Source organism: Bradyrhizobium sp. CSA207 (assembly GCF_029051685.1).
In the GTDB taxonomy this organism is placed as follows: domain Bacteria; phylum Pseudomonadota; class Alphaproteobacteria; order Rhizobiales; family Xanthobacteraceae; genus Bradyrhizobium.
In genome coordinates this window covers 1-110,987 of the sequence record NZ_JAACFT010000023.1, presented here as the reverse complement: position 1 = coordinate 110,987, position 110,987 = coordinate 1, and the positions used below count along the sequence as shown (strand labels likewise).

Below are 110,987 nucleotides of genomic sequence, written 5' to 3'. Positions count from 1 at the left end.
GGCGGGCGAGCCGATCGCCGAGCACGACAGCGACTGGCCGACCATCGCCTTCTCCGCCGGCGACCACAGCGCGTCCATGTCGCCAGTCGGCGGCGGCAGCGGGCCCGGCATGCCGCGGCGCAGATTGATGAACTGCTGCTGCAGCGAGGTGAACATGCGATGCGCATGATTGTCGCTGTCCGCAGCGAACACATTGACGCCGACCATGGCGTAGGGCTTGTCGAGCTGTGCTGACGGCTCGAAGCGCGCGCGGTACTCGCGCAGCGCCGGCATCATCATTTGCGGCGCAAAATGCGAGGCGAAGGCGAATGGCAGGCCCAGCATCGCCGCAAGCTGCGCGCCAAAGGTGCTCGATCCGAGAATCCACAGCGGCACCTTGGTTCCCATGCCGGGCACGGCACGAATGGTCTGGTTCGGCTGCACATCGCCGAGCAGCGCCTGCAATTCCAGCACGTCATGCGGAAAATTCTCGGACGTGGTGGCAAGGTCACGCCGCAGCGCCCGCGCGGTAAGCTGGTCGGTGCCCGGCGCCCGCCCGAGCCCGAGATCGATCCGCCCCGGATAGAGCGAGGCCAGCGTGCCGAACTGCTCGGCGATCACAAGCGGCGAATGGTTCGGCAGCATGACCCCGCCGGAGCCGACGCGGATGGTCTTGGTCCCGCCCGCGACATGCCCGATCACGACAGATGTCGCCGCGCTGGCGATGCCCGTCATGTTGTGATGCTCGGCCAGCCAGAACCGCTTGTAGCCCCAGCGCTCCACATGCTGCGCGAGATCGAGTGAATGGGCAAACGCCTGCGCCGCATCGCCGCCCTGGCGGATGGGAGCGAGGTCGAGGATGGAGAAGGCGATCATAGTGGGGTCCGATAAGGGGCGTGATGTGCGCTGGGGGTCTCACATATAGGGACCGGCCATCGGAATGTTAGCGCGGCTGCGTCCAAACCGACGGCCATCAACCGCTAGCATCGGAGGACCGGCATTTCCGAGATTGCCCTGTAACCGGACATGTTCCGGACACGCTAAATTGGACGTGAATGACCCTAAGCGGTCAAAGCGCTGATCATACGCCTGCTCTGAGCGACTTCGACATTGGGTAGCCTGAACTTGTGCCGAAGTGTCCACCGGGCACGCCTGTTTCTACGTAGCCTTGGGCGAGGTAGAAACGCCGAGCAGTTTCCGTACTATTTAGAGTGCAGAACAAACAACCGCGACTTGCTGCCCGACACTCAAGGGCAGCCAGCAAAGTCTTGCTAACGCCACGAAATCTTGCGTCTGGACTCACGTAGTTCAACGTGATCTGGCCTTGATCTGTAACCGATCCGACCCCGACAACGCGCTCACAGTCAATTGCCACAAGGAGGTTGTTGTCTGATTGCCTTATCCAAGCCCGAAACACGTCAGGTGTTTTGTTCCCAAGCCATCTCTCCAAGATTGCCGGATCACCCTTGTGGTCGGAAGTGCAAAGCTCAGCAATGGACCGGCACATCACCTCGCAACTTTGAACAGAATCCTCATCCTGCGCGTCGCGTACCTGCACTTTCATGCCTTTGTTCTCAGCTCCATTCAAGTCGTATGGCCCTTCCCACGGACAGTTCTTCCCACTGCTCTCGAAACGATACCAACTGTGCCCACGTCGGATGAATCAGAGCGCCTTCAAATTTTCTTCCGCGCGTTCGCAAAAGCCGCCAGAGAGCTTCTTCATCGGGTGCAACGTCATGCAGTGTTGTCTGGAATGCACCGACAATCGCCTCTGCTTCCGACAAAAAATGCTCATTTGCCTTGATGATTTGTATCGATCTCTCGTTCGCCCTGGGCTTTTGTCGTCCGTCGATTACCTCCATGCTGGAAAATTTCGCGCCGGCCGCAATCGACCCCCAGAAGCCTCGTTGAAGGTGCATCCCTTTTTCTACGATGAAATGAATTAGATCGTGGGGAGGTGAGAACTTTCGATCAGGTCCGATCACGCGCAGACTGACGCCGTCATCGCGGACGGCGATGATGGTCGGACGCTCCGATGTTTTTTCTACGTTTACGTGCATTGCGGAATAGGTACTACGAAACGGGGCGTTTCCACAATTGGCTTCTTCCAGACATGGGCCATGCCCGGCTTGAGTCCGTTATGCGCACGAAAGCGGACGTTGTCCTCTTCCAGGCTTGATGCGTGTTGTTGTGCTCTGCGGATCTTGCAAATCGCCATCCCCCGATTTAACCCGTCGGGGCAAAACACCCGCCTCCCGCGAAACCCCGTCAATCCCCCGCCGCAAAAATATTCCACTTTACCGAAATTCGGAAACGCAGTATCCATCCCCCATCCCGGTCCTCGAAGAGGGGCGATCGTACGTCGTAACGAACGTGGATCGGGGTGCGGTGGACGCGGCAGTGTCGGGCACGCGAAGGCGGGACCAGGGCGAGATGAACCTCGTGAGGTCCTGCTGCGTGCGGACGGACGGCGCCAACGTCCTGCGAAGCCCTTTGGGCGAAGCAGGACGTGTCCGGCGAGCCTTTGGCGAAGCCGGATGGCTGCGTACGGCAAAACCGTGTGGTCCTGGCCGTCGTTGCTACGGTCAAGCCTTGCGGAGATGGTTCGGGGCTCAACCGGGTCTCGAGGCATCGCCAATTCGCAAGGTGACGGTGACAAAAAGGAACTCGTCGCCGGGGAGAGCGCGGCATAAGCCGTCAACCCACTGCGCAGGGAAGGCCGAGTGTTCGGCGACACCTGTATGCTGCTGTGCGGTTTTCTCTGCGCGTGCTTTTCGCGCAGCGGACCGCGGGTGCCAGCCGGCACCCGGTCTTCCCTGCGCCCTCTTCACAGAAGCGGGCCAAAGGATCGAGCAAAGCTCGGGCATTTCCCGCCGCGAGAATGCCGCTGCATGTCTTGCTGTTGGACGTCTTGCCGAAAATGAATGGTGCTGCCAGACAGGATTGAACTGTCGACCTCTCCATTACCAATGGAGTGCTCTACCACTGAGCTACGGCAGCAGGTGCTGGGATTAAGAATCGGCCGCCACGAGGGCCTACCAAGCGGGGCGATATCTGCCACAAGGCCCCCCTCGGTGCAAGCGCACCGGCCCGGCCAAATCGATAAAATCGGTCCTGTTGCGCGCCGAAAACGGCCTTTTTCCCTCGAAATGACCGGTTTGGCTCGGATTTGGTGCCGCAACGTCCCCAGCCAAATGGGCAGTTGGCCGCCTCCGCGAATTCGACCAAATCTGCCGGCTTCGTTGTCGCGGCTGGCCAACGCGCCTTGAGCTGTCGTTATTCGATGGCATCCTGATTCGATCGCGTCTTCAATGGCGTCCTGGGCCGGCCAATGCGATGGATTGCAAATGACCGACGACAACGACAAGAGGCGAGCGGTTGGCCAGCGGCAGGACCGGCTGAAATCGGCGCTGCGGGAAAACTTGAAGCGGCGGAAGCTGCAGGCGCGCGAGCGCGCCGCAACTTCCGCCCCCTCGCAGAATGAAGATGGTTCCCTAAATGAGGGGACCGCCGGCAAGAACGACGGTTAGAATTCCGGCGGTTGGATTTTTGGAGCGAATGACAGTGGCAGTGGGGCAGGACGGACCGCAACGAACTGACAGGGACGCGCAGATGTTGCGGTTCTCCCGTCCCGAACAGACCTTCCCGACGCTGACGGCCGCCGAGATCGAGCGCATGCGGCATTTCGGCGAGCTCCGCAGCTACGCCGATGGCGAGCTGATGTTCGAGACCGGCAAGCCGGGGCCGGGCATGTTCGTGGTGCTGAAGGGGCATGTCACCATCACCCAGCGCGACGGGCTCGGTCACGTCACCCCGGTGATCGACCAGGGGCCGGGGCAATTCCTGGCCGAGCTCAGCCAGCTCTCGGGTCGGCCGGCGCTGGTCGATGGCCGCGCCGAGGGCGAGGTCGAGACGCTGCTGCTGCCGCCGGAACGGCTGCGCGCACTTTTGGTCGCCGAGGCCGAGCTCGGCGAGCGCATCATGCGTGCGCTGATCCTGCGCCGGGTCAGCCTGATCCAGGCCGGCGTCGGCGGCATCGTGCTGATCGGGCCGTCCCATTCGGTCGGCGTGGTCCGCTTGCAGGGCTTTCTCACCCGCAACGGCCAGCCGCATCATCTGCTCGATCCCGACCGCGAGCGCGACGCCGCCGAATTGATCGCGCGCTACTCGCCCAAGCCCGAGGACTGGCCGCTGGTCGTCACCGCCGATGGCACGGTGCTGCGCAACCCCGGCGAAACCGAGCTTGCCCGCAGCATCGGCATGATCGGCGGGCCGAAGAACGACCGCATCTACGACGTCGCGATCGTCGGCAGCGGGCCGGCGGGCCTTGCGACCGCGGTCTATGCCGCCTCCGAAGGTCTCTCGGTCGCCGTGCTCGACACCCGCGCCTTCGGCGGCCAGGCCGGCGCCAGCGCGCGCATCGAGAACTACCTCGGATTTCCGACCGGCATCTCGGGAATGGCGCTGACGGCGCGCGCCTTTAACCAGGCGCAAAAATTCGGCGCCGACATCATGATTCCGGTGACGGCCAAGTCGCTCGACTGCACGCGGGGCGACGGCGCATTTTCGGTCGAGCTCGACGGCGGCGACGTGCTGCGCTCGCGCGCGGTCGTCGTTGCCAGCGGCGCGCGCTATCGCCGGCCGGAGATCGCGAACCTCGACAAATTCGAAGGTCGCGGCGTCTGGTACTGGGCTTCGCCGGTCGAGGCACGGCTCTGCGCAGGAGAAGAGGTGGCGCTGGTCGGCGCCGGCAATTCGGCAGGGCAGGCGGCGGCGTTCCTGTCGGGCCATGCCAAGAAAGTGCTGATGATCATCCGCGGCGGCGGCCTCGGGGCCAGCATGTCGCGCTATCTCATCGAGCGCATCGAAGCGACGCCGAACATCGAGCTGCTGTTCAACACCGAGATCACCGCGCTCGAGGGCGACGAGGCCTCGCTGCTGCGGCGCATCCGCTTGAAGAGCCGGCTGTCGAGCGACGAGGATTTTGCCGACATCCGCAATCTCTTCCTGTTCGTCGGCGCCGATCCCGCCACCGGCTGGCTCGACGGCTGCGGCGTGACGCTCGATCGCGGCGGCTTCGTCGTCACCGGCGGGCAGTCCGAGCAGAACCAGGGCCGGCTCGTCGCCCCGCTGGAAACCTCGGTGCCCGGCGTCTACGCCGTCGGCGACGTCCGCTCCGGCTCGGTCAAGCGCGTCGGCGGCGCCATCGGCGAGGGCGCGCAGGTCGTGGCCTCCCTGCACGGTTTCCTCGGCGACGCCGCAAAACCGGCGCTTTAGCCAAGCAGAAGACAAGCGGACGGCAAGAGGAATCTGACTTGCCGTCTCGCCAATAACTACAGACTATCCCCTCATCCTGAGGAGCGCGCTCTTGCGCGCGTCTCGAAGGATGAAGGCCCGGATGCAGCCGCGCCCGCATGGTTCGAGACGCGTGCTTCGCACGCCCTCACCATGAGGGAGCAATAACTGGCCGAACGACAAAGACTCATAAGGGAGGACTAAATGGCTGAACTCGTCGTGCTCTACAAGACGCCCAAGGACACTGCTGCCTTCGACAAGCATTATGCCGAGACCCACATTCCGATCGCCAAGAAGCTTCCCGGCCTGACAAAATACGCCGTCAGCACCGGGCCGGTCGGCTCCCCCGCTGGGCCTTCCGGAATTCACCTCGTCGCCATTCTCACCTTCAACAGCGTGGCCGACATCCAGGCGGCCTTCGGCAGCGCAGAGGGCAAGGCGGCAGCGGGCGATGTGCCGAAATTCGCCAGCGGCGGCGCCGACCTCCTGATCTTCGACACCAAGGAAGTCTGAGACGCGCACGAGGCGCCTCGCGCATCGCGGGGCGTCTTCGCCGTATCAGATTCAACTTTCGCCAAAAGCCCTGAACTTCGTAGCCCGGATGGAGCGAAGCGCAATCCGGGACAGCACCATCCGCACGCGTGATGCCCGGATTTCGCTGCGCTCCATCCGGGCTACAAACTGCCGTCGTTTGTGACAGTGCTGCAAAAAATTCAGCCATGCGTTTGTCGATTCGCACGATCACGCATGGCTGCGCGCGCATGTGTGATGGCAGCGCATATGGCAATCCGATGAGGAGCGTAATATTAATCTGGCGAACTCAATGCAGAGAGTAGGAGAGATGTCATGGTTCTTGGGTTGAGCCTGCCCGCCTTCACGATGGTCCATGTCATCATCAGCCTGATCGGCATCGTCGCCGGCCTCGTCGTGATGTTCGGCCTGCTCGGCTCGAAGCCGATGCCGGGCCTCACCGCGATCTTCCTGTTGTTCACGATCCTCACCAGCGCCACCGGCTTCCTGTTTCCGTTCAAGGAGCTGCTGCCGTCGCATATCATCGGCATCATCTCGCTGGTGCTGCTCGCGATCGCCTGCATCGCGCTCTACGGCATGAAGCTCTCGGGCGTCTGGCGTCCGGTCTACATCGTGACCGCCATGATCTCGCTCTACTTCAACGTCTTCGTGCTGGTGATCCAGTCGTTCCTCAAGGTGCCGGCGCTGGCCGCGCTCGCACCGGCCGTGCCGCCGGCGCCGCCGTCTGGGCCTGTGTTCGCCGTGGTGCAGGGCATCGTGCTGGTGTTCTTCGTGGTGCTGACCATCGGCGCCTGGCGCCGCTACCGGCCGATGACGTTCGCCTGATCGATTCCCGCGTTCAACAACTTCCAGACTTCGCGGTCACGCATCCGATCGGGGCGTGCCACGCAATGACGTCTCATGAAAGGAGCCACGCAAATGCCCACCATCACCACCAAGGACGGCGTCGAGATCTTCTACAAGGATTGGGGGAGTGGCCAGCCGATCGTGTTCAGCCATGGCTGGCCGCTGTCGTCGGACGACTGGGACGCGCAGATGATGTTCTTCGTCACCCGTGGCTACCGCGTCATCGCCCATGACCGCCGCGGCCATGGCCGCTCGGCGCAGGTTTCCGATGGCCACGACATGGACCACTATGCCGACGACCTCGCGGCCGTGACGGCGCATCTCGACCTCAAGAACGCCATCCATGTCGGCCATTCCACCGGCGGCGGCGAAGTCGTGCACTACATCGCCCGCCACGGCGAGAGCCGGGTGGCGAAGGCCGCGATCCTGTCCGCAGTGCCGCCGCTGATGGTGAAGACGGAGGCCAATCCCGGCGGCCTGCCGAAGAGCGTGTTCGACGACTTCCAGGTCCAGCTCGCTGCCGGCCGCTCGGCTTTCTACCGCGACATCGCCGCCGGCCCGTTCTACGGCTACAACCGTCCCGGCGCAAAGCCGTTGGAAGCGGTGATCCAGAACTGGTGGCGCCAGGGCATGATGGGCGGCGCGAAAGCGCATTACGACGGCATCGTCGCGTTCTCGCAGACCGACTTCACCGAGGACCTGAAGAAGATCAACGTGCCGGTGCTGGTGATGCACGGCGACGACGACCAGATCGTGCCCTACGCCGATTCCGCGCCGCTGTCGGCCAAGTTGCTCAAGCACGGCACGCTGAAGACCTACAAGGGCTTCCCGCACGGCATGCCGACCACGCACGCCGAGACCATCAACGCCGACCTGTTGGCGTTCTTCAAGGGGTGAGTCTTCTTCCTTCTCCCCTTGTGGGAGAAGGTGGCGCGAAGCGCCGGATGAGGGGTTGTATCCTCGCATTCATTTGCGAGAGGTGCGCTCGCGGAGACAACCCCTCACCCGTCTCACCGCTGCGCGGCGAGCCACCCTCTCCCACAAGGGGAGAGGGGAAGCGACCTCACTTCAACAGCCCCCTGATCGCCTCGAACGTTCGCTTCACGAAAGCCTCGGGCTTGTCGCGCGTGCCTTCGCCGAGCCAGATCTCGCCGCCGCCATGCTGTGGGAGCGACGCTGACCGGTGTATCCTTCATGGCCGGGCATTGATGCCGGTGAGCGCATGGTTTTCGCGGAAATTTCGGCGCCCGCGTGCGTTGGAGTGTATCCCCCTCAAGGAGAAGTGCCGGCGATGTCTCCACCGCTCAAACTGATCGCGCTCGATGCCGAAGATCTCGCCGTGATCTCCACCCATGTCCAGGACGCCCGCGTGCTGACCTCGGATATCATTTGGCGGCAAAGCGAGAAGCGGCTCGTCATCGGCATGAGCCGGCGGGACTGGGAACAGATGCTGGAGGGTGAGGCCGAGCCGCGCCGGCTGGTCGCGGCCCTGCGCTTCGACCGCGTGCTTGCCTGCAAATCGCGCAATATCGACCTTGCCGCACCGGACAAGGTCCTGGACCTCGTCGGCATCGAGTTTCACCCCGCGGACGGCCGCGACGAGGAGCCCGGCGGCAGCGCGCTGCTCCTGTTCGCCCAAGGCGGCACCGTCCGCCTCGACGTCGAATGCCTGGAATGCGAGCTGACCGACCTCGGGGCGGATGGGCTGGGGATGGGGCTCGGGATCGAGGACGAGGCGTAAGGGGCGCATACCTTATGCCACAATCCGGCCCTGGCCGGGACGATACCGCCCAAGGGTTGACGGCGGGAGGCCGCCGCGCCATTGAGCAGGGGGGTCTTGTGACGCCGATCCGCCCTCAAAAGACCAGCCAGAGCCAAGCCCAAATGCCCATTCGTCTCGACCGCAGCAGCGCCGATTTTGACCAGCGATTCGCGGCTTTCCTCGCCGCCAAGCGCGAGACTTCGGCTGACGTCGAGGCCGCCGCGCGTGCCATCGTCGACGATGTCGCCAAGCGCGGCGATGCCGCCCTGCTCGAGGCGACGCAGAAATTCGACCGGTTGACGCTGGATGCAGGCTCGCTGCGGATCACGGCCGACGAGATCGAGGCCGCGGTGAAGGCTTGTGATGCTGCGACGCTGGATGCCCTCAAGCTGGCGCGCGACCGCATCGAGACCTACCACGTCCGGCAATTGCCGAAGGACGAGCGTTTCACCGATCCGCTCGGCGTCGAGCTCGGCTGGCGCTACACCGCGATCGAATCCGCCGGCCTTTACGTGCCCGGTGGCACCGCAGCCTATCCGTCCTCGGTGCTGATGAATGCGGTGCCGGCAAAAGTCGCCGGCGTCGCGCGCCTTGTCATGGTGGTGCCGTCGCCCGATGGCAAGCTCAATCCGCTGGTGCTGGCGGCGGCAAAGCTCGGCGGCGTCACCGAGATCTATCGCGTCGGCGGCGCGCAGGCAGTGGCCGCGCTCGCCCACGGCACCGCGACGATCGCGCCGGTGGCAAAGATCGTCGGACCCGGTAACGCCTATGTCGCTGCCGCAAAGCGGCTGGTGTTCGGCAAAGTCGGCATCGACATGATCGCCGGGCCTTCCGAAGTGCTGGTGATTGCCGACGATACCGGCAATGCCGACTGGATCGCCGCCGACCTGTTGGCGCAAGCCGAACACGACGCCAGCGCACAATCGATCCTGATCACCGATTCCGCGCGCCTTGCCGCCGATGTCGAAAAGGCCGTCGAAGCGCAGCTGAAGACGCTGCCGCGCGCCGTGATCGCGGGCCGCTCATGGGCGGATTTCGGCGCCATCATCATGGTGAAGAACCTCAACGACGCCATTCCACTTGCCGATGCCATCGCCGCCGAGCATCTCGAAATCATGACGGCGAATCCCGATGCGCTCGCCGCAAGAATTCGCAACGCCGGCGCGGTCTTCCTCGGCGCGCATACGCCGGAGGCGATCGGCGACTATGTCGGCGGCTCCAACCACGTGCTGCCGACGGCGCGCTCGGCGCGGTTCTCCTCGGGGCTCGGCGTAGCCGACTTCATCAAGCGCACCTCGATCCTGAAATGCGGCCCGGATCAGCTTCGTGCGCTGGGCCCGGCCGCGATGACGCTCGGCAAGGCGGAGGGACTGGATGCCCATTCGCGCTCGATTGGATTGCGCCTCAACCTGTCATGACAAAGCCGCCCGACCAGGACGACTCGACCAATCGCATCGTCGCGGTCACGCTCGACGAGGACTCGATCGGCCGTTCCGGTCCCGACATCGAGCATGAGCGGGCGATCGCGATCTATGATCTGATCGAGCAGAACCTGTTCGCGCCGGAGGGCGCCGACGGCAAGGGCCCGTTCACGCTGCACATCGGCATCACCGGCAGCCGCCTGATGTTCGACATCCGCCGCGAGGACGGCACGCCTGTGGTTGCGCATCTGTTGTCGCTGACGCCGTTCCGGCGGATCGTGAAGGACTATTTCATGATCTGCGACAGCTATTACCAGGCGATCCGCACGGCGACGCCGGACAAGATCGAGGCCATCGATATGGGCCGCCGCGGCATCCATGACGAGGGATCGCGCACGCTGCAGGAGCGGCTGAAAGGCAAGGTGCGAGTCGATTTCGAGACCTCGCGCCGGCTGTTCACGCTCATTACCGTTCTGCATTGGAAAGGTTAAACGCGGATGGCTGCGCCCCCACGCGCACGCGATCCGCAATCGGTACTGTTCGCCTGCGCGATGAACAGCGTGCGCTCGCCGATGGCCGAGAGCCTGCTGCGGCACATGTTTCCGCAGGGACTCTACGTGAAGTCGGCCGGTGCCAGGACGGGCGAGCTCGATCCCTTCGCCGTCACCGTGATGGCCGAGCTCGGCCAGGACATCTCCACCCACAAGCCGCAGACCTTCGAGGAGCTGGAGGATTGGGAGGGGCTGAATTTCGACCTGATCATCACGCTGTCGCCGGAGGCGCACCACAAGGCGCTGGAGTTGACCCGCACGCTTGCCGCCGAGGTCGAATACTGGCCGACGCAGGATCCCACCACCATCGAAGGCAGCCGCGACCAGAAGCTGTCCGCCTACCGCGACGTCTGCGACCAGCTCCTGCTGCGCATCCGCAAGCGCTTTGCGAAGGTGGGGGCGGCGAGCGAGTAGCCGTGCGCCGCCGTAACACCGGCGTCACAGACAGCAGGCACACGCGTGCTGGGCCCGTCGAATCAGTAAAGTCCGGGTTCCCGGGTTGTGAAATCAGCCCCCTTCCGATAGGTTCCGCGCGCAATTCACCCCCTGCTTCATCCCCCAAATCACCTGATGCTCGGCCGCCCCAAATTCGTTCTTGCCTCCGGTTCGCCGCGGCGCCTGTCGCTGCTCAACCAGGCCGGCATCGAGCCGGATGCGCTCCGGCCCGCCGACGTCGATGAGACGCCGAAGCGGGGCGAGCTGCCGCGCGCCTGCGCCAATCGCCTCGCCCGTGCCAAGGCCGACGCGGCGCTCAAATCTGTCCAGCTCGACGACGAGCTGCGCGGCGCCTTCATCCTCTCCGCCGACACGGTGGTGGCGGTCGGCCGCCGCATCCTGCCCAAGGCCAATCTCGTCGACGAGGCCGCGCAGTGCCTGCGGCTGCTGTCGGGCCGCAACCACCGCGTCTACACAGCGATCTGCCTGGTCACGCCGCGCGAGGCCTTCCGCCAGCGCCTGGTCGAGACCCGCGTCCGCTTCAAGCGCCTGTCGGAGGACGACATCCAGGCCTATATCGGCTCCGGTGAATGGCGCGGCAAAGCCGGCGGCTATGCCGTGCAGGGCATCGCCGGCTCCTTCGTGGTCAAGATGGTTGGCTCCTACACCAATGTCGTTGGCCTGCCGCTCTACGAGACCACCACGCTGCTCGGCGGCGAGGGCTTCCCGATCCGCTTCGGCTGGCTCAACGCCGTCGGCATATGATGGCCGCTGGCCGCACGCCGATATAAAAGTCGAAAACAACCCCATGCAGAGTAGAATCGACCCCGCGCGCTGGCGGGCGATGCATGCGCCGCCGCCTCAGGAACCCCTTTGCCGACAGACTCTTGACCTTCTTCACCTCGTATAAGCCGCCGCCATCATGAACGACCAAGCCAAAAAGCCTGCGAGCGCCCTCAAGATCTGCCCGATCTGCGGCAAGCCGCAGTCCGAGGCCACCCGCCCGTTCTGCTCGTCCCGCTGCCGCGACGTCGACCTGAACCGCTGGCTGAAAGGCTCCTACGTCATCCCCGGCAAGGATGACGATGTCGACGACGTCGAATAGCTACGTATTATCATATAGTTAAAAAGACGGCGTGGGCCCTGCGCGGTCGCTGGCCCGGCCCAGCCCCACCTTGTGCACAGCCGGGCCGTGACCGGCGAAGCCTCTTGGCCAAGCCGGGTGGACAGGCAGCCCTCAGCCCACTATAAACCGCCCGCTCGATGGGCCTTGACCTTCTCTTTGGCCCCTCTTTTCGAGCACGCCCAGGTAGCTCAGTTGGTAGAGCATGCGACTGAAAATCGCAGTGTCGGTGGTTCGATTCCGCCCCTGGGCACCATTTCCGTGTGACTAGCGGCCGGAGCTCCCCGCTGCGCCTCAACTCCCGTACAGATAGTTCGGCAGCCACAGCGTCATGCCGGGCCAGAGGTACATGATGACCATGCACAGGATGACGATCAGCATGTAGGGCATCATGCCGGCGAAGATCTGGTTGAGCGTGACATGCTTCGGTGAGACGCCTTTGAGGTAGAACGCTGACATCGCGACCGGCGGTGACAGGAACGCCGCCTGCAAGTTTACGAACACCAGCGTCCCCCACAGGATCGGATCGATATTGAAGTGCTTCAGCATCGGCAGGAAAATCGGCACGAAGATGATGATGATCTCGGTCCATTCGAGCGGCCAGCCGAGCACGAAGATGATCGCCTGCGACAGGAGCATGAACTGCACCGGTGTCATGTTGAGCGAGAGTACCCATCGCTCAAGCAGCGCCTGCCCGCCGAGAATTGCGAACACTGCCGAGAACAGCGCCGAGCCGACGAACAGCCAGCACACCATCGCGGTGGTCTTCGCGGTTAGGAACACCGCTTCCTTGGTACGCTTCCAGTCGAGCGTGCGGGCTTGCAGCGCCAGCAAGAATGCGCCAAAGGCGCCAACGGCGGCGGACTCGGTCGCGGTGCAGATTCCGAACAGGATTACGGCGAGCACGACGACCGTGAGAATGCCGAGCGGCATGGTCGACGAGGTCAGCAGTTTCACAACCGAGAGCCGCTCGGCGTTGAACCTCCAGTAGTAACGGACCTGCAACAGCGCGCAAACAGTCGCGATGCCCCAGAACCAGAGGTAGAATTGGAGCCCTGGCCCCAGTTCAGCGGGCGTGGCCTCGTGCGTAACCAGCTCTGGCGTGCCCAATTGCTGCACGCCGGTTACCGCGAGTTCGATGGCAGCCTGCTGGTGAATAACCACATACCACCAGATGGTGGCCATCGTGCCGGCGACGATCGTAAACGGCGCCAGCGCGTAACCGAAGCTTGAGAGCAGCATCCAGTAGCTGACGGGACGGCCTTCCGCGTCGATTCGCCTTGCCTGCGACGGAGAGATCAGCCCCTTAATCAGCGAGATCAGGATCGTTTGCGATCGATAGGTGTCCTCGAACTTCGACAGCCACGCCGGCACCGGAACCTTCGTTTGGTCCTCCGGCAATGGCGGAGCGATCTTCGGACTGATCATCGCCCAGGCGACTATGTAAATGAGATACAGGAACGACAGAAAGAAGCCGGGGAACATCGCCGCCGCGTACAGCTTGACGATCGACTGACCGGCGACCGCAGCATAGACGATGATCATCACCGACGGCGGAATCAGAATGCCGAGCGTGCCGCCCGCCGTGATGACGCCGGAGGCGAGCTTCACGTCGTATCCCGCCTTGAGCATGGGATTAAATGCGATGACGCCCATCAGCACCACCACCGCGCCGACAAGGCCGCTCGCGATCCCCCAAAACGTGCAGACGATCAGGGTCGCGACCGCTAGCGAAGCCGGCACGCGGCGGAACGCGAGCTGGATCGAGTAGAACATCCTGTCGACCAGCGCGCCGCGCTCCATCACGTAGCCCATGAGCACGAACAGCGGGATGGAAATCAGGACGTCGTTGGTCATCGCGCCGTAGGTGCGCTCAACCATCAAATCGAACACGCGGTTGTCGGCCCAGGAATGCGTCGGGTCATAGAACGCGATGTAGCCAAAAAATATGCCCAGGCCCATCAGCGTGAACGCGGTCGGGAAGCCCATCATGATCACAACCACGATGAGCGTGAGCATCAAGAGCCCGAGTGCCGGATCGCTCATGTGTTCACGTCCCCGCCCATACCGCGCTGGCGCGCACTCTCGTCGATCTCATGCGCCCGCTCGATGGCGATCTTGCGCGTCTCCTCGTCGACATATTCGCTGTGAGCGAGCTGCTGCTCGATGACGTCGATCTCCGCGACGTCCTTGAGCCGGCTGGGCCATTCGCCGGTCTTCAGGCAGACGACGCAACGCACGATCTCGGCGACGCCTTGCAACATCACCAGCGCGCCGGCGATGGGGATCACGGACTTGAAGTGATAAACCGGCGGCCCATCCGCCGTCACGTTCGAATGCTCCGCGATCCGCCACGAGTCGGCCGCGTAGTCAAAGCCCGCGTAAATGAGGGCGGCGATACCAGGGATAAAAAAAGCGGCATACAGCACGATGTCCAGCCACGCCTGCATGCGCGGTCGCATCGAGCTGTAAAGGAAGTCGCCGCGGACATGGGCGTTCTGCGCCAGCGTGTAGGCGCCGCACAGCATAAACGCGGTTCCGTACAGCATGTTATCAAGATCGAAGATCCACGCCGTCGGCATGTTCATGATGTAGCGCTTGAACACTTCGACGCAGACGACGGCCATCAGCAAAATGATCAGCCAGGCCGCGGCCTTGCCGCACCACGTGCTGATTTCGTCAATGATAAGCAGAAATCTTTGGACCGTCATCGGTCGCCGCCGATTAATCCGAGGAAAGAATGAAATGATGAAGCACCATCCGGTCGTCGTCCCGAACGGTGCTTTGCCGGTTCAATATGCCGTCAGGTCTTCTTCGCAGTCCCTTTTGGCCCGAAGTAGTAATCGAACGCCATCTTGCGGTTGACGACGGTGTCCTGCTCCCATTGCGTCGCCCGCCTGGCAAACGCGATCTGCGATTCGACGATTTCCTTGAACAGCGGATTTTCCGTCGATTTTTTCTTGACGATCTCGTCATAAATCTCGAGCTGCGCCTTGAGAATGGAGTCCGGCGTCTTGTAGAACTTCACCTTGTCCTTGGTCTGCAGCTCGACGTAGTCCTGCGAATAACGGTCGATCGCCTTCCATTGCATCTCTTGCGAAGCGGCGCTGACTGCATTGGCAATGATCGCCTTCATCTTGTCCGGCAGCGCGTCGTACTTGGTCTTATTGAAGGTGATTTCGAGCTGCTCGGCGTTCTGGTGGTAGCTCTGCAGCATGCAGACCTTGGAGACGTCTGCGAAGCCAAGCAGGCGGTCCGACGAGGCGTTGTTGAACTCGGCCGCGTCGAGGAGGCCGCGATCCATCGCCGACACGATCTCGCCGCCCGGCAGCGCGTTCACCGCGGCGCCCATTGCTGTGAACATGTCGATTGAAATACCTACCGTTCGATATTTGAGGCCCTTGAGATCGTCGACGCTGGTGACCGGCTTCTTGAACCACCCGAGGGGCTGCGTCGCCATCGGTCCGTACGGGAACGACACGACGTTCAGGCCGACCGATGCATAAAGTTTGGCGAGAAGCTCCTTGCCGCCGCCCCATCTGTGCCAGGCGAGCAGCATGTTGGCGTCCATGGCGTAGCCCGGACCCGAACCCCACAGCGCCAGCGCGTTCTGCTTGCCGTAGTGGTAGACCAGCACGCCATGGCCGCCGTCGAGCGTGCCTTTCGACACGGCATCGATCAGCCCGAACGCGGGCACCACGGCGCCGGCGGGAAGCACGTCGATCTTGAGCTCGCCGCCGGTCATGTCGTTGACCGTCTTGGCGTAGTCGAGTGCGTATTCGTGGAAGATATCCTTCGACGGCCAAGTGCTCTGAAAGCGCATGCTCATTGGGCCCTGCGCGCTAACGATCGTCGGCGCGGCGACCGTTGCGGCGGCCCCCGCAGCAGCGACCTTGAGAAAGCGGCGGCGGCTGGAAGTGCCGCCCCTGTTTGGTTTGGTCATGGTTTCCTCCTCCCCTTGGAACAGCGATCCCTTGCGGATCAGCCCCTTTTTTATTGGGAGAAGTCAAAGACTTGCGTAGGGGATTGGCAAGGAATCTTCGGGATGATGCGACGCTACGACGCGGATTGCGGTAATGACGCGCCGCACCAGGATCAGACCACGAAGCGTAGCTACTTTTCAGAAGAGCAGATCATCGGAATCTTGAATGAGCATGAGGCCGATGTTTCCGTCGCTGATCTGCCGCAAGCATGGCGTCAGCGACGCCAGCATCTACAAATGAAAAGCGAAGCTCGACGGGATGGAGGTGTCGGAGGCCAAGCGGCTGAAGACGCTGGAGGACGAGAACACGCGGCTGAAGCGGTTGCTGGCCGACGCCATGGACAATGCGGCCTTGAAGGACCCTCTGGAAGGTGGACTGCTGTTACAGCCAGGCCAAGATGAGATCCGCGGGCGCCTTAAATTATATAGTTATTTCAATAACATGCGAGTTCGTAGTTTTATTCTGAATGGCGCACCATTCCCATCAAATCTCAAATGCGTTGAGAAGACGGGCGCTGGATCGCGCTCAATCCGTCAGCGCCGGGTGCGATCGAGACCGATTTCGGCGGCGGGCGCGGCTCACTCTGCCGTGCCGGCAAGGCGCAGATTCGGCACGCCGACGCCACGGACGCGGATGGGCGCGGCCAACTCTCCTTCGCTGACATCGACAACGAAGCCGAGATCATCGCGGCGCAGGCGGAATTCGATTGTCCTGCCTGCCTCGCGCCAATCCGCCGTCTCGCCATCATCGACATAGACGAGGCCTGAGCCACCGCGTTCAGGCGCCCCGAACGCAATCGCCGTCAACCCCTTCTCGTCCTCGATCGGAACGATCGCGCCGGCGCGTGCAAAGACGGGCAGCCGGCCCAGAGGCGCTGCGACGGTCATGGTCCGCCCGCCCTCGAATGCCGTCCCGTCATGCCAGTCGTACCAACCGCCGGGATGGGCCGGCAGATAGACCTCGCGCGTCGTCGCCCCCTCATCGAGCACCGGAGCGACGAGCAGATCGGGGCCGAGCATGAACGCGTCCTCGACGGTCGCCGCAATCGCGTCCGAATTGAAATCCCACAACAGCGGGCGCACCGCCGGCACGTCTTCGGCCGCCGCACGCCACATCTGGGTGTAGAGATAAGGGATGAGGCTGTGACGCAGGTTCATCGCGGATCGGACCTGGGGAAGTACTCCCGGATGCATCCAGGGCGTGTTGACGATGCCGCTCGTCTTCCAGGAATTCATCACCATGCGCGGCCACAGCGCGCAGAACTCGACAAAACGACAGAGCAGTTCCGGGCCTGGCGATGGGCCGTGGAAGCCACCGACGTCATGGCCGATGTTGTAAAGCCCCGACAGGCTCATGTTGAGGCCCTGGGTCAGGTTGTAGCGCAGCGTCTTCCAGGCGGTTTCGTTGTCGCCGCTCCAGGTCTGGCCGTAGCGGGCGATGCCGGCGCTGCCGGCGCGCGTGATGGTATAGGGGCGTTTGTCCGGTGCCTGTGCCGCCTGGGTCTCAAAGGCGAGCTTGTGCATCAGGAGTGCCTGCGCGGGACGGGCGAGCCCTTGCGGAAACGGTCGCCCGTCGCCGTCGCAGACCGCATCCTCGTCCCAAATCTCATATTCGTTGTTGTCGCTCCACACCGCTGTTACCCCATAGGCGAGCAGCGCGTCGCGGATGCCGTCCGCCCACCACTGCCGGCCCTTCGGGTTGGTGAAGTCGACATGGAAGCCGAGGCCGTCCCAGAATTGCGCGACCGCGGGATCGCCGGTCTCGCCGTCGGCGACCAGGATGCCGCTCGCCCTGGCTTCAGCGAGCCGCGGATGATCGTCGAGGAGGCAGGGCTTGATGTTGGTGACCGGCTGCATGCCGGCCGCCTTGAGCCTCGCCATCGTCGCCGACGGATCCGGGAATTTGTCGCGGTTCCAGTTGAAGACGTAGCGACGGTCGCCGATCGAGGTGTAACCCGAGCCGAAGTGAAAGCTGTCGCAACGAATGCCGTGGCGTCTGCAATCCTCGATGAAGCCGGTGATGCGCGCGTCCGCATCCGGCGCGTCGGCAATCGTCATGGTCGTCATCGCGAAGCCGAGCGTCCAGCGGGGCGCAAAAGCCTGTCCGCCGGTCAGCCAGGAAAACCGGCGCGTTACTTCTGGCAGGGTCGGGCCGGCGAGCACGTAATAGTCGAGGTCGCCGTCCTCGGCGCGATAGCTGCGGAACAGCCCATGGTAATTGTCGATCGTGCAGCCGAGGTCGACCGAGCCGAGGGCGAGATTGTCGTAGAAGATGCCGTGCGCGCCGCGTCGGCCATCGACGATGAAGAACGGCAGCATCTTGTACAGCGGATCGGAAAGCTCGGCATCGAAGCCACAAGGGTCGACGGCGTCGATTGCGAAGCGCCGGCCTGTGCGATCGAGCGGACCGGCCTTATCTCCGAGGCCGTAATGGCGTTCGTCGTCGTGCCGTTCCATCGCGTGCAGCAACGCACCGGTCTTGCGCGACAGCAAATAGGCCTGGGTCGGACGGTCGCGCAGCAATGGCCGGTCCTCGCCGTCGCGGTACCAGGCGATGCCGAACGGATCAAGCCGTACTTGCGCGCTGAGACCCGCGGCGGCGAGCGTGACGATGCCGCCGGCCTCCGACACGGTCGAAGCCGGATTGGCAAAGCCGGAGAAATCGTCGCGCAGCCGTCCCTCGAACGGCGGCTCGGTGCGATCAGGCGCGATCGCCCAGCCGCGGTCGAGGCGATAGCCATCCTGCCGGCGCAGGGTGACGCGGCCGATGTCGCTCTCCAGAATCGCGACGCGCAGCGTCGCGAGCGGAGCCGCCGCCGGTCCGGTCGCGAGGTCGAACAGCGCGGCGTGGCCGTCGAGACCGCGGAAGCGGCCATGGGTCAGGGCTTTCATGAAATCAGGCTCCGGGTCGATCAGGGCCGGGCGAGGACTGCGCCGGTTGCGTCGAAGATGTGCAGGTGGCCGGCGGCGAAGCGGATCGCGACCGCATCGCCGCGGTAGAACTGTGACTGGCCGTCCTGTCGCAGCGTGATCTGCGGCAGGCCGGGGGCCGAGGCATAGATGAAGGTCTCACCGCCAAGCCGTTCGACGAGGTCGACAGTTGCTGTGAGCATGCCCGTGTCGGGCGCGACGTCGATATGCTCGGGGCGGATGCCGAGCGTCACGGCCGCGCCGGACGCGAGGCCGGAAGCCGCGCGGGGTAACGCGACTTCACGTTCGCCGACCGTGAGGCGGAGCATGCCGTCGTCGGAAATCACCACAGCCGGCAGGAAGTTCATCCGGGGCGAACCGATGAAGCCGGCAACGAAGGCGTTCGAAGGGTGATTGTAGAGTTCGAGGGGCGTGCCGATCTGCTCGATCCGGCCGGCTTTTAGCACCACGATCCGGTCGGCAAGCGTCATGGCTTCGACCTGATCGTGGGTGACATAGATCATCGTGCCGCCCAGCTTGGCATGCAGCGCGGCAAGTTCCTTGCGCGTCGCGACGCGCAACTCCGCGTCGAGATTCGACAACGGCTCATCGAACAGAAAGATCTTCGGATCGCGCACGATGGCCCGGCCGATGGCGACGCGCTGGCGCTGTCCGCCGGAGAGCGCCTTGGGTTTGCGGTCGAGATAGTCCGTGAGCCGCAGCATGGCGGCGGCGCGCTCAACCCGTTGCTCGATCGCCGCAGGCTTCAGCCCCATGTTCTCGAGCGCAAAGGCCATGTTCTTGCGCACGCTCATGTGCGGATAAAGCGCATAGGACTGGAACACCATGGCAAGCCCGCGCTCGGAGGCCGGCAGATGGGTGACGCGCTCGCCGTCGATATGGACCTCGCCGCTGGTTACGTTTTCGAGGCCGGCGATGACGCGCAGCAGCGTCGACTTTCCGCAACCGGACGGCCCGACGAAGACGACGAATTCGCCATCCTTCACGGCGAGATCGATGCCGTGCAGCACGTCGATGGTGCCGAAGGATTTGCGTGCGCCCGTGAGTTTCAGTTCAGCCATGGTCGATAGCCCCGATCGGTCATTTCATGCCCGTCGAGCCGATGCCCGTCGTGATGAAGCGCTGGAGGAACACGAAGACGAGCGCGACGGGAATGAGCGTCACGACCGTCATCGCAAGCAGGTAGTGCCACTGGGTCTGGAGTTCGCCCTGGAAGGCATTGAGCGCGATCTGCAGCGTGTAGACCTCGGTCTTGGTCAGCACCGCGAGCGGCCACAGGAATTCGTTCCAGCGCCACATGATCGAGAAAATCGCCAGAACCGCCAGCGCCGGCAGGGTCAGCGGCATGACGATGCGCCAATAGATCTGCCACTCGGACGCCTTGTCCATGCGCGCGGCCTCGATCAGATCCTTTGGCAAGGTCAGCATGTATTGCCGGAGCAGGAACACGCCCGTCGGCGTCGCGGCACCCGGCAGGATCACCGCCCAAAGCGAGTTGGTGAGGCCGAGTTCGGTCACCACCAGATAGACGGGCACGAGGATGATGGTCACCGGGATCATCAGCGTCCCGATCACCGCCAGCGTGGCCGCCTGCTTGCCGGGGAACTGATAGACGGCGAGCCCATAGGCGGCCATGGAATTGATCAGCAGCGTGATCAGCGTGGCGATCACCGTCACGAATACCGAATTGTACAGGAAGCGCAGGAAGGCGAAGCGCTGCAGCGGCTCGCTGTAGTTCTCGGTCGCAAGCGCGACGCGGCGCACCGGTTCGCGCTTGTCGATCGCGACGCGGAACTGTTGCGAGGGATCGGCGGGATCGACCATCTGGGCAATGAGCCCGATGCGCCGGACCTGCGCCAGTTCGCGGACCGTGCCGTCGGGAAGCTTGGCGCGGAACAGCGGCAGCTTCTGTGGCTGACCCGATACCGTCACTTCGATCTGTGCGAACGGCAGCAGCGACGGGGGAAATTCCAGCAGCGCGCTCTGGGTCTTGAACGATGACAGCACCAGCCATAGCACCGGGCCGAACATCAGGACGACGCCGAGCGCGAGATAGACGTAGGCCGCCATGTCGGTCCAGTGCAGCGGACGTCCGGTCCCGTTGCGACGCTGACCGAGCATGCTTGAAAGGCGCATGGTTGGCATCTCAAACCTCTTTGCGCCGCGCGGCGGCGAATTGCAGGAGCGTCAGGGCGAAAAGGACGACACCGAGTACGACGGATGCCGCGGCAGCGAGGCCGAAATTCTGCACCTGGCTCGAGAACGCGGTCTCATAGATGTACTGGACGACCATCAGCGTCGCGGTGCCGGGACCGCCGCCGGTCAGCACGAAGACTTCGTCGAAGGTCTGCGCGCCCTTGATGAGCGCGAGCACGATGACGACGATCATGTTCGGCCACAGCAACGGCAGCGTGATGCGTAACAATATGCGCCAGCGCGGCGTCGCGTCCATCTCCGCCGCCTCGTAGAGATCGGCGGGAATCGCTTGCAGGCCGGCGAGCAGGATCAGGGTGTAGAAGCCCATATGTGCCCACACCGAGACGAACACTGCCCAGAACATCGCCCAGCCCGGATCGACGAAGAACAGGATCTTCTGACCGCCGAGGGTGGTGATGGCGGCGTTGAGGAGCCCGTCGCGCTGCAAGATCCATTTCCAGATCAGCGCGACCACCACGGGCGACAGCAGCACGGGAAAGAAATAGACCGCCCGGAAAAAGCCCCTTCCACGGATCTTCATGTTGAGGACGAGCGCGGTGATGAGCGAAAACAGCACCATCGCCATCACCTGAAAAACGACGAACTTTGCGGTATTGGCGACGCCGCGCCAGAAGTGGTCCTCGCGGCAGCTCGATGGATCGAGATAGGAGCCGCAGTCGAACAGATAGGCGAACTGGTCGCCGCCGACATAGGGTCGCTGCGAGGGAAACAGCGCCGTACCGCCGGTCACCGAGAACACGACGTTGATGCCGATCGGCAGGAACACGAACAAGCCGAAGAAGACGAAGTTGGGAAACAGGAACACGTACGCCATGCGCCGCGCACCGATGATGCGCTGCATCCATCGCATCGGCGGATCGAGCAGCCGCAACGCGACGCCAACCGGTAGGACCGCGACCTGTCCGAGCCGTGCGAGCGCGCCGGTTGCTATGCCGCGCTCAGGTCGGATACTGGACGAGATGCCCGACATCGCAGTGATCCTCCGGCCCGATGAACCAGTTGTCGTCACTTCTTGTTGCGTTCGGCTATCTGCTGCGCGACATCGGCGGTGATGCGCTTGTAGGCGTCCTCGAGCGTCGTCTCGCCCGAGACCGCCTGCCCGAGCCGGCTAATGACGGCGTTCAGGACGATTCGGCTATTGCTGTAGCCTTGGATCCGGTAAGCGATCGGGGAAATCTGGGCAGCGCTTGCGGTGAAGACCTTCAGCGCGGCGGCGGCTTCCGGGCTGGCCGTCGGATAGTCGACGCCCCTCTTCGCGAGCCCGAGGTGGCCGGGCACGAACAGCGAGCGCGAGTAGAACTCCGCCAGCACCGGTTCGCTCGCGAGATATTCCATCACCCGCGCGACTTCCTTGGGATGCCGGGTCGTCTTGAACGCCACAAGACCGGCGCCGCCCGGCATGCTGCTGCACCCGCCCGGCCCGCAGGGATTGGGGACCGCCACCCAGTCGAAGGCGTTGCCGATGGTCTTGGCGAACTGACTGATCTGCCACGATCCGGACAGATACATCACGACCTGCGCGTTCTTGAATTCGTCGTTGGCGCCGCGATAGGCCGTGCCGGAGACCGAGCCCCACAGCTCCTTCGACATGACGCCGGACTTATGCCAATCGTAGACGAGCTGCGCCGCGCGTTTGAAGCCTTCGTCGACGACATCAGGCTCGCCATTCGCCCCGAACACCTGCGTGCCTTGCGACACCGCGAGCGCATAGTAACGGTGGCCCGAGCGGTCGAGCGCCAGCGGAAACGGTGCCTGGACCTTGTCCGCGACCTGCTTCGCCGCTTTCGCCCAGTCCTCCCAGGTCGACTTCTCGCCCGGCATCGCGACGCCGGCCTGCTCGAACAGGGTCTTGTTGACGAACGGACCGGTGACGGTGAGCTGGGTCATGAAGCCCGGGATTGCCTTCGTATCGCCGGCCGGGCGCATCCATTCGAGGAAAGGGCCGAAGTTCGTTTCCCAGTAACCGGGGTCCTTGAGAAAGGGACGCATATCGAGGGCGAAGCGCGATAGACCGCCCATATCGACGACACGCGCCATGTCGGGAGCCTGGCCGGAGGCCAGCTGCACCGGCAAGGTCTCGTTGATCGCCTTGAAGGGCACCTGATCGAGGACGATTTCGATGTCCTTGTTCTGCTCGTGGAATCGCTTGAGCAGGTCAGCCATCACCTCGCCCTCGTTACCGTCCGAATACCAGGTCATGCGCAGCGTGGTGGTCTCGGCCGCGACCGGCCCGCCGAACGCAGTGGCGGCCAGCAGGGACAGTGCAAAAGACGTGATAACGGGCGTGGCGGCACGCATGGTCGAATCTCCTCTCCGCTCGCCGACCCGATGGGTCCGCGCGAGATTTGTTGCACGGGTCCGTTCTCGGACGGATCCTTAGCGCAGGCGTTTCCTTCAATGTCGGCACCTGCTCAGGTCGGATGCCTTACTCACGAGTTGGGGCGCGTTATCCACAGAAAGGACAACAGGGTGGATAAACCGACATCCCCTGTCGCAACGACAAAAACATCTTTGGCAAACGTTTGCCAATCTGTCAATCTTCATTCAGACTGGTCCTTGCCTTTGGGGGATGGTCGGGGAAACCTCGACAGTGGACGCTCCGGATAACTATGAAAAGACAGTCGGATCAGACCCAAGGGAGGCCGATGCGGGAAGACGTCTCACTTGCCACGGTTGCGGCCCGCGCCGGCGTTTCGGTTTCGACTGTATCGCGGATCGTCAACGGCCAGACGCGCCGCGCCTCACCGGCCACGGTGGCGCGGGTGCTCGATGCGATTGAGGCGGTTGGCTACCGGCCAAATCCAGTGGGACGCGCGCTCCAGCGCGGCCAAAGTCAGCTCGTGGCAATGATCGCGGCCAATCTCGACAATCCGGCGATGGCGACCATCGCAAGTTCCACCGAAACCGCGCTGCGCGAAGCCGGCTACGTGATGATCCTCTGCGACACCCATGACCGCGCCGAGCTTCAGGACGAGTATCTCTTTGCGATGCGGGCCCAGATGGTGCGCGGCTATGTCCTCGTCGCGGCGGTGCCGAGCCCCGGATTGAGCGAACTTTCCACCTCGGGCGCGCCGACGGTGTTCGTGAATCGTCGAAATCCGAGCGGTAGTGGCCCGTTCGTCGGAATCGACGATTGCGCAGCGGGTGCTGCCGTTGCCGATTATTTCGCCGATCTCGGTCGGCGCGCCCCAGCCGTTGTTTTTCCGCGACTGAGTTCGTCCGCATCGCGGGACCGTGTATCGGGCTTCCTCGCCAGACTGCGGGAGCGTGGATGGTCCGACGAGGCGATCGTCCGGGCCGACGGGGAGGGACGATCGCACCTCCAGGTCGGCTACGATGCCGGCGCGCGAATTTTCGACGACCGCGACAGGCCGGACGCCATTCTCTGTGTGAGCGACCAAATTGCCTACGGCGTGAATCGGCGCGCGCTTGAATGCGGCTTGAAAATCCCTGGCGATTGCGAACTGGTCAGCATCGACGGCACGCCACTTAACAAGTGGGTCGCACCCTGGCTGAAGTCGATCGAAATTCCCTACGCCGTCTACGGGGCGGAGATCGTCTCGGGGCTGCAATTAATCTGGCGAGGCGAACCTTTTGGCGAACGCCTGCTTCCCTACAAGTTCGGCTGACACACCACCGTTCACGGGGATATCTGGTTCGGATTGGTCTCGCGTGCTGCGCATCCAGGATTTGGAAGGGGCCGATCAGACAGAAGCCGGTGTTCTGAGTAAGCGCATGCGTCGTTGCTTGACCGGCGTGGAAATTATATCATTAATTCAACGATAGAAGAGTTCGCAACTTTATTCTGAATGGCGCACCACGCTTCGCTTTTGTGCGCTAACTAAACCACGGTTTTGTGCGATGGCATTGTGAGTGGCTGGACTGCGGGGTCCGCCACACCGCGCGTTGCCGTCTCCGCACAAGACCGTGGCGATTGACCAGTACGCCGAAGCCGCGACGGGAAACCGTGAGTATTTCCTGAACAAGGCGTACTCGATAGGCGGAAACTGATGGCATTCGAGATCAGCCAGTCGGAGGAGGCTGACGTGTATGAATTCCTCTTACGTCCCACGCGCCAGGTTTGGCTCGGTCCCGGGTATGTCATCGAGCCGGTCGAGAAGGGGTCAATGCGTGTGGACGACTGAGCTTCCCTTGCAGGCCGGGCAGCCATTTCGTGCGAAATGAGCCTTGGCCATGAGACCGAACAGGCGCATGGGATCCGGCATTCCGCCCTGTCCCTCGAACTCGCGATAGGCGGCGTCGACGTTGACGACGAGCCGCTCCGGCTCACCCCAGTCCTTGAACCGCTCCATTGAAATATCGTTCGCCGCCTCCTCATCGTTCATGCCGGCGTCATAGCGCTTTCTGGCCTCGACGAGTACGTATTCAAGGTAACACTTCAGCTCCCGCACGCCGTTCCTGTCGGTGATGGCGCCGTGTCCGGGCACGATCGTCTCGACGTCCCTGGACAGGATCCTGTCGCAGGCGGCGATCCAGTTCGAGATCGGGCCGGCCCAGACGATCGGGTGACCTTTCACGAACATGATATCACCGGTGAACACTGTCCTGTCCTGTGGCACGTGGACCAGCAGGTCCCCCGGTGTGTGCGCGGGACCGACTTCGATCAGCTCCACTGACTTGTTTCCCACATTGAGCGAGAGCGATCCATCGAATGTGGTCGTCGGAGGAGCGGCCACGATGTCCGACAAGTCGAACCGGCTGCCCATGACTTCGTGCATGAAGGCGCCGGCATCTCCCAGCGCGCGCCAGGCGCCGAAAAGGTTACGGAAGAATTCGGGCGGCCGCTCCAGCATCTCGTCGCGGCACTTGCTGGTCGCCACGATCCGCGCGCCCCGCACGAGCTGATTTCCGAACGTGTGATCTCCGTTCGCGTGTGTGTTGACGAGCGTGCCGATGGTGCCCGAGGCCGGCACTTGGCGGTGCATCTGGTCGAGCATTTCCCGAGTCGACTTGAGGTCGAACAGGGTGTCGACCAGCAGCGTCTCGCCGCTGTCGACGATCAGACCGGCATTGCTGTAGCCCCACGATCCGTCCGGGACCAGCCAGGCAAAGCACCCGTTGCCAAGATCATGCAGACCCTTCTCGTAAGGCCGATTCGCCATCTATCAACTCCTAACGATCGCGCGACGCGCCCGCGCAGTTTGTGTCCTGCAACCATTCGCCGGAACCGCTGCCTGGTCACGAGACGGCGCGCTCCAGCATTTGGCGCCAGACGTTGAGCTCCTTGACGAACAGGCCGAGGTGCTCTCGACGTAGTCGAGATTCACGAGACGAATGGTCTTGCGACGGACCGTTTCCCGGGAATACCCAGCAGAGACGCGACGTCGACGATGCTCATCGGAGTGACCTGGATGGAGTCATTTGCGACTTTCGTGCCGAGATATCCGATCGCGAAGAAGATCAGGAGTTCATCCGGCGCCAAGGAGTTCGGTGTCAGTCAGACGCCGATGCGTGAGGCTCTCTCCCGCCTTGTGTCGCGGGAGCTGGTCGTCGCGGTCGGGCAACGTGGCTTCCGTGTGGCGCCCATCGGCGCGGACGATCTGGCTGATATCACGATGACGCGAGTTGCCCTGGAGAGTGCGGCGCTTCGACGTTCGATGCGGATGGGCGGCGGAACATGGGAAGGAGAAATCGTCTCCTCACTGCATCAGCTCAAGCGCATCGTCGGGCGCAGCAAGGTTCTCAGAGATTCGCCCGATCTGAACCTCGTCCATAAGGGCTTTCATGCGAGCCTCATCGCGGGATGCGGTTCGCCGCGAATGATGGACCTTGCCGCCCAGCTCTATGACCAGGCGTTCCGCTATCGAACGATCATGCTCGCCACCGCCATGGGCGCCGAGGATTTCGTTGCCGAACACGAACAGTTGGCCGAGGCGGTGCTGTCGCGGTCGGGCAACACGGCCGTAGCAAAGCTCTCGGCGCATCTCCAACGGACCTATGAGGACATCTACGGAAAACTGCCCGCCTGAATGAGTTCGAAGCCGGCGGGCGTAGTCTAGTAATCACCAAGAAAGTGGAGGGAGGAGCTGTGACCATTGTAGGGGAATCGCCAAAAGTATCGAAACGTGAGATCGGCGAAGGCTGGTTCGTTCTGGTCACGTCGCTCTTCGGCATTGCTGTGGGTGCCGCCTCGCTGCTATTCTACAGCATCGGCGTGTTCTTTGAGCCGTTCCAGCGCGAGTTCGGATGGAATCGGGGGCAGATCTCCGGTGCCCTGACCTATCTCACCTTGGGCTTCGTGATCTCGGGTCCCGTCGTCGGCTGGCTGATCGATCGCTACGGAGCCCGGATCGTCGCGCTCGTGTCGATTCCGATGCTGGCCCAGACGATGGTCGGGCTTTGCAATCTCGATAACTCGTTGCCAGCACTCTACGCGTTGTTTTTCGCGGCTGGCAGCGTCGGTGGCGGCACGACGCCGGTCATCTATACGCGCGTCGTGAACGGCAACTTTACGTCCTCGCGCGGGTTCGCGCTGGGGCTCGTGCTCGCCGGCACGGGCATCGCCGCGCTCGTCCTTCCTCCGGCGCTGGCCGCCACTATCGGGGCGTCGGGATGGCGCGCGGCCTTTCGGCTTCTCGCCATTGCCGCGGCCCTGGCTTGGCCGCTCGTCTTGATGGGTTTTCGCGGTGCGGAGGGCGCGGCTGCGCCGCGGGGACAGCCGGCCGAAGGGCTCGATCGGGCGGCTGCCCTGAAGTCGCGCGAGTTCTGGACGATCGCGATCGGCTTCATTGCGGTCGCTGCGGCAATCTCGGGTCTCGTCGTTCACATGGTTCCCCTGCGCGACACTGGAATGTCGCTGCCTCAGGCGGCGGCCATCTCTTCGATTCCTACGGCAGCTACCGTATCGCACTTTGGATGATGTCGGCCTGTCTCGTGTTCGGCGCATTGGCAGTCGCATCGCTGCCCCGGTTCACCCGAGAACGATGAGATAGAAATCTCCACGCGAACGGTCTGCAAGGCCGGGAGGACGGATCGAATGCCGTCTCCCGCTCTTCTTCTTTGCGCTGCAAATGTGGCGGGTGTCGCAGATTCATCAGGCGATGCATGCTCATTTCGCACCTTTACTCCCGACACCTTCCGATCCGACGTGCCCAGCCGTCGTCTGTCGCGTACCTCGCCACCTCAGCTTGTGACTTCCTTCCCTTATGCGGCGATGTCCATGTCGTTCATTCCGGCGCCTGGTGACGGCGGCTGGGCTTTCTTCTTTGGCAACTCGGCGACCATGGCTTCCGTGGTGATCAGCAGCCCCGCCACCGACGCGGCGTCCTGCAAGGCAGAGCGGACCACTTTGGTCGGATCGATGATCCCCTTGGAAACAAGGTTGGTGTATTCGCCGTCCTGCGCATTGAAGCCATAGGCATAGGTGTCCTTTTCCAGGATCTTCCCGACGACGATGGAGCCGTCTTCGCCTGCGTTACGCGCGATCTGGCGGGTCGGCCAGGCAAGCGCCTTGCGGACGATCTCGACGCCATAGCGTTGGTCGTCGTTCTCCGGTTTCAAGCGCTCCAGCGCCTTCACTGCGCGCAGCAGCGCGACTCCGCCGCCCGGCAGGATGCCTTCTTCGACCGCAGCGCGGGTTGCGTGCATCGCGTCGTCGACCCGATCCTTTCGCTCCTTGACCTCGACCTCGGTGGCGCCGCCCACGCGGATGACCGCAACGCCGCCTGCGAGCTTGGCAAGCCGTTCCTGGAGCTTCTCACGGTCGTAATCCGACGTCGTCTCCTCGATCTCGGTCTTGATTTGCTTGACGCGCGCCTCGATGTCCGCCTTCTTGCCAGCCCCTGAGACGATGGTGGTATTCTCCTTGTCGATTTCAACCTTCTTCGCGCGCCCGAGCATGTTGAGAGTCACGTTCTCGAGCTTGGCGCCCAGATCCTCCGAGATGAAGGTGCCGCCCGTGAGGATAGCGATGTCCTGCAGCATGGCCTTGCGGCGGTCGCCGAAGCCCGGCGCCTTCACGGCGGCGACCTTGAGCCCTCCGCGCAGCTTGTTCACCACGAGTGTCGCCAGCGCCTCGCCCTCGATGTCCTCGGCGATGATGAGGAACGGCTTGCCGGACTGCACAACCGACTCGAGCAGCGGCAAGAGCGGTTGCAGCCCGGACAACTTCTTCTCGTGGATCAGGATGTACGGGTCTTCCAACTCGACCCGCATCTTGTCGGCATTCGTGACGAAGTAAGGCGAGAGGTACCCGCGGTCGAATCGCATACCTTCCACGACTTCGAGTTCGGTTTGCAGGGACTTTGCTTCTTCGACCGTGATCACGCCGTCGTTGCCGACCTTCTTCATGGCGTCGGCCAGGAAGCGGCCGATCTCGTCGTCGCCGTTGGCCGAGATCGTAGCCACCTGGGCGATCTCGTCGTTGGTGACGAGCTTCCTCGAGTTCTTGCTGAGGTCCTTGACCACCGCCTCAGTCGCGAGATCGATTCCGCGCTTAAGGTCCATCGGATTCATGCCCGCGGCAACCGCCTTGGCGCCTTCGTGCACGATCGCATGAGCAAGAACTGTCGCGGTGGTGGTGCCGTCGCCGACCTGGTCGGAAGTTTTGGATGCGACCTCGCGCACCATCTGCGCACCCATGTTCTCGAACTTGTCTTCGAGTTCGATCTCCTTGGCGACGGTAACGCCATCCTTGGAGATGCGCGGAGGGCCGAACGACTTTTCAATAACCACGTTGCGGCCCTTCGGGCCGAGCGTCACTCTCACCGCATTGGCGAGAATATCGATCCCGCGCAGCATCTTCTCGCGCGCCTCGGTGGAGAATCTGACTTCCTTCGCGCTCATCTTCGTAGCTCCTCAAAGATCCATTGCATTCTCCCAGTCTGGTGGAGCCATCTGGTCCGGTCCGTGGATCCGGAGCCGGGCCGCTCAATGCGGTGGACCGATGGCTCAGTCGGGTCAGGCCGCTTTCTTCTTGGCCGCCGGTTCTTCAAGCACGCCCATGACGTCGCTCTCTTTCATGATGAGATATTCGGTCCCATCGAGCTTGACCTCGGTGCCTGACCATTTTCCGAACAGAACGCGGTCACCGACCTTCAGGTCGATGGGGATCAATTTGCCGGTATCGTCGCGGCCTCCTGGCCCCACGGCGATAATCTCGCCCTGTTGCGGTTTCTCTTTGGCCGTGTCGGGGATGATGACGCCGCCGGCGGACTTTTCCTCGGCTTCGATACGCTTGACGACCACACGATCGTGGAGCGGACGGAACTGCATGCATTCCTCCATTCTGCAAGACCGAATTGTCACAGTGCCGCGCCAGGGAGGCAGAAGCCCTAGCTCGGACAGACAAAAATGGTTTAGGAACGCAAAAAATCGGTTTCAAGATGCGACTCGAAAAAAATTGGCACTCCTCTCGCTGAACCGCTGCCAGGTTCATAAAGCGACTGGGCTGCCAGGGGCCGAAGGTCGGAGGTCCGGTTCGGAGATGCCGTGCGGGGTCGGCATGGATTTCCAGGGTTCGGCCGCCGGCCTCGCAACGCGTTAAGCTGTACGCGCCGGGTCGCCGCTGATATGCTCCCCGCCATTGGACGACGAACGGCAGCTCGCCAACTGTTCCCTAGCGACGCCGGCCTTCTGATCGGATTTCGATCCCGCGCGCTTTCTCGACGTCACGAACTATCAAGCGGCTGCCTCGTCCCCTGCTCATATTAGGAGATGTACCATGGCTGCATCGGATTGGCGTCTCGAAGGCGAATGGATGAAGAATTGCAATTGCGCGTTTGGCTGTCCCTGCGACTTCAATGCTCGGCCGACCCAGGGTTATTGCAAGGGATTGGTCGGCATGAGGATCACCAAGGGACATTTCGAGGGGACCAGGCTTGACGGCCTGTGCTTTGCGGTCACTGTCGATTTCCCGGGAGCGCTGCATGAAGGCAACGGCAAAATGCAGCCGATCGTTGATGAGCGCGCAACGCCGGAACAGCGCCAGGCGCTGTTTGACATTTTTTCCGGCAAGCATTCTGCCGAGGGCACGCTGTTCCACATTTTCAGCCTGATCGTGACCACGATTCACGATCCGATCTTTGCACCGTTCGAATTTTCCTTCGACAAGGACGGACGGGTCGCCAAGCTCGTCGCCAAGGGCGTGTTGGAGACGGAAGTCGAACCGATCAGGAATCCGGTGACGGGTGCTCCGCATCGCATTCAGGTCGTGATGCCCGAGGGCTTCGAACACCGAGCTGCCGAGATCGCGTCTGCCGAAATCCACTCGACGGGAGCGATCAAGTTCGACACCAAAGGGACGCACAGCTCGCTTGCGACCGTAGTGCAGACGCCCGAGGGCGTCGCCGCCTGAGGTGGCGCCGAAGCTTAGTGTCGACCGGCGACATCCTGAGTACGGGATAGGCGATGAGCGGGTACCTGGCGCTTGAACACCTGCTTCGGCGCGATCGCGCGATCGTGGTGGTCGGGACCATCGCGGTGGTAGCGCTGGCCTGGGCTTATCTGGCCAGCGGCGCCGGCATGGATACCGAGATGATGGCGGACATGCCGGACATGGCACCGATGCCATGGACGCCGCTCTATGCTGCGCTGCTGTTCGCGATGTGGTGGGTGATGATGATCGCCATGATGGTGCCGAGCGCGGCGCCCGCCATCCTGCTGTTTGCGACAATCAAGCGGAGTCAGGAGAACACGTTCGGCGGCGCGATGCAGACATGGGTCTTTCTCGCCGGCTATCTGCTCGCATGGGCGGGGTTCAGCCTCGTTGCGGTCCTGGCGCAGTGGGCGCTCGAGCGGACCGGGTTGTTGTCGATGGCGATGGCAAGTACGAGCGCCAGTCTTGGCGGCACGCTCTTGTTGGCCGCGGGGCTCTATCAGTTTACCCCGCTGAAGGGGGCCTGTCTTCGCTCCTGCCGAAGTCCGCTGCTGTTCCTTAGTCGATACTGGCAGGCCGGCGGAGCCGGAGCACTGCGCATGGGACTTCGCCATGGCAGCTACTGCGTCGGCTGCTGCTGGTTCTTGATGGCATTGCTGTTCGTCAGCGGCGTGATGCATCTGGTCTGGATCATCGTCATCGCGCTCTATGTCGCCGGCGAGAAGCTGCTGCCGTTCGGCCGATGGCTGAGCTACGCGGCGGGCGCGAGCTTGACCTTGGCCGGAACAATAGTTCTTGCGCGCGCGCTGTGAGGGGCCCAGGCGCTCGCGAAAACCACTGCCGCCGAATACATTGATGCCGCCACGCGGCTCAAATACAGCCGGCCTCCGTGATCTTACGGGTATCGCGAATTGAACAATTGAGCTTCCCCCCAACCAAAACTTAAGGCTGCCGCCTCTAGGCTCGCGCTCTGGGATGCCGGTGCGCGCTTGCGGCCGTGCCGTCCCCCGAGAAATCGAGGCGGAGACGGTCGATGCGGGAGTGTGCAGTGTGATTTTCGCCAGGTCAGTTCGCAAGGCGAGCAAGACAATTCTGCGGAATGCTCCGCTGCAGATTGCATTGTTCTTCCTGCCGCTGCTCTGGATCGGATATTTCGCGATCACGTCGTCGGAACGCGCGGATGCGGTCGCGCAGGCGCGGTTGCACGGCAACAGCGTCGCGGAATTGTTCGAGGAAAACACCGAACGCATCTTCGAGCGCGTGGATCAGTCGTTGCTGGTGGTGCGCGCACTTTACGCCCGGGATCCGCCGACCTTCAGCCTTAAATTCTGGTCCGACAAGGCCCGCATCGCGACCGGCGACGTGGTTCAGTTCTCCCTGATCGGACTGGACGGCTACATGGTCGATACCACGACAGGCTATTCCGGTGCGCCGCTCTATATCGGCGATCGCGAGCACTTCATCAACGTTATGGCGCTAGCCGATGATCGCCTCTACGTCGGCAAGCCGGTGCTGGGACGGGCCTCGCACAAATGGACCATCCAGCTTGCAAGAAAGCTGTTCGACCTTGCCGGGAATCCGGCGGGCGTGGTCGTCGGCTCGATCAGTGTCGACGTCGTCGGCAGATTCTACGACACCGCAAAGCTCGGCGCCGGCGGAACGCTGGTTCTCAGAAATGCCAGCCACGTCGTGCTCGCCGCGCGGGGCGTGGACCAGGGCGCCGTGCTGGGGCAGCGCACGCCGAACCGCGTCGAAGGCGAGCTACGGGACGGCTTCTATGCACAATATTGGAACGAAAACCGCCCTAATCGCAGCGACAGGCTGATCACCGCGCGCAGGTCGCGCGCCTTTCCGCTGATCTTCACCGTCGGCATCTCGGAGCAGGAGATCTATTCCCGCTCCGATTTCAGGCAGAAGATCTATCTGGGCGGCGCGCTGCTGCTGACCGTCATCATCTTGACCGCGACGACGTTTCACTGGCGGCGCCAGCAGGCACTCGATCGCGCCCAGCGCGAGCTGCGCGATTTTGCCAGCAAGTTCGAAGACGCGCTCAGAAACCTTCCCCAGGGCTTGAGCATGTTCGACGGAAGCGACCGCCTGATCGCGTTCAATCAGCAATGGCTCGAACTCTACGGGCTTGTACCGGAGGAGATTCGGATCGGCATGAATTTCCGCGAGGTGTTCGCAAAACAAACCGCCGTGCTCGACGTCGAGGCATACCTTGTCGATCTGAAGAACCGGCTCGCCCAGTCGGAGCACGTCTCGAACACCGTGCAGTTCCCGGACGGGCGGGTTGCCTATATCTCCTATGGACGGCGCGAAGGCGGCGGCTGGGTCGCCACCCATGAGGACATCTCAGAACGCAAGGCATCCGAGGACCGGATCGAGAGGCTCGCGCATTACGACAGCCTGACCGGCCTTACCAATCGCAACCTGTTCAAGGAGCGCATCGACGCAGCGCTCGCCAGGTCTTCCCCGCTGGACGCGCCGTTCGCCGTGCTCCTGCTCGATCTCGACAAGTTCAAGTCCGTCAATGATGCGCTCGGTCACCAATGCGGCGACGCGCTGCTGAAGCAGGTTGCCGGCCGGATCATGGCGCAGATTCGTGACGTCGATACTGCGGCGCGGATCGGCGGCGACGAGTTTGCAGTGATCGTGGCGCCGGGCCGGGCCGCTATGCACGAGGGGGCTGCAGCGCTCGCTGCGCGGCTGGTTGAGGCCATTGCCGATCCCTACCACATCGAGGGTCACCCGGTGGTGATCGGCTGCAGCATCGGCCTCGCCCTGGTGCCTGAGCATGGCACGCGGGTCGATGAGGTCCTTCGTAACGCCGATCTTGCGCTCTACAAGTCGAAGAACACCGGCCGAAGCTGTTTCCATATCTATTCGGCGCAGCTCAAAGCCGAAGCGGATCAGCGCAACGTGCTCGAGATCGAACTTCGAGAGGCGATCTGGCGCGAGGAGATCGAGGTGTTCTATCAGCCCGTGATCGAGCTGGGCACCGGCCGTGTGAAATCGGTCGAGGCTCTGGCGCGCTGGCACCACGCCACCCGAGGCGCCATTTCTCCTGCCGAGTTCATTCCGGTTGCGGAGGCAGGCGGATTGATCGTCGAGCTCGGCAATCAGGTGCTGACCAGGGCGTGCCGCGATGCGATGACCATGCCGGGCGATGTCAAGGTCGCGGTCAACCTCTCGGCCCTGCAATTTGCCGGCACGAACCTTGTCGACACCGTGACGTTCGCGCTGGCGCAGAGCGGACTTCCGGAAGCCCGGCTCGAGCTCGAGATCACCGAGAGCGTGTTTCTCGCCGATACCCAGGAAAACCTCAAGACCCTTCAGCGCCTCAAGGCGCTCGGCGTCTCCATTGCCCTCGACGACTTCGGGGTCGGTTACTCGTCATTGTCGTATCTGACGGCTTTTCCGTTCGACAAAGTCAAGATCGACAAGACCTTCATCGACAGGATCGATCGTTGCGAGACCGTCGCCGTGCTGAAATCCATCATGCAGCTTGCGAAGACGCTGAAGCTCTCGATCGTCGCCGAAGGCATCGAGACCTCTGAACAGGTCGGGCGGCTCCATTCGCTCGGAATTCCGCTCGGCCAGGGCTTCTTCTTCAGCAAGCCCGTGCCCCTGGCCGACCTGTCATGGCAAAGCCCCGTGCCGCGGCGAAAACGCCAGAGGGCGGCGTAAACTACGCGGACCGAGGCAGCGAAGAAGCGTGCTGGATGAACCCGCGGAGGTTCTTTGCGGTGTGCGGACTTCTGTTCGGTCAATAGGGCGACAGCGCCCTCAATTGGGGACCGATCATCAGGAGCAACTTTCGGTTTCCTCTTTGGAACCGTGCGCGCGGCTTCGCGTTCCCCCCTCGCTTCACGGCCCGTCCCAAGCTTGCGGCCTTGAAGCAAATCACAGCCGGTCCCGGCCTTGCTCAAGGCTGGGGCCGTCCGCCGTTTCAGACTATTAAATGATAAATGGGGATGCCGCTTGATTGCCGCTCTGGTTCTCAAAGTTGCCATCGCGAGCCTGTTCGTCTTTTCCTTGATACTCATGTCGATGCTGATCCTCGGCGTGTGAACACATGCCGTATCAGGTCAGATCAGGTCAGGGTCGCTCATGACTGTCGCCTCCGGTCCGGTGGAAGCGCTCGAGTTGTTCGATCAGATGACGGACGAGCGCAGCAAGGAGGTCTCACTTCACGACGTTGATCCAGAGGTTCTCCGCCGGGCGCTGAGCGTTGAGGAAAGGGCCGCCGTGATTGGCGGCTTCTTTGATATTCGGTGACCGCGCATTCAATGCACTCTTGAGTTGATCGGCCAGTTTGATCGACCACAAAATCACTGCATCAGATGTACTGTAATCCCCGCGTGGTCGTCCACGAGCACGAGATTGCGCGTCCCTGCCAGGACGATGCCCGGCATCATCAGGCTGTCATCGCCCTGTCATCGGTGTCTCATTGATTGCTGCTCCTTTCGCCGCGCATCGCAGAGGGTAGACATGCATCTGATCAAGACAATTTCTTCCAACCGCCGGTCGATCCTGAAGGGCCTCGCGGCCGCAGCCGTCGCGCCGCTGGCGGCGCCGGCCATGGCGGCGGAGGGCCTGTCGGCGCAGCTGACCGGATCGGCGGCCGCAATCGCCACCGACAAGGCCTATTGGACGGCCGTGAAGGGGCTCTATGCCGTGACGCCTGATGTCGTCAATCTGGAGAACGGCTTCTGGGGCATCATGGCCGAGCCCGTGCGGCGCGAGTTCATCCGCCTGTCCGACATGGTCAACTATCAGAACACCTATTACGCGCGGCAGCGGTCGGGCCCGGATTTCGAGGCCGTGCGGGCCAAGGTGGCGCAGGCGGTCGGCGCGGCGCCCGAGGAAATCGCGCTCACTCGCGGTGCGACCGAAGCGCTACAGCTGCTCATCAGCGGCTACAACAAGCTGAGGCCCGGCGACAGCGTGCTCTACGCCGACCTCGACTACGATTCGATGCAGTATGCCATGAACGCGCTCAAGGCGCGCCGCGGTATCGACGTGGTCAAGTTCGATGTGCCGGAGCCGGCCACCCGTCAGGCCGTGCTCGACGCCTATGCCCGCGCCTTCGAGGCGAATCCGAGGACCAAGCTTCTCCTCCTCACCCATGTCAGCCATCGCACCGGCCTCATCATGCCGATCACCGAGATCGCCCGCATGGCCAAGGCCAAGGGCATCGACACCATCGTCGACGCCGCTCATTCCTGGGGGCAGATGGACTTCAGGGTGGGAGAGCTCGAGGTCGATTTTGTCGGCTTCAACCTGCACAAATGGATCGGCGCGCCGGTCGGCGTGGGCTTCCTCTATATCAGAAAGGACCGCCTCGCCGACGTCGACCGCGACCTCGGCGACGAGGATTTCCCGGACACCGACATCCGCTCGCGGGTACATACTGGCACGGTCAATTTCGCGACGGTGCTGACGGTGCCCGCGGCGGTCGAACTCCATCAGCAGATCGGTGCTGCGGCGAAACAGGCCCGCCTGCGCTACCTGCGCGACTACTGGGTCAGTCGCGTTCGCAGCTTCAAGGACATCGAGATCCTGACGCCGGATGAGGCCGGCCTGTATGGTGCGATCACGTCCTTCCGCCTCGCCGGCAAGACGAGCAAGGCCGACAACGACGCCACCGTGGCGAAGCTCAGGGACACCTACAAGGTCCTGACGGTTCGCCGGGCGGGCGTCGCCAGGGGCCAATGCATCCGCGTGACGCCGGCGCTCTACACAGAGGAGGCCGATCTCGACCGGCTCGTCGAGGCGCTTGCTGCGATCACGGGTACGAAGGCGGGCTGAACCCGCGCAAGGGGGAGGGAACGCACCTCCGTCGGAGGCGCTGGTCGAGTCTCACTCACACCGGAAACGTGAGCGACTTCGCCAACCCTGAGGGCCTCGACCGTCGCGACCATGTTCGTGCGGCTGGCGACCGACAGCGCGCCGGTGGCAAAGCCGAACTCGGCGCAAATCCCGTCCAGAACCCCGGTCCGGTCCATCGTTCCGGCGTGATCACGCAATCGTAGATGGCGCCGATGAGGTCCGAGAACTTTTCGACCGAAGCCTGCTGCATCGGGAATTCCAATGGCGGGTGTCACAGCCTGCCGGCCAAGGCCTTACCATCTCGATTCCGCGACGCAACAGGAGCGCCGAACGTCCCCTCGTCCTGGGCCGAGCCTTTACGCCTGAAACGAGAACTGCGAGCTTCGCAGGGCGCGAAAACTCCAAAAATCGACTTGGACCGTCATTTCGCCTTACAGTTGTCGAACTAATCCAAAGATTGAGAAATTCAGGCTAAGTTCAAGAGCATGACGTCTGTTCGTCTCACTTTCCTGTACGTCGCGGGGACCACCTTCGTTCTTCTCGCCGCGGCTACCTTCATTTTTGTCAACCCGCGCTCGCTTGTCCGGTCCGCAATCGAGGTTGGAACCTTCTCCTTCGACGGAAAGGAGGAGCCGATCGAGTCGCCCGAAATGCTCGCCAAGCGTATACCGGCGGTCTATGTGCCGGCCGCTCTTGCGATAGCGGAGAAGAACGGCGCGCAACGATCGACGCAAGATGCATTCCAAAACTCGTCGGCCGACAGCATCGGCCAGACCGTGAGTATCCAGACCGTTGTCGACCCCGCCGCTGCCGAACAAGCCAAGGCGTTCCATCAGAAGATCATCGATCAGATCGTGGGGGAGGAAGGCAAGCGCAGCGGCTTCGTGCGCGAAGCCGCCGCCTTACGGACGGTGCTGCTGAAGCAGATCAGCGATGGGGTGGATCAACAGATCGCTGACTACGGGAAGATGCTCGACCGCCTGGATGGACTGCTCCCCGAAGCGGAGGCCTCGCTTCGCGCCAGACAGCTCGAACGCGGCTCGGAGCCCCAGCGCGCCACGACGCACGCCGAAGGAGACAACAAGGCGAGCCCTGAATTTGACGGACGTCGCAAGGAAATAACGGGCTATCTGCAACTGCTGGGAGCCCTGAGCGAGGATCGTGCCCAATCCTCCCACGATCTCACGGTGCTACGCGCCCGGCGCGATAGCCTTGCCTTTGCCCTTCTCGAGGCGCAGATCGCCACGAGGGCGTTCAAGAGCACACGGATCACGCTCGCACCCGAGGTCATGCCGCAACCGGTCGGCGCAAAGCGGTTCTCGCTCCTGGTCATCGCCGCGGTCGCCTCGATCCTGATCGCGTTCGGAGCGCTTGCCTTTCTTCACAGCTTCGTCGTCAAGAACTCCTGACTGAACGGCCGGCCACGGTCTCGCGGCCACAATGTTTGCAGATGAGCGGCAAGTGAACGAGATTTCGAACCGCAGCCCCATCGAAGCCGACGCGAGCCGCAACGAGGGGCTCGGGCCAGTCTTCCTCATCAATCTGCACGTGGCCGCCTGCTTCGTCTCAATGGTCTATGTCGTGCAATACTATGCGCCGCTCATGCGCCTGGCTGCCGCGAACAGCGACAGGCTCTTGCTGGCCGCGCTGAGCGGCGCGCCCTTTGCACTGCTCTCGATCCTATTCGCCGTGTGCCGCTTCAGCTTCGGCTATGTCGTCGGCTTCTACCTCTTCACCATGTTGATTGGCTACCTCTGGCTGCTCCCCCTATCCACATTCTCTTACGATCATGCCGTGGCTTATGCCTCCGCATTCGCCTCGGGGATGGCGTTCCTCCTTCCCGCCATGCTGATGTCGATACCGGCCACGCAGAGGTTTGTTTTGTCAGAGGTCGCCTTTCAAAGGCTGCTGACCTGCATCCTGGTGCTCGCCGCCGCAGCACTCGGAGTCGGCGCGCTCTACAATGTGCGGCTGGTTGGGATCTCTGAGATTTACAATTTTCGCAACCAGCTCGAATTTCCGACCTGGCTCTCGTACGGACTTGGGATCACTTCGAACGTCCTGCTCCCGTTCGCCTTCGCCTTCTTCGTCGTCGACGGCGCCAAGTGGCGGGCCGCCCTGTGCCTGCTGCTGCTGCTCATGTTCTATCCGATTACCCTGTCCAAGCTTTCCCTTTTTGCGCCGGTATGGCTGATCATTCTGGCGGTCGCGTCACGGGCCTTTTCGACGAGAACCGCGGTGACGCTATCGCTGCTGGTGCCGATCCTGTTTGGCATATTGCTGGCCGGTCTGCTCGACCTGAACGCCATCTCGTTTCAACAGTTCATTGCCTATTTCAGCCTGGTCAACTTCAGAATGATCGCGCTGACCTCCGGCGCCCTCGACTTCTACAACGACTTCTTTGCCCATCATGACCTGACTTGGTTCTGCCAGGTGAACGTCCTGAAACCATTCATTGACTGTCCCTACCGCAAGCCCCTCGCGATTGTGATGCAGGACGCTTACAGTGTAGGGAATTTCAACGCCTCACTGTTCGCAACCGAAGGCATCGCCTCGGTCGGCGTCGTACTTGCGCCGCTCGCCGCCTTCATTTGCGGTTTGGTCGTGGCGCTCGGCAACTCCGCCTCTTCCGGCCTGCCATCGCGATTTGTCCTGCTGTCGGCCGGCGTGCTCCCGCAGGTCTTCCTCAACGTCTCCCTCACGATCACGTTCGTATCCAACGGCGCTGCACTGCTTTTCATACTCTGGTACGTGACCCCCCGGCCACTGTTCGGCAAGCCAACATGAAAGCCGCGGAACGAGACCTTGGACCGACCGGGATCTCGGCCGCATAGTCGCTTCATGCCTGCCGCTGCCTGGGGTTCACCTCTTCGTCTCCTGCCTGTCGCTGGTCTATGTCGCCCAGTTCTATGGTTATGCCGGAGCGGTCGCCTTTGCGCAGGGCGCGCTTGCCCAACGCGGCCCTTGCTCATCGTGCAATATGTCTGCTGAGCGATGACGTGGCGAAGATGGCGTGCGGTGTGAGGTCTCGAACTGATGATTCCGAGTCGTCGACGGCTTCAGGCGTTGTCTTGGCGCCTTCGCCAGTCGCACACCTGCGGATCATGACCCAAATAGCCATCCGCGCATGGCTGCAACGCAGGTCGGCGTTGTGAGGCATAGGTTGAAGCCACCCCCTCCATCATCCTAATATTGCTGTTCCCGCACCCAACGAGACCTTTTCATGCTCCCCATTCCTGCCGACATCTTCACCGAGCCCGACGACGTCTCGCCCGACGGCCTCGCCAATCTCGGGCCGCTGCGGCATCTGGCCGGCGTCTGGCAGGCCGACAAGGGCATCGACATCAATCCGAAGGCGGACGGGCCGGAGCGGCGGGTGTTCATCGAGCACATCCGGATGGACCCGATCGATCCGCAGGCCAACGGGCCGCAGCTGCTCTACGGGCTGCGCTATCACATCCACATCAACACGCCCGAGGAAGACATCACCTTCCACGACCAGGTCGGCTACTGGCTGTGGGAGCCCGCGACCGGGCTGGTCATGCAGACGCTCGCAATTCCGCGCGGGCAGGTTCTGCTCGCATCGGGCAAGGCCGCGCCGGATGACAGAAAGATCTTCGTCACGGCCAAGCGCGGCGACACGGCTTACGGGATCTGCTCGACCGATTTTCTGGAACAAGCCTTCCGCACCGACAGTTACTGCTGCGACATCACTTTCAACGATGATGGCAGCTGGACCTATCTGATCCAGACCGAACTCTTCGTGAGAGGCGCGCCGTTCAATCATCGCGACACCAACACGCTCAAGCTCGTTGCGCCGCCAAAGCTCAACCCGCTGGCGGTGATCGTGAACGATCGTGCCAAGGCTAAAGAGAAGAGCGAAGGGAAGGGACCGGCGGCCTGAGCGGCGGCTGCGGAGATCTGCATGAAACCCTATGTCATCTGCCTGATGGCCTCGAGCGTCGATGGCCGCACGCATCCGAGCCGCTGGCGGCCGATGGGTACGGGCGCGGACTGGTTCGAGAAGATCCATGACGAGCTCGGCGGCGATGCCTGGGTGATCGGCCGCGTCACCGGCTCGGAGTTTGCCAAGGGCAAGCCGTATCCCGCGACGACCGAGACATTCCCGCGCCAAAACTGGTTCGCGCGGCGCGATGCGGATACTTATGGCGTCGTGCTCGACGCGCACGGCAAGATCGGCTGGGGCCGTTCGGACATCGGCGGCGATCCGATCGTCGTGGTGCTGACTGAAGGCGTGCCGGATTCGCATCTTGCAGGGCTGCGCGGCGAAGGCGTGTCCTACATCTTTGCCGGCAAGTCCGAGATCGACCTGATGCTGACGCTGGACGTCCTCAATCGCGAGCTTGGCGTGAAGCGCCTGCTGGTGGAGGGCGGCGGCGTTGCCAATGGCGCGTTCCTGCGCGCCGGTCTCATCGACGAGCTCAACCTGATCCTCTGTCCCGCGGTGGACGGCGCCAGCGGTGCGCCCTTCGTATTCGACTCGACGGAAGTCGACCGTGACCGGCGCGCGCCCCTCGCCGCGATGACGCTGGAGAGCACGCGGCAACTCGGCGGCGGCGTGCTGCTGCTGCGCTATCTGATCCAGAACGAAGCGGCGGGCCAGTAAAGCGCGGGCATGGCTGATAGCTCAGAGTACATCGTCATCGTCGGCGCCGGCGCCGCGGGTCTGATGGCAGCGCGCGAGCTCGCACGTGCCGGCAGGCGCGTGACCATCCTGGAGGCGCGCGACCGCTGCGGCGGACGCATCCATCCGCTGCCCGCGGCGCAGTTCGGTTATCCCGCCGATGGCGGCGCTGAGTTCGTCCATGGCGAGGCGCCGGTCACGCGCGGCCTGATGCGCGAAGCCGGGCTATCTCTTCAGGAGATCGAAGGCACGCAATGGAGCTTTGACGGCACAAAGCTCTCGCGCGAGGACCGCGACAATCCGCATGAGGCCGAGCTGCAGGCGGTGCTGAGAGAATTGAAGGACGACCTTACCGTCGCCGATTTCCTGCGCCGTCATTTTGCCGACGACGACTATGCGCGGATGCGCCATTCCATCGCGCGCATGGTCGAAGGCTACGACGCCGCCGATCCCGAGCGCGCCTCGACGCTGGCGCTGCGCGAGGAATGGATGGATGGCGGGCATAGTCCGCAGGGGCGCATCGTCGGCGGCTACGGCGCGCTGATCGATTTTCTGGCGGCCGAGTGCCGCAGGCATGGCGTTGCGATTCGTCTTGGTTGCGTGGTGTCGGCGATCGAGCAGGGCGGCAGCGCGGTTTCCGTGCGCTGCGCCGGCGGCGATGCGCACGCCTGCGATCGTGTCATCCTCAGCGTGCCCCTGCCGCTGCTGCGCGAGATCGCACTTCCGCAAACCGCGCGCGTGAAGGCGGCCGCCGCCGATCAGATCGGCTTCGGCAATGTCATCAAGATCCTGCTGCGCTTCAAACGGCCCTGGTGGCGCGACCGGCGGGCGGAGCTCGCGGACATGACCTTCCTGCTGTCGGACGAGACGATCCCGGTGTGGTGGACGCAACGTCCCTTCGCGCATGCCGTGCTCACCGGCTGGTTCGGCGGGCCGCGGACGGCGAAGCTCGCAAAGCTGGATACGCAGGCGCTGGTCGACGCCGGGCTCGATTCACTTGCCGCAATGTTCGGCCTGTCGCGCGAGAATATCGCGCGCGATGTCGTGGCGGCCGCGGCGATCAACTGGGCGCAGGATCCTTTCGCCCGCGGCGCCTATTCCTGGGCGACGCCGCAGACGCGCGCGGCGCAGGCAATCCTCGCGCGCGCTGACGGCCCGGTGCTGTTCTCCGGCGAGGCGCTCTATCGCGGCCGCGACATGGGCACAGTGGAGGCGGCGCTCGCGAGCGGTTTGGAGACGGCGGTGACGATTTTGCAGGGACTATAAAAAGGCCCGCAGAGCTGCGGGCCTTTTCTTGATCAGCGACAAGCCGCCTTACCAGCGTCCGCCGCCGAAGCCGAATGTCACGCCGGGGCCGCCGCCGCCGTAATAGCCGTACGGTCCGCCGCCGTAGTAGCCGTGGTGCCGCGGATAATAGCCGTAGCTACGGTAGTACGGGCGATGATAGCCGTGATGGCGCCAGTGATGGCGATATCCATGGCCGTGATGATGGTGCCTGTACTGGGCGCTGATGTCGGTCGATTGCTCGGCTGGCGCGTTCTGCTTTGCCCTTTCACTGCCGGCCGCGTGAGCCGCGGATCCGCCGGCCAGCGCCGCAGCACCGACAGTCATCGCGACCAAGAGATACTTCATGTCGTCACTCCAGTTGAGATACCGAGCGACAACACATGGGAGCCCGGCGCGTTCCGGCCAGAGCGGGCGTCGAAACGACGCAGTAACAATTCCGGCGCGCGAAATGCTGAACGACGTGGCATTTATTGTCGCACCATCGATGTCGTCGCGTTGCCGCCATCACCTCGCCGCGAATGCGGCGATCACCTCATCCGAGGTTACGATGCGGGCGAACTCGCCGTTGAGGTTCGACAGCGTCATGGCGTGGATCGCCTCGGCCGAATGCTTTTCGCCGTCGGGCCCGATCCGATCGAACGTCCATGTCGCGTCGCGCACGAGGCGCGTGTCGAAGCCGAGATTGCCGGCCATCCGCGTCGTCGTTTCCACGCAATGATTGGTGGTGGCGCCGCAGATGACGAGGGTCGCGATGCCGGCCGCGCGCAGCCGGCTCTCGAGGTCGGTGCCGATGAAGGCGCTGTTGACATGCTTGACGATCACGGGCTCGCCCGGCGCTTCGCGCGCCTCGTCCTTGACCGCGTAGCCGGAGACCTCGGGGCGAAACGACGAGCCCGGCTTGGTGCCCTCGTGGCGGATATGGAATATCGGCGCGCGGTTTTGCCTGAATGCCGTCAACAAATGGGCAATGCGCGCCACCGCGTCGGGATTGTTGCGTCGCTTCCCCGCCGCCTCCCATTCGTCGAACGCGCGCTGGACGTCGACGACGATGAGGGCGGGCAGAGATCGTGGGCTGGTCATGGAGGGGGATCCCGACGCTTGTTGAGTGGAATATGCGAGGCGATGACGACAACACGCAATGTCAATCTTCCCTCGTTTCGAGCCGCCATGACAGATGCCATGACAGGTCCTGTAGCCTGGATGGAGCGTAGCGTAATCCGGGGCCGCAGCATCCTCTGCGCGACTTCCCCGGATTTCGCTGCGCTCCATCCGGGCTACAAGCCTTTACGGATGCGGACCTGGAAAGCCGTGGCGCTCGGAGAGCGCGGCGAGGATCGCATCCTTGTCGGCGATGAAGGCGCGGCCTTGATGGCTGCCGGTCTGGTGCGGCGACATCGCCCCGTCCGCCAGCACGAGCAGCGGCAGCGACTGGTTCTCTTCGCCGACCAGCGCAATCACCGCCTGCCGCGGCTGCGGCCATGCGATGCGCTGGACGTCGAGCGTGGCGGCCAGCGCCGGAAACGAGGCGAGCACGCCTTCGATCAGCGCACAGTGCCAGCAATAGAAACGGCGGTTCGGAAAGGCCGGGTCTTCGAAACCGGGGCGCAGTAGAAACAAGACGTCGCGGGTCATGAGTCGCTCCGCATGGCCGTCTTGCTGAGGATCAATGTGTGCATGGCTGGCCAGCCTAACCTCAAGGGATTAATCCATCGGGGAATCGATGGCGCAACGAGAGGTCTCCATGCCAGAGCCGACCAGTCAACCGCAAGGTGCTCCTCGCACGCTCGCCGAGGTGACGACGCTGCCGGAACTTTTGCGGTGGCGCATCGGCGCGACGCCGGCGGTGGAGGCCTACCGGCATTTCGACACCGCCGCGAGGCGCTGGGTCGGCCAGTCCTGGCAACAGATCGATGCGGAGTTCGAGCGCTGGCGGCAGGCGCTGGCAGCGGAGGATTTTGCGCCCGGCGAACGCGTCGCGATCCTGATGCCGAACGGGATCGCGCATGTCGCGATGGACCAGGCGGTGCTGTCGCGCGGCCTGGTGCCGGTGCCGATGCATGCAGTCGACAATCCCGACAGCATCGCCTACATCCTCGCCGATTCCGGTGCACTGTTGCTGTTCGTGGATACGCTGGAGCGCTGGCAGGCGATCGCGGCCACCGGCCAGCCGCTCGATACGCTCAAGCGTATCGTCTGCGCGGACGCGGCCGGGCCGGCGCCGACCGACGCGCGCATCGTCGAGCTCGCCCGCTGGCTCGCGGCCCCATCTCGCGCGGCCGCGCCGCTGCCTGACGTCGCGGTCAGGCCGGACGATCTCGCCGCTATCGTCTACACGTCAGGCACGACCGGGCGGCCGAAGGGCGTCATGCTGTCGCAGGACAATATCGTCGCCAACGTGAAGGCGGTCGACCGCCGGCTCGCCGCGATCCCGAGCGACGTCTTCCTCTCCTTCCTGCCGCTCTCGCACAGCTTCGAGCGCACCGGCGGCTACTACTATCCGATCGCGGCCGGCGCCTGCGTCGCCTATGCGCGCTCGGTGCCGCAGCTGTCGGAGGATCTCAAGCATGTGCGGCCGACGGTGCTGAACTCGGTGCCGCGGATCTATGAGCGCATCTACGCGCTGATCATGCAGCACCGGGCATCGGCCGGAAGCATCGAACGCGCGCTGCTCGATCTTACGCTCGCCGTCGGCGGTCGGCGCTTCGACGCGCGGCAGGGGCGCGGCTCGCTGTCGGTGCTCGACCGGCTGGCATGGCCACTCCTGAAGCGCCTCGTCGCCGATAAGGTGCTGGTGCAGTTCGGCGGCCGGTTGCGCATCGCGGTCTCCGGCGGCGCGCCGATCGCCGAGTCCGTCATCCGCCTGTTTCTCGCGCTCGGGCTCGACATCCTCCAGGGCTACGGCATGACCGAGACTTCGCCGGTGGTCTCGGTCAACACCGCCGAGGACAACGACCCGCGCTCGGTCGGCCGGGTGCTCGACGGCATCGAGGTCAAGCTCGGCGAGAAGGATGAGCTGCTCGTACGCGGGCCGAGCGTGATGCTCGGCTATTGGCGCAAGCCGGAGGAGACGCGCCGCGTCAAGGACGCCGACGGCTGGCTGCACACCGGCGACCAGGCCCGCATCGAGAGCGGGCGCATCACCATCACCGGCCGCATCAAGGATATTCTCGTCACCTCCACCGGCGAGAAGATCGCGCCGGTCGACCTCGAGACCGCGATCCTCGCCGATCCCCTGTTCGAGCAGGCGCTGGTGATCGGCGAGCAGCGGCCGTTCCTCGCGGCGCTGGTCGTGCTCAACGCGAAGGCCTGGGAGCAAGAGCGAAGAAGGCTCGCGGCCAGCGGCACGCCGGGCGAGGCCGCGGAACGCGCCGTTTTGCTCGGGCGGATTGCCGCGGCCGTGAAAGCCTATCCCTCCTACGCCACGCCACGCGCGGTGTGGTGGACGCTCGAGCCGTGGACCATCGCGGCGGGATTGTTGACGCCGACATTGAAGAACAAGCGCCCCGCGCTCGAACATCGCCTTGCCGCCGAGATCGAGCAGATCTACGCGAAGCGCCCGTCCGCGCCTCGTATCGCCTGAGACGCTGCTCACTTCATCTTGATGAGCCGCGTCCATCGCACTTGATCCAGCGCAAGCTGCAGGGCCGTTCGCCAATGCAATGTCGCCGCGAAATTCGAACTGAAGATCGAGGCGAGACATGAAGGCGTATTTCATCGGCGGTGGCGTTGGGTCGCTCGCGGGCGCGGCGTTCCTGATTCGTGACGCGCAGCTGCCGGGGCGCGACATCGTGATCTACGAGGCGCAGCCGCTGCTGGGCGGCAGCCTCGACGGCGCCCAGCTTGCGAACGGCGCCTATTCGCTGCGCGGCGGCCGCATGCTCACCACCGATCATTACGAATGCACCTGGGACCTGCTGTCGAGCATTCCTTCGCTCGAACGTGCCGGCATGAGCGTGCGCGAGGAGACCGTCGCGTTCAACCGGGAGAACCCCGCGCATTCCCGGGCGCGTCTGGTCGACCGCAACCGCTTCAAGGTCGATGTCTCGACCATGGGCTTTTCCGCGCGCGACCGGCTCGAGCTGTTGCGGCTCACGGAGGCATCCGAGGAAAAGCTCGGTGCAAGCCGCATCACCGACTGGCTATCGCCCGGATTCTTCGAGTCCAACTTCTGGTACATGTGGCAAACCACCTTCGCCTTCCAGCCCTGGCACAGTGCGGTCGAGTTGAAGCGCTACCTGCACCGCTTCATGAACGAATTTCCGCGCATCGAGACGCTCGCGGGCGTCAAGCGCACCGCCTACAATCAGTATGACGCGATCGTGCGGCCGCTGACCGACTGGCTGAAGGAGCAGGGCGTGCAGTTCGTCCGGGGCACGCGCGTCACCGACATGGCGTTCGAGCGCGACGGCGAGCGCGTGCGTGTGCACCAGCTCGTGCTCGATCGCGACGGCCGCACCGCCAATGTCGGGATCGAGGATGGCGACCTCGTGTTCTTCCAGAATGGCTCGATGACGGATGCCTCGAGCCTCGGCAGCATGACCGAGCCGCCGCCGCGGCTGACCAAGGTCGACAGCCAGGGCTGGGCGCTCTGGGAAAAGATCGCCAGGGGCCGCCCCGAGTTCGGTAACCCCGCAGCGTTCAACGCCTCGATCCCGGAATCGTACTGGCTGTCCTTCACGGTGACCTGCCGCGATCCGCGCTTCTTCGACCGGATGGAGGCGTTCTCCGGCAACCGGGCCGGCACCGGCGGGCTCGTCACGTTCAAGGATTCGAACTGGCTGATGTCGGTGGTGCTCTATCGCCAGCCTCATTTCGTCGGCCAGCCGGAGAGCGTCCAGGTGTTCTGGGGCTATGCGCTGCATCCGGACCGAGTCGGCAATTTCGTCGCGAGGCCAATGTCCGATTGCGGTGGCGCCGACATCCTGAAGGAGCTCTGCGGACATTTGAACTTCGATGCGAGCGTGTTCGACGACGCGATCTGCGTTCCCTGCCGCATGCCCTACATCACCAGCATGTTCATGCCGCGGGCTGCGACCGACCGTCCGCTGCCGGTGCCCCGGAATTCGGTCAACCTTGCCTTCGTCAGCCAGTTTGTCGAGATTCCCGACGACGTCGTCTTCACCGTCGAATATTCGGTGCGTGCGGCGCAGACCGCGGTCTACCAGCTCATGAAGATCGATCGCCCGATCCCGCCGGTGACCCGCCACGACAAATCGCTCGCGGTGATTTTTGCAACGCTGGAGAAGGCGTTCGCGTGAGGATCGCTTCCCCCTCTCCCCGTTCTTACGGGAGAGGCAAGAAAATCTATTTGAACGGATCCTGGATCGACGGCGCGGACTGCCGGATCCGGCGTACGTTGACCGGCGTGCCGTCGGAGACGAACAGCAGCTCGTATCTCCGGCCCTCGCTGTCGGTGGCCGAGCAGGTGACATCCGACACCTGCTTGGCGGCGAAATTGCCGGTCTGGCGGCAAGTTCCGGTGGAGGTCTGCTCGGCCGGTACCGGCAGGCCGTCGACCTTGGGCCGGTCCTTGGAGTTGAGCAGCATGCGGTCGATCGGCAGCTCGTAGGAATTGTCGTCGGCCCGCTTGCCGTTCTCGCCCGAGAACGACACCACGTGGTTGTCGTCGCTGGGATCGTCGACAGCGACCGCGAAATTGACCCGGCCCTTGTCGCCATGGGCGTAGGCCACGGTCTTGCAGGCAAAGCTGCGCCCGGCGACCTTCAACGTCTTGCAGTGGCCGGACATCAGCGCCAGCAGGTCAACGAAGGGGTTATACAGCGCCGGATTGTTGACCGGAATCGGCATGGAAGACTCGGCAAAACAAGGGCTTGCCAAGGCTGTGATCGAGGCGACGAGGGCTGCTGCGAGGAACGGTCGGCAGAGGCGCATCGCGAGGCTCGTAGGCCAGAGGACCACGGAGACGGGAAAGTTCCGTCCAATAACGATCGAACCGCAAATTGGTTGCGGTCCCGTTTGTGTCGCCAAGCCCGCCTGGAATACCACCGCGCCCACCCACGGGCGATTCGCCCGAATTGCCAACCTGTCCTGGCAGACACTTGCCGGGACCGCCGTGTTTTTTTCGTGGCGGAGGCTGCCCAAGACCTAAACCATCCAGGTGCTAAGCCATCCAAGCGCTAGCCCATCGCCGCCTGCCAGCGCGCATCGCGCAGGGACGGGCGACGGTGCAGGCGGGCATCCAGCAGAGCGCGGGCGCGGGGCAGCTCGCCGCCGCGCATGAGCGCGACGATAAAGGTGTCCTCGATCAATTCGCGCTGGGCATGGCTGCCGCCGATGCGCACGATTTGGCTGAGGACAGGCGCGAGCGCATGCACGCAGGCCGCGTAATCCTCATCGGCAAAGGCCGCCAGGGCGCGGCAGATCGTCGGCACCACAGGACCGGCCGGCAGCTTGCCCTCAGTGAGCCGCTGCTCGATCGCGGCGAGGCGCGCGGCAAGCGCCTCGCGGTTTTGCGTTGCCGCGGCGTATAACGCCATGTGGACGTCGGCGAACGGCAGGCCCGATTTCGGAAACAGTTTTTGCGCAGCGGCGTCGGCCTCGAGCCAGAGCGCCTTCGGCACGGCGTCGCCGTAAGCGGACAGGCGCCACAGCAGCGAGGCGCCATCGGTGATGGCGTTGAGCGGCGGCGCCTGCGTAGCCGAGGGCTGCAGCACATCGGCATAGATCGCAAGCGCGCGCGCCGCATCGCCATGCTCCAGCGCGCCGAGCGCCTGGTGCCAGCGGATATGGCCGTGCAGGATGCCGGCGCGGTCGTAAGAAGGGATCCAGTCGTCGACGAGACGGTCGGCCGCCTCGATCGAGCCGTCCTCGAACATCGCATGCAGCACCGCATGCGCGGCGTGAGCGTTCGCCCGGCGCAGGCCGAAGCCACGCTCGGTGACGCTGCGGCCGCGCGCGACATTGCCGTTCTCGGTCATCGCCCAGCCGTACAGGGTCAGGAACCACCAGTCTTCGCCGTAATGATGCGCGACGCGCTCGCACAGCTCCTGCCGCGCGCGGTCGTGATCGGCCATGCCGGAGAAGGCGAACAGGCCGAACGCGCCGAGCGGCAGCGACAGCACCACGGCATCGCGTGGCCATGCGTCGATGTGTTTCAGCGTCGCTGCGAGCGCCTCGGGGAGCCGGCCCTCGATCGCAAGCGCGAGCGTCTCGACATGCGAGCGCTCACGCTCCGTGCCGCGTTTGGCGACGAGCTCGCGCGCGATCGCCGCCTTCTGCCGCGCGAGATCGCCCTGCTGATAGAAGGCGTGCACGCGCCCGCGAGCGATATGGGGAAGCGCAAAATCCGGATCGGCGGTGATAGCGCGCTCCAACATCTCTGCCGTGCCGGTCCAGCCCGCCAGCATGAGGTCGACGCCCTCGCGATAGGCGGATGCCGCCTCGTGCGAAGCGGTGGAGAGCGGCAGGCCGTAGCGATCCTCGAGTGCCATCAGCGCCTCCCGCCCTCACGCCGTCCGCGCGCGGCGACCCTCGATCGGATAGGCTGGATCGTTGTAGCCCGGCGTCGAGGGATGGCCCGGCGTCACCAGGCGGTCGATCAGCGCCTCGTCATCCGCGGTGAAGCGGTAGTCGAGCGCGCTTATGTAGTCGTCCCACTGCACCTCGGTGCGGGGGCCCGCGATGACGGAGGAGACGAAGGCGGAGTTGAGCACCCAGGCGACCGCGAGCTGGCCGGCGGTGATGCCTTTCTTCTCGGCGTGGCTCTTGATCTCTTGCGCGAGTTTTAGCGATTCCGGCCGCCATTCGGTCTGCATCATGCGGGTGTCGTTGCGGCCCGCCCGCGTCTCCTTGTCCGGCGCTGCATCGGGACTGTATTTGCCGGTGAGCACGCCGCGCGCCAGCGGGCTATAGGGCACGATGCCGAGGCCATAATAGAAGCAGGCCGGAAAGTGCTCGACCTCCGGCATGCGGTTCATCGCGTTGTAATAGGGCTGGCTCGCCACCGGCCGGTCGATGCCGAGCCGGTCGCAGATGTTGCAGATCTCTGCAACGCGCCAGGCGCGGTAGTTCGAGACACCGAAATAGCGCACCTTGCCGGCGCGGATCAAATCGCCCATCGCGCGCACCGTCTCCTCCAGCGGCGTCGCGTGGTCCTCCTTGTGCAGATAGTAGATGTCGATGTGATCGGTGCCGAGCCGCGTCAGGCTTTCGTCCGCCGCCTGCAACACCCAGCGCCGCGACAGCCCGCCGCGATTGGGATCGTTGCCCATTTCTTCGTTCATGGGGTTGGCGAGCTTGGTCGCGAGCACCCAGGCGTGCCGGTTGGCGGCGATGGCGCGGCCGACCACCTCCTCGGAGCCGCCCTTCGAATAGGCATCCGCGGTGTCGATGAAGTTGATGCCGGCTTCATGCGCCTTGGCGATGATGCGCTGTGAGGCGGCTTCATCTGTGGGCCCGCCGAACATCATGGTGCCGAGACAGATCGGCGACACCTTCAGGCCGCTGCGGCCGAGCTGGCGGTAGTGCATGGGCTATCCTCGATGCTTCGATCAGCGGCAGCATATCCACCTAGCTCCGTCATTGCGAGCGTAGCGAAGCAATCCAGAAATGCGTCCGCGGAAAGATTCTGGATTGCTTCGCTGCGCTCGCAATGACGAGGTCGCGGAAGTGCCGTCGTTGCAACGCCGGGCGAAGGAGGGCGCGGCGCTACTCCTGCCCTTTCAAGATCTTGAACACGCCGCTCGCCATCACCACGCAACGATCGTCTACCGATACCTCGGTGCTCATGAAAATCAGGCTGCGCGTGGTGCGCACCACGCGGGGGCGGGAGATCAGTATGTCGCCGATCTTGCCGGCCTCGACGAAATGGGTGTCGAGCTGCACGGTCGCCATGTATTGCTTGCCGGTCTCGTAGCGGGCGGCCACGCCGCAGGTCCGGTCGGCGAAGGTCATCATCACGCCGCCCTGGACCATGCCGCGGCGGTTGTGGTGTTTGTCCTCGGTCGCCAGCGCGAATTCGTAATGACCGTCGACCTTGCGCTCCCAGAGCGGACCGATCAGGTGCATGAAGCCCGTGGTCTCGAGGATGGTCCAGCCGTCTGATTTAAGCTTCGCGGCGGTCTTGTCGATCATCTCACGGTCCATCCCTGCACGCACATCTCCCCTCGTTTCATCAAGCGCGGTCCTGGTGTAGTCAAGCATGATGAGACCTTTCGATGATGCCACCAGACGGAATATCGCAGACGCCTGTGCGGCATTCGCGCGGCTGCCTGACACGGCCGAACCGTCGACGCTGAAGCGCGCTGCGGTGGTGCTGGCACTGACTGCATCCGGTGACGGCGACGACACCGCCTTCCTGCTTACGCTGCGCGCATCACATCTGCGCGCTCATCGCGGCCAGTGGGCCCTGCCGGGGGGCCGCTGCGATGCCGGCGAGACGCCGGTCGAGGCGGCGCTGCGCGAGCTCGACGAGGAGCTTGCGCTCAAGCTCACGACAAACGACGTGCTCGGCCTGCTCGACGACTACCCGACCCGCTCCGGCTATCTGATCACGCCGGTGGTGGTGTGGGCCGCCGACGGCGCCACGATCCGGCCCAACCCGGATGAGGTTGCCTCCGTCCATCGCATCGGGCTCGCGACGATCGAGCGCGAGGACGCCTTCGACTTCGTCGCCATCCCCGAAAGCGCGCGCCGCGTGGTCCGCTTCCATCATCAAGGTAGCCTGATCCACGCGCCGACGGCGGCGCTCATCTATCAGTTCCGCGAGGTGCTGGCGGGGCGGCCGACCCGTGTGACCGAGTTGGAACAGCCGGTGTTCGCCTGGAAGTGACGATGGTAAACGGCGCGTTAACGTGACGGTTACCGGATGCCTGCTAAGAGGGCATCATGCATCACCCCTCGATTCGACGCGCCCTGACACTGGTTCCATTTGCGCTCGTCCTGCTCGCGCCGGCGGCGCGAGGCGGCGACGCCGACGCGCTGCCGCTCGTCCTCAGGAACGCGATGGCGCAAGCCTCGCCACAGGCGATCGCGGACTATCGCCGCAAGCTCGCCGAATATCAGGAGGCGCGCGCCGCCTTCGATGCCGAGGCCGGCGCCTATTGGAGCCAGATCTCGGAGAAGCGGCGCGGCCGCAATGCCAAGCGGCGCAGCAGGCAGCAGGTCACGCTCGACGATTACGTGCTAGAGCACCCGCCGCTCTATACCGGGCCGAAGCGGCCGGTGAACCCGGAGCCGGAGGAAACGCCGGAGCGCCCCGTGCGAAAGCCTATCCCCGTGGTCGCCGATCTCCTGCGCGCGGCGCAGGACCTCTACGAGTTCACGCCCCAACGGCCGGCGTCCGAGCTCGAGTTCAAGCGTGTCTACGCCCGCTACGCGCTGGCTTCAGGGCTGACGCGCGAGCAGGCGGTGCGGGTCTACGCGTTCGAGACCGGCGGCACCGGCAGCTACGATGTGCAAGCGGGAATTGAACATGGCGGCAAGCGCGCGATCTCGACCGCAATGGGCTACAATCAGCTGCTGACCACCAACAGCGTCGAGCTGTTCGCCGAACAGGGTCATGAATTCATCCGCGCGCTGAGCGAGAAAGTGGCGCGAGCCTCCGGGCCGGCCCGCAAGACGCTGGAGCACAAGCTCGGCGTTCTCAAGCACATGGTGGCGCATGCCCAGTCGGTGCCGGATACCTGGTCCGAGCACGAGAAGATCGGCAACACCGCGCAGGGCTGGGCCATGCATGCGATGGTGCTCGACATCGACATCGGCCCGATGCTGCAGACCCACAAGCTCTTGACCTCGGTGCTGTTCGCGCACGCCAAGGGCTACAGCCGTCCGCTCACCGCGGCCGAGCTCGAGATGATGAACCTCACCGGCGACGGCACCGGGCTCGACATGGTGACCATGCCGCAGGCGATGCGCGAGCAGGTGCCGACCTCGAATTTCTTCCAGCGCGGCGGCTACGAACGCAACCCGGTCGCGATCCGCCACAATACGGTGGCGAAATTGCTCGCGGTAACCGATGCGCGGATGGACAGCAACAGCAACAATGCCGGTGCGCGGGAGCTGGCGGGCGCGTTTTAGTTCTCGGTAGCTGTCATGCCCCGCGAAGGCGGGGCATCCAGTACGCCGCGGCTCATCCGTATCCCATCGCCGCCTCTGGAATACTGGATCGTCCGCCCCAGTGCGCAATTGCGCACAAGACGGACGATGACACCGAGGCTGTGGCTCGCCGCCGCCGCGCCTCTACTGATCCGACCCGAACCTGAACTTGCCGTCGGCTTCGAGATACGGGCCGGTGCGCATGTAGAGCTGGCCGTTGTGGCCGATGAAGAACAGTGTGCCGCGGGGCACCTTCTTGGCGCCCTTCAAGAGTTCGCCGGCATTGCTGGTGCCCATCTTGTAGGAATAGGTCTTGCCGTCCTTGTCATAGGCGTAGCCCATGTCGGGCTTGAGCTCCCACGGCGTTGCTGGGGTCTGCGCGAGTGCGGGCGCAGCGAACGCGCCCAGTACGGTTACAAGTGCAAATGTCTTCGTTGAAATTGCCATCATCCATCCTCCCCACCATTGGGGTGCCCGGCTTGAACAAATCACGAACGCTATTTCCGGTCAATTTGCGAAAGCGCCGCAGCGCATCACGTCTTGCCCAGCAGTTTGTGATTTTCCCTTCGCCCCCTCACGACTATGTTCCGCTTTCCGTCTAGAACGCAATTCGACAAAAATATTGGTGGGGATGATTCGAATGAACCATGTCGTTAAAGCCTGCTGGGCCGCCGCGCTGTTGCTGACGGCACTGGTGCCGGCCGCCTGGGCCGATGATTACCAGCTGAGCCACAACCAGCGGATTTCCTGCAGCCGTGGCCTTGCCCCGGGCAAGCTGAACACCGCGACCTGCAAGTCCTACACCTACCTCTTCAACACCAAGACCTCGGAATATTTCCGCTGCCAGGTTTCGCTGGCACTGACTCGCGACAACAAGGAAGTCATCAACGTCCAGACCGACGGCGGCTGCACCAAGAAGCCGCGCATCTTCGAGACCGACGGTCATTATGATTTCGATGCCACCGAGACCGAGCCGCCGAACACCAATTCGTTCTTTGGTCCCGGGGGCTACTCGGTCTGGGCCGCGGACGTGACCGCGCAGAAGGTCCGCGGCTGCATCATCATCTCCTCCGGCCTTGGCTCCGACATCTCCAAGTGCCTGGACATGACGTTCCAGTGAAGGTGCGCTCTCATACGGTGAGGCCGGGCTTGATCGCCGCCTTATAGAAGGTGCGCTGCCTCCCCCGCTTGCGGGGGAGGGTTGGGGACAGGGTGTCTCCACAATCGAGAACCCCCAAGAGGGCAGAGCCCTCACCCGGCGCGCTGCGCCGACCTCTCCCGCAAGCGGGAGAGGTGACCGAGTCTGCCGCGATTGATTGAGCCTCACGTAAGTCCGCTCGGCTGCGCCACGTCGCCGCACCTGCCACGTTCCCCAAAAATCCCGCCGGAACGGCCATTTACCGCAGGCCAGTTTTGCCTATTGGATGGGTTGACCCGCCCCCCTCATCCAGCCAATTTCCCCGCCGGTTTGGGGAGTGTAAAAATCATGAAACGGACTTTTTTCGGCGTGGCCGCGGCTCTTGCTCTGGCGGCGTCGGCGCCTTGCGCACATGCGCAATCCTTCATCAACGTGCTGACCGGCGGCACCTCCGGCGTCTACTATCCGCTCGGGGTCGCGATCGGGAAAATCTACGGCGACAAGATTCCGAACGTGAAAACGCAGGTGCAGGCCACCAAGGCGTCGGTCGAGAACCTCATTTTGCTCCAGCAGGGCCGCGGCGAGCTGGCGTTCACGCTGGGCGATTCGCTCAAGGCCGCCTGGGACGGCGAGGAGGAGGCGGGCTTTAAGACCAAGCTCGACAAGCTGCGCACCATCGGCGCGATCTATCCGAACTACATCCAGATCGTTGCGACCGCCGAGTCCGGCAGCAAGACGCTCGCGGACCTCAAGGGCAAGAGTCTCTCGGTCGGCGCACCGAAATCCGGCACGGAGCTGAACTCGCGCGCGATCCTCGCCGCCGCCGGCATGAGCTACAAGGACCTCGGCAAGGTCGAGTACCTGCCGTTTGCCGAATCCGTCGACCTGATGAAGAACCGTCAGCTCGGCGCGACGCTGCAATCGGCCGGGCTCGGCGTGGCCTCGCTGAAGGATCTCTCGACCTCGAGCCCGATCACGGTCGTCTCCGTGCCGAAGGAAACCGTCGACAAGATCGGCCCGCCCTTCATTGCGGCGATCATTCCCGCCAACACCTATACCGGGCAGGACAAGGACGTGCCGACCGCGGCCGTGATCAACTATCTCGTCACCAGCTCGGCGGTGTCGGACGATCTCGCCTATCAGATGACCAAGCTGGTCTACGAGTCGCTGCCGGAATTGCAGAACGCCCATGCCGCGGGCAAGGAGATCAAGCTCGAGACGGCGGCCAGTGGCAGCCCGGTTCCGCTGCACCCCGGCGCGATCCGCTATTACAAGGAAAAGGGGCTGATCAAGTAAGGTCAGGCTCTCACAGTCGGACGTCATGGCCGGGCAAAAGCGCGAAGCGCGTCTTCGCGCAGATGTCCCGGCCATCCACGTTCTAAGGCTAGGCGAGAAAGATCGTGGGTGCCCGGGCCTTCGCCTCGCCGAAGCGGCTTCGGCCGCGCAGGCGGGACAAGCCCGGGCATGACGGTTTGGATAGGCCTTGCCGATGCTATAAGCGCTGGACGATTGGGGACGAGTTGAAATGCTGGAAAAGGCAGAAGGCACCGAAGCGCCGATCAAGGTCGAGTTCGACAATTTCGAGCACGGCTTTCCGGAAGGTTTTGGTCCGGGCTGGTGGGGCCATCTCGCCTACTGGATCGGCATCGCGTTCGCCACCTTCCAGCTCTATGTCGCCGCCTTTAACTATCTGCCGAGCCAGGTGGTGCGCGGCGTCCATGTCGGCTTCCTCATTCTCCTCACCTTCGGCCTGATCGGCAATTTCACGGCCAAGAGCAATCTCGGCCGCGCGCTCGGCTGGCTGATCGGCGGCGCCGGGTTTTTCTGCGGGCTCTATCAGTGGATCTTCTACGCCGATCTGATCGCGCGTGACGGCGATCCGACGCGGCTCGATCTCGTAGTCGGCACGCTGCTTGCGGTCCTGATCTTCGAGGGCACGCGGCGGCTGATGGGTGCGGCGCTGCCGCTGATGTGCGGCGCCTGTCTGGTCTACTGGTTCTTCGGCCAGTATCTGCCGTCGCCGCTCAACCACCGCGGCTATGATTTCGACCAGATCATCACGCATCTGTCGTTCGGCACCGAGGGCTTCTACGGCGTGCCGATCTACGTCTCGGCGACCTACATCTTCCTGTTCATCCTGTTCGGCTCGTTCCTGGAGCGCGCCGGCATGATCCAGCTCTTCACCGACGTCTCGCTCGGGCTGTTCGGCCGCACCCGCGGCGGTCCGGCCAAGGTCGCGGTGTTCGCATCGGGCATGATGGGCACGATCTCCGGCTCGGGCGTCGCCAATGTCGTCACCGTCGGCCAGTTCACCATTCCCCTGATGATCAGGTTCGGCTACCGCCGCGCGTTTGCCGCCGGCGTCGAGGCCACGGCGTCGATGGGCGGGCAGATCATGCCGCCGGTGATGGGCGCGGTCGCCTTCATCATGGCGGAGACGCTGGGCGTCCAGTACTCGGAAATCGTCAAGGCGGCGGCGATTCCCGCAGTGCTCTATTTCGCCTCCGCGTTCTGGATGGTGCATCTGGAAGCCGGCAAGTACGGCCTCACCGGCATGAAGCGCGCGGAAATCCCGAGCGCCTGGAAGGCGCTGGTGACACGTTGGTATCTCGTGCTGCCGCTCGCGGCGCTGGTCTACATGCTGTTCGAAGGTTTTACGCCGCTCTATGCCGGCAGCATGGGCCTCGCGCTGACGGTCGCGTTGATTCTGGGTGCCAGCATCACGGCGGGCGTCTCCCACACGGTGATCCGCTACATCTTCTGGATCGGGCTTGCGCTCGTCGTGGCTGCGCTGTCGCGTGACGGTCTTCAGATCGTGCCGGTTGCTGGCGTCGTCGTCGCCCTGGTCGTCATCACAGCGTTCGTGCGCGGCGGGTTTGCCGCCCTGCGCGCCTGCCGCGATGCGCTGGCCGAGAGCGCCAAATCCGCCATCACCGTCGGCATGGCCTGCGCCATCGTCGGCGTCATCATCGGCATGATGTCGCAGACCGGCGTCGGCACCATCTTTGGCGGCTGGGTGATCGGCCTCGGCGAGAAGAGCCTGTTTCTGGCGCTGATCATGACGATGCTGCTGTCGATCCTGCTCGGCACCGGCATCCCGACGATCCCGACCTACATCATCACGGCCGCGCTCGCCGCGCCCGCGCTGGCAAAGCTCGGCGTGCCCCTGATCGCGAGCCACATGTTCGCGTTCTATTACGGCATCATGGCCGATCTCTCGCCGCCGGTGGCGCTGGCCGCGCTGGCGGCGGCGCCGATCGCCAAGGAGAATCCGGACAAGATCGGCTGGGAGGCGATGCGCATCGCGCTCGCCGGCTACGTCATTCCCTTCATCTTCGTCTATTCGCCCGCGCTGATGCTGCAAGCCGGCGATCCCATGGCGGCCAAGCTCGGCTTCTACGGCGCGGTGGCGCTCGCAAGCCTCAAGGCGCTGGTGGCGATCGCGCTGTTCGGCATGGTCGCGATCGGCTTCCTGTTCACGCGGTTGACGCTGCTCGAGCGCGTGGTCGCGCTCGGCGCCGCGTTGTGCCTGCTCGGCGATTTTCCGTTCAGCGACACCGCGGGTTTCGTGCTCTCGGCCGCGCTGGTGCTGTGGCAATGGCGGCAAAGGCCGCCGGCGGCGATCGAGGCCGTGTGAGCCTCTGTTTCGCAACAGCGGGCGGCGTGAAGGCGCTGGCGCTGTCTGCGTTCACGCTGGCATGGACGCATTCGATCGCGAAGGTCGAGTGGCAGGAAGACTGGCGCGTCACGCCGGCGGGCCTCGAACTGGTGCAGGCCCGCGTCAAGGGCACCGGCCCCGGCATGGAGCCGCCGCCCGAGGCGCGGCTCGTCGACGGCTGGTTTCAATGGCAGCCGAAGCGCGGTCCGACGCAGGAGGTCGTGCTTGGCAATTCCGGTGCGGCTGGCGAATGGCGGCTATGCCATGACGGCGTGTGCATGACATTGTCCGAGATTGTCGGTCATCCCATCGGTGCTAACGTCACCACGATGAAAGCTTGCAACGATCCGTAGCCCGGATGGAGCAAAGCGTAATCCGGGGACAGTCGCCACGGATTACGCTGCGCTCCATCCGGGCTACGGACAATAATAACCAGGGAGAAAACGCGATGGATCGGCTCAAGGGCAAGGTTGCGATGGTGGTGGGAGCCGGCTCGATCGGACCGGGCTGGGGCAACGGCAAGGCCACCGCGGCGACCTTTGCGCGCGAGGGCGCGCAGGTGTTTTGCGTCGACCGCAACGATGCCGCGGCCGAGGAAACCGCGAAGATCATCACCGACGAAGGCGGCAAGGCGACCGCCTTCACCGCCGACGTCTCGCGCGCGAGCGAGGTCGAGGCGATGGTCGCGGCGTGTCTCAAAGCTTACGGCCGCATCGACGTGCTCGACAACAATGTCGGCATTGCCGAGATGGGCAGCGTGGTCGAGGTGACCGAAGAGAGCTGGGACCGCGTCTTCAGCATCAACCTCAAGAGCGCCTATTTCGCCATGAAGCACGTTATTCCGGTGATGGTGAAGCAGGGCGGCGGCTCGATCATCAACATCTCCTCGATCGCGTCGATCCGCCACATGGGCATCTCCTACGTCACCTACGGTACCTCGAAGGCGGCGATGAACCAGATGACGCGCACCACCGCGATCGAGTTCGCGCGCCATCATGTGCGTGTCAATGCGATCCTGCCCGGCCTGATGAAGACGCCGATGGTCGCACATTCCGCCGGCCTCGCCGCCAGCTACGCCAAGGGCGACGTCGAAGCGATGTGGCGCGCCCGCGACGCGCAGGTGCCGATGGGCCACATGGGCGACGCCTGGGACGTCGCCAATGCGGCGCTGTTCCTGGCGTCGGACGAGTCGAAATACGTGACGGGAATCGAGCTCGTCGTGGACGGCGGGATTACGTGCAAGGCGGGGGCGTAACTACAACCTCCACCGTCGTCCCGGACAAGCGCGCCCAAAGCGCGCGCAGATCCGGGACCCATAAGCACAGCATGAGGTTGTTTTGCTAAACGGTAACTCCGAGTCCCCTTAAACCACATCCGCCTGTGGCTATGGGTCCCGGATCAGCGCTCCGCTTCGCTGCGCTTGTCCGGGACGACGACGGAGCTTGTGGCGCTACTGCGCTAGCGCCAGAATCCCGCCGGCGAAGGAATGCCACGCCGCCGTCTCGCTGATCGGCCAGTTCAAGACCTTCACCGCCAGCATCGCGAGCGTGCCGTAGATGTAGACCGGATGCACGCGGCCCTCGGTGCGCCAGTCGCGCACCATGGCGACGACGAGCAGCAGCGAGGCGACGACAGCCGGCGCGATGGTCACTGGCACCGGCGGCGGGCCCGGCGGTCCGGGAGGCGCGAGGAAGGTGAGGAACCAGCGCGCAATCGCTGCGTCGAGGATCGAGACCGCGGCGAGCAGCATCAGGCGCTTGTGAATTTCGGGCTTTCGCGTGTTCATGATCGCCAGCACAAACACCACCGCAAAGAACGCGATCCCGCTCATCGGCACGATCGAGAAAGCGATGCCGGCCTCTTTCTGCCCGAGCGCGGCGGAATGCTGCATCACATGCACGGAGGCGAGGAAGCCGAAGATCGTCATCGCGGTCGCGAGCGACACGCCGGCGATGCCGAGCGAACGGTGATTGACCACGCGGCCCGAGGCAGCGAGCCAGGTCTGGAGCACGAAATAGAGGGTCCAGGTAAAGAACAAGAGTCCGTGAAAATGGATTACCGGACTCGTGGAGAATGTCCGGTTGACGAGCGGCACCCAATAGGTCGGTGCGAAGCCGAGAAACGCGGTGGCCGCGCAGGCCAGCGCCATATGGAGATAAAAATATCGTGCAGGCGACGCATCACGCGCGCGTACACGACGGTCGTCGATTAGGGTTGTCATCTGGAGTGAGTCTGGGGAAGCGGCGTTTGGTTCAATGTTGTTCACGCGGTGTAATGCGCTGCTGGCTCAATCCCAGCCGTCGTCCCGATCGGCGCGCGCTTTGGGCGCGCTTGTCCGGGACGACGGCCGAGTTTGTGGCGGGGCGCCACGCGGCTCAGCCCCCCGCGCTCAATTCGGCGCGATCGAGCTCTTCCTCGATCCGGTGAAAGGCGTCGTCGCCGATCACTTCGGTGGCGCGCAGGTCGAAGATCGATTTTCGGGCGGCTTCGATGGCGCGGCGGCGCAGGGGATCGGCGGGCAGTTCGCCATTGGCGATGCCGCCGTGCGGATCGTCGTCCGCCTGCATCAGGATGGCGCGATATTCGAGCCGGAGGATTTCCGCCTCCTCCGACGGATCGTCCTCGATCGCGTCGAGCGCCGCGCGATAGGCGACCGCGCGGGCGCGCGCGACCTCGACGCCGACGGGATCGTCGTCCTTGAGGCCGAAGGCCAGGATCAGCGGACGCAGCGTCAGACCCTGCACGACCAGCGTGCCGAGCACGACTGCAAAGGCACTGAAGACGATGAAATCGCGATAGGGAAAGCTTTCCGGCAGCGCGAAGGCGGTGGCGAGCGTGACCAGGCCGCGCATGCCGCACCAGGAGATGATCAGTCCGCCCTTGGGTGAGGCGACGGCCTTCGGATCCTTCGGATGATAGATCCCGTGCGCCATCAGCGCGCGCAGCGTCGTGCGGTAGAACGTCACCCAGGCGAGCCGCACCAGGATGACCGTGAGCAGGATCCAGGCTGCCGCCATGCAATATTCCCAGCGCACTTCCTGCTCGAGCCGCGTCCAGATCGGTCGCATCTGCATGCCGATCAGCATGAAGGCGAGCACGTTGAGCACGAATACCATCGTCTCCCACACCGCATAGGACGGCACCCGCAACCGCGCCGGCATGCGGGCGGGCGCCGTGCGCGCCATGGTGATGGCGTAGACCACGATGGTGAGGATGCCGGAGAGGCCGAGATGCTCGGCGGCGATCCAGATCATGAAAGTGGTGGCGAATTGCACGATGATCGCGCTCGGTGCCTCCGTCACCCGCTCCATGAACAGCGGGATGATGCGGCCTGCAAGGAGGCCGGCGATGACGCTGCCGACCAGTGCCAGCACCATTGTCGGCGCGACCTGGCTCCACGTCAGGTGCTCCGTGGCGATGGCGCCGACCGCGATGCGATAGACCAGCAGCGCGCTGGCATCGTTGAGCAGGCTCTCGCCCTCCAGCACCTTCACCATGCGATAGGGTAGTTTCACCTGGCTCAGGATCGCGACTGCAGCGGCCGCATCCGGCGGCGCCACGATCGCGCCGAGCGCAACCGCGGCGGCCCAGGGAATGTCCGGCATCAGCCAATGTGCGACCAGCGCGACGCCAGCCGTGGTCATGCCGACGGCGGCCACGACCAGGGTCGAGACCGGAACCCAGTTGTTGCGGAGATCGCGCAGCGAGGTGTCGAAGGCGGCGTCCAGCAGCACCGGTGCGACAAAAAGCGCCAGCGCCAGGTCGGGCTCCAGCGTCCAAGACGGGCTCGATGGGATAAAGGCAATCAGCGCGCCGCCGATGGCGAGAAAGGTCGGGTAGGGGACCTTGATCCGCCGCGCCAGCGCCGATAATGCAACGGCTCCGAGCAGCAGCGCGATGATCCATTCGAATGTCGACAATTGAGAGCCCCGAAACCGATTTGAGCGACGCTACAAGCTAGCATCAATCCGGCCGTATGATGGATAGTAAGGCCACAAAGCAAGGCTTCCGACTACAACAATGCGTTTCACCGTCCCGATCGAATTTTCCGGTGCCGTGCTGCTTTGCGCGCTCTTGCTCGGTGCGGCCCATGCGGCGACCGGCGGCGAGCCGGCTACGGTGGCGCAGGTCGACATCGCGCCATGTCTTGCGGCTGCCGCCGCCGACGACATGGACAACGCGGGGCCAGCCTGCGCCGCCGTGATCGACAACGAGAAGACGGCGAAGCCCGACCTGATCAAGGCGCTGATCGCGCGCGGCGCGCTGCTGGCGCGACATGACCAGACCGACCGCGCCATCGCCGACGACAGCCGCGCGTTGCAGCTTGATCCGACGCTTGCCGACGTCTTCAACGCGCGCGGCGAGCTCTGGCTGAAGAAGGGCGACCGCCCCAAAGCGGTGCAGGATTTTGGCGCGGCACTGAAAATTGATCCGAACCACGAGCAGGCCAAGGCCAATCACAAGGCGATGGCGCGTGAGCTCGAGCGGATCGGCGCACAGATGGCGGTCGTCGGCAAGCCCAGCTTCAATTGCAGGCGCGCGCGCCGCGCCGTGGAGAAAGCGATCTGCGCCAACCGCGAGCTCGCCGATCTCGATCGCGAGGTTTTTGCGGCCAACACGCGCGCCGTCCGCGAGGCGCAAAGCATGCGGAATCCCACCCCCGACGCGCGCACGCTTCAGCGTGAGCAGGACGATTTTATCGCCCGCCGCAACGCGGAGTTTGGGCGGCCGGGATACGATCTGAAGAAGGCGATGCAGGACCGCTTGCAGCGGCTGAACGGAATCGACGGATATTGAAGGTCTTCGCCTCTCCCCGCCAGCGGCATGGCGATCGCATATGGCCTTTTGGGCGGCCTGAGCGCGCGCCTCGTCCTTCGAGACGACCGCTCCGCGGTCTCTTCAGGATGAGGCTGAGCGGCATCAGCGCCCGTTGAAACCGCTGCCGCGCACTCCATCCTCATCCTGAGGGCCCGCCCCAAGGCGGGCGTCTCGAAGGATCGGCCACAACAAGATCAGCCCACATGCGTCGCCCTGCCGCCAGCGGGGAGAGGCCGGAGCGGATCGAAGATGCGATCCGGATGAGGGGGAGCCTCTGCGAACTCCTCAATCTGCACCGAAATTGCGGAAACAGCCCCTCACCCCAATCCTCTCGGAGCGAGCGAAGCTCGCCGCGCCCCCGTAAGAACGGGGCGAGGGAGCGCACCGCCGCCGCGGTGGCAGCTCGCTCTCTCCTGCAAAAGGCCCATCCTTTTCAGCTTGAACCGCGGCCCGTTCCCGCGAAAATACCCCCCGCAAACAAGGCCGGCGATTGATCCTGATCATGGCGGGACTGAGGTCCTGTCGTCAGGTCAAGGCAAGGCGAATAAAGGGAACGGGAGCGCTTGCATGAACGCCCAGGGAAACGTTGAAGGAACGAGCCGCTATCACGAGGTCCATGCGCGCTCGCTGGCCGATCCCGAGGGGTTTTGGGCCGAGGCGGCAAAGGAGATCGACTGGATCGAGCCGCCGAAAAAGATCTTCGACGCCGCCCAGGGGACCTACGGCCGCTGGTTCGGCGGCGGCGTGGTCAACACCTGCTACAACGCGCTGGACCGCCATGTCGAACACGGCCGTGCCGACCAGGTCGCACTGATCCATGATTCGCCGCTCACCAACTCGGTTGCAAAATTCACCTATGCCGAGCTCCTGGGCGAGGTGCAGGCGCTCGCCGCAATCATGCAGGATTTCGGCGTCGCCAAAGGCGACCGTGTCATCCTCTACATGCCGATGGTGCCGGAGGCGGTGGTCGCGATGCTGGCCTGCGCGCGGATCGGTGCGGTGCACTCGGTGGTGTTCGGCGGTTTTGCGGCCAAGGAGCTCGCAACCCGCATCGACGATGCGCAGCCAAAACTGATCCTGTCGGCGAGCTGCGGCATCGAGCCCGGCCGCATCGTGCACTACAAGCCGCTGCTCGACGAGGCGATCAGGCTCGCGGGCAGCAAGCCGAAGGCGTGCATCGTGCTGCAACGTCCGCAGCACATCTGCGACCTGACGCCGGGGCGCGATTACGATTGGGCGAGCCTGCGCCGCAAGGCGATGAACGAGAGCAAGAAAGCGCCTTGCGTGCCGGTCGCCGCCACCGATCCGCTCTACATCCTCTACACCTCGGGCACGACCGGCATTCCCAAGGGCGTCGTGCGCGACAATGGCGGCCATCTCGTCGCGGTGAAATGGTCGATGTTCAACCTCTACGGCGTCAAGCCCGGCGAGGTCTGGTGGTGCGGCTCCGATATCGGCTGGGTGGTCGGCCACAGCTACATCGTCTACGGCCCGCTGCTGCATGGCGCGACCACGGTCATGTACGAGGGCAAGCCGGTCGGCACGCCTGATGCCGGTGCGTTCTGGCGCGTGATTTCGGAGCACAAGGCAGTCGCCTTCTTCACCGCGCCGACCGCGTTCCGCGCCATTCGCAAGGACGATCCGGAAGGCAAGTTCATCCGGCAATACGACCTCTCCAGATTCCGCACGCTGTTCCTCGCCGGTGAGCGCGCCGATCCGCCGACGGTGGAATGGGCCGAAGCGCAGCTGAAGGTGCCGGTGATCGACCATTGGTGGCAGACCGAAACCGGCTGGTGCATCGCCGGCAATCCGGTCGGCCTCGGGATGCTGCCGGTGAAGCACGGCTCGCCGACGGTGCCGATGCCGGGCTACCAGGTCGACGTGGTCGACGAAGCGGCGAAGCCCGTCGGTCCCAACACCATGGGCTCGATCGTCATCAAGCTGCCGATGCCGCCGGGCTGCCTGCCGACACTGTGGAATCAGGACGCGCGCTTCAAGGAAGCCTACCTCAGCGAATTCCTCGGCTACTACAAGACCTCGGACGCCGGCTACAAGGACGAGGACGGCTATGTCTTCGTGATGGGCCGCACCGACGACATCATCAATGTCGCCGGCCATCGCCTGTCGACCGGCGGCATGGAGGAAATTCTGGCGTCTCACCCGGATGTCGCCGAATGCGCCGTGCTCGGCGTCAAGGACGCGATCAAGGGCGAGGTGCCCTGCGGCTTCCTGGTGCTCAAGGCCGGCGTCAAGCGCGCGCCTGGCGAGATCGAGAAGGAGATCGTCGCACTGGTGCGCGACAAGCTCGGCCCCGTCGCCGCCTTCAAGCTCGCCATCACCGTTGGCCGCCTGCCCAAGACGCGCTCCGGAAAGATCTTGCGCGGCACCATCAAGAAGATCGCCGACGGCGAGTCCTGGACCATGCCGGCGACGATCGAAGACCCCAAGGTGCTGGACGAGATCGGCGAGGCGCTGAAGGGGAGGGTGTGACGGTACGATGGGGCTTGAATAGGCCGCATTTATCCGCTCAACCCTCATGCTGAGGAGCGCGCCTGGCGCGCGTCTCGAAGGATGAAAGGCCCCGCTGCTGCATCCGGGCCTGCATGGTTCGAGACGCCCGCTGCGCGGGCTCCTCACCATGAGGATCAAAGGCCTGCCATGAATTCGAAGCCGTTTCTTGCGATTGCGTTTGCGGGCCTCATCCTCTCCGCCTGCTCCGCGCGCTACCAGACGCCGGTGGCGATGGGCGGTGACGACGATGACGCGGTCTGCCAGAGCCGCGGTTATGCGCAGGGCTCGCCGGAATACGTGGCCTGCCGCAAGGACCGTGACGTCCAGCGCAACGCCGCGGTTGCCCGCTCCGACCGCCGCCAGCGCGATCTTGGCGAATACATGCTGAACCATCCGGAGCGGCCGTGAGCCGAGGTGCGTCTCCTCCGATGACTGGGGAGGCGCGCTACTGATCCGCATCGGCATTTTTTGTGACACATCTGCAACGCAGCGCAACAATCCGCGCGATTTGATCAGCATCAAATCCTTGTCCCTCCCCTTTCTGCTCTGAAGCACATGACGCGCAACGACGCGCGCAGAGATGGCTGAAGGGGAATTCAATGCAGAGAACAATAAGAGGCCTGGCGACGCTTGGCGCGATGATCGCGGGGACGTTTGCCTCGGCGCAGGCCGCCGACCTGCCGGTCTACAAGAAGGCGCCGCCGCCGGCCGAAGCCTTCAATCCCTGGATGGTGCGTCTGCGCGTGCTCGGCGTGTTGCCGGATGCCGGTGGCAGCACCGTCGCTGTCGCGGGCGTTCCTTCGCTGTCATCGCCGAATTCGGGGCTCAAGATCAGTGATCAGGTCGTGCCCGAGCTCGACATCAGCTATTTCTTCACCAAGAACATCGCGGCCGAGCTGATCCTGGGCGTGACTCGGCATTCGATCACCGGCACCGGCTCGCTCGCCAATCTGCCGATCGGCAAGACCACGCTGCTGCCGCCGACGCTGACGCTGCAATACCACTTCGACAATTTCGGCGCGTTCAAGCCGTATATCGGCGCGGGCGTGAACTACACGGTGTTCTTCAACAATTCCGCCGCCAACGCGCCGGCAGCTATCGTCGGGCCGCCGGCGATTGTCGCCACCACCACCAGCCTGCATGTCAGCAATGCCTGGGGCGGCGCCGTGCAGTTCGGCTTCGACTACATGCTCGACCGGCACTGGGGCCTCAACGTCGACGTCAAGAAGCTCTGGCTGCGGCCGGACTACAGCGCGACCGTCAGCGGCCTGCCGGTTACGGGCACCGCGCATATCGATCCGTGGCTGGTCGGCGGTGGTGTGACGTATAAGTTCTAGTTTCTCCAGTGTCGTCCCGGCCTTCGCCGGGACGACACCGCCAACACAAAAACGCGGCAGGTTCACCCTGCCGCGTTCAAACTGCATTCGCCAGCGAAGGGAGAGCGGAGGTTTACTCTTCCTCCTGCTCCTGTTTCTTGCCGCCGAGCGTCTTCAGCTTGGCGAAGACGGCGTCGACGTTGAGATCGTCGCTGGATTTTTCGGCCGACTCGAACTCGTCCTTCTTGGTGGTCTCCGAGGCCGGCAGCAGCGTCGCGCCGCCATAGGCTGCGTCGATCGGCTTTTCCTTGGCCGCGCGCGCCACTTCGAAATCGAGTTCGATCTGCGAGCAGAGGCCGAGGGTCACGGGATCGATGGGCGTCAGCGACGACGTATTCCAGTGGGTGCGATCACGGACGCTCGCGATCGTGCTCTTGGTCGTGCCGACCAGGCGCATGATCTGGGCGTCCTTGAGCTCGGGATGGTTGCGCAGCAGCCAGAGGATGGCGCTCGGGCGCTCGTGGCGGCGCGAGACCGGGGTGTAACGCGGGCCCTTGCGCTTGGGCTGAGGCGGCAGCACCACTTTGCTCTCCTGGAGGCGGAGCCGGGCGTCCGGATTCTTCTCGGCCTTCTCGATCTCCTCGCGGGTCAGCTGGCCGTTGGAAATGGGGTCCATGCCCTTGATGCCCTGGGCGGCGTCGCCATCCGCGATCGCCCGGATCTCGAGGGGGTGCATCTTGGTGAAATCGGCGACCTGGTCGAAGGTCAGCGCGGTGTTGTCGAGCAGCCAGACGGCGGTCGCCTTGGGCATCAGAGGTGCGTTGCTCATGGCAAATCTCCTTTGTGCTTCGCCCACCCCTTTGGAGGCGAAACCGGTGGTCATCAGCGATGACTGGGAATTCGCGCTATATAAGCCCGGAGGGGGTGGCCACGCAATGGTTCTGCTATAGATAGTGCCTTGACAGCGCCCGAAAGGGGGCCCAATTCCCTGTAAGCCCGTACCTAAGTTCTATTCATCCATCGACCGCTTCCCGCCCGTTTGGCGAGGTGATTCGGTCCCGAGATCGCCCAATGTCAGCCAAACCAGACCTCAAGATCGTGCTTTGTTCTCCCCGTGGCTTCTGCGCCGGGGTGGTCCGGGCGATCGACACCGTGGAACGGGCGCTCGATAAGTTCGGTGCTCCCGTCTATGTTCGCCATGAGATTGTGCACAACAAGTACGTCGTCGATGGGTTGAAGAAGAAGGGCGCCATCTTCGTCGAGGAGCTCGCCGAAATCCCGGAAAACACCACCGCACCGGTGGTGTTCTCGGCCCATGGCGTGCCGAAATCGGTTCCGGCCGACGCTCAGTCCCGCAATTTGTTTTCGCTGGATGCGACCTGCCCGCTGGTGACCAAGGTCCACCGCGAGGCGGCGATCCACTTCAAGCGCGGCCGCGAGATCTTCCTGATCGGCCATTCCCATCACCCCGAGGTGGTCGGCACCCTCGGCCAGCTTCCGGTCGGCGCCGTCACCCTGATCGAGACCCCCGAGGACGCCAAGACCATCACGCCGAAGGATCCGAACAACATCGCCTTCGTGACCCAGACCACGCTGTCGATCGACGATACCGCGGAGATCGTGGCGCTGCTGAAGGAGCGCTTCCCGAACATCAACGGTCCGCACAAGGAAGACATCTGCTACGCCACCACCAACCGCCAGCTCGCGGTGAAGAAGGTGGCGCCGGTGGTCGACGCGTTGATCGTGGTCGGTGCGCCGAACTCGTCGAACTCGCAGCGCCTGCGCGAGGTCGCCGAGCGCGAGGGCTGCCCGATCGCGGTGCTGGCGCAGCGCGCCGCCGACCTCGACTGGAAGCGGTTCGAGAACATCACCAGCCTCGGCATCACCGCGGGCGCCTCGGCGCCGGAAGTGATCGTCGAGGAGATCATGGACGCTTTTGCCGAGCGCTTCACGCTGCATGTGGAGACGGTCTCGGCCGCGGAAGAGAACGAGTTCTTCCCGCTGCCGCGTTCGGTGCGCCCCGAAGCCGCCGCCGAGTAGACCTTTATGGCGGTCTACACCGACGTCGCCGCCGACGAGCTTGCGGATTTCCTTCAGCAATACGATCTCGGCGAATTGCTCTCCTACAAGGGCATCGCCGAGGGCGTCGAGAATTCCAACTTCCTGCTGCACACCACCAAGGGCTCGTTCATCCTCACGCTCTATGAGAAGCGCGTGGCGAAGAACGATCTGCCGTACTTCCTCGCGCTGATGACGCATCTCGCAGAGCACGGCATCAACTGCCCGCTGCCGGTGAAGGCGAAGGACGGCGAGGCGCTGCGCGAGCTGTCGGGACGGCCCGCTGCGATCATCACCTTTCTCGAAGGCGTCTGGCCGCGCAAGCCGAACGCCGCCCATTGCGCCGGCGTCGGACAGGCGCTGGCGAAAATGCATCTGGCCGGCGCCAATTTTTCAATCAGGCGCGCCAACGCGCTCTCGGTCGCCGGCTGGCAGCCGCTGTTCGATGCGGCCTCAAGCCGGGCCGACGAGGTCCAGCCGGGCCTGTGCGCGTTCCTCGCCGCCGAACTCGATCATCTCTCGAGCGGCGTCTGGCCGAACAATTTGCCCGAGGGCGTCATCCACGCCGACCTCTTCAACGACAACGTCTTCTTCCTCGGCGACCAGCTCTCGGGGATCATCGACTTCACCTTCGCCTGCAACGACATGCTGGCCTACGATGTCGCGATCTGCCTGAATGCCTGGTGTTTTGAGCCGGATCACTCCTTCAACGTCACCAAGGCGCGGGCCTTCCTCAATGCCTATGGCCGCGTGCGAAAGCTGTCCGAGGCGGAAGAGGCAGCGCTGCCGCTGCTGGCGCGAGGGGCTGCGATCCGCTTCCTGCTGACGCGCCTGGTCGACTGGCTCAACGTGCCGCCCGGCGCGCTGGTCAAGCCGAAGGACCCTCTGGAATATGTTCGCAAGCTGCGCTTTCACCAGAGCGTCTCCAGCGCGCGCGACTACGGGCTAATGCCGTCAGGACAGGTCGCTTGAGCGAACTTCCCAATGTCACCATCTTTACCGACGGCGCCTGCTCCGGAAATCCCGGGCCCGGCGGCTGGGGCGCGATCCTGAAGTTCGGCGACAAGGAGAAGGAGCTGAACGGCGGCGAGCGCCACACCACCAACAACCAGATGGAGCTGATGGCGGCGATCTCGGCGCTGGAAGCGCTGAAGAGGCCCTGCATCGTCGATCTCTACACCGACAGCCAATATGTGCGGCAGGGCATCACTGGCTGGATCCACGGCTGGAAGCGCAACGGCTGGCGCACCGCGGACAAGAAGCCGGTGAAGAATGTCGAGCTATGGCAGCGGCTCGATGCCGCTTTGAAACAGCACGAAATCCGCTGGCACTGGATCAAGGGCCACGCCGGCCATCCCGAGAACGAACGCGCCGATCAGCTCGCGCGCGACGGCGTTGCGATGGCGCGGCTGCAGCAGCGGGTGAGGGAGTAGGCGTCGACGGCTCCATTCTCCGCTGTCATCGCCCGGCTTGACCGGGCGATCCAGTATTCCAGAGACGGTTGCTATTGAACCGAGAATCTGCGGCGTACTGGATTCCCCGCCTCCGCGGGGAATGACAGTTGTGAATGTGGAAGGCGGCTTTTGCCTTACAGCTGCCCCAGCAGCGTATCGCCACCGGAGACCTCGACCTTGCCGGGCATCGCCTCGAGGTTCAGCTTCTTCACCACGCCGTCCTCGACCAGCATCGAGTAGCGCTTGGAGCGGATGCCAAGGCCGTTGCCGGAGGCGTCTAACTCCATGCCGATCGCCTTGGTGAAGTCGGCATTGCCGTCGGCGAGGAAGATCGCCTCGTCGCGCTGGTCGGTGTCGCGCTTCCAGGCGTTCATGACAAAGGCGTCGTTGACGGAGACGATCGCGATGCTGTCGACGCCCTTGTCCTTGATGGCATAGGCATTGAGGAAGATGCTCGGCAGATGCATCTTGTGGCAGGTGCCGGTGTAGGCGCCGGGCACCGCGAACAGCGCCACCTTCTTGCCCTTGAAGATATCGTCGGTGGTCTTCACCTGCGGACCTTCCGCCGTCATCACGCGGAATTTCGCTTCGGGCAGCTTGTCGCCAAGTTGGATGGTCATCGTGAATTCTCCGTGGAAAGGGGCCGCCACGTTCTAGATCATTTTACCGGCCGAGGGAAACGGCTTCACCAGGCTGTGATGAGGCCGCGTTGCTTATTTCTCGTCATTGCGAGGAGCCCTTGCGACGAAGCAATCCAGACCGTCACCGCAGATACATTCCTGGATTGCTTCGCTGCGCTCGCAATGACGAAAGGGCGCGCAGGCGCGCCCTATTGGGCCTGCGGTCAAGTCGCCTACGCCGCCTCGGCCTTCTTCTCGTCGCGCAGCTGCCGGCGCAAGATCTTGCCGACATTGGTCTTCGGCAGGTCGGTGCGGAATTCGATGTGCTTGGGCACCTTGTAGCCGGTGAGCTGCTCGTGACAGAACTTGATCACATCCTCGGCCGTGAGATTGGGATCCTTCTTCACCACGAAAGCCTTGACCGCCTCGCCCGATTTGGAATCGGGGATGCCGATCACGGCGCATTCGAGCACGCCCGGATGGCTCGCGATCACTTCCTCGATCTCGTTCGGATAGACGTTGAAGCCGGAGACCAGGATCATGTCCTTCTTGCGGTCGACGATCTTGGTGTAACCCCTCTCGTCCATCACGCCGATGTCCCCGGTGCGGAAATAGCCGTCCGCCGTCATCACGTTGGCGGTATCCTCCGGCCTGTTCCAATACCCCGACATCACCTGCGGGCCCTTGGCGCAGATCTCGCCGGGCTGGCCCAGCGGCACCTCGTTGCCGTCATCGTCGCGGATCGAGATCCAGGTCGAGGGCACGGGGATGCCGATCGAGCCGGAGAACTCGGTCGTGGTCGCCGGGTTGCAGGTCAGCGTCGGCGAGGTCTCCGACAGGCCGTAGCCTTCGGCGATGAAGCAGCCGGTCACCGCCTTCCACTGCTCGGCGACGGAGCGCTGCACCGCCATGCCGCCGCCGTTGGAGATCTTCAGCTTGGAGAAGTCGAGCTTCTTGAAATCGGGGTGATGCATCAAGCCGTTGTAGAGCGTGTTGACGGCCGGGAAGCTGTTGACCTGGTACTTCGCCAATTCCTTGATGAAGCCGGCGATGTCGCGCGGATTGGGGATCAACAGATTGCAGCCGCCGGCGCGCACCGCGAGCAGATAGCAGGCCGTCAGCGCGAAGATGTGGTAGAGCGGCAGCGCGCAGACGATCAGGAGCTGGTCGATCTGCGGCGGCTGTGCCAGCGCTGGCTGGAGCCAGGCGTCGTTCTGCAGGACATTGGCGACGATGTTGCGGTGGAGCAGCGTGGCGCCCTTGGAGAGGCCGGTGGTGCCGCCGGTATATTGCAGGAAGGCGACGTCGCCGGGCGATAGTTTTGGCTTGTTGAAGGTCATGCCGCGGCCGGCCGATAGCGCATCATTGAAGGGCACCGCGCCCGGCAGCGACCAGGCCGGCACCATCTTCTTCACGCGGCGGACGACGAGATTGACGATCACGCCCTTGAAGCCGAGCAGGTCGCCCATGCTGGCGACGATGACGTGCTTCACCGCTGTTTTGGCGATCACCTGCTGGACGGTGTGGGCGAAGTTCTCCAGCACGATGACGGCTTCGGCGCCGGAGTCCTTGAGCTGATGCTCCAGCTCGCGCGGCGTGTAGAGCGGGTTGACGTTGACCACCGCGAATCCGGCGCGCAGCACGGCGGCGGTCGCGACCGGGTATTGAAGCACGTTCGGCATCATGAGCGCGACGCGCGCGCCGCGCTGGAGGCCGCGGCCTTGCAGGTAGGATGCGAGCGCCAGCGACATCTGGTCGAGATCGCGATAGCTGATCGCCTTGTCCATGCAGATGAACGCCTTGCGGTCGGCGAACTTCGCGAAGCTCTCCTCCAGCAGGTCGACCAGCGATGCGTATTGGGTAGCATCGATGTCTGCGGGCACGCCGGGCGGATATTGCTTGAGCCAGATGCGCTCCATGGAAACTCCCCTCTCTTGCCTGAGCCCGTTGTGTCTCGGGCTTGCCTCGTTGCCGACAGTATCGAGCCTGCCGGAACAGGTGGCAAGCGTTGGAGGATTATGGCAAAGGCCGGGAAGTGGCTACTGGAATCGTCGCAAACCGCTCTGCCGCAGGTGCGAAGGGCGGGCGCGCTCTCGCCTCGATGAGCCGTTAACTGTTGTTGGCCGGCTTGGCTGCGGGCTTGGTCGCGGCCTTGGGTTTTGCGGGCTTGGGTTGCTCAGCGTTTGCAGCGGGCTTCGCCGCGGCATCAGGCTTGGCAGCGGTAGGCTTGGCCGCGGCATGCTTGGTCCCGGCCGGCTTTGCCGCGCTCTTGGTGTCGCTCTTCGCGTCAGGCTTGGTATCCGGCTTCGCCGCTGCCGTCTTGGTATCCTTGCTCCCGTCCTTGGGCTTGTCGGCCGCGTCGGGCTTCCTGGCCACGCGCGACTTCTTGCCACGCGGCTTCGCTGTCGCCTGCTGGTCAGCGTCGGCTGCGACCGCCGCGATCAGGGCGGTGCCGGTTCGGGTCGGGCCGGTATAAACCAGCACGGGCTCGGCGGACGCGGCGGCCGTGGCCATCAGCTCGGAGGCCTTCATCAAGGGCGGCTGAAGCCCGGCGGCGAAGAAGGTCACCTGGGCTTCACCGCCGGTGGCCGAGGCCGATCCGGTCGTGCCGCCATTGGTCGCAATCAGCGCGTCGTCATCGTCGCTGGCCGGCCGCTTGCGGTGGCCGCCGCACATGTCGTCGCGCAGGTTCGGCGGTGAAGCGTCGACCGGTACCAAATTGTCGACGGTCCCGAGCGAGGGACGCAGCCAAGACAGGTTGTCCTGGCTGAAGCCGCGCTCCAGCAGCTGCGCCGCCTTCACGGCGCGCGCGGTGCCGGAGCTGGCGCCGAGCACCACCGCGATCAGCCGGCGGCCGTTGCGCGTTGCCGACGCGACGAGGTTGTAGCCGGAGGCGCAGATGAAGCCGGTCTTGAAGCCGTCGGCGCCGGGATAGCGGCCGATCAGCTTGTTGAAATTCCCCGTGACGCGCTTGCCGAAGCGAATCGCCGGAATGTGCACGAAGTATTCGTATTCCGGCAGGTCGCGCAGGAACGAGCGCGCGAGAATGCCGAGATCCCGCGCGGACGTGATCTGGCCATCGGCGGGCAGGCCGTTGGGGTTGACGTAGCTCGTCTGCGTCATGCCGAGCTTCTTCGCGGTGTCGTTCATCATCGCCGAGAAGCCGTCGATCGAGCCGCCGATGCCTTCGGCAAGCACAACGGCCATGTCATTCGCCGACTTCACCATCATCATCTTCAGCGCGTTGTCGACGGTGAGCTGCGTTCCCGGACGGAATCCCATTTTCGAGGGCGATTGCGAGGCCGCCGTCGGCGACACCGTCAGCAGCGTATCGAGCGTGAGCTTGCCGTCCTTGACCGCCTTCAGCGTCACATAGGCGGTCATGATCTTGGTGACGGAAGCCGGATACCAGGGAATGGTCGCGCTTTCGGCCTGCAACACCTTGCCGCTGTCGGCTTCGATCAGCAGCAGCGCTTCGGCGCCGGCCGCGCGCGGGGCAAGCAGCGCAGCGCATGCGAGTGCCGCGGCGAACAGGTTGAACAGGGAATTGCGAAGCAGCGGGCGAAATGCGTGCACTATCCGATTCCGGTCCTGGGAGACCCGCCGGTTCCGGACGGCTCTCGTGATCTGAGTTTCGCGTTTGAAATCCTGCGACGCCGCTTGCGGCGCGGCAAACCTATACTGGCTCATGCGTCGAGAACAGGGGGCTCGGCGGGGTATTCAATGATGAAATAGGCCGAATTTCGACAGTGCTACGGGGACTTGGCCGCAGTCGCAGCAGGCTCAGCCGCTGTCACACTGGCCCGTGCGCTCTCCTGGACCATGAACTGGGCCTTGGCGAGTTCGGCAAAATGGCCGCCTTTGGCCACGAGTTCATCGAAAGTTCCGCTTTCGATCACCCGCCCGTTCTCGAACACCAGGATGCGCGTGGCATTGCGGATGGTGGAGAGGCGGTGGGCGATCACGAAGGTGGTGCGGCCCTTCATCACTTCGTCGAGAGCGGTATTCACCTTGGCCTCGGTGACGGCGTCGAGCGCGCTCGTCGCCTCGTCCAGGATCAGGATCGGAGGGTCCTTCAACAGCGCGCGTGCGATTGACAGCCGCTGCCGCTCGCCGCCGGAGAGCATGCGGCCCCGCTCGCCGGCATTGGTTTCGAAGCCGCCGCTGCGCTCGATGAATTCGAGTGCCTGCGCGCGCTCCGCCGCCTTGCGCATCTCGGCTTCGGTCGCATCCGGCTTGCCGACACGCAAATTCTCCGCGATCGAGCGGTTGAACAGCAGCGCCTCCTGGAACACCACGCCGATGTTCCGGCGCAGCGATGTCAGCGTCACGCCGCGCACGTCCATGCCGTCGATCCGGATGAAGCCGGATTGCGGATCGAAGGCGCGATGCAGCAGCGCGATCGCGGTGGATTTGCCCGCGCCGGTGGCGCCGACCAGCGCGATGGTCTGGCCGGGCAGCGCGGTGAAGGAGAGATCCTCGACCGCCGGCCGCTTGCCGTCGTAGGAGAAGGTGACGTCGTGGAATTCGACAAGTCCCGAGAGCCTGCCGGCATCGATCGCGTCGGGCCGGTCGTGGACCGCAGGCACCGCGTCGAGCACGTTGAAGAACTCGCGCAGCCGCGGCGCTTCCATGAAAACGTTGTTGATGAAGCTCACGACCTGCTCGAGCTTCTGGATCAGAAGCGTGGCAAAGCTCACGAACATCACGATTTCGCCGACCGAGGTCAGCCCCTGGTCGTGCAGCGCGATGCCGAGCGTGAAGATCGCGAGCACCGTGATGGTGGTGGAAGCCCGCGTGATGACTGTGACGAGCGCCCACCAGGACAGCACCGGCATTTGCGCCGCAAGCAATTGATCGGCGACGGAGCGCAAGCCCTTCACCTCGGATTCGACGCGGACAAAACTCTGCACCAGCGCGACATTGCCGAGCGCGTCGGAGGCGCGCGCGGAGAGCTCGCTGTAGTGCTCCTCCACCTCCATCTGCATGCCGAAGGTCCTGCGCACGACAAAGGTCGTCAAGGCGGTGAAGACGATGCAGAGCACGAACAGCAGGATCGCCAGCCGCCAGTTCAGGTACAGCGACAGTGGCAGCAGCACCACGACTGAGAGGATCGCGGCAAAATGCTCGCGGAAGAAGCCGAGCCACAGCCGCCACAGCGCGTCGGTGCCGTTGAGCATGACCTTCATCAGCCGGCCCGAATGGGTGCCGGAGTGAAAGGTCAGCGGCAGTTGCAGGATGTGCTCGAAATAGTCGGTCAGGACCGCCTGGCGCTGGCGGTGCGAGAGCCGGTCGGCCTGCAGAGCGACGAGCGCGCTGCAGGCGATGGTGAACAGCCCGAACGCGACCCAGGCCATGAGGAATGGCCAGGCCGAGTTCGACTCGGCCACCGCCTTGCCGGAGAGCACGTCGACGATCCGGCCGAACAGCACGGGCTCGGCGAACTGCGAGGCGGCAAGCAGCAGATTGGCAAACGCCAGCAGCCAGCCCAGCCGCGCTTCCTTGCCGAGCAGTTCGAGAACGCGGGTGTAGAGGCTGAAAATGGACATGCTGTCGAGGAGCTCGGGCGGATCGAACGGAGTGATTTCGTACTCTAATCAGGGATCGCCCGCGAGATACAGCGGAAGCTGTAAGTTTTGCTCAATTGATCAGCCGCCCTTCGACCGGCGGCAGGAAGCGGTCGTCGAAGATATCACCCGCCGCAGGTTTCTTGCGGAACTTGAAATCCTGCGCGATCTGGTCGATCGAGCGCTCAAGGCGCGCCGGGTCGATGCCGCCGAGGCCGTTGCGGCGGACCTCGTCGGTCAGGATATTGTCGACGAGGACGGTGCGCAGGCGTTCCAGCTCCAGCTCGCGGTCGCCGTCGTCGATATGGCTTGCGGCCTCCTCCGCCGCGCGCGCCGGCTCTTTGACGGTGGTGTTAATGCCGGCGATCAATGCGCGGACAAATCCTTTCATTGCGTCAGGCTTCGCTGCGGCGAAGCCGGGATTGGCCACCACGGCAAAGCCATAGGCTTCGCAGCCATAGTCAGCATAGCGGAGCACGACGAGATCATCTCCGGGCACGCCGCGGTCGCGCAAGTTGACCGCCGACAGATAGCTGAAGCCGGCGACGGCATCGACCTGGCCCGCGGAGAGGATAGGCTCGCGGACCGCCGCGCTGATCTTGTGGAATTTCACATGCTGCGTGTTGATGCCGTTCCGCTGTGCGAGCGCCGGCCACAGTCGCATCGACAGATCGCCGTCGGCAACGCCGACGGTCTTGCCGTCGAGGTCGGGCAGGAGGTGGATGCCGCGGCTCTTGCGGGCGACGACGGCGTAAGGCGCGCGGTTGAACAGCACGAACACCGCCTTGACCGGCGCCGCATCGTCCTTGTCGCGAAAGCGGATCAGCTCGTTGATGTCGACGAGCGCAAGCTCGCTGTCGCCCTTGGCGACGCGTGCGAGTGCTTCCGGCGATCCAGCCACGGTGTTGAAGGACACGTTGAGATGTTCGGCGGCGAATTTGCCGTCCTTCGCTGCCATGAAAAACGGCGCCATGCTCGCGTCGATGGGGCGGTCGAAGGTGAAGTGGATCGCGACGGACGGCGCGGCGGTCTCGGCCGCATCGACGTCGCGTGGGGCGAGCGCGGCGAGCGAGATTGCAAGAGCCAGGACGCGGCCAAAGGCGATGGTCTTGAGTCCAAACATCAGTCGCGCCGGTCCCGCATTGTTATGGTTTCGTGACGCTCGGAGCGCCGGCTCGCGATAAGTCTGTCCGCGCCAACATGAACGGCGGATGAGCGGCGGTTGCGTCACGATCACGCAACCCCGTTCAGCTTGTGTAGGGGTTCGGGAACCCAACATGGGGATGTGGTGTTTGAGGACATGAGCCTGTCTCAAGGCACCATTGAAGGTCCCAAGGAGGGTCCAGGACATGTTTGACAGATTTTCGAAGCGTGCCGGCCGCAAGGCCGTTCTTGCCACCGCCGCGGTGCTGGCCCTCACCACCGTCGCCCCCACGGCTTCGTTCGCGGGCGGCCGCCACTGGCATGGCGGGGGCGGAGCGGCGGCAGCGGCAGCCTTTGCCGGCATCGTCGGCACCGGTCTTGCGATCGCCGCAAGCCGCGACGCCTACGCCTATGACTACGGTCCTGCCTACTATGGCGGCCCGGCCTACTATGGCGGCCCGGCCTACTACAGCGGCCCGGCCTACTACGGCAACGGGCCCTATTACGGACGTGATCCGGACTATCCGTATCAGGGATACGTCGGTCGCGACCCGTTTGCCACCTGCAGCCGAAGCGGTGCGAATTGTTGGTGAGCCGTTGACCAAGAAAAGCTGGCGCGCTTGCAGCGCCAGCGTATTTTTCGTTGATTGCCGGACGTTAACGCGTCGACCATTGGTTTAGAGTAGTTTTGCGTACATGAGTGATTCGCTTGAGCGGCTATATCTGGCTGTGCTCGCGGCCAGGGACCTTGATCCGGCAACATCGCGCACCGCGCGGCTGTTTCAGCGCGGCCCTTCCAAAATGGCGAAGAAGCTGGCCGAAGAGGCCATCGAGGTTGTCATCGATGCGGTCAACGGCGATAGCGAAGCCGTGATCCGGGAGAGCGCCGACCTGCTCTACAATCTTACCGTGCTCTGGGCCTCGGCCGGCGTCCGCCCTGAAGACGTCTGGCGCGAGATGGCGCGGCGGGAAGATATGCTCGGCATCGCCGAGAAATTGCCGAAGTCGCCGATGAAGCTGCCCAAAGTTGCATCACCGCGCGTCGCCGCCAGGCGGCCAATTGTCGCGCTCGAAGGCCGCACCGCGCGCAAGCGCCACTAGAATTGGCGCAAATCGGTCCCATCTCGGCATGGACAAATCCGTCCCATGGTGCTTCATCGCGGCGCATGCTGAAACGTATCTACGACTGGTGCATCGACGCCGCCCACAAGCCCTACGCGCTCTGGATCATGGGCGCCGTGGCTTTCGCTGAAAGCTCCTTCTTTCCCGTCCCCCCGGACGTGATGCTCATCCCAATGTCACTGGCGCGCCCGCAGCGCGCCTGGATCTATGCGGCGGTCTGCACCGCGACCTCGGTGGTCGGAGGCCTGCTGGGCTACGCCATCGGTGCGTTGCTCTTCGACTCGGTCGGCCATTGGCTCATCCAGGTCTATGGCCTCGGCGACAAGGTTGACGCGTTCCGCGCCTCCTATGCGGAGTGGGGCGCGGTGATCATCCTGCTCAAGGGCCTGACGCCGATTCCCTACAAGCTCGTCACCATCACCTCGGGCTTCGCCGGCTACAATATCGGCCTCTTCATCCTGTGCTCGATCGTTGCGCGCGGCGGACGTTTCTTCATCGTCGCCATCCTGCTCAACCGGTATGGCGACTGGATCCGGGTCAGGATCGAGAAGCATCTCGGATTGTGGGTGGCGATCGGTGCTACAGTGCTCGTGCTGGGCTTCGTGATCGCGATCAAGCTGATCTAGCGAATGATCCGGTCCGGAAGGGCCGCGTCGCGCAAAGTGTGAAGCGGCTTTCCCTCCAATTGCAGAATGCGTTTGCGCGGAGATCATGCTCAGTCAATAACGTTACATCGGCGCTTTGCCACTGCGCCGGCTTCGGCTACGGTTGCCGTCATGATGGTTCGATCCGGCAATCCGGCGGTGCGGCTGGGGACGCTGACTTCAGCGCTGCTGCTGCTCCTGCTCGGCTTCGGCGCGACCGGATGGGCGCAATCGGCATCGGCTCCAGCGCTCGGCGTGCAGGAGCAGGGACCGCCGCCATTGACGTCCGCTCCACCGGTGCCGCCGGCGCGCGAGGAAAATTCCGGGCTGATCAACGAAATGGGCAAGCTGTTCGACAAGGTGCCCTCGTTCCTGCCGCCGCTCAAAAGCCCCAGCGAGACCATGAACGACCTGTCACGCCTGGCGAAGCCGTCCACCATGGTGTCGGGGCGCGCGGCCTGCCCGGTCTCGTCGAACGGAGGGCCAGACTGCAAGCAGGCCGCCGACCAGCTCTGCCAGAGCAAGGGCTACAAGGAAGGCAAGAGCCTGAACGCCGACTCGGCGGAAAAATGCTCGGCCAAGGTTTTGATCCCGGGCAGGGCCCGCAAGCCGGACGATTGCCGCACCGATACGTTCGTCACCAGCGCGCTGTGCCAGAACTGATGCCATGACGCTGCGCGCGAGCAACAAGGAGTGCCCATGAGCCGTACGGAGCAGGACTTCCTCGGACCGCGTGAGATCGCCGACGACATCTACTATGGCGTCCAGACCATCCGCGGGAAGGAGAACTTCCACATCACCGGCATTCCGATGAGCCAGGAGCCTTACTTCGTGAAGGCGCTTGGTTACGTCAAGAAGGCCGCCGCCATGGCCAATCGCGACCTCGGCGTGCTCGACGCCAAGGTCGCCGACGCGATCATCGTCGGCTGCGATCGCGTCATCGCCGGCGACATGATGGATCAGTTCGTCACCGACTTCATCCAGGGCGGCGCCGGCACTTCCACCAACATGAACGCCAACGAGGTGATCGCCAATCTCGCGCTGGAATCGCTCGGCTTTGTGAAGGGCGACTATCAGCATGTCAGCCCAAACGATCACGTCAATTACGGCCAGTCGACCAACGACACCTATCCGACAGCCTTTCGGCTGGCGCTGATCCTGCGGCTCGAGAGCTACATGACGGCGCTGCGCCAGCTCCGGGAGGCCTTCTTCGCCAAGGGCAGGGAGTTTGATCGCGTGCTGAAGATGGGCCGTACGCATCTTCAGGACGCCGTGCCGATGTCGCTCGGCGCCGAATTCCGCGGCTGGGGAACCACCATGGGCGAGGAGGTCGATCGAATCTCCGAGGCACGCGCGCTGCTGCGCGAGGTCAATCTTGGCGCCACCGCGATCGGCACCTCCGTCACCGCGGCGCACGGCTATCCCAAGCTCGCGGTCCGGCATTTGAGCGCGCTCACCGGCGTCGATTTCGTGCTCGCGGGCGATCTTGTCGAGGCGACCTCGGATACCGGTGCCTATGTGCAACTGTCCGGCGTGCTCAAGCGCACAGCGAGCAAGCTCACCAAGATCTGCAACGACATTCGTCTGCTCGCCTCGGGCCCGCGCGCCGGGTTCAACGAGATCAACCTGCCCCAGCTCCAGCCCGGCTCCTCGATCATGCCGGGCAAAGTCAATCCGGTGATTCCCGAGGTCGTCAACCAGACCAGCTTCCTGGTGATCGGGCTCGACACCACGGTGACCCTCGCCGCGTCAGCCGGCCAGCTTCAGCTCAACGTGATGGAGCCGGTGATCTCGTTCGCGCTGTTCTTCTCGATCCGCACCATGGAACGCGCGGTCAACAGCCTGCGCGAGAATTGCGTCGTCGGCATCACCGCCAACGAAGAGCACACCCGCAACATGGTGCTGAATTCACTCGGTATCGTGACGGTGCTGAAGCCGCTGCTCGGCTACAAGCAATGCGCCGAGATCGCGCGCGAAGGTTACAAGAGCGGCAAGTCGCTGCATCAGATCGTCGTGGTCGAACGGAAATTGCTTACGCAGGAGAAGTGGGACGAGATGTTCTCGTTCGAGCGGCTGATCAATCCGGATCTGAGCGCGTAAGAACGGGTGTTCGTCATTCCACATTGCGCAAGTGCGCAATGGGGGCGCGCGACGCGTGAACCCGGACTACATCGTGCCATTCGCTCTACGGCCCGATGGATTCCGGGTCTGCGCCTGTCGGCGCATCCCGGAATGACAGAGGTGGATTACGCTGCCTCGAAACACAATGAATTCCGCGGGTTGGAATTGCGGTAACGGCGTCCGCCGGGCGGCGTCAAAACGCAATACTTGACAGTGGAAAGATTGCCTTGTTGGTATGGCTCCCAGCCTTCGATTTTGCCGGCCAAAAAAGGATCGTTTCGCAATGTCCATGCCTGCCTTGTTCAAGGGGCGCCTGTCGATCCCGGTGATCGGTTCGCCGCTCTTCATCATCTCGGTGCCCGATCTGGTGATCGCGCAGTGCAAGGCGGGTGTGGTCGGATCGTTTCCGTCGCTCAACGCGCGGCCGCCGGAGCTGCTCGACGAGTGGCTGGCACGGATCACCGAAGAGCTCGCGGCCTATGACCGCGCGCACCCGGACAAGCCATCGGCGCCGTTCGCGGTCAACCAGATCGTGCACAAGTCGAACAACCGGCTCGATCACGACATGCAGCTCTGCGCCAAGTACAAGGTGCCGATGATCATCTCCTCGCTGGGGGCGCGCGAGGAGCTCAATCAGGCCGTGCACGGCTGGGGCGGCATCGTCTTCCACGACGTGATCAATCAGAAATTCGCGCACAAGGCGATCGAGAAGGGCGCTGACGGCTTGATCCTGGTCGCGGCAGGCGCCGGCGGCCATGCCGGCACGATCTCGCCGCTGGCCTTCGTCGCCGAAACGCGAAAATGGTTTGATGGCCCGATCGCGCTGTCGGGCGCGATCGGCAATGGCAAGGCGATTCGCGCCGCGCGCGTTCTCGGCGCGGACTTCGCCTATATCGGCTCGGCCTTCATCGCCACCAAGGAAGCCAACGCGGTCGAGCGCTACAAGGAGATGATCGCGGGCTCGACGGCCGACGACATCGTCTATTCCAATCTCTTCACCGGCGTGCACGGCAACTATCTGAAGCCGTCGATCCAGGCCGCGGGCATGGATCCGGAAAACCTGCCGACCTCCGATCCCTCCAAGATGAATTTCGGCACCGACGCCTCCGGCGAGCGCGCCAAGCCAAAAGCCTGGAAGGAGATCTGGGGCTCAGGCCAGGGCATTGGCAGCGTCGACGGCATCCTGCCCGCGGCCGAACTGATCGCGCGCTTCAAGAAGGAATACGACGAGGCGATCGATCCGCCGCTGTAACCAATCGTGTGTCGCGGCTTCTCTCATTTGTCGTCCCGGCTCGCCGGGACGACATCGTGATGTGGGATTCCGACCGTTTGGCCAACAGAGATTTGAGCGATGACCGCGATCTACCGCGTCGACGGCAACAGCGTCGTCACCAGCCCGGATGCCGCAGGTCCCTGGGACCGGCGCATGCAGCACGGCTCGGCGCTCGCCTCGCTGGTGACCTGGGCGGCCGAGCGCATCCCGACAGCGGTCGTCATGGATATCGCGCGCGTCACCATCGATTTGATGCGGCCGGTGCCGGTCGCGACGCTCACGATTGTGACCGAGGTGTTGCGCGAGGGCCGCAAGATCCAGCTCTGCGAAGTCAAGCTGCTGGCCGATGGCATCCAGGTCGTCGGTGCGACCGTGCTCAAGATCAAGCGCCAGGCGCTGACGCTGCCCGACGACGTCAAGGCGTTGCCCGTCGAACTGCCCTCGCCCGAGGACTCACGCGTCGAGGACGGCCACGCGGCCACCAGCCCGTTCGTGCGATCGGTCTCGATGCGTGCCGCGCGCGGCCGCTTCGATCAGGCTGGCGCCGGCGCGATCTGGTTTCGCGTCGATCATCCCCTGATCGAAGGCGAAGCGGTCTCGCAGGCAATGCGCGCGGTGGTCGCCGCCGATTTCTCCAACGGCACCGCCTCGACGCTCGACTTCCGCGCCTGGACCTACATCAATGCCGATCTCACCGTGAGCTTTTCGCGCCAGCCGGTCGGTGAGTGGATTTTGCTCGACGGCGAATCCTGGATCGGCCCCGACGGCGCGGGCCTTGCGATGTCGCGGCTCGCCGACCGGCAGGGCTATTTCGGCCGCGCCGTGCAGAGCCTGGTGATCGAGAAGCGGTGAGCGTGACGGCAAGCGCCGCGTTGCTCCTGGAGCCGATTGAACGGCAGGCTTCCGCCGCCGCGGAAGGGATGCTCAGCATCCTGCCAGTTCACACGCCGTAGAAGATCTTGATCTCCCACAGCACCACGATGATAGCCGTGATCAACGTGACCGCGGCGACTGCACTTTCCAGGGAAGCGACTCTCATTTCACTCTCCGCTTCCCAGCCCCGTCAGCGGTCTAGTTGATTCCCAGATTCGCCGGCAATCGGGCGGCCGGCGCGGGCGCGCACTCCATCGCGCATTGTGGTGCCGGGGCCACAACGACACCGTAAAATACCGGGGCATTTAGCCCACCATCCGGTCCCGGTCACTCCAGAAGCTCGCGCGCAGCACCTTCTTGTCGACCTTGCCGACGCCGGTCATCGGCAGCTGCTTGATGAACTGGATCTGCTTGGGTGCATGCGCCGAGCCCTTTTGCGTCCTCACCAGATTGATCAGCTCGTCCGGATCGGGCTTTGCGCCCTCGCGCGGCACGATGATCGCGGTGACGGCCTCGCCCCATTTCTCGTCGGGAATGCCGACGACCGCGACCATCGCCACATCCGCGTGCTGCGACAGCACGTCCTCGACCTCGCGCGGAAAAATGTTGAAGCCGCCGGTGACGATCATGTCCTTCTTGCGGTCGAGGATGAACATGTAGCCGCGCTCATCCTGGCGCGCGATGTCGCCGGTGTGGACCCAGCCGTTCTTAAGCGTCTCGGCGGTGATGTCGGGCCGCTTCCAATATTCCACCATCACATGTGGGGCGCGCACGCAGATCTCGCCGGCGCCGCCCGTCTTCACCTCCTGGTCGTCGTCGTCGAGGATTTTGACCTCGCAGGCCGCGATCGGGAAGCCGCAGGACAAAAATAGCTCCGGCGTTCTGGGATCGTGATCTTTTTTGCGCAACACCGAGACCGGATAGCATTCGGTCTGGCCATAGAGCTGCGAGAACACCGGGCCGATGCGCTCGATGCCTTCGACCAGCCGGCTCGGCGACATCGCCGAGGCGCCGTAGAGCACGAGATCGAGCGAGGAGAGATCGGTCTTGCTCAGCGCGGGATGATCGAGCAGCACGTAGATCATGGTCGGCACGAACAGCGTGAAATTGATGCGCTCGCGCGCGATCGTCGCCAACGCCGCCTCGGGGTCGAAACCTTTCAGCATGTGCACGGTGCCGCCGCGCATCAGCGTCGGCAGCACTTTCGTGCCGGCGACGTGGCTGATCGGGGCGACCGTGAGATAGCGCGCAGCGTCTGGGATTTCGAAGTCGGCGAGGATCGCGCAGGCAGCTGCGGCGTTTTCGCGATGGTAGCGCAGCGCGCCTTTGGACTTGCCGGTCGTGCCGCCGGTGTAGTTCAGCGTGGAGAGATCGTCGAGACTTGCGAGGCACCGCGCGCTGGCATGATCTGCGCTCTCGATCGCCTGCAAGAGATCGACGCCATAATCGGCCGGCCCCATGGTGAAGACAGCCTTGAGCCGCGTCGCTTGCGCAGCGAGTTCGCCGCCGCGATCGCGGAAGGCGGCCACGTCGATCAGCAGCACTTCGGACTCCGAATCCTCGAGCTGAAACAGCTGGTCGGCCTGCGATCCCAGCGGATGCAGCCAGGTGATGCAGTATCGCGACAATTGCGCCGCGACACCGGCGCACCAAGTGTCGGCGCGGTTCGCGGTGAGAAAGGCGACGCGCGCGCCGGGCTGCAAGCCGAGCCGTATGAACACGCCCTGGATGCGTCCGATCAAATCGATGGTGCCCTGATAGCTCAGCGATCCGCCGGGCCACGCGAAAGCGGTGCGGCCTGGATAGCGCGCCAGCGCCCGTAGCGTCTGCGCACAAGTCGGGGACGATGCATGGAGCGGATCGGACATATGCTTCCTCGCTGCTTTCTCATCGGCGTTACGCGTGCCAATGTTTGTGCGCAACGCTAGCACAGAGAGGGAGGCTTGGGTGACGTCAGATCGACTGCAACATGTCCGCGATCGTCTGACCCTGCCGCTGATCGCGGCGCCGATGTTCTTGGTGTCAGGCGTCGAACTGATGGTCGCGGCCTGCTGCAATGGCGTGATCGGCAGCTTTCCCACGGTGAATTGCCGCAGCACGGAACAACTCGATGAATGGTTTGCCGAGATCGCAACGCGGTTGCGGCAGCACGAAGATCAGACCGGCCGGAAGGCCGCACCGCTCTGTCCGAACCTGATCGTGCATCGCTCCAACGCGCGGCTGGAGCAGGATCTCGCCGTGCTGCTGCGGCACGAGCCCGAAATCGTCATCACCTCGGTCGGATCGCCCGCACCGGTGTTGAAGCCGCTGCATGAGGCCGGCGCGCTGGTGCTGGCGGATGTCGCCTCCATCCATCACGCCGAGCGCGCGGCGGCAGCAGGCGCCGATGGACTGGTGCTGCTTACCGCGGGCGCCGGCGGACAGACCGGCTGGCTCAATCCGCTCGCCTTCGTCCGCGCGGTGCGCGCGTTCTACGACGGCATCATCGTGCTTGCCGGCGGCATCAGCGACGGTCACGCGCTACGGGCCGCCGAAGTGCTCGGCTGCGATCTCGGCTACATGGGCACGAAATTCATCGCGACGCGCGAGAGCATGGCGGATGATCGCCACAAGCAGATGCTGGTCGAGAGCAGCGCCGACGACATCCTGCTCACCACCGCTTTCACGGGCTTGCAGACCAGCATGCTGAAGCCGTCGATCGTCGCGGCCGGGCTCGACCCCGACGATCTCCCGGCGCGCGGTGCCATCGACATCGGCAAGGACATCGACGTCACCGCGCGCGAGAACTGGCCAAAGCGCTGGCGCGATATCTGGAGCGGCGGGCATTCGGCATCGGGCGTGACCGACGTGATGGCGGTCGATGATCTCGTTGCGCGAACGGCCGCCGAGTACTGCGAGGCGGGTGGGCGGTAGCGCTCTGCGCCGCCCAGCACGGTTAATCCCGCATGGCTCCACAGCCCGCACTTAACGGCAGATTAACCATCGCCCGCCAACAATCCCCTCAAGGCGCCAATCAGGACCCAGAGGGGACAGGCGATGGACTTCGATTTTCTCAACTCCAAGACACAGGCCTCGCTGGACGAAATCCGCGTCCGCGTGGCGCATGCGCTGGCCCGCCATCCGCTGTGCCGCACCGTGCGTTTCGACATCCTCAGCGTGCCCCGCACCCGCCGGGGCGGCAACTGGACGGTGACGCTGCAATCGGTCGAGCCGCGCGCGGTCTGGGAGGCCTCCGAGATCGTCGCGGATATCCAGGATGCCTACGATCTGGCGCTAGCCGCCTGATTTCGTTGAATTTCTGGGCGATGTCGCGGCAGTCTGCGCGAATGCCGCCGCAATTGCACGGTTAAGCCTTAATTATCGCCCAGTTTCAGGGCAGTGATCACGTGGACTTGAAGTCGGACGCGGAGAGACGTTTGTCGAAAGCCATCACCATCGTCGTGCTCACCTGCTTCCTCGTCCTCGGCGCCGCCACCACCGCCATTCTCGGCCGGGACAGCGTGCCCAGCGTCAGCGCCGATATGATCACGCAGGCCCCTGCGCCGAAGCCGCTGGCAGCCAATCGTGCCGCCAAGGCCGACCGCTTGGTTCCAACGCTGGCGCTGGCCTCGGCCGCGATCGAGCCGGTGCAGGTGTCGGCCGACAAGCTCTCGCAAACGCCCGTGCTGACCGAGCCGTTGCGCCAGGCCTTTGCTGCCGCCACCCCATCCGATTTCCCGATGCCCAAGGCGAACGTGAACGAGGCCCCGGCCGCTGTAGAAGCTCCGGCCGCCGAAGCCCCGGCCAAGCCGAAAGTCGTCGCAAAGCCGCAGCCGCAAAAATCCTATTCGCTGCTCTCGGACGTTCAGATCGCGGGCATCAGGGATCGCCTGAAGCTGTCGTCGTCGCAGGAATATTACTGGCCCTCGGTCGAGAGCGCGCTGCGCAACGTTGTCCGCAAGATCTCGGCCAACAAGCTCTCCAATCCGAACGCGCCGGGCGTGCCGATCGATCCGAATTGCGACGAGGTTCAGCAGTTGAAGTCGGCTGCGATGCCGCTGCTGTTCCAGTTGCGTGACGATCAGAAGGAAGAAGTGCGCAAGCTCGCCCGCATCATCGGGCTGGAAAAGGTCGCGCAGCAGATCTGACGCCCGGTTCCGTCAGGAACCTCTTCATATCCGGAACATCCAGCAATCCTCCGGCGTTGCCCGCTCCGAACGAGGAGTGGATCAATGCGCGCTTCGACAGCCTATTTCGTCGGTGCCGGATCGATCGTCGCGGCCATCGCCATTGGTCTCGGCGGCGGCATCGTCGCCGGCAATATCATGCATCCGGTCGCGCCTAAGCAGGGCCCGGACGCCGGCAAGATGGAGCGGCGCGCCGAACCCGCGACCGCTGTGACGACGACGTCGAGCGCGCCGTCGGAGCGCGTCCAGTATCTCACCGGCTCGCAAACGTTCGGCGCGATGATCGCAGCGCCCGGGCAGGCGCAGGGCGAAGCCAAGCCCGAGGCCAAGCCCGAAACGCAGAGCGCTCAGGCCAAGACCGAACTCAAGACCGAACCCAAGGCCGAACTCAAGACCGAACCGGCATCGACACCACCGCAGACCGCAGCAGCCGAGCCGTCCAAGCCCGCGCCCGCTTCGTCTCCGCAAGCCGCGAAATCCGCCGAGCAGCAAGCTTCGACGCAGCCGGCATCCTCACCCGACAACGCCAACGCCAAAGCCAGGGATTCCGATGTGAAGCGTGCGGCTTCCGAGCGGCGCCGGGCGGAGCGCCGCGAGCGCTGGGTCGAGCGCCGCCACTATGATTATCGCGATTCCCGCGGGATGCGCGCCTCCCCCGATTGGGACGATATCGCCCGCAACGTGCGCGAGGATTCCGATACGCGCGATGTCGCAAGCCGTCCGCGCGGCGGTTTCCCGCAGATCAGGCTGTTCGGTCCCGACGACGACTGACGCTGTCGTCAGCCCATGATCGCCGTCGCCGCTCACCCGGCGATCATGATCGGATGTTGCTGGAGATGGTGATCTGGATCACCAGATCGTGGTCGAGATCACGGACATGCAGGCCGTCGATGCCGCAGAACCCTGCAACCGCTGCGGCTCGACGACGGCCGGATCGTCCGTACCCATCCGGCAGGTCGAGGCGGCGTGGTAGAGCGTGGTGCGCGTCGTGACGCGGAGCGCCTGCAAGACTTGTGCTTTGTGATACTGTGTTGTCATTCTGGGATGTGTGCGCAGTACGCAGGCCCGGAATCCATATATCCGCAGAGACCGTGGCGAGATGGATTCCGGTTTCGCGCCCTAGGCGTGCCCCGGAATGACGTTTTCGCTCACCCGCCGTGCGACTCGACCACCTTGCGACAGCCGTCCGAGAGCTTCGGCTTGTTCTCGCGCAGGCATGCATTCATCTGCGGCGGCTTGCCGATATGTTCGGCGCAGAATTTGCTGGCGTCGCCGCGGCAGGCCATCTGCTCCTGCGGTGTGGGACCGGATTGTGCGGTGGCGGGCAGGATGGCGGCGGCGAGCAGCAGCGCGGCAAGAACCGAAGTCTTCATAAATCACCTCTTTGGAATTGTCGTTGGGCCCGCTTGGGGATCGAGCGGGCCGGACCATCCCGCGGAGACCCGTCGCCGGTCCATGCCATGTTCATGGCATCGGGAAGAAGCTCATCGCGACGCGCCACCGGCTACCCCCATCTTCATGGCATGTATCAACCCGCCGTCCTTTGCCATTGAGACCATACGTCGGCTGCGAGACCCGGTGATTGCCTCGGGGTGCCGAACGGGAAGCAGGAGAGCAAGATGTCGAAACGAGCAGGGGCGCTGAGCGCCGGGCTGACGATCATGGCGCTGGCGGGCGCGGCAATGGTGTCGCTGGGCACAAGTCCGGCGCAGGCTGTGGTCTATTGCAAGACGGTCGGCGTGCCGAAGGGCTGCGTGGTGCGGCCGACCGCGGCGGTGGTGGTCGCACCGGTGGCGCCGGTCGCCGCGGCGGCGGTGGTGACGCCCGGCGTCGGCGCGCCCGGTGTCGGCGTTCGCGCGGGGACACCGATGAATCGCGGCGGTCCCGTCAACCGCGTCGGCGTGCGCTGATAGGTCGTTGGTTTGAATTGATTGCATCGCTTCGGGTAGGGATGCGCTGCGAGCGAACCCCCCGTCCTCCGCAGGCAAAATTCCCGGCCCGCCCCTCTCTCCGTGCGCCCCACACGTTCGGGGAGAGGGCTTTTCAGCCCGCGGCCGCATCGCTGTCGGGAAAACGCTGCGGCAATTGCAGCCGCGCGCGCGTGCCCGAGGCGTCCGAACTCAGAGCGAGCGCCGCTCCGCAGCGCGCGGCGCGACTTTTCATGTTGCGCAAGCCGCGGGCCGTCTGGCCTGCGCTCACGGCTTCGCCGTTGCCGGTCACCGCGAAACCGCGGCCGTCGTCCGCGACGTTGATCACGCCATACGGCCCATGGCCGTCCCCTTGGCCATCGTCGAGCGTCTCGATGGTGACGGTGATGTGGCGCGCCTCGGCGTGCTTGACCGCATTGGTCACGGCCTCGTCGAGGATGCGCACGATCTGGATGACGTGCCATGGCCGCAACTCGGGATGCAGCGGCAGGCCTTGCGGCGTCGCAACCCGCCAGTCGAGGACGATGTCGTGCGGTCGCAATTGCATCGCTGCCCGCTCGCGCCAAGAGCCGAGCGCCAGCATCAGGTCGCCGCCGATGTCGTCCATGGAGTCGATGACGAGGCGAAGATCCTTCAGCGCGGCGCGGGCCGCATTGGTGATGGTCGCGCTCTCGTGTCCGCGTTCGGAGAGCGCGACGATGCTGACGAGCTGGCCACCAAGGCCGTCATGCAGGTCGCGCATCAGCCGCGTGCGCTCGTTGGCGAGCGCCGCGGCTCGCGCGCGCTCCTCGTCGCGGACAAAGCTCGCCTTCAGCCGCTCCTCGGCCTCGCGCACCCGCGTCACCAATTGCCCTGCAAAGCTGTCGACCTGGTTCAGCGCGCGGGCGAAGCGCCAGGTCAGCCCGGCGCCGATCGCGACCAGCATCGCCGAATAGGACAGCCGCGACAGGAAAATGCGCTCGTTGGGCATGATATCGAAGACCGAAAGCATGTCGTGGATCCAACACGTCAGCACGATGGTCACTGCACAACCGAGCGTGAAGCTTGCCGCGTCGCGCCGCCGCATCACCTGTGCCGCCGTGATGCCGGCCATCAGCAACAGGCAGATGCCGACCGTTGGGATGCCGAGGACCAGGAAGAGAATACGCGGCAGGGGCGGCCCCCCCAGCAGTCCCACCACGAACACCACGACGCCGGGCACGAACAGCAGCGCGGCGTAGCGGGGCCAGCGCCAATCGAAGAACAGCAGGGCGAACACGACGATCAGGGCGCTCTCGATCGGGGCCGATGCCAGCAGCACCGCGGCGAGCCGCGACGAGGCTGCCGGCGGCACCGGCGCCGGCAGGAACGCCTGGATGACGCCGAGCAGCATGGCCGCCGCCAGCACGCCATAGACCGGTTCGTGGCGCCGCATCAGCCACATGATCGCGAGGATGACGGCGAGGATCGACTGCCAGGCGGAGAACACCACCGGCAGCGTGACGAACAGCAGCGTGCGCGTCTCGTAAGCCGGGCGCAGGCTTGCATCCGGGCCGACATAGACGGTGTCGAGAAAGCCCTTCAGCGGTCCCCATACGAACAGCCGCACGGTGATCTGGTTGCTGCCGTCGCGAAGCAGCGAGGACGGGATCGGCGCGATCTGCGGGGTGTTGCGGTCGGGCCGGTTGGCATTGGCATCGCGCCGGGAGTCGAGCACGACGACGCCGTTGACGGCGACCTCAACCGCATTGCTGAAGCGCGGCAAGAAGACCGACCACCCCGGATCGCCGCTTTGGAAGATGAAGGCGCCGGTGTAGAGCGGCGGGTCGGACAGCGAATAGCGCGATGACGTGAAATGCGGCAACATCACGGTGCGTGTCGCGCCGTCCTCCCGCAATGAAAACTCGTTTACGGCAAAGTCGTCCGGATCGCTCGGCTGGAGCAGGCGCAGCCCGAGGATGGTGGCGATCACGATCAGCGCCTGGAGCAGCAGATAAGGCACGAGGCGCGACATAAGCCCCCGGCGCCGCGCGCGGGTGGGGGCCTTCGCCGCGACTTCGCTCACAGCCTGGCTCACAGCTTGATCAGGCCCTGCTGCACCGCCTCGAACACCGCCTCGCTGCGGGTGTGCACCTCGAGCTTGCGATAGATGTTCTTGATGTGCCCGGGCACGGTCTGCCGCGACAGTCCGAGATGGCTCGCGATCTCCGCGTAGCTGAAGCCTTTGGCGATGCCCCAGAGGATGTCGATCTCGCGCGGGGTGAGCTTTGCAGTGTTGAGCACGGGTCCGGGCGGCGGCTCGGCCGAGCCCTGCGCGGTCCCTTGTGTTCTGCGCACGATGAAGCGCGCGATCGACGCCGAAATCGGCGAATGCCCGGCGACCAGATCCCGCACCGTGGTGGCGATGTCGGTCGGGAAAGCGTCCTTGAGCAAATAGCCGGTCGCGCCCACTGTAATCGCCGAGATCACGCTCTCTTCGTCTCCGAGCGCGGAGATCACCATGATTTCGGTATCGGGCTGGCGCCGCCTGGTCTCGCGGATCAGCTCGATCCCATGGCCGTCGGGCAGCCGCAGATCGGTCAAGAGCACGCGCGGCGCGGTCTCGCCAAGCGCACTGCGGGCTTCGCCGAGCGTGCCCGCCGTGCGCACTTCGTAGCCCGCCTTGACCAGCGCGTCCTGGAGCCGCCAGCAGGTCGGCGCGTCGTCCTCGACGAGGAGGATGGTGATGGTCTCACCCGTCTCGCCCTGTTGGGTCATGATCATCGTCCTGCACCGCGTGTCCCCCGCGGCGCGAGGCAAGTTTAGCCGCAGCGCGGATGCCGCGACACCCATAATCATGGGGGCCGTGATGCGACGGTCTGGCGCCTCTGACGCGGTGCCTACGGCTTCGCAGCGGCTGGCTTCTCCGGCAAGCGCCATCCCGCCACCTCGCCGTGGCGGGTTGCCGCGGAAAGACAGTTGGATGATCGGAGAACCCCTGTCGGGGCGCGCTTCTTCCCGGCGAGCGGGGAGAGGCCGGGCGTTCAGTCAACCCGCGGCGGCGGATAGCGCCGCGCCAGTATCGACAGCGACAGATGCCGCTCGTCCTCCGCCAGCTCCCGATAGGCCAGCACCAGCGACCGCTTCCAGTCACCGACGCCGAAATCCATCGCCATCCATTTCTGCGGCTCGGGCCCTTCGAGCCCCCGCACCCAGACGAAGAAGCGAGGGAGGTCGTCGGCGTCCGCTTCCGTCGTGCGTCTCCTGGCCATCAAAGCTGCTCGCTGCATCAACACGCGTTGCGGCACGATATAGGTAGCCGCCCGGCGAAGTCGAACCCGCGGAGGGGCGTTCGTGCCGGCAAGCATGCCGTCCTCTATTGGTGAAATGTACGGCGGCACGCTCGCGTCACTGCCAGAGCTCGCAGACCGCAACCCGATTGATGTCGGCGAGCCGCCGGCTCGCATCGCCCTCCAGATCGAGGCTCGCGACCAACGTCAGCAGGCGATGATAGGCATTGTTGGCGATTTCGACCGGCAGCGGGGCTTCGTCGAATGTCTCGACATAGCTCCCGACGAGGCCGCTCAACAGGCGGCACAGGCCGCGCTGTTCGGGGTCGTCCCGGCCGAGCGCCTCGAGCTTTTGCTGAAAAATGCGGAAGGTCCGCAAACCGTGGTGCTGTTGCGAAAGCCACGCGTGCAGGTCGTTCATGTGAGCTCCTTCAAGTCCGAGAAGAAGCTACCGAGTTATACAGTGGGGATGTGACGATTGCCAGAGAGGGATGTCGAGGCAGTCCGTCTTCGCCTAGAGGCTTCGCCGGACACGCTTCGCCTTTTCGATTCGGCGTGGCTGCGCCACGCGAAGCCCGAAAGGGGCGAAGCGTGGTGCCCCTGGCCGGAATCGAACCAGCACTCCTTGCGGAACTCGATTTTGAGTCGAGCGCGTCTACCAGTTCCGCCACAGGGGCCCCCGGTCGGCCCCTGAAAGGGCGTCGCGAAGCCGGCGGACTATAGCCATGGACAAAGCGGGGTCAACCCGCGCCAAAGTGATGTCAGCCGTTCTCGACAGCCGCATGGGCCGGGGCTAGAGGCTTAAGGCGACGCCCTATCCGAAAGAGGCTGCCGTGACGACCCAGAGTGCCGCAATACCCGCGTTCAGGAACGCCGGCGCCGGCCCCGCGCTGACCGCCTCGCTCGCGGTCACGCTGATCGCCGCAGTCACGATCGCTGGCGCCTGGTTCTTCCAGCTCGTGCTCGAAATCCTGCCCTGTCCGCTCTGCCTGGAGCAGCGCTACGCGTACTATCTGGCGATCCCGCTCGGCGCGCTCACCGCGCTTGCGGCGCGAAGCGGCGCGCCGCGGCCGCTGCTGCTTGCGGGCCTTGCGATCCTTGTGCTCGCCGCGCTCGCCAATGCCGGGCTCGGCACCTATCACTCCGGCGTCGAATGGGCGTTTTGGAAGGGCCCGACCGACTGCTCCGGTCCCGTCGTCAATCTCGGCAGCGCCACCGATCTGTTGTCGCGGCTCGACACCGTGAAGGTGGTCCGCTGCGATGAAGTGCAATGGCGCTTCCTCGGCCTCTCGCTCGCCGGCTACAACGTGCTGATCTCGCTGCTGATGGCGGCGATTGCGGCGTGGGGATTTGTGCGGACGGTGAAGCGCTAGACCCTCATGGTGAGGAGCCGCGCTTGCGGCCTCTCGAACCATGAAGGCCCCGCTGCGGCATCCGGGCCTCTATCCTTCGAGATGCGCTCCGTCGGAGCGCTCCTCAGCATGAGAATCAGCACCACCTAATCATCCACGTCGTCCTGGGTGCGGCCGAACAGATGCACGATGCCGGGGGTCGCGATCGTCACGAACACGAAGCGCGATAGATGATGGGCGCCGACGAAGATCGGATCGATGTGCAGCGTGAGAGCCAGCGCCAGCATCGCATCCATGGCGCCGGGCGCGAAGGCGACAACGACATCGGACAACTTCACTTGCGTCGTGAGCGCCACGATCGCGACGAAGATGCCGGAGACGGCGATTGCGACGGCGAACGAGCCCAGCGCCGCGTTGATATGGCCCGCGAGCGTCTTGATCCGCATCCGCGCGAAGCGGCTGCCGATCAGGGCGCCGATGCCGACCAGCGCCACGCCGCGCACCCAGTTCGGCAGCCCGCCCTCGACCCAGCCTGCGCCATGCAGCACGCTCGAGCCGATCATCGCACCGAACATCCAGCTCGCCGGAAATTTGATCAGCCGCAGGATCAGTGCCAGCGCCAGCGAGGCGGCGACCAGCTCGACGAGCTCGAGCGGCGAGGCGATCGTCGTCGCCAACGACGGCGCGGCGGAGGGCGTGATGCCTGCCAGCGCCAGCACCAGCGGCAATGCCGCGGTGAGGATGATGACTCGCATGGTCTGCACCACCGCGATGCCTGGCAGGTCTGCGCCGCGCTCGACCGCCAAAATCGTGATCTGCGACAGCGCGCCGGGACTGCCGGCGAGGAAGGCGGAAGTGCGGTCCCAGCCATGGATGCGCTGGAGATAGTAGCTCGAACCGAAGGTCGAGCAAAAGGTTGCGAGCGCCAATAGTCCGATGGTCAGGGGATAGGCGCCGACCTGCTGAATCAAATGGCGCGAGACGACGGAGCCCAGGGAAATGCCGAGCAGCACCAGCACGATCTGGGTCAGGAGCGGCGGCAGCATGAGCTGGCGTCCGGCGATCGCGGCGATCCCGACGGCAATCATCGAGCCCGAGATCAGTCCGCCGGGAAGACCCGCGGCGAGGAATGCCAGCCCGCCGGCCGCGCCGACGACAAGCGTCTCCGCCGTGCTCAAGACCTTAGCGCGGCTCGGCCATTGGAACGGCAGGGAGGCGGTGATTTGCTTCACGCCTCCTTATCGCAAATCGGCGAGGGGCGCACAATTGCGGCCACGTCATGCCGCAATGCGCGCCCCTTTCGCCGAAGCCGATCAGGACTGTGAAGGGCTTTACTTCTTGTCGGCGGGGGCGGCGGTCGTGCCCGCCTTGGCTTCCTTGATGCATTCGCGACGGAATTTCTTGCGCTCCTTGCCCTTCAATCCCTTGGCGTCGGCCTGCTTGGAGCATTCGAGCGATTCCGTCGTGCGCTCCTTCGGCGCCTTCCTGTCGGTGGTGGTAGCGGTATCGGTCTTGGTCGCCGGTGCAGCGGTCTGGGCGAAAGCGGTGCCGGTGACCAGCAGCGAGGCGAGGGCGACGGCGGCGAGGCGAGAGGCGATGGTCATGATGTTGCACTCATCTTGCGAGAATTGAAGGGCGCGAAGGTCGGCTCGCGTTGCTGAACGCGACATGAATAATTCGAACGACGGGATCACTATATTTTTGCCGCGAATGCCGTCGCTTCCTTGTCGGAAGCCGCAAGCACGCTAGGATAGCAATCCTCGTTTCGCTTCCGTCGGGGAAGATCAAGGAGGAGACCTCAGGATGACCATTCAGACAAAATTGTTGTGTGCGATTGCGGCGTCGGCTGTCGCCGCATTGGCGGCGTCTGCGCCGGCACAGGCGCTGACCTCGCAGGAATGCAGTGCGAAATATCAGGCGGCCAAGAAAGACGGCTCGCTCGGCACCATGAAGTGGAATGACTTCCGCAAGGCCCAGTGCGGTGCGGATGCAACGCCTGCCGCTGCGCCAACCGCGGCTGCGCCGGCCGCGCCCGCAGCTCCGGCCGAGCCGAAGCAGGCCAAGAAGGAGGCCGCTCCAGCCCCCACCCTGCCGGCCGGACCCGCGATCTATCCGAACGCGGTGGACCCGAAATATGCCAAAGAGACCGCCGGCAAGGCCCGCCTGCACACCTGCGTCGACCAGTACAATGCCAACAAGGCCACGAACGGCAATGGCGGCATGAAGTGGATCGAGAAGGGCGGCGGCTACTACAGCGAGTGCAACAAGAAGCTGAAGGGCGCCGCCTGAGGCTTCGGGACGATGCGGAGGCCGGAGCCAAGCTCCGGCCTCTCTCGCTTCAGTTCAACAGCTTCTCGGCCGATTTGGTCACGAGCTGCGATCGCTTGCGCGCGCCTCGCTCGACGAAGAGCAGGCTCTGCCCGAAGATGAAGCAGTAGAACAGGAATGCCTGCGCGTCGGCTTCCTCCGCCGCTAGCCCGGTGGCGCGATAGAGTTCGGCAACGTGCTTGAGCCGCGCCGCATCGACGCTTGCGACCGCCGCCGCCGCGCTCTCGTCCGAACGGGCCCACTGCCGGATCGCAAGCTCGATCGCCATGCCGTCCGGGTTCAGCCGCTCGGAATAGAGCTGAATCACGGCCCTCAACCGCTCGCGAGGGGCTTGTCCGTCGAGGCTCGTCTGCTGCGCGATCGCCGCTGCGCGTCCCTCGCGCCAGCGCTCCAGCATGGCTTCGAGCAGCGCGGCACGGTCGGCGAAGCGGCGATAGAAGCCGCCCTTGGTGACGCCCAAATTCTTGGCGAGCACCTCGACCCGCACCCCCTCGATCCCCGCGCGCGCGAGCTCGGTAAACCCCGCCTCGACCCAGACATCGCCCTTGCCGTCGCTCATGAAGAAAGCCTCACCGGTTCTTGATACGGTGCCGTATTGCTAACGCGGAAGGAGGTTGATACGCTACCGTATCAACAATCCAAGGGTGGGAGCGATGGAACGGGAGGCGACCTATCGCGGCACGGTCTATCCGTGGCAGTGCGATCACGTCGGCCACATGAACATCATGTGGTATGTCGGCAAATTCGACGAGGCCAACTGGCAACTGTTCGCCCGGCTCGGGCTGACGCCGAGCTATCTGCGCAGTTCGGGCCGCGGCATGGCGGCGGTGCAGCAGAACATCACCTACAAGCGCGAGCTGCTCGCCGGCGATATCGTCGAGATCCGCAGTATCCTGCTGGAGGTCAGCGAAAAGTCGATCCGCTTGCGCCACGAGATGACCAATGCCGAGACCGGCGAGATCGCGGCGATCTGCGAGATCACCGGCGTGCACACGGACCGCAAGGCGCGCAAGTCCACACCGTTCGCGGATGCCATTCGTGAAACCGCGATGAGGCAGCTCGTCGAGCCGGCCGGGGCCTGAGCCATGGCTGCGTTCGAGCCGAAAAACCCGGGTTATCGCGCGGCGGCCGTCGCCATGTTCGACGGCCAGCCGGCGATGCGCACGCTCGGCATCGTGATCGTCCGCCTTGCGCCAGGCGAAGTCGAGCTGGCAATGCTATATTCGCCGGCCTTCACGCAGCAGAACGGTTTTGTCCATGCCGGCATCATCACCGCGGGCCTCGACAACGCCTGCGGCGTTGCCGCCTTCACTTTGATGCCGCGTGAAGCCGACATCGTCACCGTCGAGTTCAAGACCACATTACTCGCGCCCGCTCGCGGCGAGCGTTTCGTCTTCAAGGCCGAGGTCGTCAAGCCAGGCCGTACACTGACCTTCTGCGAGGCCAGGGCCTTTGCCGAGCACGAGGGCAAGACAACGTTGATCGCCACCATGACCGGCACGCTGATGGCAATGCTGCCGCGTGTTGCAGCTCCGCAGGTGCCGAGCACGATCCCCCGGCACGGCAATTGACAAGCCTGCCGGCGTATCCCCTGATGCGGACCGTCATGCTTGCGAGTCTCAGCCTCATCCTGCTCTGCCAGTTGATCGGCGAAGCCGTTGTGCGCGGCCTCAGACTGCCCTTGCCGGGACCCGTGCTCGGCCTGCTGCTGCTCCTGATCCTGCTGCTTGCGCGCGATCGTTTTGTGCTGCTCGCACGCGGGCCGCTGCTAAACGACGGCGTGGAGACGGCGAGCAAGGGGCTGCTGGCCCATCTCTCGCTGCTGTTCGTGCCGGCTGGCGTGGGCGTCGTGCAGAAGCTCGATCTGCTCGCATCTCACGGCATCGCCATCGTCCTGGTGCTCGCGCTCTCGGTGGTCGCGACCCTGCTCGCAACCGTGCTGACATTCCGCCTCGTCAGCCGCCTGCTCAGGCAGCAGGACGCGCGATGACGGACAATCCGTTTTCGCTCTGGGTCTATCTCTCGCAGTCGCCGCTGCTCTGGCTCACCGTGACGCTATTGGTCTATGCGAGCACGGATGCGGTGTCGCTGGCGACGCGGCGGCATCCGCTCGCCAATCCCGTGCTGCATGCGATGTGGATCATCGGCGCATTCCTGCTCGCCACCGGAACCTCCTACACGACCTATTTCGCCGGCGCGCAGTTCGTGCACTTCTTGCTCGGGCCCGCCACCGTCGCGCTCGCGGTGCCGCTCTATGAGAACCGCACGCGTGTGGTCGCCTCCATCGTGCCGATGCTGGTGGCGCTGGTCGTGGGCTCGGTCACGGCGGTGGTGTCGGTGGTGCTGCTGGCAGAGCTCGCTGGGCTGCCGCGCGACGTGGTGCTGTCGCTGGCGCCGAAATCGGTCACGGCCGGTGTCGCCATGGGCATCAGCGAATCCCTGCACGCCGATCCCTCGCTGACTGCCGTTTCCGTCATTCTCACCGGTATCATGGGCGCGATCATCGTGACGCCGCTGATGAACCGTACCGGTGTCACCGACTTCCGTGCCCGCGGGTTTGCCGCCGGCCTTGCCGCGCACGGCATCGGCACCGCGCGCGCTTTCCAGGTCGACGAGATCGCCGGCGTCTTCTCCGGTATCGCCATGAGCCTGAACGCGCTGGTGACCTCTTTCCTGGTGCCGCTGGCGGTCACGCTGCTGGTGCGGTGACATCGCCGCCGTGACACTCTATATGGTCTGTAACAATTTCCGGTTCTGAGCGTATCAAAGGCGATGGGACCGAAACGGGACGAGATATGACTGGATTCAGGAAGAGCGGCAGCCTTCTGCCGACGCGACGTGCGGCGCTGACACTGATTGGCGCCGGAGCTCTCGCAGCGGGCGGCATCACCGCGCCGCGCGCGGCCGCCGGCGATGACGAGGTGCTCAGCGAAGCCAAGGTGCTGCGCGATCCCGACGTTCCGGTCGCGGGCAATCCCGGCGGCAACATCACCATCGTCGAATGGTCCGATTACAACTGTCCCTATTGCCGCAAGCTCGAGCCCGAGCTGCGCCAGGTCATTCAGGACGACGGCAAGGTGCGGCTGGTCATGAAGGATTGGCCGATCCTCGGGCCGGTGTCGGTCGCGGCGGCACGGATCGCGCTCGCGGCAAGATTTCAGGACAAGTACCACCAGGCCCATGACGCCATGATGGGCGTCAGCTCGCGGCTGACCGAGCCGCGCATCAACGAACTTCTGGCGGGCGCCGGCGTCGACATGGACCGTCTCAAGCGCGATCTCACCGAACACGCCAAGGACATCGATGCCGTCCTCAAGCGCAACAACGAGCAGGCCGAAGCCTTCGGTTTCCGCGGCACCCCGGCCTTCATCGTCGGCAAGTACCGCGTGCCGGGCGTACTGAGCATGACCGAGTTCGAGCAGGTCATCGCCGACGCCCGCAAGGCCAAGATGAACTGACGCGCCATCATCGCTGATCATCGCCAATACAAGGGCGCCGCCGCGGATCGCGGCGGCGCCTTATTCATTGTCAGGCGAGGTTATTTCGACGAGATGCGGACCCAATCCTTGTGTGCGCGGTCGCGCAACGCGTCCCAATCGGCCTTCGCGACATCCCAGTTCACGATGGTGCGATGGGTGGTCGCGACCTCGCCATTGGCGACCGACGACGTCTGCATGGAGTCATAGACATAGACGCCGCAGGCGAGCAGCAGCGCACCCAAGATCATTCCGAAAAAAGTCTGCATAGCGAACCTCCGGTGACCGGCAATAACGTCGGCCCGGAGTGATGGTTCCGCGGCAGTGCGGCGCAGGTAAGGACGGGTTGTTCATGCCCCATTCAGCCATCGCAACAGCTCCGCGTTGATCTCGCGCGGATAGGTATGGCTGAGATCGTCGATCTCGCGATAGGTGACGTCCGCGCCGGCGGCCGAGAGCGCCGCCTGCGTCTGCCGCGCGGTCTGCACCGGAAACATCCAGTCGAGCTTGCCGTGGGTGATGAAGATCGGAAGGCCCTGCATGCGCGCGGCGTCGGCCGTTTCCGCCATCAACGGATGGAAGGTCGCGGACACCGACGCAAGATGTGTGAAGGGCGAAGCGCCCTCCAGCCCCGTGACGTAGCAGAAGGTGCCGCCGTCGCTCATGCCGGTCAGCAGCAGGCGCGAGGCATCGATGGTCCAGCGGCTGCGCACGGTCTCGAGGATGCGCATGAGGTTGGGCGTGTCGGTGTCATCGCCCATCAGTGCCCAGGTCTGGCCGCTTGCGGTCGGCGTCACCAGGATCGCGCCCAGGCTGCGGGCGTCGCGCAGCCAGCTCCACAGGAAACCGCGGCCGTTGCCGCTACCGCCATGCAGCGCCATCACCAGCGGCCAGGCGCGGTCGTGCCTGTAATATTCGGGCACATAGACCGAGAAGCCGCCACGGCTGCCGGGCTCGTTGTGATCATGGAAGATGCCGGTGTGCTCGCCCGCGTCCGATGCGAGCCGGGCCAGCAGGCTCTCGTCCTCGCGCCCGGCAGCGTTGAGGAAGAAGCTGCTTACCGGCGGAAACTGGGCCGCGAGCGGATAGAGCGCCTCCTGCGCGCGCGGGACGTGGCGCAGCGCGCGGAAGACCGCGACCAGGTCGCCGTTGCCGCGCTCGACATCGCGCAGCCCGGCGAAGGCGGCAAGTGTCTCGTCGCAGGCGCGATCCAGCTGGATACGGAGGCCGGCGAACTGCTCCGGCCACTCCCCGATCGCCGCGCGTGCCGCTTGCAGCGGCTCGTCGGGCGCGCCGATCGCGTTCATCACGGAGGCAAAGGCCGGCGGATGCAGGTTGCGCTGGAAGAAGCCGAGCGCTTCCAGTGCATTGAGCAAGGGCGGCAGCACGGCCAGGATGTCGTCGACCACGGCCTCGGTCATCGCCGCTTCCTCGGGCTTCAGGCTCAGTGCAGCTTGGGCGCCTTCAGGAGCTTGAAGCGGTCGGTCGACGTCACCGTCACGTCGAAGGTGACGCCCTCATGATGCACGGTGAGCGGCACATCGATGCCGGCGGCGCCGAGCGCCCACATCTTCTTGTAGAATGCCGTCTGGCTCGTGACCTTGTCGCCGTCCACCGCGAGGATGACGTCGCCGGTCTTGAGTTCGGCGCGGGCGGCCGGACCGTTGGCGGAAATCCCGATCACCACCACGCGGTTGTCGATCTCGGTGGAGTACAGCCCAAGCCACGGCCGCGCCGGCTTGTTGACGCGCCCGAATTTGCGCAGATCGTCGAGGATCGGGTTCAACAGGTCGATCGGCACGACCATGTTGACGTGCTCGGCCTTGCCGTCGCGCTCGCGCTCGAGCTGGAGCGAGCCGATGCCGATCAATTCGCCGCGCTCGTTGAGTAGCGCCGTGCCGCCCCAATTGGGATGGGCGGGATAGGTGAAGATGGCCTCGTCGAGCAGATATTCCCAGTAGCCGGCGAATTCCTGCCTGGCCACGATCTGGCTCGCGACCGACCGCGTACGTCCGCCGGCGCCGCCGACCACGACACGATCGCCAAGCCGGGTTGCCGCCGACGAGCCGAGCGGCAGCGGTTCGATGTCGAGCTGGCCGAGCGCCTGGACCAGGCCGAAGCCGGACTCGGCATCGAATCCGAGCGCGTGCCCTTCCACCACACGTCCGTCGCCGAGATGCAGCCACACCGATTCCGCTTCGGTGATGAGATAGCCGATGGTGAGCACCAGCCCGTCGTCGATCACGACGCCGTTGCCGGCGCGCTCGGTGCCCAGCGTCTCGGCGCTGAAGGCGTCCGGCGGTATGATGGCGTGCAGGCCGACGACTGAAGCGAGCGCACGGTCGAGATCGAAACCGTAATCGCTCGCACGCGGTTGATTGGCCGGCGGCACCCTCCATTCGGTCAAAGCGGGCATGGAGTTCTCCTGGCTGAGAGCATTGCTCCGCAAATTGCGGCGGACGATGCACGAAGCACGCATAATTTAGGCCGGAGAAGGCCGTCTTGAAAGCCTCGCTCCCAACTATTCCGGAGAACGACGTGTGAAATCTTCGAAAGGCGGAGGAACAGTTCGTGCCCGGTCGGCAGGCGGCTTCTATCCGGCATCGGCCGCATGGCTGCTGTTCGGCGAGGTGCTAGGCGGGGTGCAACGAAGCTGCTAACCATTGCCGCTTCGTTTGACCAAGAGATCACGGACCGAAGCAATGGATAACCGCAGCGACATCTGGCGTGGCATTGACACGATCAAGGCACGTTTCATCGACCTTAGCGACAAGGTCTGGGGTATGCCGGAGGTCTGCTACACCGAGGCGCGGTCCGCCGCCGAGCATCTCGCCGAGTTGCGGCATCAGGGCTTCCGTATCACCGAGAACGTCGCCGGCATTCCAACCGCGGTGATCGGCGAATGGGGCGAGGGCGGACCGGTCATTGCCTTCATGGGTGAATATGACGCGTTGCCGGGCCTCAGCCAGGAGGCGGGCGTCGCCGAGCATCGTCCGGTCGAGACCGGCGGCCATGGTCATGGCTGCGGTCATAATCTGCTCGGCTCCGCTGCGTTGCTCGCCGCAACCGCGGTGAAGGACTGGCTCGCCGAGAACAAGGTACCGGGCCGGGTGCGCTATTATGGCTGTCCGGCTGAAGAAGGCGGCGCGGCAAAGGCCTTCATGGTGCGCTCCGGTGCATTCGAAGACGCCGATATCGCCATCACCTGGCATCCGCACAGCTTCTGGGAAGTCGCGGTGACACCGTCGCTCGCCAACACCCGGGCTGACTTTATCTTCACCGGCCGCACCTCGCACGCCGCGGCCTCGCCGCATCTCGGCCGCTCCGCGCTCGATGCGGTGGAACTGATGAACGTCGGCGTCAACTACATGCGCGAGCACATGCCGAGCGACGCGCGCGTGCACTACGCGCTGCTCGATACCGGCGGCATCGCCCCCAACGTGGTGCAGGCCCATGCGCGGGTACGCTATTCCATTCGTGCCCGTGATCTGCCCGGCATGAACGAACTGGTTGGGCGCGTGAGCAAGATCGCAGAGGGCGCGGCGCTGATGACCGAGACCAAGGTGGAGATGAAGATCATCTCCGCGGTCTCCAACATCCTGCCGAATACCCCGCTGGAGCAAGCGCTGCACCGGGTTATGGAAGAGCTTGGACCGCCGCATTTCGACGACGCGGACAAGGGCTTCGCGACCCAGATCCGCGCGACGCTGACCGATAAGGACATCGAGTCGGTCTATTATGCGATCGGCATGGAGCCGACCGATCGGCCGCTGGCCGATTTCCTGGTGCCGCTCGATGCCAAGCGCAATCCGCTGGTAGGCTCGACCGACGTCGGCGATGTGAGCTGGGTGGTGCCGACCGTGCAGGTTCACGCACCCACGGTTGCAATCGGCACCCCGTTCCACACCTGGCAGGTGGTGGCGCAGGGCAAGAGCGCGCACGCCCACAAGGCCATGGTGCAGGCGGCCAAGGCGATGGCCGCAATCGGCATCAAGGCGCTCACGGAACCGGAGCTGATCGAGGCTGCGAAGGCGGACCTTGAGAGGCGGACGGCCAAGACACCCTATGTGTGCCCGTTGCCGGATCATGTCGCGCCGCCGCTGGACATGTCCGTGGCGTAGAATTTCGTCTCGATACTTCGTCTGATCCGGCGAACAAATTTTCCGCAGCGCAATGTGGATTCCGGCGTGTTTTGCCGCCGGATTGCCGAACGCTTGGGCTGCGGAACGCGCTTTTGCCCAACGGACAGCCAGAAGACCGTTTGCATACACACGGTCCCAGTTGACGGGCACCCTATTCGGTGTGCCATCTACCGCCAGCCAAACCCGGCGGTCGCACCTTGCGGCCGCCTGCATCCATTCGGGAACCAGACGGGGACAAACCATGCTGGATAAAAAACTGCGTTCGATGATCGGCGACGTGAAGGACGGGCGGATGGATCGCCGTGCCTTTATCCAGCGTCTGGCTGCCGTAGGCTTGACTGCTCCGCTGGCCAACCAGATTCTCGCGCTTGGCGGTGTCGCCATGGCGCAAAGCCCGGCGCCATACCCCCCGACCAAGCGTGGTGGCGGCGGTCCGCTCAAGCTGTTGTGGTGGCAGGGCCCAACCCTACTCAATCCGCATTTCGCCACCGGCACCAAGGATCAGGACGGCTCGCGCCTGTTCTACGAGCCGCTCGCGAGCTGGGACGCCGACGGCAATCTCAACCCGATCCTCGCGGCAGAAATTCCCTCGGTTGCGAATGGCGGTCTGGCCGCCGACGCCAAATCGGTGACCTGGAAAATCAAGCCCGGGGTCAAGTGGCATGATGGCAAGCCGCTCACCGCCGACGATTTTGTGTTCACCTGGCAATACGCCGCCGATCCCGCCACCGCCGCCGTATCCGTCAGCACCTATGGCGACATCACGGTCGAGAAAGTCAGCGATCTTTCGATTCGCGTCCTGTTCAAGACTCCCACGCCATTCTGGGCAAATGCCTTTGTCGGCGCCTACGGGTGCGTTCTGCCGAAGCACGTGTTCGCGGACTACAAGGGCGCGAAGTCCCGCGAGGCGCCGAACAATCTGTCGCCTGTCGGCACCGGTCCCTACAAATTCGTCGAGTTCAAGCCTGGCGACTTGATCCGCGGCGAGCTCAATCCCGACTACCACATGCCCAACCGTCCGTATTTCGACACGATCGAGATGAAGGGCGGCGGCGATGCCGTCTCTGCGGCACGCGCGGTGATCCAGACCGGCGAGTTTGACTTTGCCTGGAACATGCAGGTCGAAGATGACGTGCTGCTGCGCCTGGAGAAGGGCGGCAAGGGCAAGACCGTTTACGCCGTGGGCGGCGATATCGAGTTCATCGCGATCAACTTCACCGATCCCAACACCGAGGTCGATGGCGAGCGGTCTTCGATGAAGACCAAGCACCCGATCCTCTCGGATCCGAACGTGCGCAAGGCGCTTGCCCTGCTCGTCGACCGCGAGTCGGTCAAGAAGGCGATTTACGGGCGCGCCGGCCGCACCACCGCCAACTACCTCAACGGCCCAGAGAAGTTCGTCTCCAAGAACACCTCGTGGGAGTTCAGCATCGAGAAGGCCTCCAAGATGCTCGACGACGCCGGATGGAAAGTCGGAGCGGAGGGCATCCGCGAGAAGGACGGAAAGAAGCTGAAGCTTCTGTACCAGACCTCCACCAACGGTCCGCGCCAGAAGACTCAGGCCATCGTCAAGCAGGCCTGTCAGAAGGCCGGCATCGACGTGGAGCTGAAATCCGTTGTCGCCTCGGTGTTTTTCTCGTCGGATGTCGCCAACCCCGATACCTACCCCAAGTTCTATGCCGACATCGAGATGTTCCAGATCCCGATGACGCAACCCGATCCGTCCTTGCACATGCGCCGCTACATCTCCGCCAACGTGGCCGCCAAGGAGAACAAGTGGCAGGGCCAGAATTTCCCGCGCTACGTCAACAAGGACTATGATGCCGCCATTGCGGCGGCCGAGACCGAGACCGACCCCGTCAAACGAGCTACGCTCTACATCAAGTGCAACGACCTGTTGTGGCAGGACACGGTGTTCATTCCGGTGATGCATCGCCTGCTCGTGGACGCCTGCTCCAACACGGTGCGGCCGGCGCTCTCGGGTTGGGCGAACCGGACTGACAACATCCAGGACTGGTACCGGGAGGCGTGATCGCAGACCTAGACGGGGTTCTTCCCTATGAGTCAGTATGTCCTGCGTCGCCTCCTGATCGCGATTCCGAGCCTGCTCGCCATTTCGCTGGTGCTGTTCGTCGTACTGGCGCTCGCGCCGGGCGATCCGTTCTCGGAACTGGCAACGAACCCGAACGTCCCGCCCGAAGTGCAGGCCGCACTTCGGGCCAAGTTCGGGCTCGACGACCCGATCTACCTTCGCTACGTGCACTGGATCGCCGCCATGGCGCACGGCGATTGGGGTTTTTCGTTCGTCAGCCGGATGAACGTCGACACGCTCATCCTGCAGCGCCTGCCGACCACGCTCTATGTGATCGGCTCGGCGCAGATCCTGGCGCTGCTGATCGCGATTCCGGTCGGGGTCTATGCGGCGACGAAGCCCTATTCGCCGTTCGACCAGATCGCGAATACGCTCGCCTTCATCGGCTTCTCGCTGCCGACCTTCTTCACGGGCATCCTGTTCATCCTGATCTTCTCGGTCACGCTTGACTGGCTGCCGTTCGTCTATACGACCGACATCAAGGCGACCGGCATCCGCTGGGTGCTCGAGATGATCCGGCAGGCGATCATGCCGGTGGCGGTGCTCGGCCTATTCCAGGCGGCGTCGATGACGCGCTTCGTGCGGTCGGCAACGCTCGACGTGATCCGGCTCGACTACGTCACCACGGCGCGCGCCAAGGGCCTCGGCCAGGCCAAGGTCATCGTCAAGCACGTGATGCGCAACGCAATGATCCCGGTCGTCACGCTCATCGCGTTGCAGATGCCCGCCGTGTTCGGCGGCGCCATCGTCACCGAGCAGATCTTCCGCATTCCCGGCATCGGCTCGCTGCTGATCTCCTCGATCCTTTCCAACGACACGCCGGTGGTGATGGCCGTCACCTTCGTCTTCGCGTGCCTTGTGGTCCTGTTCAATCTCATCGCGGACGTCCTGTATGGCTGGCTTGACCCTCGCATCTCCCTCCGCTGAGCGGCGGGTCTACTCGCCCTGGCGCGAGACGTGGCGGCGCTATAGCCGCCACAAGCTTGCCGTGGTCAGTGCGTTCCTGCTCCTCGTCCTGATCCTGGCGGTGGTGCTCGGCCCCTTCGTCTGGCGGGTCAAGATCGACGACATCGATGTGGTGGCGGGCATGCAGGGGCCGTCGCTTGCCCACCCCTTCGGCACCGACGATCTCGGCCAGGATATCCTCGCCCGCATGATCTATGGCGGGCGGATCTCGCTCGCGGTCGGCCTGGCCGCGATGCTGGTCTCGGTCTTTATCGGTGTGCTGATCGGCGCGCTCGCCGGCATGTCGCGCGGTGCGCTCGGTCATGGGCTGATGTGGCTCACCGACCTGTTTTTATCGCTACCGCAATTGCCGCTGCTGCTGCTGCTCATCTATCTCTTCCGTGACGGGCTGAAGGTCGCATTCGGCCCCGAGGGCGGCATCTTCATCCTGATCGTGCTTGTCATCGGCGGCCTGCGCTGGATGCCGGTGGCGCGCCTCGTTCGCGCGCAGTTTCTTTCGATCCGCGAGAAGGAGTTCGTCGAAGCCGCGCGCGCGCTCGGCGCCAGTCCGGCGCGGCAGGTGGTGCGTCATATCCTGCCCAATGCGCTCGGCCCGGTGATCATCGCCGGCACCATCGATGTCGCCGCCGCCATCATCGCCGAATCGACCTTATCGTTCCTCGGCCTCGGCTTCCCGCCGGATACGCCGACCTGGGGACGGCTGCTGTACGACGCCAAGGACTTTCTCGACATCGGTCCGCACTGGGCGTTGTTTCCGGGCGGTGCGATCTTCATCGCGGTGGTCGCCATCAATTTCATCGGCGACGGCCTGCGTGACGCGCTCGATGCGCGACGGGTGATTTGATGGCGCCGCTGCTGCAGATCAAGGGCCTCAAGACCCACTTCTCCACCGACGACGGCATCTTGCAGGCCGTCGACGGCGTCGACATCTCCATCAACAGGGGCGAGACGCTGTGCGTCGTTGGCGAATCCGGCTGCGGCAAGACCGTCACCGCGATGTCGATCCTGAAGCTGATCGCGATGCCGCCGGGCCGCATCGCGGCGGGCGAGATCATCTTCGAGGGCCGCGATCTGGTGCCGCTGACCAGCAACCAGCTCGACGAGATCCGCGCCAAGGAAATCGGCTTCATCTTCCAGGAGCCGATGACCTCGCTCAATCCTGTGCTCACCATCGGCGAGCAGATCGCCGAGAGCCTGCGCCGCCACGAAGCCGTTACCAGGAAGCAGGCGCTCGAGCGCACCATCGAGATGCTGAAGCTGGTGCAGATCCCCAATGCCGAAGGCCGCGTGCACAACTATCCGCACCAGTTCTCCGGCGGCATGCGCCAGCGCGTGATGATCGCGATGGCGCTCGCCTGCAAGCCCAAGCTGATCATCGCCGACGAGCCGACCACCGCGCTCGACGTCACCATCCAGGCGCAGATCCTCGATCTGTTGCAGGACATGAAGGAGCGCTTCGGCATGGCGGTGATGCTGATCACCCATGCCATGGGTGTCGTCGCCGAGACCGCGCAGCGCGTCGTCGTGATGTATGCCGGCAAGGTGGTCGAGGAGGCGGGCGTCGACGAGCTGTTCGGCGATCCCCGCCATCCCTATACGCAGGGCCTGATCCGCTCGATCCCGCGCATCGACCTCGACGCCGAGCACAAGACGCGGCTGGAGGCGATCGGAGGATCGGTTCCGATCCTGATCAATCCACCGGTCGGCTGCCGTTTTGCCGCGCGCTGCCGCTTTGCCATGAGCGTCTGCACCGAGAAGGAGCCGCTCTTGCGCGAGATCGCGCCCGGCCACCGCATGGCCTGTCATCTGGGAGACGCGGCATGAGCGAGCCCTTGCTGCAGGTCTCCGGCCTGAAGAAGCATTTTCCCGTGCTCGGCGGCCTGCTGTCGCGCCAGGTCGGCAGCGTCTATGCGGTCGACGGCGTGTCGTTCTCGGTCAATCGCGGCGAGACGCTTGGCCTCGTCGGCGAATCCGGCTGCGGCAAGTCGACGACGGGGCGCTGCGTGCTGCGCCTGATCGAGCCGACCGACGGCGAGGTCACCTTCGACGGCCAGGACGTGCGCAAGCTCGGTGGCAACGATCTGCGCGCGATGCGGCGGAACATGCAGCTCGTGTTCCAGGATCCGTTCGCCTCTCTCAATCCGCGCATGACAGTCGGCGCCATCCTCGGCGAGGCGCTCGTCATCCATAAGCTCGGCTCATCGGCCAAGGAGCGTGAGGATCGCGTCGCGAGCCTGCTCGTGAAGGTCGGCCTCAAGGCCGAGCACATGCGCCGCTACCCGCACGAGTTCTCCGGCGGCCAGCGCCAACGCATCGTGATCGCCCGCGCCCTCGCGGTCGAGCCGAAACTGATCGTCTGCGACGAGCCGGTGTCCGCGCTCGACGTGTCGATCCAGGCGCAGGTCATCAATCTGCTGGAAGACCTTCAAGCCGAGCTGAACCTCACCTACCTCTTCGTCGCGCACGACCTCTCGGTGGTCGAGCACATCTCCGACCGCGTCGCGGTGATGTATCTCGGCCGTATCGTCGAGCTTGCCAAGGCCAGCGATCTCTACCGCAACCCGCAGCATCCCTATACCAAGGCGCTGCTCTCGGCCGTGCCGGTGCCGGATCCCAAGCTCAAGCGCAGCCGCATCCGACTCAAGGGCGACGTGCCGAGCCCGATGAAGCCGCCATCAGGTTGTCACTTTCACACCCGCTGTCCGATCGCCCAGCCGCGCTGTTCGGAGAGCGCGCCGGAGC

The 110,987-nt window shown here is 64.2% G+C and carries 109 protein-coding genes, 3 tRNA genes and 2 pseudogenes (1 of these 114 running past the window's edge); 68 read left to right on the top strand and 46 right to left on the bottom strand.

Annotation, left to right across the window (positions count from 1 at the left end):
* From GWG65_RS25470 to GWG65_RS25450, 5 genes are all read right to left on the bottom strand, one after another.
* Nucleotides 1-855: the 5' portion of an LLM class flavin-dependent oxidoreductase gene (locus GWG65_RS25470; protein ID WP_275198304.1), read on the bottom strand. It extends 141 nt beyond the left edge of the window; 855 of the gene's 996 nt are visible here — the first part of the coding sequence; the start codon lies at nucleotides 853-855; its stop codon lies off the left edge, out of view.
* 205 nt (nucleotides 856-1,060) lie between these two features.
* Nucleotides 1,061-1,486: a GNAT family N-acetyltransferase gene (locus GWG65_RS25465; RefSeq protein ID WP_342760665.1), complete on the bottom strand. Its 426-nt coding sequence runs from the start codon at nucleotides 1,484-1,486 to the stop codon at nucleotides 1,061-1,063.
* A 67-nt stretch (nucleotides 1,487-1,553) separates the two neighbouring features.
* Nucleotides 1,554-2,039: a hypothetical protein gene (locus GWG65_RS25460; protein ID WP_275198303.1), complete on the bottom strand. Its 486-nt coding sequence runs from the start codon at nucleotides 2,037-2,039 to the stop codon at nucleotides 1,554-1,556.
* Nucleotides 2,030-2,305, bottom strand: a complete 276-nt coding sequence (locus GWG65_RS25455) for a hypothetical protein (RefSeq protein WP_275198302.1) — start codon at nucleotides 2,303-2,305, stop codon at nucleotides 2,030-2,032. The genes GWG65_RS25460 and GWG65_RS25455 overlap by 10 nt, the downstream gene beginning before the upstream one ends.
* Before the next feature lie 599 nt (nucleotides 2,306-2,904).
* Nucleotides 2,905-2,979 (bottom strand) — tRNA-Thr (locus GWG65_RS25450).
* 347 nt (nucleotides 2,980-3,326) lie between these two features.
* Here GWG65_RS25450 and GWG65_RS25445 point away from each other — a divergent pair.
* The 12 genes from GWG65_RS25445 to GWG65_RS25390 all read left to right on the top strand — a co-directional run bounded on the left by GWG65_RS25445 (nucleotide 3,327) and on the right by GWG65_RS25390 (nucleotide 12,199).
* Nucleotides 3,327-3,509, top strand: a complete 183-nt coding sequence (locus GWG65_RS25445) for a hypothetical protein (protein ID WP_275198301.1) — start codon at nucleotides 3,327-3,329, stop codon at nucleotides 3,507-3,509.
* An 82-nt stretch (nucleotides 3,510-3,591) separates the two neighbouring features.
* Complete coding sequence (locus GWG65_RS25440; RefSeq protein WP_275198300.1) at nucleotides 3,592-5,256, top strand: FAD-dependent oxidoreductase; 1,665 nt, start codon at nucleotides 3,592-3,594, stop codon at nucleotides 5,254-5,256.
* A gap of 222 nt (nucleotides 5,257-5,478) precedes the next feature.
* Nucleotides 5,479-5,787: an EthD family reductase gene (locus GWG65_RS25435; RefSeq protein ID WP_275198299.1), complete on the top strand. Its 309-nt coding sequence runs from the start codon at nucleotides 5,479-5,481 to the stop codon at nucleotides 5,785-5,787.
* A 333-nt stretch (nucleotides 5,788-6,120) separates the two neighbouring features.
* On the top strand, nucleotides 6,121-6,630 hold the full coding sequence (locus GWG65_RS25430; RefSeq protein ID WP_275198298.1) for a hypothetical protein: 510 nt from the start codon (nucleotides 6,121-6,123) through the stop codon (nucleotides 6,628-6,630).
* Nucleotides 6,631-6,723: 93 nt separating this feature from the next.
* Nucleotides 6,724-7,548, top strand: coding sequence for an alpha/beta hydrolase (locus GWG65_RS25425; RefSeq protein WP_275198297.1), 825 nt, complete (start codon nucleotides 6,724-6,726; stop codon nucleotides 7,546-7,548).
* Between the two features lie 394 nt (nucleotides 7,549-7,942).
* Nucleotides 7,943-8,392, top strand: a complete 450-nt coding sequence (locus GWG65_RS25420; RefSeq protein WP_275198296.1) for a DUF2948 family protein — start codon at nucleotides 7,943-7,945, stop codon at nucleotides 8,390-8,392.
* A gap of 143 nt (nucleotides 8,393-8,535) precedes the next feature.
* Nucleotides 8,536-9,831, top strand: a complete 1,296-nt coding sequence (gene hisD / locus GWG65_RS25415; RefSeq protein WP_275198295.1) for a histidinol dehydrogenase — start codon at nucleotides 8,536-8,538, stop codon at nucleotides 9,829-9,831.
* Nucleotides 9,828-10,325, top strand: a complete 498-nt coding sequence (locus GWG65_RS25410; protein WP_275198294.1) for a UPF0262 family protein — start codon at nucleotides 9,828-9,830, stop codon at nucleotides 10,323-10,325. The genes hisD and GWG65_RS25410 overlap by 4 nt, the downstream gene beginning before the upstream one ends.
* 6 nt (nucleotides 10,326-10,331) lie before the next feature.
* Complete coding sequence (locus GWG65_RS25405) at nucleotides 10,332-10,799, top strand: arsenate reductase ArsC (protein ID WP_275198293.1); 468 nt, start codon at nucleotides 10,332-10,334, stop codon at nucleotides 10,797-10,799.
* A 156-nt stretch (nucleotides 10,800-10,955) separates the two neighbouring features.
* The gene (locus GWG65_RS25400) at nucleotides 10,956-11,585 is read left to right on the top strand and encodes a Maf-like protein (RefSeq protein ID WP_275198292.1); all 630 of its coding nucleotides are present in this window, start codon (nucleotides 10,956-10,958) and stop codon (nucleotides 11,583-11,585) included.
* 157 nt (nucleotides 11,586-11,742) lie between these two features.
* On the top strand, nucleotides 11,743-11,925 hold the full coding sequence (gene yacG, locus GWG65_RS25395) for a DNA gyrase inhibitor YacG (RefSeq protein ID WP_275198291.1): 183 nt from the start codon (nucleotides 11,743-11,745) through the stop codon (nucleotides 11,923-11,925).
* Nucleotides 11,926-12,123: 198 nt separating this feature from the next.
* A tRNA-Phe gene (locus GWG65_RS25390) sits at nucleotides 12,124-12,199 on the top strand.
* 38 nt (nucleotides 12,200-12,237) lie between these two features.
* Here GWG65_RS25390 and GWG65_RS25385 read toward each other — a convergent pair.
* The 3 genes from GWG65_RS25385 to GWG65_RS25375 all read right to left on the bottom strand — a co-directional run bounded on the left by GWG65_RS25385 (nucleotide 12,238) and on the right by GWG65_RS25375 (nucleotide 15,886).
* Nucleotides 12,238-13,989 (bottom strand): TRAP transporter large permease subunit, encoded by a 1,752-nt coding sequence (locus tag GWG65_RS25385; protein ID WP_275198290.1) that lies wholly within the window; start codon nucleotides 13,987-13,989, stop codon nucleotides 12,238-12,240.
* On the bottom strand, nucleotides 13,986-14,654 hold the full coding sequence (locus tag GWG65_RS25380; protein WP_275198289.1) for a TRAP transporter small permease subunit: 669 nt from the start codon (nucleotides 14,652-14,654) through the stop codon (nucleotides 13,986-13,988). Before GWG65_RS25380 ends, GWG65_RS25385 begins: the two co-directional genes overlap by 4 nt.
* A gap of 92 nt (nucleotides 14,655-14,746) precedes the next feature.
* Nucleotides 14,747-15,886, bottom strand: coding sequence for a twin-arginine translocation signal domain-containing protein (locus GWG65_RS25375; protein ID WP_275198288.1), 1,140 nt, complete (start codon nucleotides 15,884-15,886; stop codon nucleotides 14,747-14,749).
* Between the two features lie 105 nt (nucleotides 15,887-15,991).
* Between GWG65_RS25375 and GWG65_RS25370 the strand changes: the two are divergent.
* Nucleotides 15,992-16,286 (top strand): annotated as a pseudogene (locus GWG65_RS25370) (transposase); the annotation flags it as partial.
* Between the two features lie 218 nt (nucleotides 16,287-16,504).
* On the opposite strand, the gene GWG65_RS25365 reads toward GWG65_RS25370, so the two are convergent.
* The 5 genes from GWG65_RS25365 to GWG65_RS25345 all read right to left on the bottom strand — a co-directional run bounded on the left by GWG65_RS25365 (nucleotide 16,505) and on the right by GWG65_RS25345 (nucleotide 23,371).
* Entirely contained in the window at nucleotides 16,505-18,817 is a 2,313-nt protein-coding gene (locus GWG65_RS25365) for a glycoside hydrolase family 31 protein (RefSeq protein ID WP_275198287.1), read from the bottom strand.
* A gap of 20 nt (nucleotides 18,818-18,837) precedes the next feature.
* Nucleotides 18,838-19,917 carry a sn-glycerol-3-phosphate ABC transporter ATP-binding protein UgpC gene (ugpC, locus tag GWG65_RS25360; protein ID WP_275198286.1) on the bottom strand — a complete coding sequence of 360 codons (1,080 nt, stop codon included), beginning with the start codon at nucleotides 19,915-19,917 and terminating at the stop codon, nucleotides 18,838-18,840.
* Between the two features lie 19 nt (nucleotides 19,918-19,936).
* Nucleotides 19,937-20,992, bottom strand: a complete 1,056-nt coding sequence (locus GWG65_RS25355) for a carbohydrate ABC transporter permease (RefSeq protein WP_275198285.1) — start codon at nucleotides 20,990-20,992, stop codon at nucleotides 19,937-19,939.
* Nucleotides 20,993-21,002: 10 nt separating this feature from the next.
* Nucleotides 21,003-21,923 (bottom strand): sugar ABC transporter permease, encoded by a 921-nt coding sequence (locus GWG65_RS25350; protein WP_275198338.1) that lies wholly within the window; start codon nucleotides 21,921-21,923, stop codon nucleotides 21,003-21,005.
* A gap of 155 nt (nucleotides 21,924-22,078) precedes the next feature.
* Entirely contained in the window at nucleotides 22,079-23,371 is a 1,293-nt protein-coding gene (locus GWG65_RS25345; protein ID WP_275198284.1) for an extracellular solute-binding protein, read from the bottom strand.
* 311 nt (nucleotides 23,372-23,682) lie between these two features.
* Between GWG65_RS25345 and GWG65_RS25340 the strand changes: the two are divergent.
* Together GWG65_RS25340 and GWG65_RS25335 are read left to right on the top strand one after the other, a co-directional pair.
* Nucleotides 23,683-23,862: pseudogene (locus GWG65_RS25340) on the top strand (LacI family DNA-binding transcriptional regulator); the annotation flags it as partial.
* A gap of 57 nt (nucleotides 23,863-23,919) precedes the next feature.
* Nucleotides 23,920-24,702: a substrate-binding domain-containing protein gene (locus GWG65_RS25335; protein WP_275198337.1), complete on the top strand. Its 783-nt coding sequence runs from the start codon at nucleotides 23,920-23,922 to the stop codon at nucleotides 24,700-24,702.
* A gap of 495 nt (nucleotides 24,703-25,197) precedes the next feature.
* On the opposite strand, the gene GWG65_RS25330 is transcribed toward GWG65_RS25335, so the two are convergent.
* Entirely contained in the window at nucleotides 25,198-26,196 is a 999-nt protein-coding gene (locus GWG65_RS25330; RefSeq protein WP_275198283.1) for an MBL fold metallo-hydrolase, read from the bottom strand.
* Nucleotides 26,197-26,445: 249 nt separating this feature from the next.
* Between GWG65_RS25330 and GWG65_RS25325 the strand changes: the two genes are divergently transcribed.
* Both GWG65_RS25325 and GWG65_RS25320 read left to right on the top strand, forming a co-directional pair.
* A complete protein-coding gene (locus GWG65_RS25325; protein WP_275198282.1) occupies nucleotides 26,446-27,063 on the top strand; it encodes an FCD domain-containing protein in 618 nt (205 codons plus the stop codon).
* A 59-nt stretch (nucleotides 27,064-27,122) separates the two neighbouring features.
* Complete coding sequence (locus GWG65_RS25320) at nucleotides 27,123-27,953, top strand: MFS transporter (RefSeq protein WP_275198281.1); 831 nt, start codon at nucleotides 27,123-27,125, stop codon at nucleotides 27,951-27,953.
* A gap of 284 nt (nucleotides 27,954-28,237) precedes the next feature.
* Here the strand turns inward: GWG65_RS25320 and groL are convergent, their stop codons facing one another.
* Complete coding sequence (gene groL, locus GWG65_RS25315; protein ID WP_275198280.1) at nucleotides 28,238-29,878, bottom strand: chaperonin GroEL; 1,641 nt, start codon at nucleotides 29,876-29,878, stop codon at nucleotides 28,238-28,240.
* A 114-nt stretch (nucleotides 29,879-29,992) separates the two neighbouring features.
* Nucleotides 29,993-30,307, bottom strand: coding sequence for a co-chaperone GroES (groES, locus tag GWG65_RS25310; protein ID WP_275198279.1), 315 nt, complete (start codon nucleotides 30,305-30,307; stop codon nucleotides 29,993-29,995).
* 448 nt (nucleotides 30,308-30,755) lie between these two features.
* Here groES and GWG65_RS25305 point away from each other — a divergent pair, with 448 nt between their 5' ends.
* The 10 genes from GWG65_RS25305 (at nucleotide 30,756) to GWG65_RS25260 (ending at nucleotide 43,155) form a co-directional block, all read left to right on the top strand.
* Nucleotides 30,756-31,388 carry a DUF1326 domain-containing protein gene (locus GWG65_RS25305; RefSeq protein ID WP_275198278.1) on the top strand — a complete coding sequence of 211 codons (633 nt, stop codon included), beginning with the start codon at nucleotides 30,756-30,758 and terminating at the stop codon, nucleotides 31,386-31,388.
* A 53-nt stretch (nucleotides 31,389-31,441) separates the two neighbouring features.
* Complete coding sequence (locus tag GWG65_RS25300; protein ID WP_275198277.1) at nucleotides 31,442-32,221, top strand: DUF2182 domain-containing protein; 780 nt, start codon at nucleotides 31,442-31,444, stop codon at nucleotides 32,219-32,221.
* Nucleotides 32,222-32,459: 238 nt separating this feature from the next.
* Nucleotides 32,460-35,099 carry an EAL domain-containing protein gene (locus tag GWG65_RS25295; RefSeq protein WP_275198276.1) on the top strand — a complete coding sequence of 880 codons (2,640 nt, stop codon included), beginning with the start codon at nucleotides 32,460-32,462 and terminating at the stop codon, nucleotides 35,097-35,099.
* Nucleotides 35,100-35,522: 423 nt separating this feature from the next.
* Nucleotides 35,523-35,690: a hypothetical protein gene (locus tag GWG65_RS25290; RefSeq protein WP_275198275.1), complete on the top strand. Its 168-nt coding sequence runs from the start codon at nucleotides 35,523-35,525 to the stop codon at nucleotides 35,688-35,690.
* A 213-nt stretch (nucleotides 35,691-35,903) separates the two neighbouring features.
* On the top strand, nucleotides 35,904-37,223 hold the full coding sequence (locus GWG65_RS25285) for an aminotransferase class V-fold PLP-dependent enzyme (protein ID WP_275198274.1): 1,320 nt from the start codon (nucleotides 35,904-35,906) through the stop codon (nucleotides 37,221-37,223).
* 506 nt (nucleotides 37,224-37,729) lie between these two features.
* The gene (locus GWG65_RS25280) at nucleotides 37,730-38,653 is read left to right on the top strand and encodes a hypothetical protein (RefSeq protein WP_275198273.1); all 924 of its coding nucleotides are present in this window, start codon (nucleotides 37,730-37,732) and stop codon (nucleotides 38,651-38,653) included.
* A gap of 52 nt (nucleotides 38,654-38,705) precedes the next feature.
* Nucleotides 38,706-40,031 carry a hypothetical protein gene (locus GWG65_RS25275; protein ID WP_275198272.1) on the top strand — a complete coding sequence of 442 codons (1,326 nt, stop codon included), beginning with the start codon at nucleotides 38,706-38,708 and terminating at the stop codon, nucleotides 40,029-40,031.
* 436 nt (nucleotides 40,032-40,467) lie between these two features.
* Entirely contained in the window at nucleotides 40,468-41,148 is a 681-nt protein-coding gene (locus tag GWG65_RS25270) for a heme-binding beta-barrel domain-containing protein (RefSeq protein WP_275198271.1), read from the top strand.
* Between the two features lie 21 nt (nucleotides 41,149-41,169).
* Complete coding sequence (locus tag GWG65_RS25265) at nucleotides 41,170-41,871, top strand: RibD family protein (RefSeq protein WP_275198270.1); 702 nt, start codon at nucleotides 41,170-41,172, stop codon at nucleotides 41,869-41,871.
* 9 nt (nucleotides 41,872-41,880) lie between these two features.
* Nucleotides 41,881-43,155, top strand: a complete 1,275-nt coding sequence (locus GWG65_RS25260; RefSeq protein WP_275198269.1) for an NAD(P)/FAD-dependent oxidoreductase — start codon at nucleotides 41,881-41,883, stop codon at nucleotides 43,153-43,155.
* Between the two features lie 48 nt (nucleotides 43,156-43,203).
* Here the strand turns inward: GWG65_RS25260 and GWG65_RS25255 are convergent, their stop codons facing one another.
* The 3 genes from GWG65_RS25255 to GWG65_RS25245 all read right to left on the bottom strand — a co-directional run bounded on the left by GWG65_RS25255 (nucleotide 43,204) and on the right by GWG65_RS25245 (nucleotide 44,808).
* A complete protein-coding gene (locus GWG65_RS25255; protein ID WP_275198268.1) occupies nucleotides 43,204-43,521 on the bottom strand; it encodes a hypothetical protein in 318 nt (105 codons plus the stop codon).
* 159 nt (nucleotides 43,522-43,680) lie between these two features.
* Nucleotides 43,681-44,256 carry a cysteine hydrolase family protein gene (locus tag GWG65_RS25250; protein WP_275198267.1) on the bottom strand — a complete coding sequence of 192 codons (576 nt, stop codon included), beginning with the start codon at nucleotides 44,254-44,256 and terminating at the stop codon, nucleotides 43,681-43,683.
* A 204-nt stretch (nucleotides 44,257-44,460) separates the two neighbouring features.
* Entirely contained in the window at nucleotides 44,461-44,808 is a 348-nt protein-coding gene (locus GWG65_RS25245) for a DUF3088 domain-containing protein (RefSeq protein WP_275198266.1), read from the bottom strand.
* 109 nt (nucleotides 44,809-44,917) lie between these two features.
* Between GWG65_RS25245 and GWG65_RS25240 the strand changes: the two genes are divergently transcribed.
* Together GWG65_RS25240 and GWG65_RS25235 are read left to right on the top strand one after the other, a co-directional pair.
* Nucleotides 44,918-46,756, top strand: a complete 1,839-nt coding sequence (locus tag GWG65_RS25240; protein WP_275198265.1) for an AMP-dependent synthetase/ligase — start codon at nucleotides 44,918-44,920, stop codon at nucleotides 46,754-46,756.
* A 118-nt stretch (nucleotides 46,757-46,874) separates the two neighbouring features.
* Nucleotides 46,875-48,434 carry an oleate hydratase gene (locus tag GWG65_RS25235; RefSeq protein ID WP_275198264.1) on the top strand — a complete coding sequence of 520 codons (1,560 nt, stop codon included), beginning with the start codon at nucleotides 46,875-46,877 and terminating at the stop codon, nucleotides 48,432-48,434.
* A gap of 46 nt (nucleotides 48,435-48,480) precedes the next feature.
* Here the strand turns inward: GWG65_RS25235 and GWG65_RS25230 are convergent, their stop codons facing one another.
* The 4 genes from GWG65_RS25230 to GWG65_RS25215 all read right to left on the bottom strand — a co-directional run bounded on the left by GWG65_RS25230 (nucleotide 48,481) and on the right by GWG65_RS25215 (nucleotide 52,269).
* A complete protein-coding gene (locus GWG65_RS25230) occupies nucleotides 48,481-49,068 on the bottom strand; it encodes a hypothetical protein (protein WP_275198263.1) in 588 nt (195 codons plus the stop codon).
* A 245-nt stretch (nucleotides 49,069-49,313) separates the two neighbouring features.
* Nucleotides 49,314-50,627, bottom strand: a complete 1,314-nt coding sequence (locus GWG65_RS25225; RefSeq protein WP_275198262.1) for a tetratricopeptide repeat protein — start codon at nucleotides 50,625-50,627, stop codon at nucleotides 49,314-49,316.
* 15 nt (nucleotides 50,628-50,642) lie between these two features.
* Nucleotides 50,643-51,665, bottom strand: coding sequence for an aldo/keto reductase (locus GWG65_RS25220; protein ID WP_275198261.1), 1,023 nt, complete (start codon nucleotides 51,663-51,665; stop codon nucleotides 50,643-50,645).
* Nucleotides 51,666-51,843: 178 nt separating this feature from the next.
* Nucleotides 51,844-52,269 (bottom strand): PaaI family thioesterase, encoded by a 426-nt coding sequence (locus GWG65_RS25215; RefSeq protein WP_275198260.1) that lies wholly within the window; start codon nucleotides 52,267-52,269, stop codon nucleotides 51,844-51,846.
* Nucleotides 52,270-52,336: 67 nt separating this feature from the next.
* Here GWG65_RS25215 and GWG65_RS25210 point away from each other — a divergent pair, with 67 nt between their 5' ends.
* Entirely contained in the window at nucleotides 52,337-52,966 is a 630-nt protein-coding gene (locus GWG65_RS25210; RefSeq protein WP_275198259.1) for a CoA pyrophosphatase, read from the top strand.
* Between the two features lie 56 nt (nucleotides 52,967-53,022).
* Nucleotides 53,023-54,213, top strand: coding sequence for a hypothetical protein (locus tag GWG65_RS25205; protein WP_275198258.1), 1,191 nt, complete (start codon nucleotides 53,023-53,025; stop codon nucleotides 54,211-54,213).
* A 162-nt stretch (nucleotides 54,214-54,375) separates the two neighbouring features.
* Here GWG65_RS25205 and GWG65_RS25200 read toward each other — a convergent pair whose 3' ends face one another.
* Complete coding sequence (locus GWG65_RS25200; RefSeq protein WP_275198257.1) at nucleotides 54,376-54,678, bottom strand: hypothetical protein; 303 nt, start codon at nucleotides 54,676-54,678, stop codon at nucleotides 54,376-54,378.
* A gap of 193 nt (nucleotides 54,679-54,871) precedes the next feature.
* Here GWG65_RS25200 and GWG65_RS25195 point away from each other — a divergent pair, with 193 nt between their 5' ends.
* From GWG65_RS25195 to GWG65_RS25175, 5 genes are all read left to right on the top strand, one after another.
* Nucleotides 54,872-55,351, top strand: a complete 480-nt coding sequence (locus GWG65_RS25195) for a hypothetical protein (RefSeq protein WP_275198256.1) — start codon at nucleotides 54,872-54,874, stop codon at nucleotides 55,349-55,351.
* Nucleotides 55,352-55,717: 366 nt separating this feature from the next.
* Nucleotides 55,718-56,665, top strand: a complete 948-nt coding sequence (locus GWG65_RS25190; protein ID WP_275198255.1) for a TAXI family TRAP transporter solute-binding subunit — start codon at nucleotides 55,718-55,720, stop codon at nucleotides 56,663-56,665.
* A gap of 229 nt (nucleotides 56,666-56,894) precedes the next feature.
* Nucleotides 56,895-59,006, top strand: a complete 2,112-nt coding sequence (locus tag GWG65_RS25185; protein ID WP_275198254.1) for a TRAP transporter permease — start codon at nucleotides 56,895-56,897, stop codon at nucleotides 59,004-59,006.
* Nucleotides 58,967-59,380, top strand: coding sequence for a DUF1850 domain-containing protein (locus GWG65_RS25180; RefSeq protein WP_275198253.1), 414 nt, complete (start codon nucleotides 58,967-58,969; stop codon nucleotides 59,378-59,380). The genes GWG65_RS25185 and GWG65_RS25180 overlap by 40 nt, the downstream gene beginning before the upstream one ends.
* 95 nt (nucleotides 59,381-59,475) lie before the next feature.
* Nucleotides 59,476-60,282 (top strand): glucose 1-dehydrogenase, encoded by an 807-nt coding sequence (locus GWG65_RS25175; RefSeq protein WP_275198252.1) that lies wholly within the window; start codon nucleotides 59,476-59,478, stop codon nucleotides 60,280-60,282.
* A 195-nt stretch (nucleotides 60,283-60,477) separates the two neighbouring features.
* Here GWG65_RS25175 and GWG65_RS25170 read toward each other — a convergent pair whose 3' ends face one another.
* Both GWG65_RS25170 and GWG65_RS25165 read right to left on the bottom strand, forming a co-directional pair.
* Entirely contained in the window at nucleotides 60,478-61,248 is a 771-nt protein-coding gene (locus GWG65_RS25170; protein ID WP_275198251.1) for a hypothetical protein, read from the bottom strand.
* A 154-nt stretch (nucleotides 61,249-61,402) separates the two neighbouring features.
* Nucleotides 61,403-62,947, bottom strand: coding sequence for a sodium:proton antiporter (locus GWG65_RS25165; protein ID WP_275198250.1), 1,545 nt, complete (start codon nucleotides 62,945-62,947; stop codon nucleotides 61,403-61,405).
* 100 nt (nucleotides 62,948-63,047) lie between these two features.
* Between GWG65_RS25165 and GWG65_RS25160 the strand changes: the two genes are divergently transcribed.
* The 4 genes from GWG65_RS25160 to GWG65_RS25145 all read left to right on the top strand — a co-directional run bounded on the left by GWG65_RS25160 (nucleotide 63,048) and on the right by GWG65_RS25145 (nucleotide 67,693).
* Nucleotides 63,048-63,824: a tetratricopeptide repeat protein gene (locus GWG65_RS25160; protein ID WP_275198249.1), complete on the top strand. Its 777-nt coding sequence runs from the start codon at nucleotides 63,048-63,050 to the stop codon at nucleotides 63,822-63,824.
* A gap of 588 nt (nucleotides 63,825-64,412) precedes the next feature.
* The gene (locus tag GWG65_RS25155) at nucleotides 64,413-66,335 is read left to right on the top strand and encodes a propionyl-CoA synthetase (protein ID WP_275198248.1); all 1,923 of its coding nucleotides are present in this window, start codon (nucleotides 64,413-64,415) and stop codon (nucleotides 66,333-66,335) included.
* 168 nt (nucleotides 66,336-66,503) lie between these two features.
* Complete coding sequence (locus tag GWG65_RS25150) at nucleotides 66,504-66,764, top strand: hypothetical protein (protein WP_275198247.1); 261 nt, start codon at nucleotides 66,504-66,506, stop codon at nucleotides 66,762-66,764.
* Between the two features lie 191 nt (nucleotides 66,765-66,955).
* Nucleotides 66,956-67,693 (top strand): OmpW family outer membrane protein, encoded by a 738-nt coding sequence (locus GWG65_RS25145; RefSeq protein WP_275198246.1) that lies wholly within the window; start codon nucleotides 66,956-66,958, stop codon nucleotides 67,691-67,693.
* Between the two features lie 112 nt (nucleotides 67,694-67,805).
* Here GWG65_RS25145 and GWG65_RS25140 read toward each other — a convergent pair whose 3' ends face one another.
* A complete protein-coding gene (locus GWG65_RS25140) occupies nucleotides 67,806-68,501 on the bottom strand; it encodes a cell cycle transcriptional regulator TrcR (protein ID WP_275198245.1) in 696 nt (231 codons plus the stop codon).
* A gap of 242 nt (nucleotides 68,502-68,743) precedes the next feature.
* Here GWG65_RS25140 and ispH point away from each other — a divergent pair, with 242 nt between their 5' ends.
* Genes ispH through rnhA form a run of 3 tightly spaced genes read left to right on the top strand, consistent with a single transcriptional unit; the run spans nucleotide 68,744 to nucleotide 71,163 of the window.
* Nucleotides 68,744-69,712 (top strand): 4-hydroxy-3-methylbut-2-enyl diphosphate reductase, encoded by a 969-nt coding sequence (gene ispH / locus GWG65_RS25135; protein WP_275198244.1) that lies wholly within the window; start codon nucleotides 68,744-68,746, stop codon nucleotides 69,710-69,712.
* 6 nt (nucleotides 69,713-69,718) lie between these two features.
* Nucleotides 69,719-70,702 (top strand): homoserine kinase, encoded by a 984-nt coding sequence (locus GWG65_RS25130; protein ID WP_275198243.1) that lies wholly within the window; start codon nucleotides 69,719-69,721, stop codon nucleotides 70,700-70,702.
* Nucleotides 70,699-71,163, top strand: a complete 465-nt coding sequence (gene rnhA, locus GWG65_RS25125; protein WP_275198242.1) for a ribonuclease HI — start codon at nucleotides 70,699-70,701, stop codon at nucleotides 71,161-71,163. The genes GWG65_RS25130 and rnhA overlap by 4 nt, the downstream gene beginning before the upstream one ends.
* 155 nt (nucleotides 71,164-71,318) lie before the next feature.
* On the opposite strand, the gene GWG65_RS25120 is transcribed toward rnhA, so the two are convergent.
* From GWG65_RS25120 to GWG65_RS25100, 5 genes are all read right to left on the bottom strand, one after another.
* The gene (locus GWG65_RS25120) at nucleotides 71,319-71,804 is read right to left on the bottom strand and encodes a peroxiredoxin (protein WP_275198241.1); all 486 of its coding nucleotides are present in this window, start codon (nucleotides 71,802-71,804) and stop codon (nucleotides 71,319-71,321) included.
* A gap of 233 nt (nucleotides 71,805-72,037) precedes the next feature.
* Nucleotides 72,038-73,723 carry a long-chain fatty acid--CoA ligase gene (locus tag GWG65_RS25115; protein WP_275198240.1) on the bottom strand — a complete coding sequence of 562 codons (1,686 nt, stop codon included), beginning with the start codon at nucleotides 73,721-73,723 and terminating at the stop codon, nucleotides 72,038-72,040.
* A 190-nt stretch (nucleotides 73,724-73,913) separates the two neighbouring features.
* A complete protein-coding gene (locus GWG65_RS25110) occupies nucleotides 73,914-75,380 on the bottom strand; it encodes a D-alanyl-D-alanine carboxypeptidase family protein (RefSeq protein WP_275198239.1) in 1,467 nt (488 codons plus the stop codon).
* Nucleotides 75,381-75,556: 176 nt separating this feature from the next.
* Nucleotides 75,557-77,353: a glucan ABC transporter ATP-binding protein/ permease gene (locus GWG65_RS25105; RefSeq protein ID WP_275198238.1), complete on the bottom strand. Its 1,797-nt coding sequence runs from the start codon at nucleotides 77,351-77,353 to the stop codon at nucleotides 75,557-75,559.
* A 91-nt stretch (nucleotides 77,354-77,444) separates the two neighbouring features.
* Nucleotides 77,445-78,494 carry an ABC transporter substrate-binding protein gene (locus GWG65_RS25100; protein WP_275198237.1) on the bottom strand — a complete coding sequence of 350 codons (1,050 nt, stop codon included), beginning with the start codon at nucleotides 78,492-78,494 and terminating at the stop codon, nucleotides 77,445-77,447.
* Between the two features lie 226 nt (nucleotides 78,495-78,720).
* Between GWG65_RS25100 and GWG65_RS25095 the strand changes: the two genes are divergently transcribed.
* From GWG65_RS25095 to GWG65_RS25065, 7 genes are all read left to right on the top strand, one after another.
* Nucleotides 78,721-79,107: a hypothetical protein gene (locus GWG65_RS25095; protein WP_275198236.1), complete on the top strand. Its 387-nt coding sequence runs from the start codon at nucleotides 78,721-78,723 to the stop codon at nucleotides 79,105-79,107.
* A gap of 103 nt (nucleotides 79,108-79,210) precedes the next feature.
* On the top strand, nucleotides 79,211-79,615 hold the full coding sequence (gene hisE, locus GWG65_RS25090; RefSeq protein WP_275198235.1) for a phosphoribosyl-ATP diphosphatase: 405 nt from the start codon (nucleotides 79,211-79,213) through the stop codon (nucleotides 79,613-79,615).
* 65 nt (nucleotides 79,616-79,680) lie between these two features.
* Complete coding sequence (locus tag GWG65_RS25085) at nucleotides 79,681-80,262, top strand: YqaA family protein (protein WP_275198234.1); 582 nt, start codon at nucleotides 79,681-79,683, stop codon at nucleotides 80,260-80,262.
* A 150-nt stretch (nucleotides 80,263-80,412) separates the two neighbouring features.
* Nucleotides 80,413-80,943 (top strand): hypothetical protein, encoded by a 531-nt coding sequence (locus tag GWG65_RS25080; RefSeq protein WP_275198233.1) that lies wholly within the window; start codon nucleotides 80,413-80,415, stop codon nucleotides 80,941-80,943.
* Between the two features lie 36 nt (nucleotides 80,944-80,979).
* Nucleotides 80,980-82,380 (top strand): aspartate ammonia-lyase, encoded by a 1,401-nt coding sequence (locus GWG65_RS25075; protein WP_275198232.1) that lies wholly within the window; start codon nucleotides 80,980-80,982, stop codon nucleotides 82,378-82,380.
* A gap of 304 nt (nucleotides 82,381-82,684) precedes the next feature.
* Nucleotides 82,685-83,653, top strand: coding sequence for a nitronate monooxygenase family protein (locus GWG65_RS25070; RefSeq protein WP_148738251.1), 969 nt, complete (start codon nucleotides 82,685-82,687; stop codon nucleotides 83,651-83,653).
* A gap of 99 nt (nucleotides 83,654-83,752) precedes the next feature.
* The gene (locus GWG65_RS25065) at nucleotides 83,753-84,526 is read left to right on the top strand and encodes a thioesterase family protein (protein WP_275198231.1); all 774 of its coding nucleotides are present in this window, start codon (nucleotides 83,753-83,755) and stop codon (nucleotides 84,524-84,526) included.
* Nucleotides 84,527-84,852: 326 nt separating this feature from the next.
* Here GWG65_RS25065 and GWG65_RS25060 read toward each other — a convergent pair whose 3' ends face one another.
* On the bottom strand, nucleotides 84,853-86,415 hold the full coding sequence (locus GWG65_RS25060) for an AMP-binding protein (RefSeq protein ID WP_275198230.1): 1,563 nt from the start codon (nucleotides 86,413-86,415) through the stop codon (nucleotides 84,853-84,855).
* A gap of 79 nt (nucleotides 86,416-86,494) precedes the next feature.
* Here GWG65_RS25060 and GWG65_RS25055 point away from each other — a divergent pair, with 79 nt between their 5' ends.
* The 4 genes from GWG65_RS25055 to GWG65_RS25040 all read left to right on the top strand — a co-directional run bounded on the left by GWG65_RS25055 (nucleotide 86,495) and on the right by GWG65_RS25040 (nucleotide 89,484).
* Nucleotides 86,495-87,460 (top strand): nitronate monooxygenase, encoded by a 966-nt coding sequence (locus tag GWG65_RS25055; RefSeq protein ID WP_275198229.1) that lies wholly within the window; start codon nucleotides 86,495-86,497, stop codon nucleotides 87,458-87,460.
* Between the two features lie 123 nt (nucleotides 87,461-87,583).
* Nucleotides 87,584-87,832, top strand: coding sequence for a hypothetical protein (locus tag GWG65_RS25050; protein ID WP_275198228.1), 249 nt, complete (start codon nucleotides 87,584-87,586; stop codon nucleotides 87,830-87,832).
* Between the two features lie 131 nt (nucleotides 87,833-87,963).
* Nucleotides 87,964-88,674 (top strand): hypothetical protein, encoded by a 711-nt coding sequence (locus GWG65_RS25045; protein ID WP_275198227.1) that lies wholly within the window; start codon nucleotides 87,964-87,966, stop codon nucleotides 88,672-88,674.
* Between the two features lie 84 nt (nucleotides 88,675-88,758).
* Nucleotides 88,759-89,484 (top strand): hypothetical protein, encoded by a 726-nt coding sequence (locus GWG65_RS25040; RefSeq protein ID WP_275198226.1) that lies wholly within the window; start codon nucleotides 88,759-88,761, stop codon nucleotides 89,482-89,484.
* Between the two features lie 78 nt (nucleotides 89,485-89,562).
* Here the strand turns inward: GWG65_RS25040 and GWG65_RS25035 are convergent, their stop codons facing one another.
* Together GWG65_RS25035 and GWG65_RS25030 are read right to left on the bottom strand one after the other, a co-directional pair.
* A complete protein-coding gene (locus GWG65_RS25035; RefSeq protein WP_275198225.1) occupies nucleotides 89,563-89,751 on the bottom strand; it encodes a GMC oxidoreductase in 189 nt (62 codons plus the stop codon).
* Nucleotides 89,752-89,861: 110 nt separating this feature from the next.
* A complete protein-coding gene (locus GWG65_RS25030) occupies nucleotides 89,862-90,086 on the bottom strand; it encodes a cysteine rich repeat-containing protein (protein WP_275198224.1) in 225 nt (74 codons plus the stop codon).
* 246 nt (nucleotides 90,087-90,332) lie between these two features.
* On the opposite strand from GWG65_RS25030, the gene GWG65_RS25025 reads away from it, so the two are divergent.
* Nucleotides 90,333-90,623 carry a hypothetical protein gene (locus tag GWG65_RS25025; RefSeq protein ID WP_275198223.1) on the top strand — a complete coding sequence of 97 codons (291 nt, stop codon included), beginning with the start codon at nucleotides 90,333-90,335 and terminating at the stop codon, nucleotides 90,621-90,623.
* A gap of 133 nt (nucleotides 90,624-90,756) precedes the next feature.
* Here the strand turns inward: GWG65_RS25025 and GWG65_RS25020 are convergent, their stop codons facing one another.
* The 5 genes from GWG65_RS25020 to GWG65_RS25000 form a co-directional block, all read right to left on the bottom strand.
* Nucleotides 90,757-92,685, bottom strand: coding sequence for an ATP-binding protein (locus tag GWG65_RS25020; protein ID WP_275198222.1), 1,929 nt, complete (start codon nucleotides 92,683-92,685; stop codon nucleotides 90,757-90,759).
* A gap of 8 nt (nucleotides 92,686-92,693) precedes the next feature.
* The gene (locus tag GWG65_RS25015; RefSeq protein ID WP_275198221.1) at nucleotides 92,694-93,377 is read right to left on the bottom strand and encodes a response regulator transcription factor; all 684 of its coding nucleotides are present in this window, start codon (nucleotides 93,375-93,377) and stop codon (nucleotides 92,694-92,696) included.
* A 266-nt stretch (nucleotides 93,378-93,643) separates the two neighbouring features.
* Nucleotides 93,644-93,871, bottom strand: coding sequence for a hypothetical protein (locus GWG65_RS25010; protein ID WP_275198220.1), 228 nt, complete (start codon nucleotides 93,869-93,871; stop codon nucleotides 93,644-93,646).
* Nucleotides 93,872-94,007: 136 nt separating this feature from the next.
* Nucleotides 94,008-94,310 (bottom strand): hypothetical protein, encoded by a 303-nt coding sequence (locus GWG65_RS25005; protein ID WP_275198219.1) that lies wholly within the window; start codon nucleotides 94,308-94,310, stop codon nucleotides 94,008-94,010.
* 171 nt (nucleotides 94,311-94,481) lie between these two features.
* A tRNA-Leu gene (locus GWG65_RS25000) sits at nucleotides 94,482-94,566 on the bottom strand.
* A gap of 156 nt (nucleotides 94,567-94,722) precedes the next feature.
* Here GWG65_RS25000 and GWG65_RS24995 point away from each other — a divergent pair.
* Nucleotides 94,723-95,262, top strand: a complete 540-nt coding sequence (locus GWG65_RS24995) for a disulfide bond formation protein B (RefSeq protein ID WP_275198218.1) — start codon at nucleotides 94,723-94,725, stop codon at nucleotides 95,260-95,262.
* A gap of 125 nt (nucleotides 95,263-95,387) precedes the next feature.
* On the opposite strand, the gene GWG65_RS24990 is transcribed toward GWG65_RS24995, so the two are convergent.
* Nucleotides 95,388-96,473, bottom strand: a complete 1,086-nt coding sequence (locus GWG65_RS24990; protein ID WP_275198217.1) for an AbrB family transcriptional regulator — start codon at nucleotides 96,471-96,473, stop codon at nucleotides 95,388-95,390.
* Nucleotides 96,474-96,572: 99 nt separating this feature from the next.
* Nucleotides 96,573-96,845 carry a PsiF family protein gene (locus GWG65_RS24985; RefSeq protein ID WP_275198216.1) on the bottom strand — a complete coding sequence of 91 codons (273 nt, stop codon included), beginning with the start codon at nucleotides 96,843-96,845 and terminating at the stop codon, nucleotides 96,573-96,575.
* Nucleotides 96,846-97,044: 199 nt separating this feature from the next.
* On the opposite strand from GWG65_RS24985, the gene GWG65_RS24980 reads away from it, so the two are divergent.
* A complete protein-coding gene (locus GWG65_RS24980) occupies nucleotides 97,045-97,530 on the top strand; it encodes a hypothetical protein (RefSeq protein WP_275198215.1) in 486 nt (161 codons plus the stop codon).
* A 49-nt stretch (nucleotides 97,531-97,579) separates the two neighbouring features.
* Here GWG65_RS24980 and GWG65_RS24975 read toward each other — a convergent pair whose 3' ends face one another.
* Nucleotides 97,580-98,128 (bottom strand): TetR/AcrR family transcriptional regulator, encoded by a 549-nt coding sequence (locus tag GWG65_RS24975; protein WP_275198214.1) that lies wholly within the window; start codon nucleotides 98,126-98,128, stop codon nucleotides 97,580-97,582.
* 94 nt (nucleotides 98,129-98,222) lie between these two features.
* Here GWG65_RS24975 and GWG65_RS24970 point away from each other — a divergent pair, with 94 nt between their 5' ends.
* The 5 genes from GWG65_RS24970 (at nucleotide 98,223) to GWG65_RS24950 (ending at nucleotide 101,027) form a co-directional block, all read left to right on the top strand.
* Nucleotides 98,223-98,651: an acyl-CoA thioesterase gene (locus GWG65_RS24970; protein WP_275198213.1), complete on the top strand. Its 429-nt coding sequence runs from the start codon at nucleotides 98,223-98,225 to the stop codon at nucleotides 98,649-98,651.
* 3 nt (nucleotides 98,652-98,654) lie between these two features.
* Entirely contained in the window at nucleotides 98,655-99,140 is a 486-nt protein-coding gene (locus GWG65_RS24965; protein WP_275198212.1) for a PaaI family thioesterase, read from the top strand.
* A gap of 35 nt (nucleotides 99,141-99,175) precedes the next feature.
* Nucleotides 99,176-99,559, top strand: a complete 384-nt coding sequence (locus GWG65_RS24960) for a CidA/LrgA family protein (RefSeq protein WP_275198336.1) — start codon at nucleotides 99,176-99,178, stop codon at nucleotides 99,557-99,559.
* Complete coding sequence (locus GWG65_RS24955; RefSeq protein WP_275198211.1) at nucleotides 99,556-100,278, top strand: LrgB family protein; 723 nt, start codon at nucleotides 99,556-99,558, stop codon at nucleotides 100,276-100,278. The genes GWG65_RS24960 and GWG65_RS24955 overlap by 4 nt, the downstream gene beginning before the upstream one ends.
* Nucleotides 100,279-100,364: 86 nt before the next feature.
* Nucleotides 100,365-101,027: a DsbA family protein gene (locus GWG65_RS24950; RefSeq protein ID WP_275198210.1), complete on the top strand. Its 663-nt coding sequence runs from the start codon at nucleotides 100,365-100,367 to the stop codon at nucleotides 101,025-101,027.
* An 80-nt stretch (nucleotides 101,028-101,107) separates the two neighbouring features.
* On the opposite strand, the gene GWG65_RS24945 is transcribed toward GWG65_RS24950, so the two are convergent.
* The 3 genes from GWG65_RS24945 to GWG65_RS24935 all read right to left on the bottom strand — a co-directional run bounded on the left by GWG65_RS24945 (nucleotide 101,108) and on the right by GWG65_RS24935 (nucleotide 103,461).
* The gene (locus GWG65_RS24945; protein ID WP_247388791.1) at nucleotides 101,108-101,314 is read right to left on the bottom strand and encodes a hypothetical protein; all 207 of its coding nucleotides are present in this window, start codon (nucleotides 101,312-101,314) and stop codon (nucleotides 101,108-101,110) included.
* 81 nt (nucleotides 101,315-101,395) lie between these two features.
* Nucleotides 101,396-102,466, bottom strand: coding sequence for a dienelactone hydrolase family protein (locus tag GWG65_RS24940; protein ID WP_275198209.1), 1,071 nt, complete (start codon nucleotides 102,464-102,466; stop codon nucleotides 101,396-101,398).
* Nucleotides 102,467-102,489: 23 nt separating this feature from the next.
* On the bottom strand, nucleotides 102,490-103,461 hold the full coding sequence (locus GWG65_RS24935; protein WP_275198208.1) for a S1C family serine protease: 972 nt from the start codon (nucleotides 103,459-103,461) through the stop codon (nucleotides 102,490-102,492).
* A gap of 286 nt (nucleotides 103,462-103,747) precedes the next feature.
* Here GWG65_RS24935 and GWG65_RS24930 point away from each other — a divergent pair, with 286 nt between their 5' ends.
* The 6 genes from GWG65_RS24930 to GWG65_RS24905 all read left to right on the top strand — a co-directional run.
* Nucleotides 103,748-105,166 carry a M20 family metallopeptidase gene (locus GWG65_RS24930; RefSeq protein WP_148738290.1) on the top strand — a complete coding sequence of 473 codons (1,419 nt, stop codon included), beginning with the start codon at nucleotides 103,748-103,750 and terminating at the stop codon, nucleotides 105,164-105,166.
* Between the two features lie 262 nt (nucleotides 105,167-105,428).
* Complete coding sequence (locus tag GWG65_RS24925; RefSeq protein WP_275198207.1) at nucleotides 105,429-107,219, top strand: peptide ABC transporter substrate-binding protein; 1,791 nt, start codon at nucleotides 105,429-105,431, stop codon at nucleotides 107,217-107,219.
* 27 nt (nucleotides 107,220-107,246) lie between these two features.
* Nucleotides 107,247-108,206, top strand: coding sequence for an ABC transporter permease (locus GWG65_RS24920; protein ID WP_275198206.1), 960 nt, complete (start codon nucleotides 107,247-107,249; stop codon nucleotides 108,204-108,206).
* Nucleotides 108,172-109,089, top strand: a complete 918-nt coding sequence (locus GWG65_RS24915; RefSeq protein WP_275198205.1) for an ABC transporter permease — start codon at nucleotides 108,172-108,174, stop codon at nucleotides 109,087-109,089. Before GWG65_RS24920 ends, GWG65_RS24915 begins: the two co-directional genes overlap by 35 nt.
* Nucleotides 109,089-110,069, top strand: a complete 981-nt coding sequence (locus GWG65_RS24910; protein WP_275198204.1) for an ABC transporter ATP-binding protein — start codon at nucleotides 109,089-109,091, stop codon at nucleotides 110,067-110,069. The genes GWG65_RS24915 and GWG65_RS24910 overlap by 1 nt, the downstream gene beginning before the upstream one ends.
* Nucleotides 110,066-110,987: dipeptide ABC transporter ATP-binding protein (locus GWG65_RS24905; RefSeq protein ID WP_275198203.1), on the top strand; the 922-nt coding region annotated here is incomplete at its 3' end. The genes GWG65_RS24910 and GWG65_RS24905, both read left to right, overlap by 4 nt.

Excerpts from the sequence above, each read along its gene's own strand:
- GWG65_RS25465 (WP_342760665.1), bottom strand. The coding sequence starts at position 1,486 with ATGTGCCGGTCCATTGCTGAGCTTTGCACTTCCGACCACAAGGGTGAT.
- GWG65_RS25460 (WP_275198303.1), bottom strand. The coding sequence starts at position 2,039 with ATGCACGTAAACGTAGAAAAAACATCGGAGCGTCCGACCATCATCGCC.
- GWG65_RS25455 (WP_275198302.1), bottom strand. The coding sequence starts at position 2,305 with ATGGATACTGCGTTTCCGAATTTCGGTAAAGTGGAATATTTTTGCGGC.
- GWG65_RS25445 (WP_275198301.1), top strand. The coding sequence starts at position 3,327 with ATGACCGACGACAACGACAAGAGGCGAGCGGTTGGCCAGCGGCAGGAC.
- GWG65_RS25440 (WP_275198300.1), top strand. The coding sequence starts at position 3,592 with ATGTTGCGGTTCTCCCGTCCCGAACAGACCTTCCCGACGCTGACGGCC.
- GWG65_RS25435 (WP_275198299.1), top strand. The coding sequence starts at position 5,479 with ATGGCTGAACTCGTCGTGCTCTACAAGACGCCCAAGGACACTGCTGCC.
- GWG65_RS25430 (WP_275198298.1), top strand. The coding sequence starts at position 6,121 with ATGGTTCTTGGGTTGAGCCTGCCCGCCTTCACGATGGTCCATGTCATC.
- GWG65_RS25425 (WP_275198297.1), top strand. The coding sequence starts at position 6,724 with ATGCCCACCATCACCACCAAGGACGGCGTCGAGATCTTCTACAAGGAT.
- GWG65_RS25420 (WP_275198296.1), top strand. The coding sequence starts at position 7,943 with ATGTCTCCACCGCTCAAACTGATCGCGCTCGATGCCGAAGATCTCGCC.
- hisD (WP_275198295.1), top strand. The coding sequence starts at position 8,536 with ATGCCCATTCGTCTCGACCGCAGCAGCGCCGATTTTGACCAGCGATTC.
- GWG65_RS25410 (WP_275198294.1), top strand. The coding sequence starts at position 9,828 with ATGACAAAGCCGCCCGACCAGGACGACTCGACCAATCGCATCGTCGCG.
- GWG65_RS25405 (WP_275198293.1), top strand. The coding sequence starts at position 10,332 with ATGGCTGCGCCCCCACGCGCACGCGATCCGCAATCGGTACTGTTCGCC.
- GWG65_RS25400 (WP_275198292.1), top strand. The coding sequence starts at position 10,956 with ATGCTCGGCCGCCCCAAATTCGTTCTTGCCTCCGGTTCGCCGCGGCGC.
- yacG (WP_275198291.1), top strand. The coding sequence starts at position 11,743 with ATGAACGACCAAGCCAAAAAGCCTGCGAGCGCCCTCAAGATCTGCCCG.
- GWG65_RS25385 (WP_275198290.1), bottom strand. The coding sequence starts at position 13,989 with ATGAGCGATCCGGCACTCGGGCTCTTGATGCTCACGCTCATCGTGGTT.
- GWG65_RS25380 (WP_275198289.1), bottom strand. The coding sequence starts at position 14,654 with ATGACGGTCCAAAGATTTCTGCTTATCATTGACGAAATCAGCACGTGG.
- GWG65_RS25375 (WP_275198288.1), bottom strand. The coding sequence starts at position 15,886 with ATGACCAAACCAAACAGGGGCGGCACTTCCAGCCGCCGCCGCTTTCTC.
- GWG65_RS25365 (WP_275198287.1), bottom strand. The coding sequence starts at position 18,817 with ATGAAAGCCCTGACCCATGGCCGCTTCCGCGGTCTCGACGGCCACGCC.
- ugpC (WP_275198286.1), bottom strand. The coding sequence starts at position 19,917 with ATGGCTGAACTGAAACTCACGGGCGCACGCAAATCCTTCGGCACCATC.
- GWG65_RS25355 (WP_275198285.1), bottom strand. The coding sequence starts at position 20,992 with ATGCGCCTTTCAAGCATGCTCGGTCAGCGTCGCAACGGGACCGGACGT.
- GWG65_RS25350 (WP_275198338.1), bottom strand. The coding sequence starts at position 21,923 with ATGCGATGGATGCAGCGCATCATCGGTGCGCGGCGCATGGCGTACGTG.
- GWG65_RS25345 (WP_275198284.1), bottom strand. The coding sequence starts at position 23,371 with ATGCGTGCCGCCACGCCCGTTATCACGTCTTTTGCACTGTCCCTGCTG.
- GWG65_RS25335 (WP_275198337.1), top strand. The coding sequence starts at position 23,920 with ATGATCGCGGCCAATCTCGACAATCCGGCGATGGCGACCATCGCAAGT.
- GWG65_RS25330 (WP_275198283.1), bottom strand. The coding sequence starts at position 26,196 with ATGGCGAATCGGCCTTACGAGAAGGGTCTGCATGATCTTGGCAACGGG.
- GWG65_RS25325 (WP_275198282.1), top strand. The coding sequence starts at position 26,446 with ATGGAGTCATTTGCGACTTTCGTGCCGAGATATCCGATCGCGAAGAAG.
- groL (WP_275198280.1), bottom strand. The coding sequence starts at position 29,878 with ATGAGCGCGAAGGAAGTCAGATTCTCCACCGAGGCGCGCGAGAAGATG.
- groES (WP_275198279.1), bottom strand. The coding sequence starts at position 30,307 with ATGCAGTTCCGTCCGCTCCACGATCGTGTGGTCGTCAAGCGTATCGAA.
- GWG65_RS25305 (WP_275198278.1), top strand. The coding sequence starts at position 30,756 with ATGGCTGCATCGGATTGGCGTCTCGAAGGCGAATGGATGAAGAATTGC.
- GWG65_RS25300 (WP_275198277.1), top strand. The coding sequence starts at position 31,442 with ATGAGCGGGTACCTGGCGCTTGAACACCTGCTTCGGCGCGATCGCGCG.
- GWG65_RS25290 (WP_275198275.1), top strand. The coding sequence starts at position 35,523 with ATGACTGTCGCCTCCGGTCCGGTGGAAGCGCTCGAGTTGTTCGATCAG.
- GWG65_RS25285 (WP_275198274.1), top strand. The coding sequence starts at position 35,904 with ATGCATCTGATCAAGACAATTTCTTCCAACCGCCGGTCGATCCTGAAG.
- GWG65_RS25280 (WP_275198273.1), top strand. The coding sequence starts at position 37,730 with ATGACGTCTGTTCGTCTCACTTTCCTGTACGTCGCGGGGACCACCTTC.
- GWG65_RS25270 (WP_275198271.1), top strand. The coding sequence starts at position 40,468 with ATGCTCCCCATTCCTGCCGACATCTTCACCGAGCCCGACGACGTCTCG.
- GWG65_RS25265 (WP_275198270.1), top strand. The coding sequence starts at position 41,170 with ATGAAACCCTATGTCATCTGCCTGATGGCCTCGAGCGTCGATGGCCGC.
- GWG65_RS25260 (WP_275198269.1), top strand. The coding sequence starts at position 41,881 with ATGGCTGATAGCTCAGAGTACATCGTCATCGTCGGCGCCGGCGCCGCG.
- GWG65_RS25255 (WP_275198268.1), bottom strand. The coding sequence starts at position 43,521 with ATGAAGTATCTCTTGGTCGCGATGACTGTCGGTGCTGCGGCGCTGGCC.
- GWG65_RS25250 (WP_275198267.1), bottom strand. The coding sequence starts at position 44,256 with ATGACCAGCCCACGATCTCTGCCCGCCCTCATCGTCGTCGACGTCCAG.
- GWG65_RS25245 (WP_275198266.1), bottom strand. The coding sequence starts at position 44,808 with ATGACCCGCGACGTCTTGTTTCTACTGCGCCCCGGTTTCGAAGACCCG.
- GWG65_RS25240 (WP_275198265.1), top strand. The coding sequence starts at position 44,918 with ATGCCAGAGCCGACCAGTCAACCGCAAGGTGCTCCTCGCACGCTCGCC.
- GWG65_RS25235 (WP_275198264.1), top strand. The coding sequence starts at position 46,875 with ATGAAGGCGTATTTCATCGGCGGTGGCGTTGGGTCGCTCGCGGGCGCG.
- GWG65_RS25230 (WP_275198263.1), bottom strand. The coding sequence starts at position 49,068 with ATGCGCCTCTGCCGACCGTTCCTCGCAGCAGCCCTCGTCGCCTCGATC.
- GWG65_RS25225 (WP_275198262.1), bottom strand. The coding sequence starts at position 50,627 with ATGGCACTCGAGGATCGCTACGGCCTGCCGCTCTCCACCGCTTCGCAC.
- GWG65_RS25220 (WP_275198261.1), bottom strand. The coding sequence starts at position 51,665 with ATGCACTACCGCCAGCTCGGCCGCAGCGGCCTGAAGGTGTCGCCGATC.
- GWG65_RS25215 (WP_275198260.1), bottom strand. The coding sequence starts at position 52,269 with ATGATCGACAAGACCGCCGCGAAGCTTAAATCAGACGGCTGGACCATC.
- GWG65_RS25210 (WP_275198259.1), top strand. The coding sequence starts at position 52,337 with ATGATGAGACCTTTCGATGATGCCACCAGACGGAATATCGCAGACGCC.
- GWG65_RS25205 (WP_275198258.1), top strand. The coding sequence starts at position 53,023 with ATGCATCACCCCTCGATTCGACGCGCCCTGACACTGGTTCCATTTGCG.
- GWG65_RS25200 (WP_275198257.1), bottom strand. The coding sequence starts at position 54,678 with ATGGCAATTTCAACGAAGACATTTGCACTTGTAACCGTACTGGGCGCG.
- GWG65_RS25195 (WP_275198256.1), top strand. The coding sequence starts at position 54,872 with ATGAACCATGTCGTTAAAGCCTGCTGGGCCGCCGCGCTGTTGCTGACG.
- GWG65_RS25190 (WP_275198255.1), top strand. The coding sequence starts at position 55,718 with ATGAAACGGACTTTTTTCGGCGTGGCCGCGGCTCTTGCTCTGGCGGCG.
- GWG65_RS25185 (WP_275198254.1), top strand. The coding sequence starts at position 56,895 with ATGCTGGAAAAGGCAGAAGGCACCGAAGCGCCGATCAAGGTCGAGTTC.
- GWG65_RS25180 (WP_275198253.1), top strand. The coding sequence starts at position 58,967 with ATGGCGGCAAAGGCCGCCGGCGGCGATCGAGGCCGTGTGAGCCTCTGT.
- GWG65_RS25175 (WP_275198252.1), top strand. The coding sequence starts at position 59,476 with ATGGATCGGCTCAAGGGCAAGGTTGCGATGGTGGTGGGAGCCGGCTCG.
- GWG65_RS25170 (WP_275198251.1), bottom strand. The coding sequence starts at position 61,248 with ATGACAACCCTAATCGACGACCGTCGTGTACGCGCGCGTGATGCGTCG.
- GWG65_RS25160 (WP_275198249.1), top strand. The coding sequence starts at position 63,048 with ATGCGTTTCACCGTCCCGATCGAATTTTCCGGTGCCGTGCTGCTTTGC.
- GWG65_RS25155 (WP_275198248.1), top strand. The coding sequence starts at position 64,413 with ATGAACGCCCAGGGAAACGTTGAAGGAACGAGCCGCTATCACGAGGTC.
- GWG65_RS25150 (WP_275198247.1), top strand. The coding sequence starts at position 66,504 with ATGAATTCGAAGCCGTTTCTTGCGATTGCGTTTGCGGGCCTCATCCTC.
- GWG65_RS25145 (WP_275198246.1), top strand. The coding sequence starts at position 66,956 with ATGCAGAGAACAATAAGAGGCCTGGCGACGCTTGGCGCGATGATCGCG.
- GWG65_RS25140 (WP_275198245.1), bottom strand. The coding sequence starts at position 68,501 with ATGAGCAACGCACCTCTGATGCCCAAGGCGACCGCCGTCTGGCTGCTC.
- ispH (WP_275198244.1), top strand. The coding sequence starts at position 68,744 with ATGTCAGCCAAACCAGACCTCAAGATCGTGCTTTGTTCTCCCCGTGGC.
- GWG65_RS25130 (WP_275198243.1), top strand. The coding sequence starts at position 69,719 with ATGGCGGTCTACACCGACGTCGCCGCCGACGAGCTTGCGGATTTCCTT.
- GWG65_RS25120 (WP_275198241.1), bottom strand. The coding sequence starts at position 71,804 with ATGACCATCCAACTTGGCGACAAGCTGCCCGAAGCGAAATTCCGCGTG.
- GWG65_RS25115 (WP_275198240.1), bottom strand. The coding sequence starts at position 73,723 with ATGGAGCGCATCTGGCTCAAGCAATATCCGCCCGGCGTGCCCGCAGAC.
- GWG65_RS25105 (WP_275198238.1), bottom strand. The coding sequence starts at position 77,353 with ATGTCCATTTTCAGCCTCTACACCCGCGTTCTCGAACTGCTCGGCAAG.
- GWG65_RS25100 (WP_275198237.1), bottom strand. The coding sequence starts at position 78,494 with ATGTTTGGACTCAAGACCATCGCCTTTGGCCGCGTCCTGGCTCTTGCA.
- GWG65_RS25095 (WP_275198236.1), top strand. The coding sequence starts at position 78,721 with ATGTTTGACAGATTTTCGAAGCGTGCCGGCCGCAAGGCCGTTCTTGCC.
- hisE (WP_275198235.1), top strand. The coding sequence starts at position 79,211 with ATGAGTGATTCGCTTGAGCGGCTATATCTGGCTGTGCTCGCGGCCAGG.
- GWG65_RS25085 (WP_275198234.1), top strand. The coding sequence starts at position 79,681 with ATGCTGAAACGTATCTACGACTGGTGCATCGACGCCGCCCACAAGCCC.
- GWG65_RS25080 (WP_275198233.1), top strand. The coding sequence starts at position 80,413 with ATGATGGTTCGATCCGGCAATCCGGCGGTGCGGCTGGGGACGCTGACT.
- GWG65_RS25075 (WP_275198232.1), top strand. The coding sequence starts at position 80,980 with ATGAGCCGTACGGAGCAGGACTTCCTCGGACCGCGTGAGATCGCCGAC.
- GWG65_RS25070 (WP_148738251.1), top strand. The coding sequence starts at position 82,685 with ATGTCCATGCCTGCCTTGTTCAAGGGGCGCCTGTCGATCCCGGTGATC.
- GWG65_RS25065 (WP_275198231.1), top strand. The coding sequence starts at position 83,753 with ATGACCGCGATCTACCGCGTCGACGGCAACAGCGTCGTCACCAGCCCG.
- GWG65_RS25060 (WP_275198230.1), bottom strand. The coding sequence starts at position 86,415 with ATGTCCGATCCGCTCCATGCATCGTCCCCGACTTGTGCGCAGACGCTA.
- GWG65_RS25050 (WP_275198228.1), top strand. The coding sequence starts at position 87,584 with ATGGACTTCGATTTTCTCAACTCCAAGACACAGGCCTCGCTGGACGAA.
- GWG65_RS25040 (WP_275198226.1), top strand. The coding sequence starts at position 88,759 with ATGCGCGCTTCGACAGCCTATTTCGTCGGTGCCGGATCGATCGTCGCG.
- GWG65_RS25035 (WP_275198225.1), bottom strand. The coding sequence starts at position 89,751 with ATGACAACACAGTATCACAAAGCACAAGTCTTGCAGGCGCTCCGCGTC.
- GWG65_RS25030 (WP_275198224.1), bottom strand. The coding sequence starts at position 90,086 with ATGAAGACTTCGGTTCTTGCCGCGCTGCTGCTCGCCGCCGCCATCCTG.
- GWG65_RS25025 (WP_275198223.1), top strand. The coding sequence starts at position 90,333 with ATGTCGAAACGAGCAGGGGCGCTGAGCGCCGGGCTGACGATCATGGCG.
- GWG65_RS25015 (WP_275198221.1), bottom strand. The coding sequence starts at position 93,377 with ATGACCCAACAGGGCGAGACGGGTGAGACCATCACCATCCTCCTCGTC.
- GWG65_RS25010 (WP_275198220.1), bottom strand. The coding sequence starts at position 93,871 with ATGGCCAGGAGACGCACGACGGAAGCGGACGCCGACGACCTCCCTCGC.
- GWG65_RS25005 (WP_275198219.1), bottom strand. The coding sequence starts at position 94,310 with ATGAACGACCTGCACGCGTGGCTTTCGCAACAGCACCACGGTTTGCGG.
- GWG65_RS24985 (WP_275198216.1), bottom strand. The coding sequence starts at position 96,845 with ATGACCATCGCCTCTCGCCTCGCCGCCGTCGCCCTCGCCTCGCTGCTG.
- GWG65_RS24980 (WP_275198215.1), top strand. The coding sequence starts at position 97,045 with ATGACCATTCAGACAAAATTGTTGTGTGCGATTGCGGCGTCGGCTGTC.
- GWG65_RS24975 (WP_275198214.1), bottom strand. The coding sequence starts at position 98,128 with ATGAGCGACGGCAAGGGCGATGTCTGGGTCGAGGCGGGGTTTACCGAG.
- GWG65_RS24970 (WP_275198213.1), top strand. The coding sequence starts at position 98,223 with ATGGAACGGGAGGCGACCTATCGCGGCACGGTCTATCCGTGGCAGTGC.
- GWG65_RS24965 (WP_275198212.1), top strand. The coding sequence starts at position 98,655 with ATGGCTGCGTTCGAGCCGAAAAACCCGGGTTATCGCGCGGCGGCCGTC.
- GWG65_RS24960 (WP_275198336.1), top strand. The coding sequence starts at position 99,176 with ATGCTTGCGAGTCTCAGCCTCATCCTGCTCTGCCAGTTGATCGGCGAA.
- GWG65_RS24955 (WP_275198211.1), top strand. The coding sequence starts at position 99,556 with ATGACGGACAATCCGTTTTCGCTCTGGGTCTATCTCTCGCAGTCGCCG.
- GWG65_RS24950 (WP_275198210.1), top strand. The coding sequence starts at position 100,365 with ATGACTGGATTCAGGAAGAGCGGCAGCCTTCTGCCGACGCGACGTGCG.
- GWG65_RS24945 (WP_247388791.1), bottom strand. The coding sequence starts at position 101,314 with ATGCAGACTTTTTTCGGAATGATCTTGGGTGCGCTGCTGCTCGCCTGC.
- GWG65_RS24940 (WP_275198209.1), bottom strand. The coding sequence starts at position 102,466 with ATGACCGAGGCCGTGGTCGACGACATCCTGGCCGTGCTGCCGCCCTTG.
- GWG65_RS24935 (WP_275198208.1), bottom strand. The coding sequence starts at position 103,461 with ATGCCCGCTTTGACCGAATGGAGGGTGCCGCCGGCCAATCAACCGCGT.
- GWG65_RS24930 (WP_148738290.1), top strand. The coding sequence starts at position 103,748 with ATGGATAACCGCAGCGACATCTGGCGTGGCATTGACACGATCAAGGCA.
- GWG65_RS24925 (WP_275198207.1), top strand. The coding sequence starts at position 105,429 with ATGCTGGATAAAAAACTGCGTTCGATGATCGGCGACGTGAAGGACGGG.
- GWG65_RS24920 (WP_275198206.1), top strand. The coding sequence starts at position 107,247 with ATGAGTCAGTATGTCCTGCGTCGCCTCCTGATCGCGATTCCGAGCCTG.
- GWG65_RS24915 (WP_275198205.1), top strand. The coding sequence starts at position 108,172 with ATGGCTGGCTTGACCCTCGCATCTCCCTCCGCTGAGCGGCGGGTCTAC.
- GWG65_RS24910 (WP_275198204.1), top strand. The coding sequence starts at position 109,089 with ATGGCGCCGCTGCTGCAGATCAAGGGCCTCAAGACCCACTTCTCCACC.